Genomic DNA, 109052 nt, shown 5'->3' with positions numbered 1-109052 from the left:
GCCGTCCGCGATGCCGGCGGCGCAGCGCTGCGCCAGCGCGGCCTCGCCCCGGTCGCCGCAGGCGAACACCAGGGCCTTGCCCACCAGCAGCTTGCCGTCCGTCAGCGCGTGCTCCAGCAGCGCATGGCCGAACACCTCGGCATGGATCGAACCGTCCAGCCAGGCCTCGCGGCGGCGCCAGAACAGGCCGTGCCAGTCGTGCGCGTCCCACAGCGCCAGCAGCGAAGGATCGCGCACGGCCACCAGCACGCCGGCTTCGTCGAAATGAGTGAGCGCGTATTGCGGCCGCGAGCGCGTGCGCGGCCCCATCTGCGCGATCCCGGCCACCTGCTGCGCATTCAGCGCGCGCTTGATCCCCGGATAGCGCAGCCAGGCCAGCGCATTGAACAGGTCGTGCCAGTTGGCGGCGCGCGTGGCGATGGCGCCCTGCGTGTGGATGCGCTGCTCGTAGTGCAGGCCGTCGTCCAGCACGGCACGCGTCTGCGCCACGAAGCGCTCGCGCTGCTGCGGCGGCAGCAGCGCATCGAGCCGGGCGACGTCGGGCCAGTCAGGCCCGCACAGCAGGTCGGCGTACTCGCGCCAGGCCGCCAGCGGCGGCCGCTGGAACACGGCCGGATCGACCGAGCCGCGCGCGGGCGCCACGTAGCGCATGGGGAATCAGCCGGCGAGGCGCGCGTGCAGATCGTGCTCGTCGGCGGCTTCGACCACCACGTCGACGAACTGGCCCGGCTTCAGCGGCTGGCCGGGTTTGGCCGGGTCGAGCGCGATGCGCACCAGGCCGTCGATCTCCGGCGCGTCGGCGGCGGAACGCGCGACCGCGCCGTGCGCGTCGGCTTCGTCCACCAGCACCCGGATGGTGCGGCCGATCTTGCGCTGCAGCTTGGCCGCCGAGATTTCCGCCTGCACCGCCATGAACTGCTCCAGGCGGTCTTCCTTCAATTCCTCGGACACCGCGCCCGGCAGCTCGTTGGCCTTGGCGCCGTCCACCGGCGAATAGGCGAAGGCGCCGACGCGGTCCAGTTCCGCCTCGCGCAGGAAATCCAGCAGCTCTTCGAATTCGGCGTCCGTCTCGCCGGGGAAGCCGACGATAAACGTGCTGCGGATGGTCAGGTCCGGCACCGCCTTGCGCCAGTTGCGCACGCGCTCCAGCGTCTTGTCGATGTTGCCCGGGCGCTTCATCAGCTTGAGGATGCGCGGGCTGGCGTGCTGGAACGGGATGTCCAGGTACGGCAGCAGCTTGCCGTCCGCCATCAGCTGCATCACTTCGTCCACGTGCGGATACGGGTAGACGTAGTGCAGGCGCGTCCACACGCCCAGCTCCGACAGGCCTTCGCACAGCTCGGTCATGCGCGTGCGCCAGCTCCTGTCGCGCCACTGGCGCTCGGCGTACTTCAGGTCCACGCCGTAGGCGCTGGTGTCCTGCGAGATCACCAGCAGTTCCTTCACGCCGCCCTTCACCAGGCGCTCGGCTTCGAGCAGCACTTCGTCGACCGGACGCGAGACCAGGTCGCCGCGCATCGAGGGGATGATGCAGAAGCTGCAGCGATGGTTGCAGCCTTCCGAGATCTTCAGGTACGCGTAGTGCTTCGGCGTGAGCTTGATCCCGACCGAGTCATCGCCTTGGGCGCCAAGGCGCCCAAGCGGAATGATGTCCAGCAGCGGATTGCGCTTCGGCGGCAAGGTGGCGTGCACCGCGTTCATCACGCTGGCGTAGTCCTGCGGGCCGGTGATCGCCAGCACGTCCGGATAAGCCTCGCGGATCAGCTCCGAGCGCTTGCCCAGGCAGCCGGTGACGATGACCTTGCCGTTCTCGTGCAGCGCCTCGCCGATCGCATCCAGCGACTCCTGCACCGCCGCGTCGATAAAGCCGCAGGTGTTGACCACCACCGCATCGGCCGCGCCGTAGCTGGGCACGATCTCGTAGCCTTCGACCTTGAGCTGGGTAAGGATGCGCTCGGAATCGACCAGGGCCTTGGGGCAGCCGAGGCTGACGAAACCGATCTTCTGGGTGGCCTGGGACATGACCTGGGGACCGTTAAGAGGTTGGCAAACCGGGAATTATAGCCGAACCCGCCTGCCCCGTCCGGACCGGTTCCCCACCGCGGTCAGGACTTCCATTCCTCGGTATAGGCATAGCGCGTGGGCCGCAGCGACATGTACTGCACCACGCGCGGGCGCCGCGCCCGGTTCGGGCTGCTGCCGTGCGGCAGCAGGTGGTGCCAGATCACCATGTCGCCGCGGTGGGCGGCGATCGGCTGCAGGGCCAGGGTGCGGCGCGCATGGTCGTTCGGATTCACGCCGGCCGGAACGGTCTTCAGCCACTGCTTCAGCTCGCGATGGAAGCCCGGCACGCAGCTGAAGGCGCCCTGGTCGGGCGCCACGTCGGCGAGATACAGGATGCCCTGCAGCTCCAGATGGTGCGGTTCGGCCAGCGTGGAATCCCAGTGCAGATGCGGGCCGGGAAACATCCATTCGGGGCGCTCGGGCGGATTGAAGCCGACCTGGTCGACGGTGACCCACAGATCCTCGCGCCCCCACAGCTGCGCATGCGCCTTGTGGATGCGCGGCGAGCGGCGATTGGCCGCCACCGCCGGATGGTGCAGCAGCGGCACCCAGATCGAGTGGCCGAGCGACGGGCGGTACCAGGACTCGGGATCGTCGCGGTCCATGCCGAGAAAATCGTAGATGGCCGCTTCGGTGGTCCGCGCCGCTTCCGGCGCGATGGCGTTGCGCAGGATGACGTAGCCGTGCTCGTCCCAATGCGCGAGGTCGTCGGCGCTCAAGCCTTCGACGTGGTCGAGAGCGCCGACTTCCGCGCCGACCGCCTCGCCCGCCAGCGCGCGCCGCAGGCGCTCGACCGCCGCTTCGTCCAGCTCGCCGCCATGGCGCTCGCCGATCCACGCTTCGAACTGCGCGAAGCTCGGCTTGTGCTGATGCAGGTAACGCAGGGTTTCCAGCACGTTGAGGCGCAGGCCGGCGAGCAGGGTTTTCACGACGTCCTGCGGCAGCGGCGCCACCGAACCCGGCGCGCACTGGCAAGCCCAGTACGTGTGCAACTGCTCGATACCCAGGCCTGCCGCCGTTTCGATCATCGTGCCCCCCGACACTTCACAGATGTTTCCGCTGCGCCGCGGCGCTTCAATAATCGCGAATATCCAGCGTGATGAAGCAGCGCGCGCTGTAGCCCGGCCCGCCCGACGGCCAGGTCAGCTGGGCCAGCAGGCGGTCGCCGCCCGGCCAGGGCTGGTTGTCCAGCAGTGCTTCGGCCAGCACCGCGCCATCGTCGGCGCGGCGATAGAACAGGCGGATCCAGTGCAGCTCGCCGCTCAGCGACTCGTTGCGCAGCGCCTCCTGCAAACCCTGCAGCAAGCCATCCGGAGCGGCCACGTCGTCGCGGCTCATCGCCAGCGGGCCGACGAAGATGTCCCAGCTGCGCAGGCCCAGTTCCCAGTTCTGCAGTTGAAGGCGCCGGTCGTCGGTGACGTACCAGCACGAGGCCAGCAGGACATACAAGGCATTGCGCTCGAACGCCTTCAGCGCATCGCGCATGCCCGCGTCGCCGCGGCCCTGGCCGGCGAAGCTTTCCTCGATATGGCGCTCTTCGCTGATCACCACGTCGACGTCGAGCCGGCCCGGCGCGTCGCCCGCGCCTTCGTGCCAGGTGGCGCGGATGGCCGGGAAATCGCCGTCGGTGACCAGCCATTCCTCGTCCGGTTCGAGTTCCACCTCGTGGCGCTCGAACAGGCGCAGCAGGTCGGTTTGCACGGATTGGCCGTTCATCGAAACATCCTTGGAAATAAGCCGCGATAGCCTCTCATAAATGCAGGGCCGCTCCCATCCGCCTAAACTTGCCGCTTTGCGGCAGCGAGAAAGCGTCATGGGCCAGAACATCAACCTTCCCACCTCCGGCACCCAGTGCATCGGCGCCTATCTGGCCAAGCCCGAAGGCAAGCCCAAGGGCGGCATCGTGGTGATCCAGGAAATCTTCGGCGTCAACGCGCATATCCGCAGCGTCGCCGACCGCCTCGCCGCGGCGGGCTACGTTGCCGTGGCGCCGCATTTCTTCGATTACCTGGAGAGCGGCGTGGAGATGGACTACAACGCCGACACCATGGCGCGCGGCAAGGCGCTGGTGAACGAGCTGGGCATGGATCGCGCCGTCGAGGCCGTGGGCAGCGCGGCCGCATCGATCGCCTACGTCGGCAACATCGGCACCGTGGGCTTCTGCTGGGGCGGCACGGTGGCGCTGCTGGCGGCGATCCGGCTGGGGCTGCCCTCGGTGAGCTACTACGGTGCGCGCAACCTGCCCTATCTCGACCAGCCGCCGCAGGCGCCGGTGATGTTCCACTTCGGCGAACTCGACAGGAGCATCCCGCCGGAGATGGTGGCCAGGCACCGCGAGAAACTGCCGCAGATGGAGATCTACACCTACCCGGCCGACCACGCCTTCAACCGCGACATCGGCGCGCAATACCACGAGCCCAGCGCGACGCTGGCCTGGGACCGCAGCATGGGTTTCTTCGCGCGCGAACTGGCCGGCGCATGAGCGGGCACTTCGCGCTGGACGGCCGCCTCGCCGCCGACACCCGCCACGTCGCCAGCCTGCCGCTGTGCGAGCTGCTGCTGATGAACGATGCACGCTTCGCCTGGCTGGTGCTGGTGCCGCGCAAGGCCGGCATGGTGGAGATCGCGGACCTCGCGGACACCGAGCAGCGCACGCTGTGGAGCGAAGTGAATCAGGCGGCGGCCGCGCTGCGCGCTTGCGCGCCTTGCGACAAGCTCAACCTGGGTGCGCTGGGCAATATCGTGCGGCAGCTGCATGTGCACGTGGTGGCGCGGCGCGAAGGCGATGCGGCCTGGCCGGGGCCGGTGTGGGGCAGCGGTGCGGCGCAGGCGTATGCGCCGGAGGCGCTGGCCCAGCTCATCGCCAACCTGCGAAACGCACTGGCGTAGGTTGGGGTGAGCCGCAGGCGAACCCCAACGTTCGGGCGTGATCTCGTTGGGGTTCGCCTGTGGCTCACCCCAACCTGCGCCAGCGGAAAATAAAAAAGCCCGCGATCGCTCGCGGGCTTTTTGCTGCAACGAAGCGAACTCAGCGCTGCGACGGATCGTATCCGCCGCCGCTCGCTTCCTTGCCCTTCAGTTCGTCATTCATCTTGACCGGGGCGTGGTAGTCCTCCAGCGCGCGCGCCTTGGTCTCCACCGGGTTGATCTTCTTCAGCGTGCCGCCGTCGTCGTAGTACACGGCGAAGCCGTAATCCAGCTGCATGCGCGCCATGAACTCCAGATGCGCCTTGCGCACCTTGGACTCGTCGCTGGGAGTGAGCAGCACGGTCTTGGGCAGCTTGCCCTGGTCCTTCAGATAGGCGAAGTGGCTGCCGGTGTCGAGCGCCGAGAGCACCGCGCCGTCGACCACGAACTGGCCGCTCTTGTAGGCCTCCACCGTGGCGTCGAACTGGCCCTGCATCTGGGCCGTCTTGATGGCCTCGTCCTTGGTGGCGCCGCGATGGCAACCGGCCAGGACCAGCATGCTGCCCAGCAGGACGGCGGCAGCGCTGCGGCTGAGTAGCGTGGATAGACGAATCATGTGCATCTCCGGCAATTCAATTCAGGTGAAGACAACGAAGCGAGTGTAGCGCCGGCCCCCTGGCCTGCACCGGCGCGGGGCGACGGCCGTTCAGCTGCCGCCCCGCGCGAATTCCTGCGAATCAGGTGCGCGGCAGCGTGACGCCGAGCTGGCCCTGGTATTTGCCGCCGCGGTCGCGGTAGCTGGTCTCGCATTCCTCGTCGGATTCGAGGAACAGCATCTGCGCCACGCCTTCATTGGCATAGATCTTGGCCGGCAGCGGCGTGGTGTTGGAGAACTCCAGCGTGACGTGGCCTTCCCACTCCGGCTCCAGCGGCGTCACGTTGACGATGATGCCGCAGCGCGCGTAGGTGCTCTTGCCCAGGCAGATGGTCAGCACGCTGCGCGGAATGCGGAAGTACTCCACCGTGCGCGCCAGCGCGAACGAGTTCGGCGGGATGATGCACACGTCCGCCTCCACGTCGACGAAGCTGGTCGGGTCGAACGCCTTCGGGTCGACGATGGTGGAGTTGATGTTGGTGAAGATCTTGAATTCGCGCGCGCAGCGCACGTCGTAGCCGTAGCTGGACGTGCCGTAGGAGACCAGCTTGTTGCCGTCGCGGAGCTTGATCTGGCCCGGCTCGTACGGCTCGATCATGCCCTTCTGCTCGGCCATGCGCCGGATCCACTTGTCGGATTTGATGCTCACTCGGACTCCCGTTGCGATCTGCTGGTCCGGCCGCGCGCGAACGCCGGGCCGAAAGCGGAAAAACATAGCGGATCGCCCTGGGTCCCGCCAGTCGCGGCGGCGGGCCGGCGGATTTGCCGGCGACCGCTCCGGCGATGCGGGACGCTGCCGCACACGAGGCCGATCATCGTCAGCCAGCCGCAAGCCAGGAAAGACAAACCACTGATTCGAAGAGATTTTCCGAACAGACCAATCGAAACCCAGGCTGAGCGCCGGCTAAATCCGCCCTGCCCGCATCCGTCAACACGCCCTCCGGCCTCCCGTTCTCCGCAGCACCCGGGCACGCAGTTCCACCATTCCAAAGAGGAGAACGTCCATGCAGCATCGCATCAGCTTCCGCCGTCTCGCGCTCGCCGGCTTCATCGCCGCCGCCTTCGGCGCCGCTGCCCACGCGCAGGAGGCACCGGTCAATCAGGACGTGCAGCGCAACGTCGACCAGCAGCAGCGCATCGAGAACGGCGTCAAGGATGGCCAGCTGACCACCCGCGAAGCCTCGCAGCTGGAACAGGGCCAGGCCCACGTCGACCGCATGGAGCAGCGCGACCTGAAGAAGGGTCCGCTGACCAGCCAGGAACAGGCCCAGATCCAGCACGCCGAGAACGTGCAGAGCCGCGACATCTACCGCGACGCGCACAACGGCCGCACGCAGAACCCCGACTCCGTTTCCTCGCGCCGCATGGCCGCCGACGTGCAGCGCAACGTCAACCAGGAGAAGCGCATCGACCAGGGCGTGCGCAGCGGCTCGCTCAACGACAACCAGGTGGCGCACCTGCAGGGCCGCGAGGCGCACGTCGACCACGAGGAGCACAACGCCGGCGCCAACGGCCATGTGAGCCGCGGCGAGCAGCGGCATATCCAGCGCACGGAGAATCGCGACAGCCGGGCGATCCACCGGCAGAAGAAGGCTGGTGGCTGATCCGGATGACGGAGACACGACGGGCGCCGCGAGGCGCCCGTTTTTTTATGCGGCGAGTATGGCGAACGGGCGGGACAACGCGGCGCGGATGCGTTCCACGTGGCCGGCATCGCCGAGCAGGGCTTCCGCCGAACAGCCTGCGCCGCGACCCGAGGCGCTCCATTGCGCGACCGGCTTGTCCGGGAATTCCAGGCTGGACACCAGCCGGCCGGCGCAGGTTGGGGTGAGCGCAGCGAACCCCAACAGCCCCGTACCGCGGTCGCCATGTTGGGGTTCGCTGCGCTCACCCCAACCTACGCCGTGGCTGGTCATGCCGTCGGCGTGCCCTGCACGATGATCTTGCCCAGCCCCAGCGACTTGTTGCGCGGCTGGCGCGACAGGCGCCCCGCGGCATTGCGCGCGATCTCGCGATAGCGCGCGGCCAGGTCGGAATCGGGAATCGCCGCCACAGTAGGCGTGCCGCTGTCGGCCTGCTCGCGGATGCGGATATCCAGCGGCAGGGAGCCCAGATAGGCCACGTGGTACTGCTCGGCCATGCGCGCGCCGCCGCCCTCGCCGAAGATCGGTTCCTCGTGCCCGCAGTTCGTGCACACGTGGGTGGCCATGTTCTCCACCACGCCCAGCACCGGCACCTCGACCTTCTCGAACATCTTCAGCGCCTTGCGCGCATCCAGCAGGGCGATGTCCTGCGGCGTGGTGACGATCACCGCGCCGGCCACCGGCACCTTCTGCGACAGCGTGAGCTGGATGTCGCCGGTGCCGGGCGGCAGGTCGATCACCAGGTAGTCGAGCTGCTCCCAGCGCGAGTCGTTGAGCAGCTGCATCATGGCCTGGGTGACCATGGGGCCGCGCCAGATCATCGGCGTCTCTTCGTCGACCAGGAAACCGATCGACATCGCCTGCAGGCCATGCGCCTGCAGCGGGGTGATGGTCTTGCCGTCCGGCGATTCCGGCTTGCCGCTGATGCCGAGCATGCGCGGCTGGCTGGGGCCGTAGATGTCCGCATCGAGCACGCCGACCTTGGCGCCCTCGGCGGCCAGCGCCAGCGCGAGGTTGGCGGACACGGTGGACTTGCCCACGCCGCCTTTGCCCGAGGCGACCACGATGATGTTCTTCACGTTGGGCAGCGGCGCCAGCGTGCCCTGCACCTTGTGCGCGTAGATGCGGCTGCCTGCCGACACCGCGGCGGCCTCGATCGCCGGGTCCGCTTCCAGCGCCTGCTTCGCCAGCGCGGCGATCGCGTCCACGGCGCCCGCGGCGGGATAGCCCAGCTGCAGGTCGACCGAGACGCGCGCGCCGTCCACGCCCACGGCGCGCAGGCTGTCGGCGAGCGGCGCGCCGGTGTGGGGGTCGATCGTGTCGCCGAGGATGCGGCGTACCAGGGCTTCGCTTGCCTGCGTCATGGAAGGGATTTGCTGCGGGAGAGAGTGGCCATTATGCCAGCCCATGGCCCCATTACTGAGCTGCCGCGGCCTCCAGGCCGAGCTTGCGCATTGCAGCTTGACGGGCCGGCGGGGCCTCGTCAGGCTCCGTCCATACCGTTTCGTATGGGAGGGACTGCATGAAGCCTTTGATCCGCCTCGCCACCGCCGCCGGCCTGCTCTTCGCCGCAGGCGCCGCCCTGGCCGCCAGCAACTCGCCGGTGGGCACCTGGAAGACCATCGACGACAAGACCCACCAGCCCAAGTCCATCGTGGAGATCACCGAGGTCAACGGCGAGCTGCAGGGCAAGGTGCTGCACGTGCTGCAGTCCGACCATGGCCCGAACCCGAAGTGCGAGGAATGCGACGGCGCGCGCAAGGACCAGCCGATCGAAGGCATGGTGATCATGTGGGGCGTCAAGCAGGACGGCGACGAGTGGGACGGCGGCAAGATCCTCGATCCCAAGAACGGCAAGACCTACAAGGTCAAGCTGAAGGTGCTGGAGAACGGCGCCAAGCTCGACGTGCACGGCTACATCGGCTTCTCGCTGATCGGGCGCAGCCAGGTGTGGGAACGCCAGGAGTGAGGCGGCTTTCGTCGCCCCTGGGAATAGGGAATAGGGAATAGGGAATAGGGAATAGGGAATAGGGAATAGGGAATAGGGAATAGGGAATAGGGAATCGGAGCGCGCCCCGCAAGTATTGCGGGGCGCGCTTTTTCTATTCCCGATTCTCTATTCCCTATTCCCGATTCCCAGCCTCAGCACGATGCACCGTCACGCCGCGGGCGGTGTAGGCCGCCCGCGTCGCCTTGTCCACCTCGTGCTCCACCACCAGGTGCTGTACCTCGCCCAGCTCCGCCACGCGATGCGTGGCCACCGTGCCGAGCTTGTCGCTGGTGACCACCACCGCGGTCTCGCCGCTGCACTCGACCATGGTGCGCTTGAACAGCACTTCCTCGCTGTCGAAACCCCACAGGCCGCCGTCCAGATCCAGCGCGCAGGCGCCGGGAAAGCACAGGTCCGCGCGGATGCCCTGCAGCGACTTCACCGCCTGCGCACCCACCGCGCCGCCGATGCGCGCATCTACGCGGCCGCCGACCAGCAGGATTTCGAAACCCTCGCGGTCCATCAGCGCCAGCGCCACGTCCGGCGCATTGGTCACCACCGTCAGGCCGCTGCGTTCGGGCAGCGCCGCGGCGATGGCGGTATTGGTGGAACCGGCGTCGATCAGCAGGATCTGCCCCTGCCGCACCAGCGTCGCCGCCTTGCGCGCGAGCGCCTGCTTGCGGCCGGCGTGTTCGGCGCGGCGCTGCTTCAGCGGCTGCACGGTGACGGTGAGCGGCAGCGCGCCGCCGTAGACGCGTTTGCACAGGCCCTGCGCGGCCAGTTCGCGCAGGTCGCGGCGGATCGAGTCCTCCGACACCTGGAACTCCGCCGCCAGCTCCGCCGCCACCACGCGGCCGCGGCTGCGCAGGCGCTGCAGGATCCATTGCTGGCGTTCCTGCGGCAGCGCCTCCGCGGGGATGCTTTCGCTGGCGATGCTGCGGCTCATGCGGCGGCCCTGGCGTCGACCAGTCCCTGCGCCGCGAGCCAGTCGCGCAGGCCGTCCGCACCCTGGAACCACCACGCATGCATACCCAGCGCGGCGGCCGCGTCGACGTTGCGCCGTGCGTCGTCGATATAGATGCTGCGCGCCGGCTCGATGCCGTAGCGCTCGAACAGGCGCTGGTAGATACGCGGATCGGGCTTGATCAGGCGCTCCTCGCCCGACACCACGATGCCTTCGAACCAATGCAGGAAGTCGTACAGCTGCAGCGCGCGCGGGAAGGTTTCGTTCGACCAGTTGGTGAGCGCATACAGGCGCACGCCGCGCGCCTTCAGCTCCGCCAGCAGCTCCACGCTGCCGGCGATGGGGCCGGCCAGCATTTCTTCCCAGCGCTCGCGGAACGCATTGATCAGCGGCGCCTGTTGCGGATGCCTGGCGCAGAGTTCGGCGATCGCCTCGCTCCACGGCCGGCCCGCATCCTGCTGCTCGTTCCACGGTCCCGTGCAGACCTCGGCGAGGAAATGCTCCATCGCCGCCTCGTCGTCGAACAGCTGGCGGTACAGATGGCGCGGATTCCAGTCGACCAGCACGCCGCCGAGGTCGAACACCACGGTATCGATCATTGCATCACCTTTGTTCATCGCCGCACGATCCGCGCCGAAGCGGACACCACCACCAGCAGCCCCGCCACCACGGCCATCGCCACCGGCAGGCTGCTGATCTTCGAAAGAAAGCCGATCAGGGCCGGCCCGCTGAGCAGGCCGACATAGCCGAGCATGGTCACCGTCGCCAGCGCGACCGCCGGCGAGGTACCCGGCAGGCGGCCCGCGGCGCTGAACATCACCGGCACGATGTTGGACGCGCCGATGCCGACCAGCAAGAAGCCGAGCAGCGCGGCCGGCGCCCACGGCACCATGGAAACCAGCGCAAAACCGGCCGCGGCGATGGCCGCGCCCGCGCGCACCGTCCACACCGTGCCCACCCGCTGCACCAGCCGGTCGCCGGCGAGGCGGCCCAGCGCCATGGCGATGGAGAAGCAGGCGTAGCCGACGCCGGCGGAGCTGGCCGCGAAGCCGCGGAAGTCGCGCAGGAACACCGCGCTCCAGTCCAGCATCGAACCTTCCGCCATGAAGCTGACGAAGCACAGCAGGCCCAGCAGCAGCACCAGGCCGCGCGGCATGCCGAACGCCGCATGGCCTTCCGCCTCGCCGGCGCCGGGAAGCAATCCATCGCGCAGGAAGAACACCAGGGCGGCAAGCAGTGCCGCGACCGCCGTCGCGCACCAGGCCAGCGCAAGGCCCGTGGCGAGCAAGGCGCTCATCACCGCCGCGCCGGTCAGGCCCCCGACGCTGAAGAGTCCGTGGAAACCGGACATCAGCACGCGGCCGTCGAGCCTCTCCACCTCCACCGCGTGCGCATTCATGGCGACGTCGACCACGCCCAGCATCACGCCGAAATAGGCCAGCGCCGCGGTAAGCGCGATTGCGCTCGGCGCCAGCGCCAGCGCCGGCAAGGCCAGGCACAGCAGCAGGCCGGAGGCGACGATCACCCGGCGGTTGCCGTAGCGATGGCTGAGCCAGCCCACGAACGGCATCGACGCCATCGAACCGCCGCCGAACACCAGCAGGATCAGCCCCAGCTGGGCGTCGTCCAGGCCCAGCCGCGACTTGGCGTACGGCACCATCGGCGCCCACGCCGACATGCCGATGCCGGAGACCAGGAAGATCAGGCGGGTGGACAGCGTGGCGCGGCCCAGGGATACACGGCCGCCCAGGGCGCCGTCGGTGCTTGCTTTCATGCGGTGTTGCTCGGGGTCAACAATGGGGATAAATGTATACAATCGTGCATAAACAAGCAAACGGCGAAAGTGCGCGACGCTTAAGCTCCTCTCCCCTTGGGAGAGGGGTTGGGGTGAGGGTACGGGCGGAGCGCAAGAGTGATGCGCACCGCTCCGGCCGTACCCTCATCCGGCTGCCGCCACCTTCTCCCGGAGGGAGAAGGGCTCTACCTTGGAGGACTAGGGAAATAGCGCAGCTCACAAGGAACGTCATGCCCACCATCCTCACCCACGCCGCCGTCCCCCTCCTGCTCGGCGCCGCCGCCGGCAGGCGCGCGGTATCGCCCCGCCTGCTCGCCGCCGGCGCCATCGCCGCCATGGTCCCCGACGCCGACGTGCTGGCCTTCAAATTCGGCATCGCCTACGCCGACAGCTTCGGCCACCGCGGCGCCACGCATTCCATCGGCATGGCGCTCGCGCTCGGCGCGATCGCCGCACTCGCCCATCGCCCCTTGCGGACCACCGCGTGGCGAGCATTCCTGTTCGTCGGCCTCGCCGCCCTCTCGCATCCGCTGCTGGATGCGCTGACCGACGGCGGCCTCGGCGTAGCGCTGGCCTGGCCGTTCTCCAGCGAGCGCTTCTTCTTCCCCTGGCGGCCGATCGCGGTGTCGCCGATCGGCGCGCGCTTCTTCAGCGCGCGCGGCCTGTCGGTGCTGGCTTCCGAACTGCGCTGGGTATGGCTGCCCTGCGGCCTGGCGGCGCTCGCCGTGTGGCTGGCCCGGCGGCGTGCCGGCAGCGCGCGCGTGCCATAATCCTCGATCCCTCCGCCAGCCGAGCAGCCATGTCCCGCCGACTCCTCGTCACCAACGCCCTGCCCTACGCCAACGGTCCGCTGCATCTGGGCCACATGGTGGGCTACATCCAGGCCGACATCTGGGTGCGGGCGCAGCGCATGCAGGGCGACGAGGTGTTCTACGTGTGCGCGGACGACGCGCACGGCACGCCGATCATGCTGGCGGCGGAGAAGGCCGGCGTGGCGCCGGAGACCTTCATCGAAGGCGTGCAGCTGAGCCACGAGGCGGATTTCGCCGCCTTCGGCGTGGCCTTCGACCATTACCACTCCACCCATTCGGACGAGAACCGCGAGCTGGCCTCGCTGATCTACACGCGCCTGCGCGACGGCGGCTATATCGCGCGCCGCACGATCCAGCAGCTGTTCGATCCGGAAAAGACCATGTTCCTGCCGGACCGCTACATCAAGGGCACCTGCCCCGTGTGCGGCACGCCGGACCAGTACGGCGACAACTGCGAGAACTGCGGCGCCACCTATGCGCCCACCGACCTGATCAACCCCTACTCGGTGATGTCCGGCGCCACGCCGGTGCTGCGCGATTCGGAGCATTACTTCTTCGAGCTGGCCAAGTTCGAGCCGCTGCTGCGCGACTGGTTCGGCGGCAAGCTCACCGATGGCGCGCCGGTGGCCAACAGCGGCGTGATCGCCAAGCTGCGCGAATGGCTGGATGGCGGCCTGAAGGACTGGGACATCTCGCGCGACGCGCCCTACTTCGGCTTCCCGATTCCCGACGCGCCGGGCAAGTTCTTCTATGTCTGGCTGGACGCGCCGGTCGGCTACCTGGCCAGCTTCCAGGCGCTGTGCGCGAAGACCGGCACCCGCTTCGAGGATTTCCTCGCGCCGGACAGCCGCGCCGAGATGCACCACTTCATCGGCAAGGACATCATCAACTTCCACGGCCTGTTCTGGCCGGCCATGCTCAAGGGCGCGGGCTTCCGCACGCCCACCGCGCTGCACGTCAACGGCTACCTCACCGTCAACAACGCGAAGATGTCCAAGTCGCGCGGCACCTTCATCAAGGCGCGCACCTACCTGGACGTCGGCCTGCATCCGGAATTCCTGCGCTACTACTTCGCCTCCATGCTGGGCGACACGCCGGTGGACGTGGACCTGGACCTGAAGTCGTTCGAGGAGCGCGTCAATTCGCACCTCGTCGGCAAGTGGGTGAACATCGCCAGCCGCACCGCCGGCTTCGTGCAGAAGTTCTTCGACGGCCGCCTGGCGCCCGCCTTCGGCAAGGAAGAAGCGGAGCTGTGGCGCGAACTGATGACGCACTACGACGAAGTGCCGGCGTTGTACCGCCAGGGCGAGTTCGCCGAAGTCACGCGCAAGTTCGTGCAGATCGCCGACCTGGTGAACGGCCATATCGCCGCCAAGGCGCCGTGGAACATCGCCAAGGACAGCACGCGCAAGCAGGAGCTGCACCAGGTCTGCTCGTTCGCCATCGCCGCGTTCCGCCTGCTCGCCGGCCTGCTCAAGCCGATCCTGCCGGCCACGGTGGAAAAGGCCGAGCGCTTCCTCGACGCGCCGGTCACCGGCTTCGACGACGCCCGCGCCGAACTGCACAACCACACCATCCATGCCTTCGAGCCCCTGCTCGGCCGCATCGACCCGAAGCTGATCGAAACGATGGTGGAGGCGTCGCGCGACTCGCTGGCTCCGCCCGAGCCGACCGCCAAGCCGGCCAAGGCCATCAAGAACGAGACCAAGAAGGACAACGGCAAGACCATGAGCGACACCACCAGCACCGGCACCGCAGCCACCATCGGCATCGACGACTTCGCCAAGCTCGACCTGCGCATCGGCAAGGTCACCGCCTGCGAGTTCGTCGAAGGCTCCGACAAGCTGCTGCGCTTCGAACTGGACGCCGGCCCGCTGGGCGCGCGCCAGATCTTCTCCGGCATCCGCGCCGCCTACGGCGAACCGGAGAAACTGCTCGGCCGCAACGTGGTCTTCATCGCCAACCTGGCGCCGCGCAAGATGCGCTTCGGCCTGTCGGAAGGGATGATCCTTTCCGCCGGCGACGGCGGGGACGACCTGTTCCTGCTCGATGCGGATCAGGGCGCGAAGCCGGGAGCCACGGTTCGCTGAGTTCCGCCGGAAGAACGGGATGCCTCATGCCCGTTCTTCCGCTTCGTTCAAGCCCGACGCCATGAACACCCTCGCTGACCGCATCGACACCCTGCTGCCGCAGACGCAATGCGAGAAATGCGGCTACCACGGCTGCCGTCCGTATGCGGAAGCGATCGCGCGCGGCGAAGCGCAGATCAATCAATGCCCGCCCGGCGGCGCGGCCGGCATCCGCAAGCTGGCGGATCTGCTCGGGCGCGAGCCGCTGCCGCTGAATCCCGACAACGGCGTGGAAAAGCCGCGCACGCTGGCGCGCATCGTCGAGGCGGATTGCATCGGCTGCACCAAATGCATCCAGGCCTGTCCGGTGGATGCCATCGTCGGCGCGGCGAAAGCGATGCACAGCGTGATCGCGGACGACTGCACCGGCTGCGAGCTGTGCGTGCCGGCCTGCCCGGTCGACTGCATCGTGCTGGAGCCGATGCCGCTGGCGCAGGTGGAAGACCTTGAGCATGCCGAGCGGGCGCGCGCGCATTTCCAGCGCCGCGAGGCGCGCCTTGCGCGCGAACGCGACAAACAGGCGGCCGAGCTGGCCGCGCGCAAGGCGCAGCTCGGCGCGGCGGTGAGCGACAACCCGGTGCTGGCCGCGCTGGCCCGCGCCAAGGCCAGGCAACAGGAACCCAAACCGTGAAGCGAGCCGACGTCGTCGAGCTGTTCTCCCGCCTGCGCGAACTGGATCCGCACCCCACCACCGAGCTGGACTACACCACGCCGTTCGAGCTGCTGGTGGCGGTGGTGCTGTCGGCGCAGGCCACCGACGTGGGCGTGAACAAGGCCACGCGCAAGCTGTATCCGGTGGCAAACACGCCGCAGGCCATCCTTGACCTGGGCGAGGAACAGCTCAAGCGCTACATCAGCACCATCGGCCTGTTCAACGCCAAGGCCAAGAACGTGATCGCGCTGTGCCGCATCCTGGTCGAACAGTACGCCGGCGAAGTGCCGCAGACGCGCGAAGCGCTGGAAGCGCTGCCGGGGGTGGGCCGCAAGACCGCCAACGTGGTGCTCAATACCGCGTTCGGGCACGCCACCATCGCGGTGGACACGCATATCTTCCGCGTTTCCAACCGCACGGGCCTTGCGCCGGGCAAGGACGTGCGGGCGGTGGAGGACAAGCTGGAGAAAGTGGTGCCGCCGGAGTTCAAGCAGGACGCGCACCACTGGCTGATCCTGCACGGGCGCTATGTGTGCAAGGCGCGCAAGCCGGATTGCCCGCAGTGCGTGATCCGCGATCTGTGCCGGTACAAGGACAAGACGCCGGCGGAGTCCGGGAAGAAAAAAGCGCCGGCCAAGAAGGCAGCGGCGAAGAAGACCGCATCGCGGCGTAGGTTGGGGTGAGCCTGAGGCGAACCCCAACCATGCGACCGCGCTGCGGTCGTGCGGACGTTGGGGTTCGCCACAGGCTCCCCCCAACCTGCGCCAGATATTTCGCGCACATTTAAAGCGTCCACACGCAGACGCCGCCGCGCCGCGTCGCCACCGCGGCCATGCCCTTCGAGCGCAGCCTGGTCTTGCAGGTCGGGCACACCAGGTGCGAACCGTTCGGCTGCAGGATCGACTTCAGTCCGCCCTCGTAGCAATGCACGCACAAGTCGTGCGGCACCGCGCCGGACTCGCGGCTGGTCTTGAAGCGATACACCAGGCCGCCCTGCGGCAGCTGGTGCAGCACGTAGCGTTCGCGCTCCATGCGCGCCTGGCGCACTTCTTCTACCTCGCGCGCCAGCGCATCGCGCTCTTCCAGCAGTGCGCCATAAGCCAGCTGCATCGCGGCGAGTCGGTGCTGGATCTCGGCCATGGCGCCGTACAGTTCCGGCGCCTTGGCCCGCGTCTCGTCCGGCGACAGCGCGCCGGCCATGTCGCGGGCGATATCCGAACCGGTCTTGATGGCGCCCAGCGCCGCCGTGATGTCCGCGAGCATCGATGTACTCCCCTTGCGCTGGTCAAAGAAGCCCCGCGGACGCGCCTGGGCATCCGCGGGGTGTGGCAAAACCGCATGAAGCGATCAGGCCGCCTTGGCCGGACCTTCCACGCGACGCTCAAGCTCCATCCAATCCACCACCAGCTCGCAACCCCTGGACTTGGCGTTGCGGGCCCAGTCGCGCAGCAGCTCGAAGCTGGCCTGGTCGACATGGTGCAGGTCGTCCATCACCACGTGCAGGCGCGTGTTCGGCGGCACCTGTTCCAGCGTGCGCGCCATCGACGGCACCTTCAGGAAGGTGGCGATGCCGGTCAGGTGCAGCTTGGCCGCGCCGGGCTCATCGTCGTGCTCGGCCAGGTTCACCTTCAGGCGCGAAGACAGCAGGGCCAGGCGGAACAGCGACAGCGCGAAGCCCACCAGCACGCCGGCCAGCAGGTCGGTGGCGACGATGGCGAAGGTGGTCGCCAGGTAGATCGCGGCGGTGCCCTTGCCGTAGGCGGCGAAGCTCTTCACCTGCTTGAAGTTGATCATCTTCACGCCGGTAAAGACCAGGATGCCGGCCAGGCAGGACACCGGCGTCATGCGCATCAGCCACGGCAGCAGCAAGGCGAACACCAGCAGCCAGGCACCATGCATCATGGTGGCCATGCGCGTGGCCGAGCCGGCCTGCACATTGGCCGCGCTGCGCACGATCACGCCGGTCATCGGCAGCGCGCCGAACAGGCCGCACAGCGTATTGCCCACGCCCTGCGCGGTCAGTTCGCGGTCGTAGTTGGTGCGCACGCCATCGTGCATGCGGTCCACCGCCGCCGCCGACAGCAGCGTCTCCGCGCTGGCGATGAAGGCGAAGGTCAGCGCGGCCACCAGCAGCGAGGGTTCGAGCAGGCCGCCGAGATCGGCGAAGCTGGGCAGCGAGATCGCCGACAGCAGGTTGGCCGGCACGTCCACCTTGTTGACGTTCACGCCGTTGAACTGCACGAACGCGGTCACCGCCACCACGGCCAGCAAGGCGCCGGGCACGAAACGCAGCTTCTGCGGACGCAGTTTTTCCCAGCCCAGCATGATCGCGATGGTGGTCAGGCCCACGCCCAGCGCAGCCAGGCCGGTGCCTTCGCCGGAGAACGCATCGGCCAGTGCACCCGGCAACGCGGCGAAATTCTCCAGGCCGCGCGCCGCCGGCTTGGCGTCGATCAGCACGTGCGCCTGCGAGGCCACGATCAGGATGCCGATGCCCGACAGCATGCCGGCGACCACCGCCGGCGAGGTCATGCGGAACCAGATACCCACGCGGCACAGGCCCGCGGCGATCTGGATCAGGCCGGCCAGCAGCACCACCGGACCGAGCGCCGCCACGCCGTGTTCGCGCACCAGCTCGAATACCAGCACGGCCAGGCCAGCGGCGGGGCCGCTGACCTGCAAGGGCGAGCCGGCGATGGCGCCGACCACGATGCCGCCGATGATGCCGGTGATCAGGCCGGCTGCCGGCGGCATGCCGGAGGCGATGGCGATGCCCATGCACAAGGGCAGCGCCACCAGGAACACCACGATCGAGCCGAGCATGTCACGGCTGAACAGGCCACCCGAAAAGTACTTCGAGAACACATGGGAACTCATGGCAGGCTGCTCCTTAAGCCGTCGACGCGGAAGCGGCGAAACGCGCGTGCGGCGTCGCGTCCGGCACTTCGCGGGTGCTCGGATCGATCAGCACGAAGTGGCCGCTATGCGCGTCGAACGCACGCAGTTCCGCCTGCGCGATGTCGTACAGCCAGCCGTGGATGCTCACGCTGCCGTTGGCCATCGCGGCGGCGACCGCGGGCAAGGTGCGCAGGTGTTCGAGCTGGCCGACCACGTTCTCTTCGGTGACGCGGCGCAGCGCTTCCTCGCCTTGCAGGTCCGGGCTGTTTTCGGCCACGACATAGCGCGCCACGTCGGCATGCTTCAGCCACGCAGCGACCGACGGCATGTGCGCGACCTTGGCCGGCGCCAGCAGGCCCTTCATGGCGCCGCAGTCGGAATGGCCGCAGATCACGATGTGCTTCACCTGCAGCACCTTCACCGCGTACTCGATCGCGGCGACCACGCCGCTCACGTGCTGCGCGTACGGCGGCACGATGTTGCCGATATTGCGGTAGACGAAGATCTCGCCCGGCAGCGCCGAGAAGATCATTTCGGGCATCACGCGCGAATCGGCGCAGGTGATGAACAGCGTATGCGGGCTCTGGCCGGTAGCGAGCTTCTTGAACAGCTCGCGCTGTTCCGGAAAGACCGTGCGGCGGAAGTGTTCGAAGCCTTCGAGCAGACGTTCCATGGGTAAATCTCCCTAGCTGTGGGGAAACGGGCGGCAAACGGGCCGCCAAAAATTCTTCGATGGGGATGGGCCTCGCGCGGACACGGCAAGGCATCGGCAGGCAAGCTGCCGCAGGCGCGCAGGGACCCCAGCCGCGGACGCTCAGGCGCCGCGACGGAAAGCGCGCAGGGAGATCAGGCGTTGGGAGGGGGGCAGATCAGCCCGACCACGTGCTCGTGCACGTCGGGCACCGGGCCGATGGCCACGGAGGGAGCGCGGTCGTGCCACACGGACCACTCCATCGTCTCGACCATGATGTCGTCCAGACACTGGTCGTCGATGGCGCAGGCGCCGGCAAGCGCGTCGGAGCCGTCCTCGCCGTCGTCGGCGAGATCCTGGGCGAGGTCTGCGTCGACCACGGCCGCCACGGCGGCGCGTCCGTCCTTGCCCATGCTCTGCGCCGTCGACGCGAATGTCACCAGCACGCCGAACAGGCATGCCAGGAACAGGACGAGGACGCGGGAGTAGCGGGTACGCATGGCGTAGGAAGATACGGGCTCGCGCGGCGATGCTCAAGCCCTTGCAGCGCACAAATTTCGATCAAGCTGAATATGGACGTCCATTTCATTCAGCGCCGTGAAGCCAAAAACAAGGCTTTTTCTTCAAGTTCGACCCCTGGCAAATCGGCTGCGCATGGCCAGGCCGTCACAAAACCGACATCCATGGCCCCTAGGCTCGCCGCCCCGCATGCCGCAAGAAATTGCGCGCAGGCATCCGCCGAGGCGGCGCCGGGCATCCAGGGACGGGAATCCATACGGCGCCGCGCGCATTCGCCACGCGGCCTACGCCGCCCGATTCCTGGACGACCATGAAGAGAAAAAAACTCGCCTCGATGCTCTGGACCGTGGGCGCCGCCGCGCTCTCGGAAACGGCAGCCGCCGCCACGCTGGACCTGTACGTCGACCGCAAGACCCAGCAGATCTTCGCCGAACCCGGCCCGGGCCGCGTCAAGCTGGGTACCTTCATGCAGGTGGATGAAAGCAGCACCGCGGCGCCGGCAGCACCGGCAAGCACGCAGGCGGCCACGCCCTCCTCCGCCATCGCCGCCGCGCCGGCGGCGGAAGCGAAGCCCGCCAAGCCCGCCGAGAAGAAGTGGTACGACCGCATCGCGCTGCGCGGCTACACGCAGCTGCGCTACAACCAGGGCCTGGGCGGCGATGCGGCGGACCTGCGTTCGCCCGGCGACCGCTTTATCGGCGACAACCAGGGCTTCGGCATCCGCCGCGCGCGCGTGGTGATCAGCGGCGATCTCAACGATCGCGTGTCGATCTACCTGCAGCCGGATTTCGCCAGCACGCCCACCGGCTCCACCACCAGCAACTTCGCCCAGCTGCGCGATGCGTATGCGGACATCTACTTCGACAAGGACCGCGAATTCCGCGCGCGCGCCGGCCAGTCGAAAGTGCCTTACGGCTGGGAAAACCTGCAGTCCAGCCAGAACCGCATCACGCCGGACCGCGCCGATGCGCTGAACTCCGGCGTGCGCGACGAGCGCGATCTGGGCGTGTTCTTCTACTACACGCCGAAGCACGTGCAGGAACGCTACCAGTACCTGGTGAAGTCCGGCCTCAAGGGCTCGGGCGACTACGGCGTGCTGGGCCTGGGTTTCTACAACGGCCAGGGCGCCAACCGCGCCGAGCAGAACAACAGCCTGCACACCGTGCTGCACGTCAGCTATCCGTTCAAGTTCGCCAGCGGACAGTTCTTCGAAGTGGGGGCCGACGCGTACAGCGGCCGCTTCAAGATCGCCACGCCGGCAGCCATCACCGTCAACGGCCGCAGCTTCACGCCGAAGGACACCGCGCCGGTGAACGGCTCGATCGACCAGCGCGTGGCCGTGCATGCCATCTACTACCCGCAGCCGTTCGGCCTGCAGGCGGAATGGACGGTGGGCCGCGGCCCGGAACTGGATCTCGCGCGGCGCCAGATCCGCACCAGGTCGCTGCGCGGCGGCTATGTGCAGGCGATGTACAAGGTCGACGGCGGCAGCATCGGCACACTGTTCCCCTACCTGAAGTGGCAGACCTATCGCGGCGCCTCGAAATTCGACACCAACACGCCGCGCATGCTGGTCGATGAGACCGAGATCGGCGTGGAGTGGCAGCCGAACAACGCGGTGGAGCTGGCGGTGGCCTACGCCAATATGCGCCGCACCAACGTCAGCGCCGCGCCGTACCGCCGGATCGACGGCGATCTGCTCAGGGTGCAGCTGCAAGTGAACTACTGAATCCGGGCCGCTTCGCCACAAACCGGAAACTTTCTGGCTGCCGCAAAAAGCAAACGGCGGGCTTGAGGCCCGCCGTTTTCCGTCCTTGGGTCGAACTCCCTTCCGATAACCGGTGAATCAATAGGACAGCACGCCCCAGAAGCCGATTTCGTCCGTCTTGTACTCGAACGCGCGGATCGGTCCTTCCAGCTTGTCGTGCTTCCACGCGAACGCCAGGCGCAGGTTCTTCAGCGCGTCGTACGAGACGCCGGCGTTGTAGTAGGTGTCCTTCAGCTTGCTCTGCGGGCCGGACACGCCCCACCACTTGTAGTCCACGCGGTCGTAGCGGGCGAACAGGGCCCACTGCGGCGCGAAGGAGTAGTCGCCGAACAGCGAGTAACCCTCGGACTTGTCGCGCACCACGGCCGGAGCCGGCACCACGCCGTTGTACTTCAGGACGTCGTCCCAGTTCTTGGCGGTGAAGTATTCGGCGCCGACGCCGAAGGTCTTGTCGCGGTAAGCAACGAGCGCGTCGCCGCGGGTCGCGTTCTGCGTGGCCGCGCCGTTCTGCACCTTGTTGCCGCGCTTGCCGTCGTAGCCGCCGATGGCGATGACCATTTCCTGGATCGGCTGGTAGCCGAAGCGGCCTTCCACGTCCACGCTGTCGGAGCGCGACGGGTTGCGGAAACCGCGGCCGTTGACCACCGACAGCTGGTAGTTGACGGCGTTGTCGCCGGTGGTCGCGCCCAGGGCATGGATACCCCAGTCGGACGAGTTGCCGAACGAGCCCACGCCGGTCGGGGCCACGCCCACGGTGCCGCGGCCGCCGTCGATGCTGCGGTCGATCAGGGTGTTCTCGATGAAGCGGTAGCCGTACCACTTCTCGGCGAACGGAATCCACGGCATGTCGGCCGCACCGAAGCGCACCGTGAAGAGCGGGTCGAACGTGCCCTGCACGTAGGCCTTCTTCACGAACAGGCTGGTCTGGCTCAGCGTGGACTGGTAGTTGAAGTCGGTGGTCAGGTTGGCCGACCAGGTGTCGTCGAACTTGTGGTCGACGGTCAGGTAGAAGCGCTTGACGTCGAAGCCGGTGCCGTTGACCGAGCCATGGCCGTCCTTGCTGACGAAGCCGCCGGTCTTGCCCTTTTCCTTGTGGTCGGCATTGGTCAGGTCGAAGAACATGGTGCCGCCGATCTTCGTGTTGTTCACGAACTTGTCGATCGTGGACATCTTCTTGTCGGACGCGGCCTGCGCCTTCTGCACGGCCTCGAGGTTCTGGCCGGTGGACACGTTGATGTCCGACTGGGCGTCAGTACGCTCTTCCAGCGCGATGACCTTGGCCTGCAGCTCGGCGAGCTGGGCCTTCAGCGCTTCGATCTCGGCGTTCTGGGACGCCTGCGAACCCTGGCTGGAGGTCTGGGCGGCCTTGCCCTTCGTCGCCGGCTCCGCGGCCACGTGGAAACTGACTACGCCCAAACCGGCAGCAATCGCCACCGCGAGCAACTTAGAACGCATGGATGTTCTCCGGATGTTGGTAGACATTGCCTGGACCGCCCCCTCTCGATCGGCACGGCCAACCAGGTAATGGCCGGCAGCATGCGGTCGGCGTTTTACGATTCCGTGCTACTTGCGTGACAAAACGAAGACACCGGTACGGCCGACTGCAACAAACCGCCCCCCGCCCGCCCCGGGCCGGCTGATATGCTTGTTCGATGGATAAACCGGAAAACCTCAGCAACAGCATGTCCAGCCGGCTGGCCGACCGCTTCCGCGGCTTCCTGCCGGTGATCGTCGACGTGGAGACCGGCGGCTTCGACGCCGAGCGCGACGCCCTGCTGGAAATCGCCGCCGTCACCCTGGACATGGACGCCGAGGGCTACCTGCGCCCCCGCCCGGCGGTGTCGGCCCACGTGGAGCCGTTTCCCGGCGCCAACATCGACCCGCGCGCGCTGGAGATCACCGGCATCGACCCGGACAACCCGCTGCGCGGCGCGCTCAACGAGCGGGCGGCGCTGGACCACATCTTCAAGGAAGTGCGCGAACGCATGCGCGACGCGGACTGCCAGCGCGCCATCCTGGTCGGCCACAACGCCGCCTTCGACCTGGGCTTCCTCAATGCGGCCGTGCGCCGCACGGGCCACAAGCGCAATCCGTTCCACCCTTTCAGCTGCTTCGACACCGCCACGCTCGGCGGCCTGGCCTATGGGCAAACGGTGCTGAGCAAGGCCGTGCAGGCCTCCGGCCACTTCTTCGATACGCGCGAAGCGCACTCGGCCATCTACGACGCCGACCGCACCGCCGACCTGTTCTGCGCCATCGTCAACCGCTGGCGCAGGCTGGAAACCTTCGAACGCGAACACATCGGCCTGGATGTGCTCTGAGGCGCCTTCGGCGCCGGGAACGGGGAACGGGGGAACGGGGAACGGAATAGCGCCCGGACACCTTAACTATAGGCGCGGCCTGCAATTCCCCGATCCCCGCTCCCCGTTCCCCGCTCCAATATGACAAGTTGTCATATCGCTGAAACATTCAGCTCATTTCATTGCAACACGGCGCGCATGAAATAGCGGTCGGGCGGGAATCCCCCGTGACCCTTATCACTAAGGAGCAACCGTGTTGACCTCTAGCAAATCTTTCTCCCGTATCGGCACGTCCGCTGTGTTCGCCGCGGCGTCGCTGTTCGGCATGTCGGCCCACGCCACGGACATCACCGGCGCGGGTTCGAGCTTCGTCTACCCGGTGCTCTCGAAGTGGTCCGCTGGCTACTCCGAAAAGACCGGCAACAAGCTCAACTACCAGTCGGTCGGTTCGGGCGCCGGCGTGGCGCAGATCAAGGAAGGCACCATCGATTTCGGCGCCACCGACGCCCCGCTGAAGGCCGAGGACCTCGCCAGCTTCAAGCTCGGCCAGTTCCCGGTGGTGGTGGGCGGCATCGTGCCGGTGGTGAACATCCCGGGCATCAAGGCCGACCAGGTCAAGCTCGACGGCGAGACCCTGGCCGACATCTTCCTGGGCAAGATCACCAACTGGAACGACCCCAAGATCGCCGCGCTGAACGCGGGCCTGAACCTGCCGGCCAAGAAGATCACCGTGGTGCACCGCTCCGACGGTTCGGGCACCTCGTTCAACTTCACCAACTACCTGTCCAAGGTCAGCAAGGAGTGGGCGGACAAGGTGAAGTTCGGCACGGCCGTCGAGTGGCCGACCGGCGTGGGCGGCAAGGGCAATGAAGGCGTGTCGCAGTACGTCAAGCAGATCCCGGGTTCGATCGGCTACGTCGAATACGCCTACGCGAAGAAGAACACCATCGCCTGGGTCGACCTGAAGAACTCCTCCGGCCAGTTCATCGTGCCCAGCGCCGACAGCTTCGCCGCTGCCGCCGCCACCGCCGACTGGGCCAGCGCCAAGGACTTCAACGTGATCATGACCAACGCACCGGGTGCGCAGGCGTGGCCGATCACTGCCACCACCTGGGTAGTGATGTACAAGAGCCCGAAGAACGCCGAGCACACCAAGGTGGCCTTCGAGTTCTTCAAGTGGGCGCTGAACAACGGCCAGTCCGACGCCGCCTCGCTCGACTACGTGGCCCTGCCGGCCACCCTGGTGCAGAAGATCGAAGCCTACTGGGCCTCCGAGTTCAAGCACTGATGAAAACCGCGGCGGGTTGTAAAGCAACCCGCCGCCACCGGCACGGAAGCCGAGCGCAGGACCGGGCCGCCCCATCGCAGGATGGGGCGGCCTGCTGCTGAACAGCGCCGACGCGGCGCCCAATCCATCGACCGGGCGGCCCAGCCGGCCGGCGTTGCCAGGAAAGCGAAACCATGCAAGCGAACGAGGCCGCGTCAGCGCCCTTTTCCACCCAGGAAGTCCGCGCTCGCCGCGATGCACGGGACGACCGCCTGTTCGGCTGGCTGCTCAAGGGCTGCGCCCTGCTCGTCCTGGCAAGCCTGCTCGGCGCCGCCGGCGCCACCTTGTGGGGCGGACGCGATGCCTTCGCGCACTTCGGCCTGGGCTTCCTCACCAGCAGCGAGTGGAATCCCAGCGACGACGTCTACGGCGCCCTGGTGCCGGTGTTCGGCACGCTGATCACCTCGTTCATCGCCCTGCTCGTGGCCGTGCCGATCAGCTTCGGCATCGCGCTGTACCTGTCGGAAGTGGCGCCTCCGTGGCTGCGTACCCCGGTGTCCTCGGCCATCGAACTGCTGGCCGGCATTCCTTCGATCATCTACGGCATGTGGGGCCTGTTCGTGTTCGCGCCCTTCTTCGCCGACCACGTCAAGCCCTGGCTCACCAATTACCTGGGCAACCAGCCGGACGACGGCAAGGTGTCCTGGGTGGCCGCGCATGTTCCCTTCATCGGCCGCATGTTCGGCAACGACAACCCGTTCGGCGGCAGCGTGCTCACCGCGGGCATCGTGCTGGCGATCATGATCATCCCGTTCATCTCCTCGGTGATGCGCGAAGTGTTCCAGACCGTGCCCACGCGCCTGAAGGAGTCGGCCTATGCGCTGGGCTCCAGCACCTGGGAAGTGGTATGGGACATCGTGCTGCCGTACACCCGCTCGGCGGTGATCGGCGGCATCTTCCTAGGTCTAGGCCGCGCGCTGGGCGAGACCATGGCGGTGACCTTCATCATCGGCAACAAGATGAAGCTCTCGCCCTCCCTGCTCGATCCGGGCGCGTCGATCGCCTCCACCATCGCCAACCAGTTCGGCGAGGCCGCCGGCCTGCAGAAGTCCGCGCTGATGGCGCTGGCCTTCCTGCTGTTCGTGGTGACCTTCATCGTGCTGATGATCGCCCGCCTGATGCTGCGCCGACTCGCCCACAAGGAGGGCCGCTGATGTTGTCCTCCTCGCTCTATCTGCGCCGCCGCGTGAAGAACGTCATCGCGCTGGGCCTCAGTTCCGTCGCCACCCTGATCGGCCTGGTGTTCCTGGCCTGGATCCTGTGGGAGACGCTGCGCCAGGGCATCGGTGCGATCAACTGGAACCTCTTCAGCAAGATCTCGGTGTACCGCGAGAACGGCGGCCTGGCCAACGCCATGGTCGGCAGCCTGATCCTGGATCTGCTGGGCATCGCCATCGCCACGCCGATCGGCGTGCTGGCCGGCACCTGGCTGGCCGAATACGCCAACCGCACGCGGCTGGGCGAATCGATCCGCTTCCTCAACGACATCCTGCTGTCGGCGCCGTCGATCGTGCTGGGCCTGTTCGTCTACACCATCGTGGTGCTGCCGACCACCGCCCTCACCCACGGCGATACCACGTTCTCCGGCCTGGCCGGCGGCATCGCGCTGGCGCTGATCGCCCTGCCGGTGATCGTGCGCACCACCGACGAAATGCTCCGCCTGGTGCCGTCCACCCTGCGCGAGGCGGCGCTGTCGCTGGGCATCCCGCAGTGGAAGCTGACCATGCAGATCCTGATGCGCGGCGCGCGCTCGGGCATCATCACCGGCGTGCTGCTGGCGCTGGCGCGCATCAGCGGCGAGACCGCGCCGCTGCTGTTCACCGCGTTCGGCAACAACTTCCTGACCTTCAACCCGATGGACAAGATGCCGAGCCTTCCCCAGGCGATCTACGAGTACACCAAGGACCCGGATCCGGCGATCAACGCGATCGCCTGGGCCGGCGCCTTCGTCATCACCATGTTCGTGCTCGCGCTGAGCCTGCTTTCCCGCCTGATCCTCTCCCGCAACAAGGTGTCCCATGACTGAGTCCGCCGCCGCCGGCATTCATCCGCAGCCCGCCGCCGCGCTGGCGCCGACCAAGCTGCGCGTGCGTGACCTGAATTTCTACTACAACGGGTTCCATGCGCTGAAAGGCATCAACATGGACATCCCGGAGAAGAAGGTCACCGCCATCATCGGCCCCTCAGGCTGCGGCAAGTCCACCCTGCTGCGCATCTTCAACCGCATCTATGCGATCTACCCGAAGCTCGAAGCCAAGGGCGAGATCATGCTCGACGAGGAGAACATCCTCGACACGCGCTATTCGATGAACAAGCTGCGCAGCAAGGTCGGCATGGTGTTCCAGAAGCCGGTGCCGTTCCCAATGACCATCTTCGAGAACGTGGCCTACGGCATCCGCCACCACGAGCGCCTGTCGCGCGCCGACATGGAAATCCGCGTGGAGCAGGCACTGCGCAGCGCCGCTCTGTGGGACGAGGTGAAGGACAAGCTCAAGCAGAACGCGCTCGGCCTCTCCGGCGGCCAGCAGCAGCGCCTGTGCATCGCCCGCGGCATCGCCCTGAAGCCCGAAGTGCTGCTGCTGGACGAGCCCACCTCGGCGCTGGACCCGATCGCCACCGGCCGCATCGAGCAGCTGGTGGAAGAGCTCAAGAGCGAGTACACCATCGTCATCGTCACCCATAACATGCAGCAGGCGGCCCGCTGTTCGGACCTCACCGCGTTCATGTACCTGGGCGAGCTGATCGAGTTCGACCGCACGGAACAGATCTTTACCAAGCCCGGCAAGAAACAGACTGAGGATTACATCACCGGACGTTTCGGTTGATGTAAGCCGGGAACAGGAAACGGGAACCAGGGAACATGCAAGTGAGCCGCAAGCTTCACTCCCGCATCAACCCACAGGTTCCCCATTCCCTGTTCCCCGTTCCCCTATAACAGGACCCGCCCCATGACCGGCACCTCGAAAGAACACATCATCAAGAGCTACGACGACGAACTCGCCCGCCTCACCGGCGAGATCGTGCGCATGGGCGAACTGGCCGTGACGCAGCTGGAATCGGCCATCGACGTGGTCGAGCGCCGCGACGAGCGCGCCGCCCAGCGCGTGGTCGCCAACGACGACGCCATCGACCAGCTCGAACAGGAAATCAGCCACGACGTGGTGCGCCTGCTGGCGCTGCGCGCGCCGATCGCCGGCGACCTGCGCAACGTGTTCGCCGCGCTGCGCATCGCCGCCGACATCGAGCGCATCGGCGACTACGCCGCCAACGTGGCCAAGCGCTCCATCCCGCTGTCGATGGTGGCGCCGATCGCCCCCACCAACGGCCTGGGCTACCTGGCCGAGCTGGCCGCCGGCGAAGTGCGCGAAGTGCTGGTGGCCTACCGCGACCGCGACGCCGAACGCGCCTACCAGGTGTGGAAGGACGACGCCCTGCTGGACGAGGCCTACACCGGCTACTTCCGCCAGCTGCTCACCTACATGATGGAAGACCCGCGCAACATCACGCCGTGCACGCACCTGCTGTTCATGGCCAAGAACATCGAGCGCATCGGCGACCACGCCACCAATATCGCCGAGAACATCTGGTTCCAGGTGCACGGCGAGCCGCTGACCACGCAGCGGAGCAAGCGCGACTTCACCTCCAGCCCCGAGATCACCAAGCTGGGCGATCGCGAGTAAGGCGGATCGCTTTTTCGTTGCGTAGGTTGGGGTGAGCCACAGGCGAACCCCAACAATGCGATGCACCCGGCCACGTTGGGGTTCGCCTGCGGCTCACCCCAACCTACGCCGGATGACGCCGATCAATGCGCGCCGCCGGTGAGCTTCAGGCCGATGATCCCGACAAAGATCAACGCCACGCACAACAACCGCGCCGGCGTCGCCGGATCGCCGAACAGCACGATGCCGAGGATCACCGCGCCGACCGCGCCGATGCCGGTCCACACCGCGTAGGCCGTACCGATCGGCAAGGTCTTCACCGCCAGCGCGAGCAGGACGATGCTGACAGTCATCGCCGCCAACGTGCCCACGGTGGGCCACGGGCGGGTGAAGCCTTCGGTGTATTTCAGGCCGATTGCCCAGCCGATCTCGAACAGGCCGGCGAGCACAAGATAGATCCAGGGCATGATGGACTCCTTGGGAGCCGATCGACGCATGCCTTGCGCATGCGGACCGCATCCGACGCTGCGGGGCCGTCCCCGCGGGTGAGGATACGAGCGGGGCCGTCCCCGCAAGCCGGCGGAAGGCCGGAGCCCGCGCATTCTACCAAGCCGCGCGCTCCGCCTCCTGACCCGCCATTCAGCTGATGCGCCGCTCCACGTCCTTCAGCTCGCGCCGCACGCGCGCACTGTTGGCGATGCCGTAGATGCCGATCACCATCCAGGCCAGCTGCATCACGAAGGCCGATGCATTGAAGCTGCCGAACAGCAGGGACAGCATCACGCCCAGCGCGCCCAGCACATTCATCAGCTGGTACACCAGCCCGTTGCCGTGCAGCTTGCGCGCCTGCAGCAGCAGGAAGGCCAGCAGCACCAGCACCACGCCGAGATAGCCGGCCCAGTCGTGCCACAGGATATTCATCGTTTCGCACTCCTTTGGCGCAGCGCCTCGAACAGCACGACGCCGGTGGCGACGGAGACGTTGAGGCTTTCCATCGAGCCTGGCATAGGGATGCGCGCCAGGAAGTCGCAGGTCTCGCGCGTGAGGCGGCGCATGCCCTCGCCCTCGCTGCCGAGCACCAGGGCCACCGGGCCCTTCAGGTCGATGTCGTAGATCGAGGTTTCGGTGTCGCCGGCCAGGCCGGTGATCCACACGCCGGCGTCCTTCAGCGTGCGCAGCGCGCGCGCCAGGTTGGTGGCGGCCACCAGCGGCACGCGGTCGGCGCCGCCGGCCGAGGCGCGGCGCACCACCGGCGTGAGGCCGACCGCGCGGTCCTTCGGCACCACCACCGCGGTGACCTTGGCCGCCGCCGCGCTGCGCAGGCAGGCGCCGAGGTTGTGCGGGTCGGTGACGCCGTCCAGCACCAGCACCAGCGCATCCGGCCCGGCCTGCTCCAGCAGCTCGGGCAGGTCGCCCTCGTTCGCCATCGGCGGCGCCTCGTAGCGCGCGACGACGCCCTGGTGGCGCGCCTCGCCCGCCACTTTGTCCAGCTGCTCGCGCGGACGGTGGTGCACCGGAATGCGCAGCGCCTTGGCGCGCTCGGCCAGTTCATGCACGCGCGCATTGCGCTGGCCGTTCTCGACCAGCACTTCGCGCACGCGTTCGGCGTCGTTGCTCAACGCGCCTTCGACCGGGTTGATCCCGACGATCCAACTCTCGCTCATCGCTTGCCTTTAGGTTTCGCGGACGGACGCCCGCTCTTGCGCGGTGCGCCGGCCTTGCTCTTGCCGGCCTTGGCGCCACCCGCGGTTTTCGCCTTGGCGCCGCCCTTGGAGAAACGCGAAGGCGGCGCCGCATCGCGCGCATTATCGCGCGGCGGCGCCGTCTTGCGCTCGCCGCCCGCGGGAGGCTTCGGCAGCTTGGGCAGCGAATAGCGCTCGCCGGCCTGCGCGTAGTCGTAGGCGCGCGCGGCGCGCGGCGGCACGAAGGGCTCACTCTTGCCGACCAGGCGGAAGTCGATCTTGCGGTCCTCCAGGCTGGCGCGCAGCACCTGCACGCGCACGTGGTCGCCCAGGCGGAACTGCGCGCCGCTGCGTTCGCCCTTCAGCAGGTGGCGGATCGGGTCGAAGTGGTAGTAGTCGTTGGACAGCTGGCTGATATGCACCAGGCCGGACACCTTCGACTCCTTCAGCTCCACGAACAGGCCGAACGAGGTGACGCCGGTAACGGTGCCGTCGAACTCGCTGCCCACGTGCTTGGACATCCACGCGCACTTGTAGCGCTCGTCCACGTCGCGCTCGGCTTCCTCGGCGCGGCGCTCGCGCTGCGAGCAATGCAAGGCCATCGCCGCCATCTGCGCGGGGCTGTACACGTAGTCGGCCGGCTTGCCGCCTTCCACCGCATAGCGGATCGCGCGGTGCACCAGCAGGTCCGGATAGCGGCGGATCGGCGAGGTGAAATGCGCGTAGGCCTCCAGCGCCAGGCCGAAATGGCCGCGGTTGTCCGGCTGGTAGGCGGCCAGGCTCTGCGCGCGCAGCAGCACCGACTGCACCAGTTCGCGTTCGGGGCGGTCCTTGACCATGCGCAGCACGTCGGCGAAATCGCCGGGCGTCACTTCGTCCAGCGGCGGCAGGCGCAGCTTGAACTCGCGCAGGAACTGCTGCACGTCCTCGTACTTCTCTTCCGGCGGCTGCTCGTGGGCGCGGAACAGCGCGGGGATTTTCTTCTTCTCCAGGAACATGGCCGCCTGCACGTTGGCGGCGATCATGCATTCCTCGATCAGCTTGTGCGCGTCGTTGCGCTCGGTGGCGCCCATCGCCACCACGTCGCCGGTGTTGTCCAGGCGGAACTTCACCTCCGGCGTCTCGAAGTCGATCGCGCCGCGGCGCTTGCGCTGCGCGGCCAGCAGCTTGTACAGGCCGTGCAGGTTCTCCAGCTGCGGCAGCACGTCGGCCAGCTCGTGGCGCGCGTCCGCATCGTTCAGGCCGATCGCCTGCCACACGCGGTCGTAGGTGCAGCGCGCATGCGAGTACATCACGGCGCTGTAGAACTTCGAGCGGATCACTTCGCCCTCGTCGTCCACCGTCATGTCGCACACCATGCACAGGCGCTCGACCTTCGGGTTGAGCGAGCAGATGCCGTTGGACAGCGTCTCCGGCAGCATCGGCACCACGAAGCCGGGGAAATAGGTGGACGTGCTGCGCTCGTAGGCCTCGCGGTCCAGCGCGCTGCCCACCGGCACGTAATGCGAGACGTCGGCGATCGCCACCACCAGGCGGTAGCCGCCGCCGCGCTTGGGTTCGGCGTAGACGGCGTCGTCGAAGTCGCGCGCGTCGGCGCCGTCGATGGTCACCAGCGGCAGCGAGCGCAGATCCACCCTGCCCTCGCGCTCGGCGGCGGTCACCTGCGGCTCGACCTGGGCGGCCTCGCGCGTCACTTCCGGCGGCCATTCGCGCGGCAGGTCGTAGCTGGCGATCGCCATCTCCACCAGCAGCGAAGGTTCCAGCCGCTCGCCCAGCACGGCCAGGATGTTGCCCATCGGGCCGCGGTGCGGCGTCGGCGGGTCGGTGATTTCCACCACCACGATCTGGCCGTTGCGCGCGCCCTGGTTCTGGCCGGGCTTGATCATGATGTCCTGGTGCACGCGGCGGTCGTCCGGCGCCACCATGGTCACGCCGTTCTCCATCACCACGCGGCCGACCAGCCGCGGCGAGCGGCGCTGCAGCACTTCGACGATGGCGCCCTGCTTGCGGCCGCGCCGGTCCAGGCCGACCACGCTGGCCAGCACGCGGTCGCCGTGCAGCACCTGGCGCATCTGCTGCGGCGACAGATAGAGGTCTTCGGTGCCGTCGTCCGGGCGCAGGAAACCGTAGCCCTCGGCATTGGCCAGCACCTGGCCGGCGATCAGGTCGAGCTTGTTGCTGGGCGCATAGCCGCCGCGGCGGCCGAGCAGCAGCTGGCCGTCGCGCACCATCGCGCCCAGGCGCTTGCGCAGCGCGTGCAGGTCGTATTCGTCGTGCAGCTGCAGTGCTTCGGCGATGCGCGCCTCGCTCAGCAGCTCGCCGCGCTCGGTGAGCAGGGCGAGGATCGCCTCGCGGCTGGGTATCGGGCGCTCGTAGCGCTGGGCCTCGCGCTCGGCGTGCGGGTCGGAAGCGCCGCGCGCTGCGTCGGCGCGCTTGCGCGGCGCGGGCGCCGCCTTGCCGGGCTGCGCCGGGCGGTTGGCGGTCTTCGGTTTGCCGGGGCTAGCCGGCTGGTCCTGTTTTTTTCGGGTCACTTATCAGCCTTGATGAAAGGCGCTGCGTCGGTCCGACGAAGCGCGATGAAGAATCGGTAAAAGAATAGTTGACAACCCACAGCTCCATCCCTAATCTACGCGGCTCACGCAGCTCGCTTAGCGCGGCGCGGGACACCTGCCCAGGTGGCGGAATTGGTAGACGCACTAGTTTCAGGTACTAGCGGGTAAAACCGTGGAGGTTCGAGTCCTCTCCTGGGCACCAACACATCGCATAGCTGCTTGGTTTATTCGGCATCTGGCGTAATTTTGACGGGATGGGCGCCCAACAGGGCGCCCTTTCTGTTTGGGCGTCAGACGCGATTGTAGCCTCAAGCCTTAGGGATCGTCTCCCAATGCGCCCTAGCCCACCGCATCGCATGGGCCTCCGCCTTCTCCCGCGTCCGGTAATAGTGATACGTCTCCGGCTTGTAGATGCTGATGCCTTGTGGGCAGAAGTGCAGCACCCAGCCGTGATCGATGCGCTTGCTGATCTTGAGGAAGGGGACCGTCCGCACAGGGCTGACCAGCCTGCCCGTCCATAGATCGAGCAGCTCGATACCGCAGCTCACGCGGTCCCATTCGATGAGGATGTCGGGCATCCGGGCAGGTTACGCCCGGGATGTCTCACGCCCTTAGATCAATGCCCCGCCTTGATCCCGTTGACCTTCTCGAAGGTCCGCATGCCGCCCAGACCGAGCATGCCCAGCAGCAGCGTCATGAGCGTGCCGAGGTCAAGCTCCGGGAACTTGATGGGATGCCCGAACAGAGCGGCTAGCCAGGTGAACAGCGGCGAGATCAGGAAGGCGAAGGCCAGACCGCAGCCGCAGATCCATCCGATGAAGGGTCTCCACCCCGCGACGAAAAGGCTCTGGCTCGATGCCTCCACCTTGTTGGTGTCGGTCTGCGCCTGCATCTGCGCAAGCTGGAAGGACAGTGCATCCTTCTGAGCCTGGCTCGCATCAGGCCAAATCTTGTCAGCGATCTTGCCGGCGAGGTCAGCGACCTCACCCAATCCGGTCATGCTCATGAGGCTGCCCTCTGTAGATTGTTGGCGATACGGTTAGCCCAGCCCTTGCCGAAGCTAGGCCATGTCGGGAGCTTGGCGAGGAATAGGAGGCGAGCGGCGTTGTACTTAGCCACCAGGGACAGCGCAGGAGCCGCGGCAACGGCCGCCAGGGTCGCAGGCCCGATAACACCATCCGCCGTGACGCCCGCAGCCTGCTGGAGCCACTTGGAGGCCTGCGCGACCCCGCTGTTGTAGGCGCCGTCGAAGACCTGGAAGCCCAGGGGTTCCGGCAGCTGGTCGCCCTTCACCGGATCCCAATACTCGGCCTTGGCGATCGCTCGGGCGACGCTCAGCGGGAGTTCCTTCATGGAGCCGGTGTAGCCGTGGGAGCGAGCCACGCGAGCGGTAACGCCCCACATGGTCTCGCCCCCCGGATCGGCCGGGTTGTTGCTGTAACCGCCCTCGTTCTCCACAAGGGCAGAGAACGCACGGTCGAAGTCAGCCATCGCCGCTGTCCAGCTCGTCCGCGGCTTCGCGCAGGATGTCGGCGATGGCCTTGGGCGTGAGTTCGTCGTCCAGTGCGGTTACCGAACTGCCACTCGGCGGAGGCGGCGGCGGCGGCGGGGTGATGATGATGATCTTCGTCATTTCTTTTCTTCCTTCGGTCGTAATTGAGGCGCCTGCATGTAGATGGCGCTGAGGTAGTCGTTGAGGTCAGAAATGCGCTTGTCCTGCTGGTGGTTGGCCGACTCCATGGCGCCGAACTCGCGTCCTAGCCAAACAGCCCCCACCATCGTGGCTGCAAGCATCGCCACACAGCAGGTCACGGCAATCCAGACAGCGACACCGCCTGCATTGATGTTGACGTTCGCGGTGCCGATGTTCTTGCTATCACCCATGCGGTCTAGAACCCTGTCGATTCGCTTGACCACTTCGTTGAACTTTTCGATGTCCCCCACATCGAGGCTCATAGCTAGCTCCTTACTGGAATGCCCAATTTCCCCGCGATTTCGATGGTCAAGTCACGAAGCCCCCTAAGCTCCTTTTTGACATCATCGAGATCGTCCTTTTTGATGTACTGCTCAGCCACATGGAGACGATAGGCGTCATGGTCTGCGCGCAGATGAGCAATTGACTTAACGGTCCATGCAACGAAACCGATGATGCCGGCACCTGCCACCGAGAGAAGTACGTTGGTGAAGTTGTCGTTCATTGGATCAGTTCCAATTGACGTTGAAAGTCACATTCGTATTCGTCGTGCCATCCGAGACGTTGACCTGCCATGTCCCATGCAGTGGATCGGTATTGATGTTGACGTTGGTCGCGCTAAACGCGTACTGGTTTCCCGTCTGAACGAAGCTGATGTTTGAATCGGGTCCGGACGATGTTCCAGAAATGAGCGTGGCCGTTCCATAGGTGTAGGAGCCGGTCCCGCCCGTTCCGGTGACAGTGACGGTTCCAATGGCGAACGTTCCCTTGGCGGATGCTGCGCCATTGATCGTCGTAGGAGATGCAGAACCTCCCACAGGGACATAGGCCGAATAGACGAGACGATTCGTGCCGCCATCGCCGTAGTAGACCTTGGATATCTGACGATTCGTCCCACTGTCTCCGTAGAAAACCTTGGAGATCGAACGATTCGTTCCGCTATCGCCGTATGTGATGCCAGCCATGCGAATCCCTTAGTACTGGAGATAAAGCTCGCCATCCTGCAACGTGCCAGGCGCGGCATTCGAAAGAGTGACCTTAGATACCTTCCTGCCGCCGCCTATGGTTAGAGCACCCGTCATGGAGATATCGCCAGCCGCGGCAATCGTCATGCGAAGCGTGTTGTTCGTCATGAATGTGAGCGGATGGTTGGTAACAACACGAAGGTTGCCCTCGACATTGGCATTAGCATCAAGCTGTAGCTGAACGCCGCTCGTGTTATTGATGGTGATGGCGTTGTAGGTTCCGCTACCGCCCTGCGATGTCATGCCGCTATTGAGCGTGAAGCTACCTGTGATCGTTCCACCAGAGAGCGGCAAATAGTTCCCTGAAACCCACGATTCCAGGGCAATGTTGCCTACATCAGTGGAGTTGACGGTCATCTTCGGCTTACTGCCGGCAGACCAACCGATATAGATCTTGTCAGTGGTTTGTCCTACGCCTCCGCCTTGCTGGACTGGCGTAAATCCGAGAGTGGTCTGATATAGGCCATTGGCCTGACCAAGCGTCACATACTCATTCGTCAGTGCGGCGTTGGCGCAGTTCGTGAGCTTGTAGCCACCCATAGGGATGTTGGCGCCCGCACCACCCTGACCATCGCGGGTGATGCAATTCGTCAGCCCCGAAGCGATGTCATTGGTATCAGCGTCCATTCGGGTAGCTGAGATGGGGATGCTATTAGTCGCATCCTGCGTCCAGCTGTAGTTGCGCACGAAGACGCCCGAGCCATTGAACGGCATCTTAGTTCTCCTTCGATAGACGGCGAGCTAGCGCATCGCGCTGGGCTTGCGAGGGGATTTTTCCGGCAGACTGCGACGAACCTTCCTGCGTGAGAAGGCGCTGCAAAGCCTGCGCGGCCTGGGGATTGGTTTTCTGGAGTAGATCAAGCTGATCGGCCATGACCTTGGGATCGAGCATGATGTCAGCAGCAGCCTGACCGATACGCTCGGCGCCCTTCTGCCCGATCTTTGCGGCGCCCATGAAGCCACCTAGCGCGCCAACAAGAGGATTCAAAGAGCCAAGGGCGCCTCCGGCAAGCTTGGGAAGCATGCCGGTACCGCCGAAGTCAGATCCGTACAGGGACTTGGTCAGCCAGTTGTTGGCGCCAATATTTGCAACCGTGTCCGAACCAGGGGAACGGACAGAGCTGGAAATCGTGTCACGCTGCAAATCTCTCTGAACGCCTTTTAGAGACGCTTGAGCTTGGGCAGAAAGGGGGTAATCGCCTTCCAGAGCCTGCTTGAGAGGCCCGTTGAAATTGCTAAGAGTTAGCTGCGGCTGCCCAGCAGAATTAAGACCACGAGAATCCAGAACGTCCAGAATCCCGGATGCTGCGCGTGCATCCGTAATCGGCTGAGACATGACACGGTAGTCGGCCAGGTAATTAGAATACCCTGGTGCGACTCGGTCGATAGCCTGCGTAATTTGATCCTTGGCCGGACCATAGGCGATTGCACTCTGAGGCGTGGCATTTCCAAGAGCCTTGGATGCCTCCTGACGCACCGCATCAAGAACATCCGTTCCGATCATACCATTGATATTACGACCGTTCTCGACTTGCGAAATCAGGCTATCGAGGGTGGCCGCGCGCTGCGGATTAACGCCCATAGAGCCATAACGGATAGTCTTTAGCGTATTGAGAACGCTAGTGGGGTCAACCATGTTTCTGTTGATCTCAGAGAAGACATTGGCAAATGCTGCCTGTGCCTTCTTTCCGCTAACCGAGTCACCTAGCTCTTTCAGCGACTCAAGGGCGTCATCCTCTTGAATCTTACCGGACTTAACGGCGCCAATGACTTTCTGCGCATCTTGCAGCGCATTGAAGTCATTGCCTCGATTCATAGGCTTGCTCAAAACATCGTCAAGCACATTTCCGGCGTTTCCCCAGCGAACGATAGGCCTGGAATCCGATAGGTTGGCATCAATCCAGGGGCCGACAGCGGCCTTGCGATCGGCCGCCATCAGATCCATTGCATCCTGAGTTCCAGCCAACGAGCGCAACTGAGCAGTGCGTGCCGCATTATTGGCGTTCGCACGATCCATGAGCGCGATCTTGAAATCGGGGAACTGGTTCGAAAGAGCTTTTTCAGCCATGGCTAGCTGCGGATTGGCCGCCGCCTGGGCAGATGTGGGCACAGATCCGGGAACATATTCCGGAGCCTGCCTAAGTGCATCAATGATGGCCTGCTTATCTCCGCCGACGATCTTTGGAAGCCAGTTCTCCCTAACATAGCCCACAGGATCCATCAAAGGCTTAGCTGCCTGCGCTAGCGTTCCAATAGCGCTTGTGGCTGCGTGTAGAGCGCCGCCCGTAAGTGCACCCAATTCGACCTGATGGAGCTTGTCTGCGCCGAATGATCCGCTCCCATCCGTTACTGGCTGGATTGCACCTAGAGCCGCACCCTGTCCAGCAGCAGACACATAAGGGCGTAGCGCCTGAGGGAGCTTAGGGATGAGGCTGGCCGCATAGTCTCCAGCCTCCGCAAGCTTCTGCCCCGCCCCGCCAGCCATGAGCGGAATCACCTGACCACCGCCAGCGCCCACCACGCTTGCCGCATTCGTGGGCGTCTGAGCCTGATAGGCGTTTTCCCAATTCTGGAGACTGGTGTCGTAGTTGCCCATGGCCTGATTGGCCGCACCAGCGACCGAGGAGCCAGGAGCCACCAGATTCACGCCGCCCGCAACGCCATGGCCCAGAAGCTGGGCTGCACCATGCAGCGGTTTAGCCAGGTTGTGGACCGCTGCGTTGTAGAAGTCCTCGGGCGGCCCGCCAAGGTGATGTTCGGCCACCCACTGGCGTACCTGCTGAATCGCAGCAGGCATGGAAGATCCGGTATTGACCGAAGCCGCGGACGCGACATTACTGGCGCTCGGCGCTACGGGCTGCGTGGGCGTCTGATCGAACTCCGAGAGAAGCCCGCTGCTGGCTGCTGCCGGCGCTGTGGATTGCAATGACGATTGGACATTAGCGAAGGCCGGGGCGCCTTTAGTGGATGCCGGTGTGCTGTCGAATTCGGACAGAAGGCCGCTCGATGGCGCGCCACCTTGGAAGGCCGCACTCACCTTGTTGACATAGGCTTCCGTCTTCGGACCCCAATTCGCACGATCCGTGCCGCCGTGATAAGCACGCACGCCATCCTCTACCCCGAATCGCTGGATGTTCTCGGCGAGAAGCTTGGCCGTGCCAGGAATCGCCTCATTCGGGTCCTTCGGGTTCTTCACGCCAAGCGATGCGGCGGTTGAAGGAAGCATCTGACCCAAGCCAGCCGCGCCAGTCTCCGCATTGACTGCTTGCGGATTGAAACTGCTTTCCGTGCGGATAACGGCCGTCAGCAGCCTGGGGTCAATCCCGTTCTGCTTTGCCGCTGCCTGGATCAGATCGTCGTAGGCCATCAGATGGCCCCCAAGCTTTGGAGAGCCTGAATCTTCTGGCGGAAAGCGTCCTGCTGCTCCTTGGACATGCCGGCCTTGAAAGCAGCCCGCTGCTCCGGTGACATCGCCTGAAAGCGATAGACATTAGGGTCATAGGCGCTATTCCACTTCTGCTCGAAGTTGCCGAGCGTCTGAGGATTGTTGCCGTGCTGGTTGAGCCATTGCGTAGAAGCTTGCGCGCGGCCGAGGTCGGCCATGCGAAGGCCAATCAGGCTAGGCGTCAGGTCATGGATCGCCTCGGGCGACATCTGGCTATTGGTGATCGAGTGCAGCGCCGCATCCAGGGCAGCATCCGAACGCCCACCATTTCGGGTAGCGATCTGCGTGCTGTACTTCTGGATGATGTCGGCGTTGACCTTGTCCGGCGCATTCGGATCAATGCCTGGAATGACCGATGCCATGGACTGCCAGGCGGCCTTACGATCAAATCCCACGCCGGTCTTCGCCTGGTTGGCCGCCTGATCGATCGCCTGGAATGCCTGTATGTCAGCCGGCGCGTTGCGGGCTGCATCAAGCACGCTCTGATGACGCTCGATGAAGCCCTTGGTCAGCGCCTCCGTACCCGCGGGAAGTTGCATGGGAAGGGCGCCACGCTGACCAGCACCCTGACCGCCATAGCCAGGGAATAGCGAACTACCACCATTCGCCCCTTCAGCCTGCTGGCGAACGGTCGTGGTAATGGGATTACCGTTCTGGTCATAGCCGGTCGCCAGCTCGTAGCCTGCCTTGCCCGCAGCTTTCGCGCCTTCGGATGCTGCAATGGCCTCTGTTCCGTGCTGCACCGGGATCTGCATCCACTGACCATCCGGACCGCGGACAGTCTGGAAACCCTCCGGCGTCTGCGGCAGGTTCTCCATGCTCCCGGTCTTGGGGTCGTACATGTAGCCACCGCCGCGAAAGGCAGTCGGAGCCACATAGTTCTGCTTGGCGATCTGGTCTTGAGCGAGTTGGCGGCCAAGCGGCGACGCCGGATCAATGCCGGCCTGCATCAGGCTCTTGGTGAACTCCGTAGGCGACTGCCGCGAGGCCATGGGTCCATAGACCGCATCCTTCATATAGCCCGCAGGGTCGGTGTAGTAGCCCATGGCCGCAACGCCAGGATCGAGTCCGAGCGGGTTCATGGGCGAACGGCCACCAGCCGGGTAAGACTGGCCCTGCGGTGGAGCTGAAGCGGTAGGCGCACCAGATGCGCCCATGCTCGGAAGCGAGCCTTGGACGTTCTGCTGAGGCTGTGGAGAGGCGCCGTAAGTCGACGGCTGGCCCTGACTAGCCTGAGGAGCGCCGCCCATCATGGCCTGCATGCCCTGCCACTGCTCGTTACCGAGCTGCTGCATGTTGCCCAAGGCGCTGTCATAGGCCTTATTCGCCAACAGGGCTTTGGCAATCGGGGCAATCGCCATACTCAGGCCGGCGCGTGGGACGACGGCCATATGGTTCCAGTCCTGCGGGATATCCGAGGACAAGGATTGCTGCTGCAATGCCTGAGCCATGGCAAGGCGGCGCTGCGCCTCTAGGGTGCGCGCTTGATACTGAGGAAGGACAACCGGGCCGGCCATCGTGTCAGCCTCAATAGGTGCTCGGGAGGATGCCGTTGAGATCGGGCGGCATGGCGATCTGGCCGGCGCCCTGATTCCGGTTCATCTGGCCCATAAGGGCCTGCGCAATCGCCATACGCTGCTGCGTGGTCATGGCCGCATTGGGCTGAGACGAAGGCTGTGGCGTCTGGCCGAGTGCACCGGGCTGAGCCTGCTGACCAGGCTGCTGCTGTTGCTGACCCGGCATCATCGGGACGTTATAGGGATTGGTCATATCGATCATCGCAGTGCCCCGTAGTTGACGGCCTTGAATCCGAACGGCGTGTTGACGACCGCCTCGGGCTGTTTCTTCTCGACGTCCTGCGCCATGACGCCCTCACGCTTGGGCGTACCATCACCGTCCCACTTGTATCGGAACGAATACAGCGGATAGGAGCCGAGCTTGTCGCCCGTGGCGCGAATGTCCTTCTTCGCTTCTCGGTCCGAGAAGGCCAGAAGTGCCGCGGCGCCGAGAGACCCAAGGGTCGACATAGTCGCGTTGTTGGACGCGTTCTGAGCGTTGGCGTTGGCGACCTGACCCTGATACTGGTTGTTGATAGCCCCCATGACATTGGTGGGGGCAGCCTCCGCACCACCAGCGCCGGCAGCACTAGGAATCGAGACTTGGCTACCTCCCTGGAGAGCCAAAAGCTCATTCAGCGGCATCTCGCGCAACTGGAATAGCTGCTGCAAGCCCTGCGCATTGGCGCTGTTCTGGAGCTGCGCGCCGCTCAATCCCTGCTGGAACTGCTGGTTCGCGTAGTCGTTGCCACCCGTGACCGCCGAATCGCGGGCCTGCCCGTAGGCGAAATCGCGCTGCCGGGCAAAGTTGTTTTGCGCGTTGTTCCAGGCGTCCGAACCCTGGGTGATGCCCTGGTTGATGAGCTGAGAGTTCAGCTGTTCCTGCTGCTGCTGGTACTGCGGATCCAGCATGGAGGTCTGACGCTGATAGATGGCGTCCTGGGCCTGCTTGCGCATGGCGTCCAGATTGCCCGATCCCACCTGTGACTGAATGCCAGGAAGTCCGCTCGTATTGATCGGACTGGTGAGGTTCGGCGCAAGGTTCTGGAGCATGGCATTGCCCACGCCCTGCTTATTGATCTCACCCTGCGTCTGGTAGTTGTAAAGCGCCTGCTGCTCGGGACTCAGGGTCGTCGTCTGCGTCCACTGAGGATTGTTGTAGGTGCCCGAGTTCTGCCAGGTCACATTGCCCGTGGGGCCGACCTGGTTATAGCGATTCAGTGCGGCGTTGTAGTTCGCCGTCGCAATGTTCGACTGCGTCTGCGCATTCGAAGTTGCGTAGGGATCAGGCGGCGCTACGGTTTTGGTCGATTTTCCCATTCTTCGTCTCCAGCCATCGGCACTCTTTGCGAGTCATGCCGAGGATGAACATGTCCCCGTGAGGTGTTGCGTCCCTCAACCGTCCTTCGATTCGGAACCCGAGCTTCTGATCGAAGCTCAAGGTGTGAAGGTTGGTTGAGTCCACAAAACCCGTTACGCGGCGACAATTCAGCTGGTTGAACGGGAAAGCGAACAGCCCATGCAAAATCTCGGGCTTGGCCCACAACCTACCATGCTCTGCGGCGACATGCATGGAAATATCGCTGCCGGTGTAATGGTTGTAGATCACGCCCGCGATGAGGTTTTCCGAGTCGTCCACGATGCCGATGGCTTGGTAGGTTCCTGCCTCGATCACCATGTCCGGAATGCGCTCCGTCACCCAGGCAGCGACCCTTTCAGGTTCGCCGTAAAGCAGCCTCACAGCACACCGCCTCGCTGGTATCCATAGTCGATTGCCAGCAATGCATCACTGGTCTTGGAAATGGTCTTCATACGCAGCGAAGCGCAATAGCCCACCCCGAAAACCGTCTGCCAATTCAGCTGAATTTGCCCGTCATAGCTCCAAAACGACGTATTCCAGGGCGAAACATTCCAAAAAGAGGCATTTGCCGAGGGAGGCAATGTCAGCGTGGAGGTGGGTTGGCTGTTACGGAAGTCCGTATTCAGGATGACCGACGTACCTACGGAACCCTGCTTCTGAAACACGGGGCGAGCCATGGTGAACTGCTTGTTCTCGCCCGGGGAACCGAAGTAGGAATAGGCCGGCCCGAGATCCGTGATGATGGCCGCGCTATTGTCGACGCTTCCGACATCGCATTTAACGACCTTGCCATTGGTGCCGTAGAACAGCGCATCGCCCATCTGCTCAAAGCAGGCTGCATTCCAGCCATTAAAGACGGTCCAGGCCTGAGTGATCGTGTTCATCACGTACTGGTACTGCGATACGTTTTCGACCATCGGAACATTCACGATGATCTTGTTCCCTACAGGGAAAAGCACGACCTGCCACCCGAAATTGTTCCCGTAGGTCTGCGCATCGGCGTTGATGAGGTTCTCGATCTTGTACGAGATCGCCTTCTGCTCCTGGGAGCGGTCCGTCAGCATGGCGTCGGATAGCGGATAAAGCCCGTCCACCGAAATGATCATCAAATCGGCGCCGATCTTTTGCAGGCAGCGCCGCCCCACCGGACGGCCTACCCGGAAAGTACCCACCAGAGACCATGTGCTCGACTGTGTAGGGTCGAAGCCTTGATAGACGGCCACTTCACCTTCGGAGGACACCAGCGCCAGATAGTCCTGTGGGCCAGCGACGGTATCGACATTCCACGAGGAGGCAGCCACCAAGTAACCGCCAAGGCGGAAGATGCTCGAAAGATCGAAGGCCGATAGCGCACCAGAAATGGCGCCTGCCGCCAGGTACCAGATCTTAAGCGTGTCGCGCTGGATGAAGTACAGCCGACCCTTGAAGACGAAGGGGTAAATGAGAAGGGTGTCCGCAACGCCGGTTAGGGACGCTGCGGACCAAGTGCTGCCGTTGTACACCTGTCCATGGTCATTGCCGTTCACTGCCATCAAGAACTGACCGCCAGCCGTACCGAAGTTGACGTACTGCCAGCGATTCGAGGTATTCCCCGTAACCACCGCAGCGCCTACCGCACCTTGTGACGTGGCGTCATAGATATTCCCCCCACAGGCGGCGAACATCTTTCGCGAGGTGTATCCGTTATAGACCATGACGGTTTCAACCCAACCCGTCATGCCGGTTGCCCAATCCAGTGAGCCGCCGCGGACCTGTAGCCCCGTAGGCGTCGGGAACCAGTTCACCATCAGATAGGCGTCGGTAGGAGGCATCGATGCCAGCGAGTCGCGGGCGTTCAGGCCACCCACCGGGGCCGGAACCGAAACCGTCGACATCACCTGGGCGTGAGCGGGCCTCTTAGGCATGTCACGATCCGAAGCCGGTGTCCGGCACGTTCATGTTGTTCAGCAGGCGAATACCCGTCGACTCTGCATTGATCGGCAGGCTGCGAGCGGTGGCTTGCCGTGCCTTATAGCGATCGACCGAATTACGCCAAGCCTGGTATTCCTCGTCGTAGTCCAGTCCCTTAGCGCGACGGAAACGCCAGATGATTCCGAGAATCATGGTGTCGTCGTCCAAGAGATAGATATCGGTATCGGCCTGGAACGAGGTCTTGAGCGAAAGCGTGATGCCGTCCTGCACCCATGCGTTGCTGTAGTACTCGTAGACGATCTGATTGTTGTCGTAGGGGACAGGATCCACCACGAAACTACCGTCAATGACGCGGAAGCGCCGACGAGGGCCGGTAGGGCTAATGCCCGACTTCAAGACCTGCCATTCCTGGGGATTCAGCGGACCGAGCAACTGCCAGCGGAACGAGCGATCCCACATCGTCTGAGGGATCAGGTGATCCACATCGGGAGGAAAGGGATAGGTATCCTGACCGAACGCAATAGAGGTATTGCTGCTGGTCACTGAGCTGACATTGCTTACCACGACTTGCGTAGGGCTGTTTACTGCGGTGATCTTGGTCGGATAGGGAAAGGCTCCGGCATAGCTTGAGCCGGAATTGCTCACGACCCAACCCACCTGCGGAGCCGTCGTCGGCGTCACATTGAAGTTGATGACGTTGGAGTTCTGAACAAGATTGGCCGAGATCAGTCCCGTGCTCTGGATATTGAACACGTACTCCTTGCGGAGCATCTGCCAACCGGCAATATCGGTGCCTTCCTGGAAGGTCTGCTGACCCTCGCGGTTAGCGAGAGCCAGGAGCTGGATGGCCTGCTGATCGGTATTGCCGATGATCGAATTGGGCGCAGCCAGGCCGAGTTCACTGCATGCCGCGGTGACCAGGGCCAGAAGTGACTTTTTGGCGGGATTGACGGCCCCGCCCGGGGTCTGCGCCATGACCGCCATGGCGCGTTACTTCATCAGCCAGGTAAGGCCATCAGCCGAGGTGCAAACGGCGAAGCCAAGACCATTCGTCGCAATCGTCGCCGAAGCGCCACCATTGATCGTGCCACCAGTCGGCGGATAGATGGCGATGGTATTGGCGCCGCGATTGGCGATGCTGTACTCATCCCACGGGGAGGCGCCGGCCGGCAGGATCAAGCCGGTACCGGAAGCCGCGGTGGTCACAGTCGTATTGGCCGAGCCGATAGCGTAAGCCGTCGCAGCATTCGTTCCCACTGCCGTGACGGCTGGATCCACGTCGCCGATGATGTTGGTTGTCTGGAGAGGGGAAAGCCCACTGCCAGTGAGTCGTTTGCCGATAGCCATAGGTTTCTCCAGGTCAGGCCGCAGCAGCCTTGGGCGGTCGGCCCGGGCCACGCTTTTCGGGATTGGCGTCACCCAGCAACTTGACCTGGTTTTCCAGGGCTTCGAGCCGGGCCTTGAGCTGTTCGTTTTCGGCGATCAGGGCCGATTCCTGCGCATGACCCTTCGAGGCATCGATCCATGCCTGAGCCTTGGTCCGAAGTTCGCGGGCGCCAAGGAAGGTAAGGCCGCTATCCGGCATGGCCGCCAAAGCTTCAACGGTCGGAATGCCCATGGCATTGAGTTCCAGCACTTGCGACTTGCTGAGCGGCGGCCATTCCTTGAGCGGAAGGCCAACGGGGACCTGGGACTGATTGCGCTGGAAGGCATCCCACTGCCGCGGAAAGCGCTCGGGGTCAGTCGGGCCATTACCCGCCTCTTCGCGCGTCAGGAAGGCATGCCGAGCGATCTTCTTGGTTCGGTCACCCGGGAACATCATGGTGATGAACGGACGATCCTCATAGATGGGGCGCCCCTCCTCGCGACTCCTCGCATCCAGATAGAAAGGCTCCATCGAGAACTCGACGTACACAGCCGCGTCACTGCTATGCGTGGCCGTGGCGACAGTCTGTGAACCGTGGAAATCGACCTTGGGTGCATCGAACATGAGTAGGGGTTTCCTTGAGGGAAAGGGGGCGGGGCGGCCGAAACCGCCCCGCGTTCATCAGGTGATAGCGCCCTGCGCGCCGGGATACTGCAAGAACGCCACCGCCCTGCTGGAGGGCAAAATGACGGCCGACGTACCGGAGCCAATCGTTACGGCGCCTGCCGTCGCGAACTGCGCATTCTCCATCTGTTTGCCGGCGACACCCGTAGCGGACACGGTGCCATTGGCCTGCCAGTAGACAGGCGTATTGGCGCTGACGGCACCGGAAATGGCGATGATCGCGTTGCCCTGGACCTGAAACCATCCATATTGCCCCGATACACCGTTGGCAACAGCGACCGCCAAAGCACGGCCGGTATTGGCCGTGCCATCCCATAGCTGAGCCGTGCTGATGACCTGTCCACTAACCAGCGATTGATCGAGCTTCACCACCTGGCCGGCGGAGATGGAAGCACCAAAGGCGGCATAGACGAAAACACCACCACCGAGATTCACGTCATAGCCGCGCAGTTCGCCGTTGTAGACGGACATGCGGCCAGCCGCGCCACCGATGGTGAACGGACCCGGGCCTGCGGTGTCGACGATCGACAGATCCACTTCGCCCAGGATGGTATCGTAGGAAACGAAAGCCATGGCGATCTCTCCTTAGGCCTTGAGGACGCCCTGGAGGCGTCGATTGGAAACAGTCATGTTGCCGGCGAAGCCGATCAGCTTGACCATCGCGTCCTGATTGACGGCGAAACGGTCGTCGCCCAGCGGTGTGAAGAACCGATCCACATGGGGACGGAAGTAGATGTAATCCGTGTTGAGGAAGTACATCGTGTTGGCCGGTGCGCCGCCGCCAAAACCACCGTCCAGCACCACATCAGCGCCCATGTACTTGAGCGAGTCGAAGCCGGCTTCCGCCATTTCCGTGCTCTGGATGCGCTGAATGGCCTGGAGGCTTTCCAGATACAGGCGGAAGTAGTTGTTGTCGGCCGGGATCAGGTCGATCTTGTCCGTGCCACGCACCAGCTGCACGTACAGCTGATTCATGTAGGACTGGATGTTCGCCGCCGTCGCCGGGGCACCGCCATTGGTGGCTGAGGAGAAAGCAATGTTGCGCCAGAAAGCACCGACCGTGGTGGAGGCATCGATACCGCCCACGATACCGCTGCTTGGCGTGCCGGAAACAAGGAGTGCCAGACCGCCGATCTGACGACCACCATCAGCCGAGCCGTCGGAGTAGCAGTCCAGAGCGATGTTGTTGACCAGCGTCTTCTCGCCGTTCTGAATGCGCGATTCCAGCAGGTCGATGATCGCTTCCTCGCCAGAGTTCTGGAGCTGCTCCAGACCCGAGATCGAGATCGCTACCGCTGCCTGCGCATAGTTGTACTCGGCGCCAGTGAACACATCGCTAGGCGAAATGTTCAGGGCTTCATAGCCGGAATAACGCTTGAACGTGCCGTTCTCGGCGTATTCCAGCTCCTGCACGATGGTGCGACCGCCAGAAACGGTCTTGACCTTGCCGCGCTTCTTGAGGCGGTTCAGCAGGGCGTTGTTCTTGGTGACGTTGTCGGCCAGCTTTCCGCTGCGGTTGCGCAGCGTGGTGGTGACGATTTCGGTAAGCGTAGTACTCGGGTTGACGAGTGCCATGGGTGAGTTCCTCGAAACGGGTTATTGGCCCCGAGCCTCGGCAAATTGCGCCTTTAGCTCGTCTCGAAGGCTCAGGTTTGCATCGCCGGTTGCCGTCGACCCAATGGCCGGTGAACCGCGCACACTGCCACCTGCTGCCCTTGCGGCCTTTGCTCGCGCATCGGCCTCGGCCCGTTTCGCCTGCTCTGCGGCTTTCTGCCGCTCTTCGAGCATCGTGGAACGTAGCTCAGCATCCGCCCATACGGCTTGCTGATATGCCTCATCCATCGTGGACGCCATGCCTGACTGAATCAGCATCGCCATCCGGGGGCGGACCCGCTCAAAATGAGGGTGTTCCGCGGAAGAGGCAAAATCCGCTACCTGGCGGTTTGCATCATCCTGCACTTGGTTACTTTGCTGCGCAACCAAATTTTCGCGCCACTGTTTCAGCTCCAGAAGCTGAGATTCCAGGGATTGGACATGAGGATCCGGCGCCTGCTGCGCTCCTTGGTAGGTGGCAAACAGTTCTCGCGGGTCGATGCCGTAGGCATCCATGACACCGCGCATCGCCTGCACCTTCTGATGCGGCTGACCGGAGCGAAGGATATAGGCCGTATTGAGGAGCGACCTCACTGCCTCTTCTGGCTTGGCTCCCTCGGATTGGATAAGCGCCATATAAGGCTGGATCGTCTCGCGCATCGATTTGCCGAATGCGCGCTCGTCATCGAGCTTCGTAAAACCCTTGTGGACTTCCGCCTCACGCTCCGAGACGTACTTGCGGACCTCTGGCGGAAGATTGCCCCATTTGTCCTTCATGTCCTGGCGCCAGGATGCCGGGAAAGGCACCTCCTCGGGCGCCGTTACATCTACCTTGGCGGCGGGATCTTTGGCGACCTTATCGACAACTGGCTTCTGATCCTTCGAAAACCGGCCCTGATCGTCCCGGGCGCGCTCTTTGATCTCGGCGAGCGAGCTGGAAAGCTCCTCGCGTAGCGATTTCGGCTCGTCGGCAGGAGGGGTAGCGTCCTGATGCTCAACCTGCTGCGTATTGAGCTGATCGGTGTCGATATTCATTTGCCAAGCACCTGTTTGGTGGCTGAAATGAGGTCTTTCTTGAGGTCGAAATCGCCCCGAATGGACCTCGGCTTAGAGCTGGTCTCCGCAACGCAGTAGTCGTTGCGCTTGAGGAATTCGTTATGGGCGCGCCGCGAGCCGATGACCGGAAGCTCCCCGGTCCTGGCATCAATGGCGACGGCCTTATAGGGCTGGATGTCCGGCGTAATCATGGGCGCCGTGAAGACGCGCACCATCTGTTCGCCACAGGCGCAAGTCGGCATGTCCATGCAGTCAGCCATGCGGCGGAACACCTCGACCACGGAGCCGCAGGAGGGACAACGGGCGTCATACATGGGCATCAGCCGCCACCATCCTGGCCTTCCTGATAGGCCAACTGCTGCGCTCCGTCATCTGTGCTGGCGGTTACGCGCGCCGATTCGATCTTGCCTTCTTGGTTGATGCGGGCGATGGCTAGATCGTTAGCTAACTTCATCTGCTGCAACTGCATATCCGCATCAATCTTGTACTTCTCCAGGGCAAACGTATCGGCACGTTCGGCCTGCTTGCGCTGAGCCTCAAGCTCGTTCTCCTGCTGAGCCTGAATACCCTGATACTGTTGCTTGGCGGCTTCGGCCTGTGCGTCATAGCGCGCTTTGATTTCGGCGATCTGCTGGTCGGACTGCACCTTGTTCTGAGCGATCTGCTTGTCCGCGTCGATGCGCATTTGCTGAATCTGCTGCTCATGCGCCAACTGAGCGGCCTGCGGATCGGGCTTGGGCTGCGCCATGGCCTGCTTGAGACGATCAAGGGAATCCTGGATCTGCCCTTCCAGCGTGCGCCCTGTCTTGAAAGACCGGACCCCGAACATGACCATGTGAATGGCTAGCTCGGCCAGCTCAGGCGTTTGGGTAGACGCTGTGATGGCCTGTCCCATCAATCCGGTGGCGGCCTGGATGAACTCCATCCGTTTGGCCTTTTCGGCCTCATCGTCGTCACCGATGGTAGAATCGGTCTCGATATCAATCCGGAAGCCTCGGACATTGTTGTCCTTGAGAAGGGCTTCAACCTCTTCCCAGGAAGGTTCCGTCATCAGCTCCAGCATGTCTTGATCGAGCTGCGGCGGCTGGCCTGTCTGTTGGGCCATGGTCTGAGCTTGCGTAGCCTGCTGTGCAAAGGCAGCCTTCTCATCCTGCGTCAGCAGTTGAACGCCAGAAATGCGACGAAGCGTCTCCCAACTAAACTGCTTGGCGATGATGCCGCCCATGCGGACCAGGACATCCCGGCAGAACCGCTGCACCTCGTCCTGCATCTTGCGCAGGCGCATGGAGCCGAACTGGCCCTTGATGTGCTGGGCCTTGGCCGTCTCGTTCGGGTCGCTGACGCCGCGGATGATGTCCGGCATGCCGGAGATTTCGTACAGGTCGTTCTTGACCTGGTCTCGGGCCTTGTAGAGGTTAAGCACCGTCTCGGCGATCTGGTCCATCGGGAACCAATCGACCGCACCTTTAAGGCCGCCCTTCTCCGCGAACATGGCCCAATTCGCCACTGGGAGCATCTGGTTCTCGACACCCTCGGAAAGCAGCCGCGCCAAGCCCTCAGCGCTGGTGTCATAGACGCCGACCGCCTTGATGGCCTTGGTTAGCGAGGCGATGCGCGCCGTGAGGTTGTCCAGCTCAAGCGCTTGGTCCTGGTATTCCGTGTAGTACGGCACCGGGAACAGGGAATCCGTACCCAGCGTGGCAAACAGCGGCTTGGGGCAAGGGAAGAACTCAGGAAGCTCCAGCGGATCGGGGCGGCTATCCAGCACATTCGGGTGGCTCTTAGACACCCAAATGGCTTTGGCGACGCGCTTGTCCCACATCTCATAGATGCAGGCCTTCTTGAGCGCCGTACTCTGCTCTTTGCCTACACCTTCCGGGGTGTAGTCCAGCGGAATCCGACCGCCAACATCCTTCCCGAAGCGCTTGACCAGCTCGCGGCGTGTCAGGAAAACCTTGCGCCAGACGAGATAGACCTCGTCCCAAGTGCGGCAGACGTTGTGGCCGAAGTCCTGCCAATGGACGTAGTCGGTCTTGGCCTCTTCGTCATAGACCTCTTCCTTGATGTCGGCCTCGTCCGCATCGTCGGTCACCTGTACGCCATCGCCACCATTTTCGCGTGCATCGCGGATATGTGGCTCATAGCGCACCCAAACGGTGCCACGTCCTGGCAAGAGGTAATCGAGGACGGCCTGCTCGATCATGCCGTTAAAGTCGGTGCAGCCCATGGCATAGCACAGGGCACGCTCCATGACCTCAGAAGCTACGCGGCCAACAGGATCACTGTCCTTGTACCGGCGCTCCACAATGGGCACGGGCGTCTTGGCATAGCAGGATGGAAGCAAGGTCTGCGTGTTCGACCAGAGGATATTGAACCGGGCTAGATTCTCCTCACGCTCCTTGCGCTCGTCCTTGTAGCGGCGATAGATCTTCTTACCACGGTTGACGAACTTGAGCGCCTGCTGCTCGTAGAGCTGGATTTCGTTTATATATGCTGCGGCACTGCCCGGGCCGTCATCGGCCGGATCCTGGACCGGAGAGACCGCGCCCGCAGCCAGCTCGGCCATTAGTGGCCCTCACCCGGAATGGCGTAGATCGTGGCCGTGCCTGAGGCGCAGATAGCGGCGATGTTGTCGGCCAAGCCCTTGGTGAGGATGACCGTCGCATTCGGCGCAATAGCCATATCCGCAGTCGTGGCGGTCTGTGCGCCAACGCCCAACCGGACAAAGGCAACGGCAGTGCCAGCATTCGTCACCGCGACGTTCTGGAGAGGACCGCCCGCCGTAAACGCCTGGTTGGCGCTGGTCGTCGTGGCTGCAATGGTGACGCCTGCGCCGAAGCAAGGACTGAAAGGCTGGGTGATCATCGCGAAGTTCCGGATGGAAGTCGCTCACGATCATAGAAACTGATTTGACCGAAATCGGCCAAATTCTGGCGCTAAACGTCAAATTCTTCGGTGATTTCCGCCCGATGTATGCTCAGGCCAGAACACTTCGTTGGCCGTCGTCTCATGCAGGAAGCGCGGCTTGCTCTGCGCCTCGGTCTTTTTGATCCACGGCCTGGACATGCAGGCGTAGCGCCATTCGTCGGCCGCATGGTCTTCCATATCCGTATCGATATCCTCGATGCGCAGCCGGTCGTGCTGGAGCAGCGGGATGGTGCGGATCGAATCGTGACAGGTGTTGAAGCAATAGAGCATCGGGATGCCGTCTTCCCCGATAAGGCGGGAGCGCATCTGATCCCATCCGCCCATGGCTCCCACCGTCTTGACGCGCCGGTTGTCAGCCTTGCGAAAGCCGATCTTGTTGCCTGAGCCGCGATAGATGCGCTCGGCAATGCTCGGTCCACCATCCTCGGAGAACGCCGCAGGATCGAGCACGGCGTTCGAAATGGCCGCGTCTTCGCGCTCCAACCTGGCTAGTTCCTTGCCCACCTCTTCCGCAGTCATCTTCAAGCCCACGTTAGGCTCACGGGCAGAATCCTTGGCGCCATACCATTCGCGGTATCGGACCAAGGCGCCACGGGGAATAACGAACCCATCAGGATGGCTGAAGTCATCGCCAGCGATAGCCCACCAACCGAAGCTGAAAGGCTTGGCGCTGCCCCAGTCACCCGATCGAATACGCCCCCAATCGCTGGGTATCTGGAAGGGTCGGATGACATGCTTGGCCGTGTTCCAGCAGTCGAAGAACGCACCGGCCACGATGTTCCAGTCACCCTCAAGCCATGCTTTCTTGAGCGCCTCATTGCCGCCCGTGGCCGCGATGATCCGGCGCTGGTACTCGGGATCGTTCATGACCAGAAGGCGGTTATCCGAGAACCGCGATGGAACGAACATCCGCAGAATGCCGCTATCCGGGTCCACATAGGGCTTCATGGCCGGCCCGATGTCGATATAGCGGCCTTTGACCCAAATGTGTCCTACGCCGCCAGGGTTGCCCGTCAACCGCACCGAGCACGGAACGCCATGGGCGCTACGCAGAGTGGATAGCATCTTAAGCAAGCCAGCAGGCGTCTCGTACTCCGTCACCTCATCGAAGCTGATCCGGGTGTAGGAATGGCCGTGGTAGCGACCATAGTCCTTTTCAGCCTCGATATAGCGCATCTTGACCGAGGCGCCGCTGGGCCAGTACCAGCAGTTCGAGAAAGGATAGTCAGCGCTTGGCTGGCTCTTGTAGACCGCGCCCTCCGCAGGAAACACCTCAGCCGCGCGGGCCTGAAGTTCCTCGATCTCGGGATAGGTCTTGCGGAACATGATGCCGCGGTGGGCTTTGCCATACCGCAGCGCGCCGTCTTCCTGGTAGCCGATCTGGAAGTCAGACTTCCCGCCGCCCCGCTCGCCCCCGTAGAACAGCTCAGGGCACCAATCGGCCTCAAAGGCGGCTAGCTGGTTACCGGCCTGAGGGAACCACACTCACTTCTCACCGCTATGCAGAGCGAGCCACTCCTCGCGAGTGAGCTGCGGACGGATGCCTACCTCGCCCGTGTGGTTCTGCGTCACCTCGCCGGAATGCTCCGTGCGGGCAAGCTTGGGGATGTGGTACTCGGCGGCCTTAAGGATGAGGTCTACAGCCTTCCCGGGATCGGCCTTAACGCCTAGCTTCTCATCACCATTGGCGACCTTATCGAGCCATCCAGCCATCTTCGGAGCGGACATCGTGAGCAGCTCCGCTACGGCTCGGCGGACCTGTTCAGTGGATTTGTTAAGTGATCCCGGTGTGCGCGCCATAGTTAATGGTCAAAAACTAGACAGTTCAGTTATTAAGGCGTTGCGCAAGAATGGCTGAAATGCGCTCTTTAGCGCGCCGATCCCTATGACGCCCAAGATACTGCCGGATGTTCCACTTGATGAGATGAGTCGCCGGCATGGGTATTGCGCAACGCACACCATCGTTGTTTGTCGCCACGTACAACGGCCAGCGTAGGAAGCCCATCCACCTGTTGTTGGGATGAGCATCCACCTCACCGGCGCTCACAATCTTGCGGTCTTTCCCGTCAAGAGAGCGCCACATCACCAATTGGCCGCCATATGCCTGCCTGAAGGAATGGATGAAGCGCCATTCACGCTTTTTCCCATTCACATTCGACCGGATCAGGATATCCATGAGCGCCTCATGCCAAATTAATGCTCAGAATCCATCCACGACGTCTTTCATGCCGGCACCGTCACGGGCCCCATCCAAACCTCAGTACCCGTCAGGATGTAACCCTGGGTCGCCAAGCCTGCCCGAACACTGGTCGTCGGCGGAGTGCACTGTTGCTCCACCACCTGCACGATCTGCGCAGGCTGATCCGAAGCGGGCTTGACCCAATACCACCCGCATTCGGTCGGCATATCGGAAGTGAAGGCATTGGCGCTCATGCAGCCATGCTCCTACAGCGTTGCACCCGTTGTCGACCAAATCTTTTGCGTGGCTCGATGGTGCTGGATACCTCTACGCCGCCCGGAAGAACGAAGATGAGATGTCCTTCCCCATCACGGCATGGCGCCGGGTAGTTCTTAGGGCTTCGCTCCTCCATGCTTAGCTTCACGGGGGCCAGGATCCGCAAGCCACCCACTAGGACGACCAGATGGTCAATCATCCCCTCGCTGGTCACGGTGAACCCGATGTCGGTCTTGCGATGTTCGTTGCTCATAAGTCCCTCCTAGTGACACCTCGGCCCACCGAGCCGATAGAAGATCATGCCCTTCTCCAGTTCTGCACCACCGCCACGACCTCATCCTCAGATGAGACGGTGTAGATGCGTTCGCCTCGCCAGTCCCGGGCAAAGGCTGTCTGGTTGTCGTTGAGGCCGCGGCGGCCGTAGGCGCTCTCTGGATTCTTAAGCTCTACGAGGTGATTCCGACCAACTGTGCCGACGACCAGGTCCGGGAATCCAGGTATCCCCGTATTAACCGTCTCCATCACCGTGCAGCCCAAGTCTCGAAACCTGCGAACGAGTGGGTTGTGGTTGGCGTCTTTCTTGGAGCGCATGTCAGTCAAACGCTACCTGGCGAAGTTTGAGAACGAATGCACTTGTCGATCTGCTCATCCAGTGCACGCTTGAAGTCAATAGCTGAATCAGCAACTACTGCCCGGCAAAGCTTCTCGATGAATGTCCAATCTGGGTTAGCGCATAGGAACCGATACCTAGCGCCATCCCTCCAGTCCGCATACTCCGACAATAGAGAAACGCTCACGCCACCTCTCCTTGAATCAACGCCTGAGTACGAAGACAGCCCTCTGCGTGGGCGAGTCGGACGGTTTCATGGGTGTAGCCTTCGGGGATGGGGGCGCGCCCGTCGCAGATGGCGTGGCACGAAAAGCAGCCAAACGCACCCATCGAGTCCGGTGGCTTAAGGCCAGTGCCGGAGTAGCCGGATAGGCGGTAGTGGCACAGGCACGTCGTCTCGCCACCGCCATCGCAGCCTGGAAGCCTAATCAAGCACGGCCTACCCCTAGCCGCCTTCCGCATGTCTATGGAGGGGATGGGGGATTTCATGGCTGTAGCTGGCTCATAGCTGCGTCAAGCTCTGCCTCGGCAAAGGCGACCGCGCCAGCAACCGTTCCACCACCGCCAATGCATGAATCGGTCAACGTTTTCCTGACAGACTCTTCATCGCCAAAAGGAAATGAGCTACAAGCCCAAAGCACGGCGCTTAGGTCTTCTTCCGATTCGAGGCCAGTGATTTCTTTTGCCAGATCCATCCAGGTCTCGCCGCTCATACCCCAACCCTCAAATGCTCCGGCTTCCACGCACAGTCCTTCCATGACACGACGTCGTAGGAGTCTGTGAGTGGATCTAAGCGCTCCGTGTGGTCCGCACACATTCCTCTTGCGTCGTAATCAACAACGCAATCGCAATTGATGCTGCAAGCCCCATCACGCATCATTGTTCCTTTTGGGAATTCGGAAAAACGAACAATGGTGCCAGTCAATCCTTTGTTATTTGGATTGCGTGGACGAGCTAGCACTACTCTCTGCCCCACATAGAACCGACTCATTTGATCCTCCTAGGCGTCTTCCCATCGGCGATATCGCGCATCATTTGCAGGCGCAGCGTGCGGATGGCGTTTGACTTGAAAGGCTGGCCGCTCCACGGACTTGCGGCAGCTCCCTTGCGTGCAATCCACCGCGTCCATGGATCGTCTTTCTTGAAGGAGCGCGTGTTGAGGAAGTGGTCGTTCATACCGGATCCATCGGCTTGATCCCGCACTCACAACCATCCCATTCCAACATTCCAGGGCCGACGAGAAGGCCGTCCCAGCCGCCATAGCAGAAGTGCCAGCCGGCATCCTTCTCGTCCTGCGTCAGCGGCAAGTCGTCGTTGTCCATAAGGGCGGCATAGCGGGCGTTGGACATGGTGGTCATACGGACCTCGAAATACGGTTTCCACGGACCGACTTCCAGGCCTCTAGCCACCGGTATGCAGTTGCACGAGAGACCAGAAACTCACCCATCACTGCCTGATAGGTCGGGATTTCCCGCTGGAAATCGCACCAGTCGGCGAACAGAATCGCCTGGGCGAAATGCCAAGGCACGCCAGCTGGAAGATCCCTCGGCTTACGGGGAGATGGCTTCATGGGAATCGCCCTTATGGAATTTGGTAACCGGCCCATGCTCAGCTAAAGCAGTCGCGCGGCAGTCGTCGCACACAGGCTGCTCCTTTGTCCCCTTCTCGCAGCAGCGCGGGAAATCATCAGGCTGGCGAACCTGCGGCGGCTTGTACTGCTTCGGCTCCTTAATCCGTAACATCTCGCCCAGCTCATCCATCGCCTTTTTGGCGCGTGCTTTGGATTCCTCAGACTCCAGTCGCGGCGCCTCCCGAGGCTCCTGAAAGGCAGGCATCGACTCCAGGAAATCCTGTGGCGTCGGCCAGTGCTTCATGCGGCCAGCAAGGTCGATGAAGGAAGCACGGAACCGCGGTCGATCACGTTCCTCGTGGAACACGCGGCGATGTGTGATCGTCTCGAACCAGGTAGCCACTGTGCCGGGAATCACCTCAGCCGCCGGCTGTCGTTCCAAGCCGAGCGTGAGAAGCTTCTGGAAGCCCGTCAGTAATTCGTGTTTGATCCAGTCCATTTTTCATGCCCTCAAGTGCCATGATCGCGGTCATCGTCTTGCCAGGAGCCGATGAAGGCCCGGCTCTTGCGGTGGGAGCGGCGATCTTTGTGGCGACCTTCGCGTGATTGGTGCGAGCGACCTTCGTGGCATACACGAACAGGCCGGCGCCGGAGATTCCCATACCAATCGAAGCCGTCACGGCGTCGGCTAGCTCCTTAGGCGTGACGCCTTCCCGAAGCGCTTCCAGGAAATCGGGGTCGCTTTGGTTCAGCGTGAAACAGCCCGCTTTGCGCATTGCAGCACCAGCTAATCCGGCGTCCGAGGGTTGCGCGCGTGCGTCTATATCTTCCTGGGAAGGGGAATCAGGAATCAGGAAAGAGGAATCAGCCGGAGTGCTTCCGTCGTCTGACGGAACTTGCACAGTACTTGTACAGTGCGGCTCAGGTGCAGGTATCGAACTTGCCGCTTCGTTCTTGTGAGGGTTCTGGTGCTTGGCGAACATCAAAATCTGGATGTACCGCTTTCCACCAACCTCATACCTCAAGATGAACGACTTCGATGCCAATTGATTCAACAAGCTATCGATGTCGCACTCGTCATAAGGAAGGCATTCCGCCTTAATCTTCTTCGGCCTGTCCTCAAGGCGACCTGCCCGATCAGCTTCACACCAAAGGCCAGAGAACAGGATTCGTGCCAGGGGTTCGCATTCGGCAAGAATCTCGTTCTTGAAAAAACCTGGCTTTATGTTGCGGGCGCGACTCATGTTGAGCTGCCCTCGCGAACGATATTCCAGCAGATTCCGCAGAAATACATGAAGCACGGACCTTTGCTATAGGCCTTGCGCGCTACAGCAATCTCCATGGCTCGAATGCACTCATCAACACCGATTTTCTCTACGAACTGCTTGATACTTTGCAGCCAATCCTTGCGAATACCATCCAGCCTAAAGTGATCGATGAATATGTCGGCGACATCCCAGGCTTGGTCATGAATGCGCTCACGCTTAGCTGCCATGACCTCGGCATAGCCGCGGATCTGCTCTTCTCGTTCGGCCACATCCGCAGCCCTAGATTCAAGCGACGCCGGGACGCTCTGTAGCGATATGGCACCCTTGCCCAGGTTGCAGGTGTCGCATGAGGTGACCAAGTTGTCCATGTCGTTCTGGCCGCCGTCAGCAACCGGAACGATGTGATCAACATGCAGGACCGTCTCTGGAGGATGGGCGCCGCAGTATTGGCATGCAAACGAATCGCGCTTGAACACCTCAAAGCGGATGCGCTTAGATAGCTGCTTGCGTTTTGCGGAAGAACTCACGCCGCACTCCCGCCGAACACGAGCGACCGATACCGCGGACACACTGACGCATGGCGGTTCGGGTTCTTCCCTACCCCATCCATGGTCATAACGCCTTCGCGGATGGCACGGCGGAAGATGCCTCCCCATGCACGCGAGTCAGATGGTGAGCCGTAGCCCATGCGGTCGGCGGCCTGGGTGACATGCCATCCTTCGAAGGTGGAGTGCATACGGGCGTAGTTGTAGAGAAAGCCGTAGGCCGTATCTGCCCATTCGTCGTCGCGGCGGACAGCGGCATCCAAGGCCTGCTCAATGCCGGCATCGCGCTTGGCGACGGCTTCGGCGAAGCTATGAATCACCATGGCTCGCCCTCCGCATCACCGCCATAGCCATGGGCATGACGAAACCAGGCCGCATCAAGCCACGCATCAGCCGATGCCTTGCGGGGACTGGGAGAAACTCGATAGGAAACGCCGGAGCGAGAGTCGGGCGTCAGCTTGCGAGCGACGACAACATGAACCGTCTTCCGGCCGTCGTAATCAGTTTCGACGTGGTCGCCAGCGCGGAGATTGTATGGAGTCTTTCTCATGCAGCCCCCATCGACAGGATTGCGTAGCCCTTGTAGTTCACCTGGGCAAGCGTTCGCTGGCCGTCCGATTGCTTCCGAATGGAAGCGTCCAGATCGTTGTAGTCCTCGCGCTTGAGGCGAACATGCGGCGGCTTCTTGTTCGCCAAGGCCTGGTATCGCTCCAGCTCATCGAAGTAGCCGAACAGCTTGAGCTGCGGCTTCGTCAGCTGGTATTCGGTGATGTTCGGACTGTTGATGAAGCCGATGGGCGGTTTCTTTGCGTGTGCGCTCATTAGCGAGTCCTCACGATCTTGAACAGTTCGCCGCCATTGGCTTTGCGGTAATCCCGCGCAGAACGCCGGCTCCGGAAGATCCGCCAGCGAAGGCCGGCGGCGGCTTTAGGGTTCAAAACCCCCCATGCGTAAACGGATCGCGTCATCAATAGGCTCCGAGCAGCTTTGCGAGGCGTTTGATTTCCGAGCGCTGGTCGAACTCATTCAGCGCAGCCTGTAGCTCGATGAATTGCAGCAGGAGGTTGCTGCCCGTGGCGGCGCACAGAGGGCCGACCAACTTCTCAGGGATCGGACGCTCGCCGTTCTGCATGCGCGAGACGTAGCCCTTGGACTTGCCGATGACGGCAGCGATGTAGTCCAGCTTGTGCGTGCTGGCCTGGATTGAGATGGCGAGCGCTTGAGCCTCGGTCTCCACCTGACGCAGAACTTTCTGCGGTGCGTCCTTTGGACGGTTGCCAGCGGTTGCCAGGAATTGCCTATCGTTGCCAATGCCGTTCAGGCAAATTTTTTTGCCATGAACATTCGCGATTTCCATTTAGGCCGCCCTTCCCTGCTCGGACTCTGCCTTTTCTTCGGGGAAAATCACCGTCAGGACTTCGAGTCCGAGCAGGGATGCAAGTTGCTTTGCTACATCACGATCAACTGGCGTAGCTCCGGTTTCATACCGGGATACAGTGCCCTGGTCTTTGCCAATGGCCTCGGCAACCTGTTGCTGGGTCAGGCCAGCTGCGCGGCGCGCTTCGATGAGATCGGTTCGCATGACTAGCACTATGCGCCCCACACATAGTATGTGTCAAGCGCATGTGCCGGGCGCTATGGTGCAATGCGATATGCGTATGCACCATATGCATATGGATAGAAATAAAGCTCTTGGCCTTGCGATTAAGCGCCGCCGACAAGACGCCAAGCTGACGCAGCCTCAGCTCGCTGAAAAGCTAGATGCATTGGATCAATCGGCAATCTCGCGGATCGAGAGCGGCAAGCAAGGGCTTACCCTAGACTCCTTGGAGGAGCTAGCAAAAGCCTTGGGAACGCGCCCCGGAGTGTTGCAGCTTGAGGCTGATGCCATTGTTGATGATGTGGATAGCGGAAGCGAGGAGGCAACGGCCTATCAGCTGACCCAGGCTTTTGGGGTGCGGCATGTGCCACTCATTAGCTGGGTTGAGGCCGGCAACTTCGCCGAGGCCGTGGATTCCTATGCCCGAGGCACCGGCAAGCGGATGATCCAGACGTCAGCCAAGGTTGGGCGCCTGGCGTATGCCCTAGAAGTGCACGGTCATTCGATGACGAATCCTAGGGATGACCGCCGATCCTTCCCCGAAGGCTCCATCATCATCGTGGATCCGCACCGCCGATGGGAAAGCGGATCGCTTATCGTGGCGCGCCTAGAAAACGAGGCGGAAACGACGTTCAAGCAGTATGTTGAGGATGCCGGGATGAAGCTTCTCGTCCCCCTGAATCCGCAATACGCAACCCTTACGGTCAACAAGCCCATTACCTTCTGCGGCGTGGTAGTGGCGAAGGCAGAGGAACACATCGCCGCCTAAGAATGGGGGATTTATGGACAAGATTCGTGCAATGGCCCTCGGAATGGGCCTAGTTGGCATTGGCGCCCTTTCCGGCTGCGTTACCTCTAAGCCAATGATGATGCCAAGCGGGCAGCAAGGTTTCGCCATCAAGTGCCCGGGCGCAGCAAGGGATATCACTGACTGCTATGAGAAGGCTGCGGCTGTATGCCCTAAGGGCTATGACGTCGTAAATCAGGCCAGCGAATCCAAGGCGTTTGTGACGGCCAGCAATGGCAATCTGTTTGGAGCCACCGGCGCCAACCGATCGATCATGGTCATCTGCAAGGTCTAATCAGCCTTTAAAGCCAAAGAATTCTTAGATCGCGCCAGTGGTCTAGGAATTTTTCCTATACGCCTGAATATGCGCTTGACACATATGCGCTGAACACATAGGATGCATCCCATCACCACCGCAGGGGTGCACACCGTGAACATCACCACCGCTTCCAAGCTGATCGACGCCGCCTTCGAGGCCGGCAAGATTTCCCAGGAAACCGCACGTCAGGCGCAGCTCGCCATCCGCGGCTCCTACTACGGCATGCGCATGACGGCTGATGACCGTCGCCGGATGCTGGCCCTTCGCTTTGGTATGGAGGGCTGAGCCATGGGTGACCGCGCTCTGATTCAGCTCAAGACGAAGGATGGCTCCTTCTCTCCCGTTCTGTACACCCACTGGTCTGGCAGTGATGTCGCCAACATCCTCGGGCGCGCGCAGATGGTCATGAGGGGTCGCCCTGGTGATCTTTACTATGCCTTCGCTCGCCTTGTTGTCGCTGCTATTGATGGCAATGGCGGCAATACCGGGTTCGGCGTATCGAATGCAGAAAACATTCTCACCTCGCGCGACTCGCATGGGGATGCCGGATGCTTCGTAGTCGATGTCACCACTGAGCAGTGGACAGTTCAGCAGGGTGGCGGATATGGCCTTGAAGGCGAGCATCAGTTTGCCGTCACCGAGCTGGGGGCTTGAGCCATGACCCGTCGCTCTGCCATCACCCACGCCGACTTCCTCGCCCGCCGTGCCCGCTTCCGTGCCGACATGTGCGCCCATCGTTCGGCCCGGTCCGAGTTTCGAGCAAATGTGAAATCGAACGATTTCCGTTTGCCTCCATCCATGCGCCGAGAGTTTGCGCGATACGAGCGCCGAGGCGTCAAGGTAGATGTTGATCTGGACGCAGCTATCGGCAGCGACAAACAGCCCGCTTCATGGGCCGATTCCTATCCGTTCCTGATCGTCATCGCGGTGTTCGCTGGCTTCGTTCTGGTGATGCGGATGAAGGGGTGGGTGTGATGAGCGCGCAGACGCAGAAGGTGGATGTGCTGGTCAGCGAGTGCTGCGATTACCTGCTTCGGGAATTAGTCCGCGGTAACGCCGTATGGTGCAACAGCAGCCCGATACATGGGCGGCGCAAGCGGGATGCGGCCGATCGACTCGTAAAGCTTGGAATGGCGCGAATCATTCCGCTCGGCCGCGACAGCGTCGATCAACTTTACGTTGTCATTCCGCCGAACGCCGAGTGGGACTACAAGCGCGACGAGATCATGCCCGCCGCCCTCACCGGAGGTGCCGCATGAGCACCGACAAGACCCGCGCGCACTACGAGGCGATGGCGGCTGAGGCGGCTTCTGGTGAGCCGGCTAAGGTCGATGTGCTGGCGTTGATGCAGCTTGCCTGCGACATGCTGGACACCGGCGAATTTGAGGTCGATCGACAAACCGGGCGCGATCTTGCTGCCGCCATTCCGGAGGTCCGTCGGATTCTCACTGAGAACGCGCAGCTCAGGGAAGCCATACGCCATATCCGAGGTGCCAGCCATGGCTAAGCCAATCGACGTTCGCCACCTCATTGCCAGCTTGATTGCCGTTATGAGCGCTAATGGTGACGAAGTTATGGTGAATAACCTTCGGGATGCAGATGCGGCAATCGCCGACATATTCGAAGTGGTAAGGCTTGGCGAAAAGATGCCAAAGAATTCAGGACTCTATTTCACGGAACGAGAAGGATGGCTTCTGCGCCATGCCGTGATCCGAGCTGGAGGCGCGCTATGAATTTCTTGGCGCTGTGGATCGTTCTTTTTGTGGTCTTGGCTCTATTTGCCTTGGCGGTTGTTGGAACCTTTTACCTCTGGGGATCCGGACATCACCTATTGGCATCTATTGCGCCACTTTTCCTGCTTTCGGGAATTCTCGCCGTTATCGTCTACGGAGAGACCCATTCATGAGCGCCCTCCCCCGCCTTGACGACTATGTGCCGGATAGCAAGCCTTCGCTCGCTCAAATCGACGAAGAGGCCGAGCGCATCGACCGCGACACCTCACAGGTCATCGAGCTGTTCGCCGACAACGCCGCATGGCTGACCCGTCAGCACAAGGGCAATGGGCACATCGAGCTGATCGAACTCTCCGTCCTGCTGATGAACGCATGGCCCGTGATCGAGAAGCGGATTGCTGGACTGCCGGTCACGCCGGATGAGTCCATGACGATACCGGCCCTGTTCCGTGCGATGCGTCCACTGATCGACGAGCGCGCCGTCCTTGTGCGCGAAGCTGCGGAGGATGCCTGTCGTGCGCATCTGTGACCTGACCGACTACACGCCCGACCAGCGCGAATCCATCGTCAAGGTCGAATCGCTCCGAATGCTTCGCCAAGTGCGCATGTCCTATCGGGCGTCCCTTTCTATGCCGGCCAATGCGGGGGATGCGAACCCCTGCGCTGAACTCGCTGAGGCCGGCGCCTTTTTGGAGGATGTGGCGTGAGCACTACCGTCGAAGTTATCCGCCGTATCTGGAATGACCGCGAGGGTGTATGCCTGGAAATTGGTCGGGACGAACACGGTGCAATGGAGGTCCGTACGCCCGATGAGGCATCAAAGCGCTGGTTTGGAGACGTCCAGTTCTCCCTCCCATCTTCCGAGTTCACCATGAAGTTTGCGGATGCACTTGGGCTTGCCGGCATTGAAATGGAAAAGGATGAGAAGGCGCTAAAGCCATGACCATCCACCCCATCACCCGCACAAGGCCGAACAGCTTGGTGGGCTGTGACTCGCCATCCAACGACCAGCGCCGCGCCGAATGGGCATCGAAGTTCTACGGCGGCGGACATCACCGGAACCGCAAGCCTCGCATGCGAGTGAAGCCTCGGATTCGGATTGTTAACGACTAACCACGCGCATCACGCGCAAACCAACCAAGGAACGAACATGACTGCCAAGAAGACCGCTTCCCGTCCCGTCATCGTCTGCACCGAGCATCGCGGCGTGTTCTTCGGCTATGCCGATGACACCAGTGGCAACACGATCAAGCTGGAACGCGCTCGCATGGCGATTCGCTTTGGTACCACTCGCGGTCTGGTCGAGCTGGCGGAGACTGGCCCGACCAGCAGCAGCAAAGTCTCGGCCCGCGCTGACGTCGACATCCGCAAGGTAACGGCCGTTTTCGAAGTGACGCCGGCCGCTGTGGAGAAGTGGGAGAACGCCTGATGGACGCGCCGGTCTTTCGGCCAGAGGTGACCGTCATCGACGTGCTGGAGGCCGGCGCGTGTATTGATGGCGTCAAGGATTTCGTCGAGACGCATGGCGGGATGATCGCCTGTAAGGCTTCTGATTTCCCGCGCGAGAAGTGGATCCAGCAGGCAGCGAACGGCTACGGCGACGGCTACGGCTACGGCGACGGCTACGGCTACGGCGACGGCTACGGCTACGGCTACGGCGACGGCTACGGCGACGGCTACGGCTACGGCGACGGCTACGGCTACGGCGACGGCTACGGCGACGGCGACGGCTACGGCGACGGCGACGGCTACGGCTACGGCTACGGCGACGGCTACGGCGACGGCGACGGCTACGGCGAGTAACCAATTCCAACACCGTGCACGCCGGATTGTAGCGTGCGGAGATTTCCATGAACGAGCTTGCCCCCTATCAGGCAGCTATCCAGAAGTCCAAGGATAGATTCACGAAGATTGCCGCTACCCATGTCGTCAACTACGACAAGGAAAGCATCTTCGCCATGCAGATGCTGATGAAGACGGATTACGCCATGCAGACGGCGAACAAGAATCCGTACAGCGTGCAGCTGGCGATGATTAACGTGGCTTCGACGGGTCTGACGCTGAATCCGGCGAACGGCTATGCCTACCTGGTTCCCCGGGACAACCAGATCGTCCTGGATATCAGCTACAAGGGCCTGATCAAGATCGCTACGGACTCCGGGTCGATCCTGTGGGCGCGGGCGGACATCGTCTATCAGGATGACTCGTTCACCTACAACGGTCCCGCGGCGATGCCTGAGCATCGGGCTGACGCCTTCAAGGCTGATCGCGGCCTTATCGTGGGAGCCTATTGCGTCGCCAAGACCAAGGATGGCGACATCCTATGCGAGACCATGCCCATCGCGGAGCTGGAGAAGATCCGCGAGAAATCCTCGGCCTATGCCAAGAAAAAGGCCGGTCCGTGGGTCGAATGGTTTGAGCAAATGGCTAAGAAGGCCGTCATCAAGCGTGCCTCCAAGACGTGGCCGTATACCGACGACAGGCTGGCTCAGGCCATTGAGGTAGCCAACACCTCCGAGGGCGGCTACGAGCTGATGAGCGATGAGGAGAAGGAGGCACAGGCGCTTCTCCACCATCAGGCTGCGGTCGGCCGTAACTGGCGCTCGGTGTACGCCATCAAAGAGTACCTACTGGCCGAGGAACCGGATGCCTATGCCATCGCTGAAATCTGGTACGAGCTTCCGCAGGAAGAGCAGCGGCTTCTCTGGCGCGCTCCAAGTAAGGGCGGCTGCTTCACCACTGAGGAGCGCTCGTTCCTCAAGGAGCAGCTTCCGAAGCAGGCCGAGGTAATCGCTCAGGAGAATGCGGCATGAGCGAGTCCAAGTTTTGGTTAGGCTGGCAGCCCGAGAGCGGCGCTCCTCGCCATCGCCATGCAAGCCTCGATGCAGCACAGAGGGAGGCGGAGCGATTGGCCGAATGCGCACCAAGGCGTCAGTTCTATGTCCTCGAAGCCGTGTGCGTGTCCAAGAAGGTCAGCGTCATGACCTTGCCACTGATCAACCTTGATGAGGAGTTGCCATTCTGATGAAAACCATCAACCTCCACGACTGGCAACTCTCCGGCGAAGAACCCATGAGCCGGGCGCAGCAGAACTTGCTCAATGCTGCGTGCGCGGATTTGGCATCGATGCCTTGGAAGGGAGGGCACTACCTCAGTCAGGACGACTACCGCCACATCCTCACGGCCATGGTGCTGAGCTGGCGAATCATTCCTGGCCTGGATATGGGCGACGGCAAACCCTCGATGATCATGCTGCCGCGGTCATCCAAGGAGCTGTCCAAGTCGAAGGCTACGGAAGCGATTCAACTCGCCTTCTGCCTCGGCGATGAACCGTCGCAGTTCGGGCTTACCTGTAATTCCGTTCGCTGGTCCAGCGTCGTGAAATTGGCGCGCGGGATCAGTGATTCGGACGAAGAACTTTCGCGGCGGTTTGCCGCTTAACCAACAAGGATTGATCATGCCTCGCGGAATTACCTTCGGATCATTCACTGCCTCATACGGCGAGACTGTCACTTTGGATAGTTCGTCATCTAGCGGGCCTCATTGCTGGCTTCGTATCAATTCCGCGCTCAGCAAGAACGATGGTACTGGCGGCGAACGGATTGAAACGGAAGCTCATTTGAGTATGGGTCAGGCGCGAATGCTTCGTGCAGCGCTCGATACGTTCATTGAAGAATCTGACGAATGACTTGCCGCCGCGTCGAGTAGCACGCGGCATTAGGAAGGTGGCTGGAGAGACTTTGGGTGTCTTGTCCCGGCTAGCGGGGATGTTGGATGCATGCGAGAGCCCCAACGGCAATCCCATCGGCCAGCCACCTTCCTAATCGATTTATGGCGGGAATGCGCAGGCTGATGCGCAGGTTTGAAAGCAAACCGTTTCCGCGTTGGAACGATACCGGCTAAGTAGTGGCATATGCCCTTTATGGGTACCGGGTCGTGATAACGGATATTCGTGGTTAAGGCCACGGGCATGCAACGCAAGCCGGAGATCAGCACCGGCCCCGCCACCCTACTAGGAGATGTGAGATGAGTGACATCCATATCAAAGGACCGTGGTATGTCCGGTACTGCGACGACGAAAGTCACATGTGCATGACCGCCATCTGGTCATCGCCAGTACCGGAGGTCAACTGCGATCAGTACGAAGACCGCGATTACGCCGACGCTGTCGCCATCGTTTATCACCAGTGCTATCCGTTCGTGAACCCAGATGGCGTTGAAGCAGCGGAAGCGCGCGCAAACCTAATATCCGCAGCGCCCGATCTTCTTCAAGCCTTAGCTCGCATGGAATTGGCATTCCGCGCAGTGCTTCGTGGCAAGCCCGTTCGAGATGCCGATGAAGTCATTGCGGAAGCCACTTCCGCCATCGCCAAAGCCCAAGGCCACGACCATGAGTGAGGTTGTGCGCCAGGAGAAAACGCCGCTTAACCCCAGCAAGAGTGCAATGGCGCGTGTTCGCGATCCGATCCCTGTGCCGACCGAATGCCCGTACTGCTCGGGCCAGGTATCGATCATGCACCACCGCGACATCTATGACGGCCGCGTTTTCTCTGACTGGCCGTGGATGTACGTGTGCGACCACTGCGGCGCGCGCGTCGGCATGCACCCGTTCACCAATATCCCGCTGGGCACGCTGGCTGATGAAGCGACGCGTGTGGCCCGCAAGAACTGCAAGCCGGCCTTCGAGCGCCTGTGGCAGCGCGGCGGCATGTCCCGCTCGGACGCCTATGCGTGGCTGGCCGGCAAGCTCGGACTCACCGCGGCGCAGTGCCACTGGGGACTCTTCGATATCGAAACCTGCCACCGCGCGCGCGATCTTTGCGCTGGCCTGATGGGAGCACGCCCATGACTAACCCGATCTACACGGATGAGCAGGTGCTTGAGCATGCTGCATGGCAGAGCGTCCCAACGAAGGCGATGATTCTCTCCCTTCTCGCCGACCGCCAGCGCCTGCAAGCAGAGGTGATTGATGTGATTTCGCTGATGAAAGAATGCGCCCTTTATCTGGAATGCAACGATCCCAAGGCGCCACCACTCAAGCGAGTGCATCACTTTCTCGCCGCCCGCGCCACTCCCAACGAAACAAAGGAGGCGAAGTCATGAGCACGAAGCCATTACCCATGCTTGAACTGCGCGATCAGATCGCCAAGGCCATCGCCTATTCTGTCGGTCACGGCATGCGCGAGAAATGTGAGAAGCAGGCGGATGCCGTGCTTTCCGTCGTCATGCCGCAGCTCACGGCCACGGCTGATCATGCTGTGAGCGCCCACCTCTCCGCGCAGGCGAAGGTGCGGGTGACGGATGATTTGCCACCTCTGCCCAAGCCTCACCTTCCTGCCGTATATGCCACGGATAGAAATACGGTATCGGTTAGGAAAGGATTCGAGATGGGAGGTTATGAAAAGGAACCAGCTTACTTCACCGAGTCGCAGATGAGAGCCTATGCACTAGCCGCCCGTCTGTCGCATGGCGCGCAGGCATGCACGGCGTGCGAACCTGATGGTGTGTTCGACACGGATGGAAATGGGCCGTACGACTGCTACGCATGCGGCAAGAAAGCGCAGGGCGCGCAGGGTGAGGATCGCAGTTCATGGTCGTTGCACGACCGCGTAGAGTTTGCCCTTCGCGATGCCGGACTTTCTCTTGACGAAGCATCGCGCATTGCAATGAATGCCGAGCGCGCGGCCGCGCCGGATATCGTATTCCAGAATCTTGCACAGATTGCCGATGGTGGGGAGCTGTCTCGCAGCGACATGCAGGATATGGCTTCTGAGGCTTACAACCTGTTGCGACGTTCGCTCACCGCCGCCCCTCAGCCTCCCGAAGGTGCGCGGGTGGTGGCGTCAATGAATGATGAGACGCTGTGCAACATCGCCGAGAACTACGGCGCCGAAATCTGCTGGGCAAACGAACCGGATCAGTTCCACCACATCATCACGCTGACACCACCGCAGTTGCGCTCCATGCTGCTCGCCGCCCCGACGCTCGCCGGGAAGGAGGGTTGAGACGTGGCCTATACACGATGTGCCAATGAGTTCAACTCAACTCCCTTCTCAAGTTGCTGTGGGGTTGCTTCGTTTGGATCGAAATGTGATCGATGTGGAGAGGAAATAACGCACCACGTTGACAGTCTGGCTGTGCAAAGAGCGAAGCAACTTAACAGGCAAGGTCGGTGCGGAATGTGTGGACAACCGAAAGGAAATCCCGCCATTGCTGGCAATTGCCATTGCTAGGAGAAAATCCATGACCGACCAGCAGAAGGTGCGGGAGGCGTTCCCGCGATATGCGGCATATCAGCATCTACGCTCAACCGGCACATGGCCGTCTGGCGTACCCGAGTGGGCAAAGAACCACGAAGGCCACATGGACGAAATCACCTTGCGGAATGCCGTCATCGAAGAGCTTGCGCAAGCCGCCATCGCCCATGCGAGCAGTGCAAGTGCCGAGGAATGCTCGGTGGATGCGCGGAAGGCCTTCGCATTCGATGCTCTTGTAGCAGTCGGCCACGTTAGCGAGGAACAGGCACAGAGGGCGTTTGACATCGCCGAAGCTACTAATCCGCAGGAAAGTAGTAGCAAATTGGTAGATGCGAGGGATGCGCTTAGGTGGCGTGCACTGTGCGAGCTGATCGACTCCGACGATACGGTCTATACGCACCTCATTGAGGTAATCAACGACGCCTTCAACCTTGGCTCGGGCGCGTTGGAGCGACACATCGACCAAGCCATCGCAGGCAGGCGGGGAGAGGCGACATGAAGTGGATGCCGCTTCCCGAGCCGCCGGAGGTGGGGTGATGTCTAAACGACCAGGCTATGACTCGATCATCAAGATGTGTGATGACCTTGCTAATGACGGACGTCAGGACGTTGCAGATATTGTCATAGACGTTCTTACCGAAAATCGCGTACTAAGTCAGAAGCATCGCTTCAATTGGAAGCCAATCGAAACGGCACCATACGACGAAGTCGTATTGTTCTACGGAATGGGTGGAGTGTGGCAGGGATTTATCTATGACGAAGGGAACTTCGATTTCAAGAATCGAACTGGCGCAACTCATTGGTGTGAGATTGAGTACCCGGAGGAAAAATTTTGAACAGCGAAGAAGCTACGTCCAATGTTGTTTCACTAAGTAAGTTCAGGAGAAATCGGATGCAACTTGAAGTGGATAGTGAGCCACTTACAACTGATCCAGAAATGTCTAAGAACGAGCGCTACATGAGTAACATGGCATCCTTCAAAAAGTATACGTCAAGACTAGGCGAGGCCATGGAACTATCAAGGATTGAGTTGGGTGATTCAGTGGAAGCACTTTGTCAAAAGACAGGTCTTACGCGAGAGGAAGCCGATGACCTTAGAAATGGAATAGCAAGACGGCAATATATACTTAATGTTCGCATCCATTCCGCAATGGAAATCTACTGCACCTATGGTCTTGGCGCAGCCAGAGGACCGGAAAAACGCAAACAAATTTTGGAGCTATGCACTTATGAACCATGAGCACTTCAAGAAGATAAACGAAGCTGTGTTTTGCGCAAAGGAACTTCACAACATAGGGCAACATGATCGAGCTGAAGCCATACTTAGGATCGTTGACATCCTCACTCAACTCGATCGACTTGAGCAGTTAGGCGTAGCAAAGCTTGTCCCTGGATTTATATCCAATGATGATGGACAAGAAAAAGCGAAAAAGGCAAAAGACGCTTCCGAAATGGTTAATAGTCAGGCGACAAGGAAGGGTACTCGATGAGATATAGCGATGAAAGCTATAAAGGGATGAGCCTTGATGAACTTAGCAGGGATGATCTCGTAAGGCTTATTTATAGATTTGCAAGACTGGTAAAGGAACGAGATTTTATCGAGGTTGTAGAGATAAAACAGGTGACCTACTGGACACGCCTAAGCGATGGGACCGGAGAGGAATATGGGCGCCGCTGAAAAGATCGACATCCCATTCGAGCTTCGTTCGCTGAGCGCTGCTCAGGCCGGCGAATTGCTCGGCTATAGCGCAACCTACGTCCGCGACCATCTGGCCTGCAAGTCTGGATTCCCCAAGCGCGTTGACAGCGACGGTCATCCGCGGTGGATCGCCAAAGAGTTGATGGAGTGGCGCGAGGCTACCCAAGCTGATCGGCTAGCTCGTCAGCGGAGGTCGCGTAGTAGATCATGAGACTGCGCAGATCGCGGTGGCCGATCATACGTGCAAGCTCCATGACGTCCAGTTTCTTGGATAGCCGCCAGATAGCCTCAGCACGCGAGTCATGGAAGTGAAGGTCTGCAATCTGGCATCGGTCGCGGACCTTCCGGAATAGCGCGTCACGGACCTGGGTTTCGACGTTGAACACGGGACCGATATCGCCCGGCAGCGCATCAAGGATCGCCCTGGCGCGCCTGGATAGCGGCACCTCCCGCGAGTCCCCGTTCTTGGTCTTTGGCAGGATGACGAACTTGGGGCGCACGTCGCGCCATTGCAGGCCAAGGATCTCCCCTGCCCTCATTGCGGTCTCCAAGGCGAACAGAAAGGCCAGCCCAGTCCTCTGCGTGGCCGTCTCGGCCGCATCACCTTCACTCAGGCCAAACCCGGCGGTTAGGCGCTGAATCTCGTCCGCAGTGATGCGACGCTTACGGCTTGGCGGAGAAGCTGGCCGCTTCACGTCGACCAAGGGATTGGTTTTGAGCCATCCCCATTCCTTCCGGGCTACCTCGAACAGGGACTTGAGCAAGTTCATCTCCCGGGCCACGGAAGCTCCAGAGACGGCCTTGAGGCGCCTATCGCGCCATGCCGCCAGGTCGGATGCCTTGAGCCGGTCCATGCGCAGCAGCGCAATCGGATCGCGCTCCATGAGGCCAAGACGGGCTATCTCCCACTGCTCGCCCTTATGGGTCGGGGAGACCTCGCGGGCATAGCGACGGAGCGCCTGCCGAACCGTGTTTTCAGGAAGTTGGCCGCCGATCAGTTCTTGCTCGCGCTGGGTTGCCCAGGCGACGGCCTCTGCTTTCGTGGGAAAGCTCGCGGACTCTCTTTGCCCATCCCGGTAGAGTTCCGCGCGCCAGATTTTGCCGCGTTTCCGATAGCTCGCCATGGGTCAAATTTTGGCGAAATATCTGGCGTAATCCTAGTTGGGACTATCGTGGTATTTCGTGGAATTCTTGCCGCGCCATACTGAACTAGATGGCTGTTAAGCGTGGAGTTTTGGGGTAAAACCTAGCAGTGCCAATGGTTACGAAAACTGGCCTAGACTCCTCTCCTGGGCACCAATTGTAAACGAAGCCCGCCGAAAGGCGGGCTTCGTCGTTTCGGGGCTCCCGGATGGCATCGTTATCTATCAACGAGCCCGCCAGGATCGCATCCTCAAGGGATGGCCCAACGCAGTCTTGTCACAGCCAAAGTGCTCACGGCAACAGACGGGTGATAGCCACCATTACTCCCTTTGCCCCAATGACTGTCCCGGACTATCAGTCGTCGTCAACACCCCTGCGACCTCCCTCAGTTGCCGCCTACCAACCATGGAGTCGACAACCTGCTCAAGAACACCTCGAACCTGGCTACTCGTATTACGAATACCAAAACCACGCGACACCGCCTGAATAACCTGATCTCGTGTCGCACCAAAACTCCTTTCAATCAGCTGGAGGGTTGCTACTTCGATCTCCGCAGGCGGAAGCATGTCAGCACGACGAAGGGCGATGGCATTGACCCCGGAGCGATCACGCGGCACCGGCATACGATTCGGAGCAGACAAGAACTGCCCTGAGCGAGCGATTCGCCCCATCGCTATTGCGATATCTATGGACCGCACGACCGCATCTTCTATTCGACCGCCAGCCCGCTTCAGACCCCAGGCTTCCCGCATCCGAGTAATGACATGATCGCGGTGCACCGGCCCTTCCACATCGACCACTTGGATCACCAACTCCGTCAATGCTCCCGGCGGTGCCTCATGCAACTCTCCAATCAGATGACGCGGCCGTACCAAAGCCACTTCTTCATAGGGTGCAAAGCCGGCGGCATCCTCCTCATCGGTGACCGCTTCGCGCTCCACATAGGGCGCCTCTGCGTCCAATTGCTCAGTGAGTGCCACGTCCTCTCGCAACTCATCGAATTCAGCCTTAAGGGTTTCGATGCGACGAATCAACATGTCCAGCTGTTCAGTCGGCCGCTGGAACCAATCCGTACTCCAAATCCGATGAATGGCCCAACCGTGCTCTTCCAGAATGGCCTGCCGTAGCCGATCGCGATCCCGGGCCGAACGGGCACTGTGGTATGCCGCACCATCACATTCAATACCCAGCAGGAATCGCCCCGGCCGATCGGCATCAAGAACGGCCAGATCAATGAAGAAGCCGGCTAAACCTACCTGCGCCTGGACCTCGTAGCCCCTCGTTCGCAACGCGTTGGCCACCTGAGCCTCGAATACGCTGTCATGGTCGCGCCCCGTAACCTCGGCCATCGACAAGCGCCCCGTGCGGGCATATTGGAGAAATATGCGGAACGCGTTGACGCCTGCGCGCTCTGCGGCATAGGCCGGGTCGATGTCCTCGTCCGTCATGGAAGCAAACACGTCGCATCGCTGTTTGGCGCGGCTAATCAGGACATTCAGGCGCCGCTCGCCACCAGCCGTACCCAATGGGCCAAAACGCATAGGCACTCGCCCGTTAGGCACCGATCGGCCATATCCGACGGAGATAAAAATGACGTCACGCTCATCACCCTGGACATTTTCCAGATTCTTGACGAAGAACGGCTCCGAACGATGCGCCTTGAAGAATTCCTCAACCTCGGGCGGCAACCCACGGCGCAGAAGTTCGAGTTCATCGATGATGGCGCGACGTTGAGCGGCGGAGAAGGCTGCTACACCCAGGGACAGCTTCGGGTAGGTGCGTGCATGAGCGATGATCGCCTGCGCCACCGCCTTCGCTTCGATCAGGTTATTGCGCTTGTTGCCCGCATCGAACAGACCTTCATGGATATGGTGAAACCTGAGGCCCCTTCCACCCTGCGCCGTATAAGGACTCGGCACGATAAAAAGCTTGTTCTCATAGAACTGCCGATTGCTCACTGCAATCAACGACTGGTGACGGCTGCGGTAATGCCACCGCAGCATCCGGGTCGGCAGACCACGCGCGGTGAAAAGACCGAGGATGCTCTCGATATCGGCGACTGCGGTCGCCCCATCGTCATCCTCGTCCTCGTTGCTCGAGGTCATCTTGGCGAAGAATGCGGTGGGCGGTAGCTGCTTGGGATCTCCGACCACAACCACCTGCCTAGACCGCGCGATCGCCCCTAAGGCATCAACGGGCTGAATCTGACTGGCTTCATCCATCACCAGTAGGTCGAACTCCATCGCACCCGGCACGAGGAACTGCGCAACGGACAGAGGACTCATCATGAACACCGGCTTCAGCGCTCGTAGCGCAGGCCCAGCCCTCTCTACCAGTTTGCGCAGCGATATATGGCCTTTCTTTTTCTGAATCTCGCCTCGCAATACGCCGAGCGGTCCCAGCGCCCCGCCATCCCGAGGCGGAACGTTCTGATAATGTGCGCGCACCACTTCTGCGCTCGCGGCAACGATCCGCTGCCGATCCAACGCTGCAAACTCCTGCACAAGGCGCCCATGGGTCGCCCCATCGAAGCGAGCCAGATCGGGCTCCAGGCGCACCATACGTGCATAGGTCGCCTCGAAGTAGGCCATCTCGAATGCAGAAGCCAGCGCATCCGGCGCAAGTCGGCCATCATCCAGGCGCGCCACTAAATCGCCGCAGCCCTGAGCTCGAGCTCGGGCCGAACGATCTCGGTAGTTCACCCAGCGGAAGAGCTGCTCGTGTTCTTCGCCCCAGCGTCGCAGCCGCCAGACAAGCACTTCAATCCGTGCATCCAGAATCGTGCCACCAATGGAGGCTTCCAGGTCCAACTGGAGCTCGTCAGCTAATCCTTTGAGAGTGGTTTGAATAAGCGCCTGCGATGCCGCCAGCACCTTGGCGCGAGGCACTAATAGCTCTCGCTCACCCACTCGACCAGCTAAGGCTCGAATGTCAGGGTTCTGACCAATCCAGTCTGCAACAGATTGGAGCGCCACCCAATTTGAGTGCTCCGCTTGCCACTCACCGTCAAAGGCAGACCGTCCTAGCGCAAAACCTTCACGCACAGCCTGGCGATCGCGCTGACCGGCAGCCAACGCCGCCAAAACAGTACGGACATCACCCGCATTGGCGATTCCAGTGGGAATCAGTGCGTCTGCAGCCGAATGTGCACGCGTATATCGCACCGCGAGCCGGAGCAGCGAACTCACATCGGCACGCTCCACCGCGGCCACGTCGCCAAACACGGAGTTCCGCGCCACCCCAAGGTCGTCCCAAACTTCTTTCAGACCACGCTCGACCTGCAAACAGACGGCCGACAATTGCTTGGCACGCGCTGCCACTTCGGCTTTCTCCGGGCTGCGCGAAGCAATCAACCGTGGTTCGGCACCCAGCCCTTTCAGCGAGCGCATCCATTCGACCAGCGCCAAGAGCGGCGCTGACTGTGACCGCATACCGCGCCAGTCATCACCAAACGCGCTGCGCCCAAAACCGTCTTCTGCTTCGATCTGCTTCTTCGCCTCCTGCCCTTTGGCCAGGGCATCCAGCAATCCCAATACGACAGGTAGCGGCTGGTTCGGCGTTGCTAGAACAGAACCTACCAATCGATTGGCTGCACGCCATTCACCACTCAGGAAACGAAAAACGCTCGTGCCACGCGACGCCAAAGTGGCTCGCGCCGGGGCCAGGCTGAGGGACCACGCCATCTCTGTCAACTGAGCTCCGATGGTGGTCTTGGCAACCTCAAAGTCGGCTACTGCTTGAGCGACCTCTCCGGCGCGTTCTACTCCACCGTTCCACAGATCGGACGCGAATGTTTCCGGGCTGGCAGGTGGCGCCGACGCTACGCGTTCACCGATACGGACCAACGTCTGGAAATCCCCAAACGAAGATCCTGGCTCTCGTCCCAGTAGGCGAGCGAGCGCCGCGGCTTCGGCCAACAAGCGGGGCAGTTCTTCGGATATACGGGCTAGACGCTGGAACTGCTCTGTGCTGAAAGTTTCTGGAAGCTCCGTGAGGGCCTGAAGGATATCGCCGACGTCGGCATCCCACGCACTCTCGACAATTCGGCCAGCCAGGGCCTCTCGCTGTGCCGCATATCGTTGACCCAGTTCGAGCAGATGCCGAATGGATTCGGGGCTTTGCCAAGCGTCATGCCCCATGGCCTGCGCGGATAGCTTCGGCGCCACCGCGATGCGCTGGAGCAGCTCCACCAGGGGAGGAACGTCGGACAAACGCAGCGGCTGCTCGAGCTCTAGTAACTCAGCAGCCGTGGCGAACTGCTGCTGCGCCGCCAAGACCCGGTCCAGGAGTTGCTGGACACGCGCGACCAGACGCTCGGCATCCATTGGCGAGATGGCAGCCAACCCCACGCCGACCCAGGTATGATCCGCTGGCCGACCGATTTCGATCACGCGGCTCGCTAAATCAGCCAACAAATCCTGGCGCGCGACGAAGCCATCCTTACCCCATTGCTCCGGATTCTCCAGTTGAATGTCGTTCGGGCGTTCACCCTGCTCACGCAGGCGGACCAAGTGCCCAATGACTTGGAACGGAGATAGTCCTGATGTTGAATCGACGGCATGCAGATTCCGTGCGTGCGCATTGAGGCTGTCGCGCGCCTCGGTCAGGCGCGCAAACAAGCTTCCCGGATCCGCAACCTTGGGCGCACCCAATTCCCAGGTGCGCCGAAGCTCATCCAATACAGCGCGCTTGTTGGCTTTATTGCTGTGCAGCTCCAGGCAGGCGTCACCGACACCTTTGTCATCAAGACGGCGCTTCACAACGTCCAGTGCGGCCATTTTCTCGGCCACAAAGAGCACGCTTTTCCCATCTTTGACCGCTGCAGCGATGATGTTTGCGATCGTCTGGCTTTTACCTGTACCCGGCGGCCCCTGGATAACCAGGTTCTTACCCCGTCGTACTTCGTGAATCGCGAGCGCCTGTGAGCTGTCGCAATCCAGGATATGGAGCATTTCGGATGGCGGGATCAGCGCATCGATATTGGCGTCTTCATGTGCGAGGTCCTCTCCGCCAGCAAAACCATCCGCGAGCAGCGAGCGGACCAGCGGATGGTCGCCTATCGTGGCCCCCTTGGGCCAGACCGCTTGATCGAGGTCTCGATACATCAAGAATTTCGCGAAGGAGAAAAACCCCACCGACATATGGTCGGGCAATACCTCCCATGTCTCCTTCGTCTCGATGCTCTTTCGTACCTGCTCCATGTAATCGAGCGGGTCAAACGTATCGCTTGCCTCAAAGGCCGGCATGCGCAGGGCGTGCACCCGGTCGAGATAAGCCTCGAGCGACAAGTTGGACGCAAAATCCTCCTGCCTGACCTTCAGATTGAAGCGCTCACCAGCGTTGCCGCGATCGAGCTGCACTGGAATCAATAGCAGCGGCGCATAACGAACGTTCTCTGCGTTATTGGGATCGACCCACTTCAAGGCACCGATTGCCAGGAACAGCACATTGACACCCTGCTCTTCCTCTAACGTGCGCGCATCCAGGTAGAGTTCCAGGAGGCGCTTTTGGAGTCCCTTGCTGGTCAAGCGCGTTTGCAGACGCGTATCGGCGTGCCGACGCAAAACACCCCGCTCGTCCGTACTATCATCGTCAGGTTGCGCGAGTTCCTCGATCTCGTCGGGCTCGATCGGCATTTTGTCCGAAGCGGCTTCTGCGGAGATTCCGTCCGCACTTTCAGGCGCCTTGTCCTTGATTTCTGCGGCACGCCCCGCCACGAAGGTAAACGTCTTTCCTTCTCGGACCAGCAAGCGGAATATCTCGCCGGCTTTCTCATCGATGACTTCGATGGAGCGGCCACCTCGAGCACCCCGGGGCATACTAAGCAAACGGTTGCGCGCTGATAAATCAAGCAACTCGACGCGAGCTCGCTCTAGCTTCTCTGCAAGCGGCAAATTGCTCTGAAAAATGGACTGCTCTTCACCGACCGCGGACGCGGCCTGCCCATGCACTGGTTCCATGAATCCCCCGTCCTTTTGCCTTCCCATTACTCGAAGGCCTCCTTTCGACGAAGAAGACTATAACGCTCTGCGGACAAAACGGCAGCGGCTAGTGAAATCGTGATAGGGGTCGCTTGAACCATTCGAATGAAGCGGGTAGCACTGCAAAGTACGCAACAAAATTCACATAAATTTCACTTTCTATCGAATGGCGATCGGAGTACTCGATTGATTTGGCCGGAGCCATATCTGCGCCTAGGATGAGCCGATCGGCAAGCTCGCCGCGCTGCCTCTTTCCACCAGGCAGAGCCGCGGCAATCGCTTATGCCCCCATATGGAAAGTGGTGTTTCCACCAAGCGGAACAGCACCCCAGCGCAGATCATCGCAATTACCTGACGCATAGCGAACAACACAATTTCAAATGCCAGATGATCCAATGGCATCGCGGCAGCCACACGCTGCAGCAGCTCGAACACATACACATACACCAGCTAGAGCGAGTACGAGATACCACCCATCCATACGCTCCAGCGCGGAACCCGAATCGGGTCGGTCCCGGCCAGCAGCGCGATGCCGGCGAACTCGATCGCCAGCGGCGCGCCCCAGCCTTGCGGACCGAAGAAATTCACAATGTGCAGCGGCTGCCAGGCGATCCACAGCATCGCCAAGCCGACTGCCGTCATCGCGGATGATCTTCGCTACGGAACGGATATCGATGCGCGAACCATAAAGCAACGCCACCACCGGCTGCTCTCCCATATGCAGTGTGTAGCCGCTGCGGTACAGCGAGATCGCCAGCAAGGTCAAGGCGAACCATGCGGCCATGGTCAGGTAGCGCCACCGCCCGAACAACATCGCCGCCCCGAACACCAGATAGAAATACCACTCGAAGCACAGCGTCCAGGCCACGCCCACGGCCATGCTGAAATAGATGCCGGATGCGGCGGGATCGTGCGGCACAAAGGCGAGTCCTTCCAGATACGAAAGCACCAGCGTGCGATCGAGCAGTCTGCCGTAGCGTGTTCCACCACCAGAGCCACGGGCGTCATCACAGCCAGCAAGGGCCAGATCATGGCAAAGCACTTGACCAGGAATTGCCAGGCGTAAGCCTTACTTCCATCGAAATCGCGCGTGGCCCATACCATCAGGAAGCGGCTGATGATGAAGAACAGATCCACGCCCATCGCCATCGGCAGAAGCACCTGATGGGCGACCGCCCTGCCTATCGCCGTGCCCGTCCACATGCTGCAGCTGTGAACCATCACCACCATGAACGCGGCGACACCGCGCAACGCCTGGATCCAAGCTGGCTTCTGGGTGCCCGTCCGCGCGATGCCATCCACACGCTATGCCTCCGGCAAGGCTTGGTGCCGCCGGCGCCGGTAGGCCTGGTGAAAACCCGCGGTGTGATGCAGCTGGGCGGCTTCCTCGCGGTCCTCGCTGCTGATGGTGCGCGCAAGGAAGAAGGTGTGCGAACCGATGATCTGGCTGTGCACGATCGCCAGCTCCTGGATGCGCAGCGCCCCGGCCACCACCGGAATGCCGAATTCCCTGGACGGCCGCAGGGGCAGCGGCAAGCCGTTCCAATCCTGCGGCGGCTGCCGGTGATGCGCGGCGAGCTTGTAGACCATGCCCTTCATGGCGGCCGGAACATGCGACAGCGCCACCTTGCGCACGTCGCGCAGCACCGGTTCCGACACATTGGTGCTGCGCAGCGCCAGCGAGTACAAGCCGCTGCGCTCCAGCGGCCCGATCAGGTCCATGGGAAAGATATTGCGGTGCTCCTCCGCCGCCACCGAAACCAGCACCACCGGCCTCGGACACAGATACGCGATCATCAACTGCTGCGCGGCGGCCGGCGGCATGTTCAGGTGATTCGACGCCGCATGCTTCGCCATGCCGCGGTTCTGCAGCCACGCATTCCACGGACGCAGCGGCCAGGCGAGGCAACGATGCTCACCGGCCTCGACGCGATAGAACGCCAACGGCGCCACCCCGGCGGCCAGCGAACTGTCGCGAACCAGCTGCAGCCTGCCGAGCAGGCGCCCGCTCGCGCCGTCGCGGTATTCGAGAACGGGACGCGCACCGCCGTCGACGCTGCTGGCGATGGTCAGCGGATGCAGCGACGCCACGGTGTGATCCGCCGTCACGTCCACCGCCTGTCCATCCCAGCGCAGCGCCGCCGTCACCAGCGGCGCTGCCGGCACCACGGCCACCGCCGACCACTGCGGCAAGGGGCGTACGAATGGCCTGACCCAGTCCTTCCACATGTCAGGCGCGCCGGAACAGCAAAAACATATACAGCGTCACCAGCATCCCCGGACCGCGCGGCGCGAGCCGTTCCAGCCGGAAATACGGCGCCGCCGCGCGCGCCACCACGCCCGGCGCAAACCGGTGCACGCCGCTGGCGGTATCGAAGGTATAGCGGCCATGGCGCAACAGCTTCGGCAGATTCCGGCGCCACCAGCCGTAGCGCGCGTCGCCCAGGTAATAAGGATTGAGCATGCTCGCCAGCACGAAGCCGCCTTCGCCCAGCACGCCCGACAACTGCGCGAACAGCGCCGTGTGATCGGCGAAATGATTGAACACGGCAAAGTTGGCGGTGACCGCCCGTACCTTGCAGCCCAGCGATGAGCCGAGTTCGATCACGCTTCCGCCGGCGAGCTCGTCGCGGCAATGGATCTGCAGATACTCACGCATCGGCTCCGCGGGTTCGTAGACGAAGGTCCGGTGCCCGTGCGCGGCGTAGGCTTTCGCGTCGATACCGGTACCGGCGCCGAAATCCAGGATGTCGTCACCCGTCGCCAGCAGGCCCAGCGCCATCCGCTGAAACCTCTCGCGCACCGCCAGGTCGCGCGGGGAAGACATGAACCGCTGGTGGTACTGCGCTCCGGTATGCACGTGATCGATGGCCTCGCGGCGGCGACCCATGGACGTCGGCTGGCTGTGGGTACCGTGGCGGCCGGGAAAGGTTGCCTGGGCGGCATCAGCCTTCGGCGAAGGCGTCCACCCCGTCGACCAGCCGCTTTGCCAGCCGCGGCTGCGCGAACTGCTCCAGCCACCAGGCCAGGGCGCGGCCTTCGTGGTCGCCGCGCCAGGCGACGTAGAGCGTGTTCGGCTCGCGCGGATCGGCGGTGCGCCGGGCCACCAGCTCGCCGCGCCGGAGCAACGAAGCCACGCGCTGCTTCGGCAGCCAGCCCACGCCCAGCCCGTCGCGCTGGGCCAGGATCTTGGCCTGCATGCTGGGCACGGCCAGCACCGGCTGGCCGCCCTGCAGGCCATAGGCGCGCCCGGCCGACTGGCGCGAGGTGTCGGCCACCACCACGGCGCGGTGGGCCTGGATCGCTTCGCGTGCCAAGGGTTCCTTCGCCTTCGCCAACGGGTGCCGCGGCGACACGGCGAACACCCATTCCAGCGCACCGAGTTCGCGCCATTGCAGGTTCGGCATCGACGGCGGCTCGTTGGTGGCGCCGACCACCACGTCGGCGCGGCCGTCGCGCAGGGCTTCCCAGGTGCCGCCCAGCACTTCGTGGGTGACACGCAGGCTCACGCCCGAGGCCAGCGCATCGAAGGCGCGGATCACCGGCAGCAGGGTGGCGAATTCCAGCAGCTCGTCGGTGACGATCCACAGCCGGTCTTCCCAGCCGCTGGCCACCTGCTTCACGCGCCGGCCCAGGCGCGCGCTTTCCAGCGCCAGCCGCGCCGCTTCCTGCGCCAGCAACTGGCCGGCAACCGTCAGCTGCAGGCGATAGCGGCAGCGGTCGAACAGCAGCGCGTCGAAGCGCGCTTCCAGCTGGCGTGCCGCATGCGACACGGTGGAAGGCGCCTTGCCCAGCCGCGCCGCCGCACGCGACAGGCTGCCGCTTTCGCGGATGGCTTCCAGCAGGGCCAGTTCGTCGTCCGACAGCATGGCGTCTCCCCCTTGCGGTGCGCAGCGATGCTACGGCAACACGTTCGATGCCGTCGAACGTTTCCGTCGAAGCGCCGGCACGGCACCGGCGGGCCGCAGGCGCAGCATCTGTTCCAGTTGAACACCCACTCACTGGAGACACGCCATGAATCGTTTCGCCCACCAGACCGTCCTCGTCACCGGCGGCAGCAGCGGCATCGGCCTCGCCGCCGCGAAAGCCTTCGCCGCCGAAGGCGCGCGCGTGGTCATCACCGGCCGCGACGCGGCCGCGCTGGAACGGGCCGCCGCCGAGATCGGCGATGGCACCTTGGCCGTGCGCAACGACGCGGGCAACGTCGCCGCCGCGCGCCAGCTCGCCGCTACGCTGGCCGGGCAAGCCGTCCGCCTGGATGCGGTCTTCATCAACGCCGGCATCGCGCGTTTCGCTGCGTTTGCCGAGGTGCAGGAAAGCTTCTGGGACGAGATGTTCGACATCAACGTCAAGGGCGCCTATTTCCAGGTCCAGGCGCTGCTGCCGCTGCTGAACCGCGGCGCGTCCATCGTGCTGAACGGCTCGATCAATGCGCATATCGGCATGCCGACATCGTCCGTCTATGCCGCCAGCAAGGCTGCGCTGATCTCGCTGGCGAAGACGCTGTCCGGCGAACTGCTGGCGCAGGGCATCCGCGTCAATGTGATCAGCCCCGGCCCGATCGGCACGCCGCTGTACGGCAAGCTGGGCCTGGATGCCGCCACGCTGGAGAGCACCGCCGCGCAGATCCAGAACCAGGTGCCGCTGGGCCGCTTCGGCACCTCGGAGGAACTGGCTTCGACCGTGCTGCACCTGGCCGCGCCGGAATCGGCCTTTATCGTCGGCACCGAGATCGTGGTCGACGGCGGCATGAGCCAGCTGTAAAGCGCAGCGTTACGGCGATTCGCCCAGCGTCTTGACGATCAGGTTGATCGCCTCGTCGTTGCGGTATACGCGATGCCCCGAGGTCACCGTGGTGGTGGACACCGCACCGGGCAGGAAGCTGCTTTCCAGCGGCACCACGCCGTCGCCCGGCACCGCCTCGCCGGGCAGGCTGCCGGCGATGGTGTAGTAGCGCACGCCCGCCACCGGCAGCAGCGACCAGGCGGCGCGGCTCACGGGTTGATCCGGCCGCAGCGAGCTGATGCTGCTGAGGCCGCGTTCGCGGTAGGCGCGCAGCAGGTCGGGCTGGATCCCCTCGGGGTTGGCCTTGACCAGCCGCGCGATCGCATCCAGCTCCGGCCCGCCCGGCTTCACCAGATGCTGGGCGAGACGGCCGAAGAAATCCTCGGTGGCCGGACTGCCGTGATGCGGCGTGGCGAGAAAGAACGCCGTATCGACGCCCGGATACGGCGTGAAGCGCAGCACGCGCCGCATGGTGTCGATGTCGTCCGCATTGCCGTGCAGCTGCTGCTCCGGCACCAGGAAGGCGGCGCGCCACAGCACGTCGCCGCTGTCGGCGCTGAGCAGGCGCGCGATGATGCCGCCCATGCTGTGGCCGACCAGCACCATGTGCGCGCGCGCCGCGTCGTGCGCGGCCGGGTCCACCGCGGCCCAGGCGCGGTCGAGAAAACCCTGCACGCGCAGGCGCGACAGCAGCACCGGCGCATTGGTCTGGTACACCACGTGCCACACCTGGTAGCGCGAGCGCAGCGCCGGCGTGCCCTGGATGCGGTTGGTCAGGCGCGCCCACACCAGCGGGCTGCCGCCCAGGCCGTGCAGCATCACCACCGGGATCTTGCCGGGGTCGTAGTCCTCCAGCAGGTACACGCCCTGGCGCACGCCGATGTCGCGGCCATTGACCAGCAGGTTGCGGATCGCCAGCTGCTTGAGCTGGGAGGCATCGGCCAGCATCGCGTAGGGCGCGGTGGTGTCCATCGACAGCACGTACTCGCGCGGGCCGATCGCCAGGCTGCCCCGCTTCAGCGGATCGGCAAAGACCAGGCGCGGCGTGCCGCCCTGCGCATCCGCCTCGACCCAGGCCACCGCCGTGCGGGTCACGCCTTCCGGCGGGAACAGGCGGCAGCGCGGCGTGCCCTCGCAGCGCCGGGTGGCGGCGACCAGGGCCACGCCGAAGCCGTTGGTGGCGAAGCGCTGGCCGAACATCAGGCCGGAGACCTGGATGCGCTCGGCGCGCACGAACATGGGGGCGCCGGCCAGATCCGGCGACAGCCCGTCCAGCTGCACCGCCAGCGGATCGCCGCCGACGTCCAGCGTGCGCGCCTTCCAGCGTTCGTCTTCGGTGGCCAGCAGGAAGTCGAGGAGATGGCCGGTGCATTGCGTATCGAGCGCCGCGGCTTCGTCCGCCACCGCGCCGCCGGCCAGCGCCGCGCGATACGCACCCGCGGCGCAGCGCAGCCAGCCGCGCGCCGCGCGTTCCGGCGAGGCCTGGCGCATGGCGTCCATGGCCGCGGCCTTGGCCACGCTCAGGGCGGCGTCGGGCGCGGGCGGCGCCAGCCGGCGTACCGATGGCGCGCAGGCGGCCAGGATGCCGGCCAGCGCCAGCAGTCCGCACACCCGTCCGCACCACCGATGCACCACGCCACGCATGAAGCCCCCTTCGATGCGCCGCCTCTCGCCCCGCTCAAGCCTGCGCCGGCGGCCCTTTCAGCTCGATCATGTTGCCCTGCGGATCGTACAGATACAGCGAGGGGCCCTCGCCCTCCGCGCCGTAGCGCGAGCCGCTCTCGCCGACGCGCACGCCGTGCGCTTCGAGATGGGCGCGGATGGCCGCCTCGTCGTAGCCCTCCACCGCCAGGCAGATATGGTCCATGTTGTGGCCTTCCGCGCCGGGCGCCGCGCCGCCGAGGCGGCCCAGCTTGCCATCGATGCCGACCAGGTCGATCAGCGAGGCACCGGCGCGCAGCTGCACCAGGCCGATCGCCTCCTGCCGCCGCTCCACCGTGCAGCCGAGCACGCGGCAGTAGAAGTCTTCGAGCGCCGCGGGGTCGATGGCGCGCAGCACGATGTGGTCGAGCTGGCGCAGGCGGAACGGGGGATGGGGCATGGATGCACCTGAATGAGGGGATCCGGCAAACGCTACTCCGTCGCGCCGGGGGAACGCGCAAGTTTTCGTTAAAACCACCACGGCGCCAAGCTTCTGCCCCCTCTCCCCTGCGGGGAGAGGGCTGGGGTGAGGGGGGCCTACGGAGCGGTGAAGCGAGAGCACAAAAGCAAGCGACGCTTCGTCGATCTTCTTCCGCGAGCACCCGCCCCTCATCCGGCTGCAGCCACCTTCCTCGCTCCTCAGAGCCGCGCACATCCATGTGCGCTCCCCGCGTGCTCCCCGGAGGGGAGAAGGGACCACAGGTTGGGTATAATCGCCCCCTTAAGGCGCGGTGGGAGAAGCGGACATATCCGCTGCCGAAGGCGCAACGCCCGTAATCGCTCAGGCTCCCATACCACCGCCGCCGCGGAACAACTCTGGAGAGACCGGTTAGATCCGGCGCCGAAGGGGCACGAAGCGCGAGCTTCCAAACTCTCAGGCAAAAGGACAGAGGGGCGCCTGACGTGCGGCACGCACGTCCTGCCTGTATTCAGGCACTCCGGACGCCCCTGTCATGACCAAGCCCGCTTCCCCCTCCCTGCGCGACCTCGAGCACCACGAGGCTTTCATCGAGCGCCATATCGGCCCCAACGACGCCGAGATCGCGCACATGCTGCGCGCGATCGGCCACGACTCGCTGGAGTCGATGACCGACGCCATCGTGCCGGGCCAGATCAAGTCCGCCGCGCCGCTGGCCCTGCCGCCGGCCATGACCGAAGTGGAAGCGCTGGCGAAGATCCGCGCCATCGCCGGCAAGAACAAGGTGTTCCGCAGCTTCATCGGCCAGGGCTACTACGGCACGCACACGCCGAACGTCATCCTGCGCAACATCCTGGAGAACCCGGCGTGGTACACGGCGTATACGCCGTACCAGGCGGAGATCTCGCAGGGCCGCATGGAAGCGCTCATCAACTTCCAGACCATGGTGGCCGACCTCACCGGGATGGACATCTCCAACGCCTCGCTGCTGGACGAAGCCACTGCGGCGGGCGAGGCGATGACGCTGGCCAAGCGCTCGGCCAAATCCAAGAGCAACGTGTTCTTCGTCGCCGACGACGTGCACCCGCAGACGCTGGAAGTGCTGCGCACCCGCGCCGACGGCGTGGACATCGCGCTGCACGTCGGCCCGGCCGCGGACGCGGCCACCGTCGACAGCTTCGGCGTGCTGCTGCAGTACCCCAATACCTACGGCACCATCAACGACTACCGCGCCGCCGCCGAGGCCGTGCACGCGCGCGGCGCGCTGGTGGCGGTAGCCACCGACCTGCTCGCGCTCACCCTCATTGCCTCGCCCGGCAGCTGGGGCGCGGACATCGTCATCGGCAACAGCCAGCGCTTCGGCGTGCCGTTCGGCTTCGGCGGCCCGCACGCCGCGTACCTGGCCTGCCGCGACGCCTACAAGCGCTCCATGCCGGGCCGCCTGATCGGCGTGTCGGTGGACGCCGAAGGCAAGCCGGCCTACCGCCTGACCCTGCAGACCCGCGAGCAGCACATCCGCCGCGAGAAGGCCACTTCCAACATCTGTACCGCGCAGGTGCTGCTGGCGGTGATGGCCAGCATGTACGCCGTGTACCACGGCCCTGACGGCCTGCGGCGCATCGCGCGCCGCACGCATCGCCTGGCGGCCATCCTGGCGGCGACGCTGCGCAAGGCCGGCCTCGACGTGGGCGGCGATTTCTTCGACACGCTGCGCATCACCGGCGTCGACGCCGACGCCATCCACGCCAAGGCCGCCAGCAAGGGCCTCAACCTGCGCCAGATCCACGGCCAGTGCGTGGGCATCAGCCTGGACGAGACCACCACCCGCGCCGACGTGCAGGCGCTGGCCGCGCTGTTCGGTGCGGAGCTTGGCGACATCGACGAAGCCGACACCGCCACCGGCGACGCGCTGCCCGCCGCCCTGCTGCGCCAGAACGCCTTCCTGCAGCACCCGGTGTTCAACACCCACCACAGCGAGCACGAACTGCTGCGCTACATGCGCTCGCTGGCCGACAAGGACCTGGCGATGGATCGCACCATGATCCCGCTCGGCTCCTGCACCATGAAGCTCAACGCCACCGCCGAGATGATCCCGGTGACCTGGCCGGAATTCGGCAATATCCACCCGCTGGCGCCGGCCGAGCAGACCCAGGGCTACAAGCAGCTGATCGACGAGCTGGAAGCCATGCTGGTGGAGTGCACCGGCTACGACGCGGTAAGCCTGCAGCCGAACTCCGGCGCGCAGGGCGAATACGCCGGCCTGCTGGCGATCCGCGCCTATCACCGCTCGCGCGGCGACGACCACCGCGACGTGTGCCTGATCCCCGAATCCGCGCATGGCACCAACCCGGCTTCCGCGCAGATGTGCGGCATGACCGTGGTGGTCACCAAGTGCGACGCCAACGGCAACGTGGACCTGGAAGACATCCGCGCCAAGGCCGAGAAGTACAGCGAGCGCCTGGCCGCGCTGATGATCACCTACCCGTCCACGCACGGCGTGTTCGAGGAAGACGTGGTCGCCATCTGCGAGATCGTGCACAAGCACGGCGGCCAGGTGTACACCGACGGCGCCAACATGAATGCGCTGGTCGGCCTGGCCAAGCCGGGCAAGTGGGGTTCGGACGTCTCGCACCTCAACCTGCACAAGACCTTCTGCATCCCGCACGGCGGCGGCGGCCCGGGCGTGGGGCCCTGCGCGGTGAAGTCGCACCTGGCGCCGTTCCTGCCGCGCACGCTCGGCGGCGAAGGCACGGTGGGCATGGTCTCGGCGGCCAGCTTCGGCTCGGCCTCGATCCTGCCGATCAGCTGGATGTACATCGCCATGATGGGCCAGCAGGGCCTGCGCAAGGCGACCCAGGTGGCCCTGCTCAATGCCAACTACATCGCCAAGCGCCTGGCCGCGCACTACGAGACGCTGTACACCGGCCGCAACGGGCTGGTGGCGCACGAGTGCATCCTGGACCTGCGCCCGCTCAAGGACGCCACCGGCATCAGCGCCGAGGACGTGGCCAAGCGCCTGATCGACTTCGGCTTCCACGCGCCGACGCTGAGCTTCCCGGTGGCCGGCACGCTGATGGTGGAGCCGACCGAGAGCGAATCGCAGCACGAGCTGGACCGCTTCATCGACGCCATGATCCAGATCCGCGAAGAGATCCGCGCGATCGAGGACGGCCGCCTGGACCGCGAGGACAACCCGCTCAAGCACGCCCCGCACACCGCCGACGCGGTGGCCGGCAGCGAGTGGGCCCACGCCTACCCGCGCGAGCTGGCGGTGTTCCCGCTGCCCAGCCTGCGCCTGCAGAAGTACTGGCCGCCGGTGGCGCGCGTGGACAACGTCTACGGCGACAAGAACGTGATGTGCGCGTGCATCCCGGTGGACGCGTACAAGGAAGAAGCCGAGGCGTAAGCCGCCGGTTTCACCCCCGCATGCCGCGACAGGCCCCGCCATGGCGGGGCCTGTTTCGTTCCGGGGGAATGACTTTCGGGCTCTTGCCATCGGCGGGGGCGGCTGCTCTGATCGCCCACGTCCTTCGCAGGTCGGGATGAGCGCCAGCGAGCCCCGACATCGCGAACCGGATACGCCAGCGTCGGGGTTCGCTCACGCTCACCCCGACCTACGCCGATCGTATCGACCGCGCCGTAGCCAAGGGAGCCGACATGCCGCATCCATTCGCTCGTTCGCTCGCCCTCGCCGCCCTTTTCTCTCTCTTGTCAGCGCACGCCGCGGCGCAGACCCCGCCCACCGCCGAGCAGGGCAGCTTCGTGCTGCACAAGTTCGCGCAGGCGATCGGCAAGGAGAGCTACACGATCTCCAACGATCAGGGCCGCCTGCTGCTGCGTTCGGATTTCAGCTTCAAGGACCGCGGCACCGAGGTGCCGCTGAAGACCGAGTTCACCGCGGCCGACGCCACGCATCCGTTGACGCTGAAGAGCGACGGACAGTCTTCGCGCGAATCGCCGATGCACGACAGCTTCACCCTGGACGCCAAGAGCGGCAAGGTGACCCTGCTGCGCGCCGGCAAGACCACGCAGCATCCGGTCACCGACAACACCTTCCTGGTGGACGGCTATTCACCGGTGGCGATGCAGCAGATGCTGCTGCGCTACTGGCTGGCGAAGGGCAAGCCCGCGCGTATCGCCGTACCGCCGGACGGACAGGTCAGCATCCAGCCGGCCGGCTCGCTGGAGATCCAGGCCGGCGGCAAGCCGGTGAGGCTGCAGGGCTATGTGATCAGCGGCCTCGTCTGGGGCAACGAGACCGCCTGGCTGGACGAGCAGCAGAAGCTCGCCGCGGTGGTCACCACCGACAGCGAGTTCGATCACTTCGAGGCCGTGCGCGAAGGCTACGAGGACTCCCTGCCCGCCTTCATTCAGCACGCCGCCGGCAACAACCTGCAGGCGCTGGCCGGACTCACCGAGAAGGCAAAGCGCCCCGCCTCGAAGAAACTGGTCGTCACCCACGTCACCCTGATCGACGGCACCGGCGCGGCGGCGCGGCGCAACGCCTCCGTCTATGTGGAAGACGGGCGCATCGTGCGCATCGACACCAGCGGCGCCGCGCCACCGGCGGAGCCTGGCCTGGACGTGCTCGATGGCAGCGGCAAGTTCCTGATCCCCGGCCTGTGGGACATGCACGCGCACTACGAACAGGTGGAATGGGGTCCGATCTACCTGGCCGCCGGCGTCACCACCGTGCGCGACTGCGGCAACGAATTCGACTTCATCACTACCGTGCGCGACGCGATCCAGTCCGGCCGCGGCATCGGCCCGCGCCTGCTGATCGCCGGCATCGTCGACGGCAGCGGCCCGATCGCATTGGGGGCGATCACCGCCGACACGCCCGAGCAGGCGCGCGCGGTGGTGCGGCGCTACAAGGAGGCCGGCGCGATCCAAATCAAGATCTACAGCAGCATGAAACCCGAACTGGTGCCGGTGATCGCCGCCGAAGCGCACAAGCTCGGCCTTACCGTGACCGGCCACGTGCCCCAGGGCATGACCAGCGCGCAGGCCGTGGAAGCCGGCTACGACAGCATCAACCACATTCATTTCGTGATGCGCGATCTGCTCGGCGTCCAGCGCGGGCAGCCGCTGCCGCCGCTGGATTTCAAGACGCCCGGCGCACGCCGGCAGCTGGCGCTGTTCAAGCAGCACCACACCGTGTTCGACGACACCATCGCCCTGTTCGAACTGTTCGACCGCCCCAGCACCACGCCGCTGCGCTCGATCGAGCCCGGCATCGACCACGTCGCCGCGCCGCTGGCCGCCGCCTTGAATGCGACGGGTGCGGCGCCGGACCACACCGAGGATTCGATCAAGCGGTATCAGTACATGCTCGCCACCTTGCGCGAACTGCACCGCCAGGGCCTGACCATCGTGGCCGGCACCGACCAGGGCATCCCCGGCTATTCGCTGCACCGCGAGCTGGAGATCTACGTGCAGGCCGGCTTCACTCCGATGGAAGCGCTGCAGGCGGCGACCAGCGTGCCGGCGAAGGTGCTTGGCCTGGATAAGGAGGTCGGCACCCTGCAGGTCGGCAAACGCGCCGACATGCTGCTGCTCGACGCCGACCCGCTGGCGGACATCCACAATACGCGGCGCATTGCCAAGACTATCGCCAATGGCAGCGTGTATGACCCCGCGCCGCTGTGGGAGTCGGTGGGCTTCAAGCCCTGAACTTGGGTTCCGGCGTAGGCCGGGGTTCTTTTTGCGGTGTCGCTCGGTTTTTGCGTTATCGCGATTTGGCCGCTTATGCAGCGGGCATTTCGGACGCCTGCCGGCGCCCGAGTCACTTTCTCTTTGCTGGCTCAAAGAGAAAGTAACCAAAGAGAAATAGCCTTAGAGCAACGGCTCGCGACGCGACTAGAAGGAGCAGTGGGCGTCTGCGGTAACCTGATTAACCTGGGTCTACACGAAACATCAGTGCGTTTACGTAACGCGTGCTTCAACGTGCCGTGGCCGAGAGGATGTTCAGTGACTGAGGCCAGCTTTTAGGCTTAGCCCTGTTCGTCGCGTAAGCGCACGGCGTAGGTTGGGGTGAGCCGCAGGCGAACCCCAACACCCGCACCTTCCCCCGCCTCGCCACGTTGGGGTTCGCCTGCGGCTCACCCCAACCTACGCCGGCAAGATTTGACGTTGCGCTCCGCCCGCCCCCTCACCCTGCCCTCTCCCCGGAGGGGAGAGGGGGAAAGCGTGAGGTAGGCAGGGACGAAGAGCCAAAGCTGGCCCCGGTTCTTGAATGTCCTCTCGGCCACGGCACGTTGAAGGACGCGTTACGAAACCGCACTGCCGTTTCGTGTAGACCCAGGTTAATCAGGCTACCGCAGCCGCCCACCGCTCCTTCTAGTCGCGTCGCGAGCCTTTGACTTGAGGCCATTCTCTCTTTGGTTACTTTCTCTTTGGGCCAGCAAAGAGAAAGTAACTCGGGCGCCGGCAGGCGTCCGAAATGCCCGCTGCATAAGCGGCCAAGTCGCGACAACCGCACCTAGTCGCTACTGGATCCCGGCCTACGCCGGGATGACGAGTAGGAGTGGCCACGCCAGGATCACGAGCGCCCCACATCTCGCCAACACAAAAAAGAGGCCCGCTTACGCGGGCCCCAAAACCAAAACCATCCAAATAACCGTTACGCCCCGTGCGCCTTCAGCCACGCATCGATCGCGGGCAACCGCTCACCCTTCACCTTGACGCGATACTCAATATTCGCCACCGCCGTATCCGCATCCCGACGCGACCCCGCCGCCACATACTTCTCCGCGTAAGCCTTCACCTTGGCGATCATCGAAGGATCCAGCGACCGCGAAGCCAGCTGCGGGTAATAGCGGCTGCTTGCGCTGGAATCCACCTTCTTGTCCACCTCGGCCTTGTGCGCCACGGCGAAATCGAACGCCAGCTCCGGATGCTGCCCGGACACCACGCTGATCATGCTGGCGCTGTTGGTGGCGCCGGGCTCGTCGGTCAGCGCCAGGTCCAGCGCCTTCTGCGCCAGCGCCTTGTCGCGGCTGATCGACAGCAGCGTGTACAGCTGGTCCTTCACCAGCGGGGTCTTCTCGGCCTTGGCCATGGCGTGCAGGCGGTCCCAGGTGGCGGCGTCCGCGTTGCGGGCGACCACGCCCAGGATGGTGCGGCGCAGGGCGGCCGGCATCGCCTTGGGATCCTTGTCCTGCGCATCGAAGCGGCGCTGCGCTTCCTTGAGCACGGCCGGATCGCCGAGGTTGCCGAGCGTGCCGATCAGTTCCATGCGCTGGATCTTGACCGGATCGGCCTCGCCTTCCTTCGGCTCCCAGCCGACCTTGGCGAACACCGGCGCCAGCTTGGCCACGGCGAACTTGCGGAACGCGGCCTGGCGCGCGGCATCGCCCTGGTAATAGCCGTCCAGACCGCTGAGGTCACCGGCGATATCGCCCCAGATCTGCGGATCGGCATCGGCCGGCGTCGCCTGCACCAGGTCGAGGAAGTCCGAGGACGGACGCTTGCCGGCCATGCCCAGCGCCCAGGTGTCGCCCAGCGTACCGAGCTGGTCGATCGGCTGCAGTTTGGCGAAGTTGTCCTTCAGCGCGGCGAACTGCTCGGCGCCGTACAGCGTGCGGTAGTAGCCGCTCTGGCCGGCGTTGACCACCACCGGGCCGCAGCCGGGCACTTCCAGCGTGGCCTTGCCGCCGGTCACCAGCGTGCGTGCGGGGGCCCCGCCGACGGTCTGCGCGATCACCGGCACGCGCCAGGACAGCGGCTTCTTGTCGGGGCGGTCGCGGGTGAATTCGCCCTGGCTCAGCTTCAGCGTGGTCTGGCCGCCGGCGCAGCTGGCGGAGTCGACGGTAATGAGCGGAATGCCCGGCTGCAGGGTGAAGTCGTGCGCGACGTCGGAGATCGGCTTCTTCGAAGCCTGCTCCACCGCGCGCCACAGATCGTCGGACACCGTGTTGCCGTAGGCGTGCTGCTTCATGTACAGGCGCACGCCGTCGCGCCATGCGTCGGAACCGACGTAGCCCTCGAGCATGCCGATCACCGCCTGGCCCTTGGAATAGGTGATGGCATCGAAGGCCTGGCTGGCCTGCTCCACCGTCTCCACGTGCTGCACGATCGGATGCGTGGTGGCGATGGCGTCGCGATTCATCGCGCCTTCGCGCACATTGACCTGTTCCAGCTTGGTGTTCCATTCCGGATGCAGCTTCTCGGTGGTGCGCGCTTCCATCCACGAGGCGAAGCCTTCGTTGAGCCACAGGTCGTCCCACCAGCGCATGGTGACCAGGTCGCCGAACCACTGGTGCGCCATCTCGTGCGCCTGCACCGAGAACACGTTCTGCTTGTCGGCCTGGGTGGAGATGGTGGGGTCCAGCAGCAGCACGTATTCGAAGGTGTAGATCGCGCCCCAGTTTTCCATCGCGCCGAAGAACTGGCTGCGGCCCGGCGAGGCGATGTTGTCCAGCTTGGGCAGCGGATACGGCGTGCCGAAGTAGTCGTTGTACTCGGCCAGGATGGTCTTGGCCGAATCCAGCGCGAAGTTGGCCTGCGACAGCATGCCCTTCTGCGTGACCACGCCGACCTCGGTCTTGCCGGCCATCGCGGTGGCGCGCTCGAATTCGCCCACGCCGAAGAACAGCAGGTAGGTGGACATCTTCGGCGAGGGCTGGAACTGGATCGTCACCAGGCCGTTGCCGGCGTCGCTCTTCTTCGCCACCGGCATGTTGCTCACCGCCATGTCATCCGCCGGAACCGTGGCGGTGAGGCTGAAGGTGGCCTTGTAGTTCGGCTCGTCCCAGGACGGGATGAAGCGGCGGGCGTCGGAGTTCTCGAACTGCGTGTACAGCGCGCGCTTCTTGCCGGCCTTGGTGTCGTAGTCGATGGCGAACAGGCCGTTGGCCTGGGTGCCGATCTTGCCGGTATAGGTCATCGCCAGCGTGTAGCTGCCCTTGGGCAGCGGCTTGTCGAAGCTGAAGGTGGCGGTCTGCTTGTCTTCGTCCACGGCCACCTTGGCCGCCTGCGCCTTGCCGCCGGCCGCGGCCAGGGTGACTTCGGAGAAGCTCATGCCCATCGCGTTGAGGGTGATGCTGCTGGTCGGCTCCAGCACGTCCACCTTGATGGCGACCTTGCCGTCGAAGCTCAGCTTGTCCGCGTGCGGCGTCACCGCCACGTCGTAATGCGTGGGGCGCACGTTGCGCGGCAGCTGGGTGGTGGTCTGCTCGACGGCGTGCTTGGCCGCGGGGACGGCGGCGACAGCGCTCATGGAAGCGCTTGCGAGCGCCAGGACGATCGCGGAAACCAGGGTGGAACGGCGCATGTCAGCTCCTTGGGAAAGGCGTGGGGTCCGGCGGGTGCCGGCGAGGCATTCGGGAGGCGGCCGGCGAAGCTCCCCTTCTACGGCACGTCCCCATGATGGTCGCCGGCCATGCCGGGCGGGAGCACGGCCCGGAAGTCATGGCGGGGTGCGGCGATGCTCGCGGGAGGGGCCGTCGGCAAAAAACGCGCGGCCACTGAAAAATCAACTTAGCGCGGGCTTAGCAAATACTTAGGCGGAGTTTGCGCGAAGCATTCGAATAAATAAGCGCCGTGCGCCATATCGCTATTCTTGAAACGCAATTAATTGCCCATCTAAAACGATTACGCAAAAAATCCATGCACACCGCTTTCACCGGCCACGAAAGCTTCGCGCAACCCTGAAAACAGGCCGGCGTGCGCAACCGCGCCACGACTGGCGCGCCACCGCAATGAAAATAGCTTTGCGAAGCATTATCTGCGCAAGAAACCCGCGCACGAACTTGCGCAATTTCACGGAAATTAATCGCAACAAAAAGCCGGCAAAAATGCCCTGAAAATCCAATTGACCGGTGCTCCGCCGGTATTTATATCGTCGTCAATTCGCCGGCCCGGGGAGGGGTTGACGAATATCCCGGTGGAGGCGCCGCTGTGGCACGCGTCGGCTCGCCGCGCCAGGGGAAGCGGACCGGGATCCGCGGGGAGCAAGGCCGAAACCAGGTCCGGCCCAAGCCGGGCATCCACTTGTGCATGGGGTCCGCGCGGCCGCATCGGGCGCGCTTGTCCCCAGAAATCTCAACCGGGGAGTCATTCATGAAGACGTGTTCCATCGCAGTGACCGCCATGACCGCGCTGCTCGCCCTGAGCGGCGGCGCCATCGCGGCCGGCGGCAGTCCCGCCGCGGCTGGCCAGGCCGCCAGCAGCCAGGTCGCCAATCCTTACGCGCCCAACTACGACCACCCATACCGCCACGGCGCCGTGCCGACACGCGAAGCGCACGCGCAGATGAAGCAATGGGCGGCCTTCCATCTGGCCACGCCCGCGGCCACCGGCACGCAGACGCTGAGCTACGGCGGCGGCATCGACGGCATCGGTGTCACCAGCGGTACGCCCAAGGTCTACCTGGTGGTGTACGGCAGCCAGTGGGGCACCGCCGGCACCGACGCCAACGGCAACATGACCTTGTCCGGCGACTCCGCCGGCGCCGTGCCCTACCTGCAGCAGATGTTCAAGGGACTGGGCACCAACGGCGAGCTGTGGTCCGGCGTGATGACGCAGTACTGCGACGGCGCCGGCGTGTCCTCCGGCGCCACCGCCTGTCCCACCGGCGCCTCGTATGTCGGCTATCCCACCGGCGGCGCCACCCTCGCCGGCGTGTGGTACGACAACTCGGCAGCTTCGCCGAGCAATGCCACCGCCGCGCAGCTCGGCCAGGAAGCGGTGAAGGCCGCGGGCCACTTCGGCAATACCACCGCCGCATCCAACCGCTATGTGCAATACGTGATCCTGTCGCCCACCGGCACGCATCCGGACGGCTTCAACACGTCCAGCGGCCAATTCTGCGCGTGGCACGACTACAACGGCGACGTGGGCGTGAGCTCCTCATACGGCGACATCGCGTTCACCAACATGCCCTATGTGCTCGACATGGGTTCCAGCTGCGGACAGAACTTCGTCAACAGCGGCAGCGCCGGCAATCTCGACGGCTTCTCGCTGGTGAACGGCCACGAATACGCCGAGACCATCAGCGACCAGAACCCGGCCGGCGGCTGGACCAACCACACCGGCTCCAGCTACAACGGCCAGGAAAACGCGGACGAATGCGCGTGGCTCAGCTCCGGCCAGGGCGCCAGCGCGAACGTGGCGATGAGCACCGGCAACTTCGCCATGCAGAGCACCTGGTCCAACGACACCAATCGCTGCGACCTGGCGCATCCGGTAGTCGGCGGCGGCGGTGGCGGCGGCACACCCACGGCCAACTTCAGCTACACCACCAACGGCCTGACCGCGAACTTCACCGACAGCTCCACCGACAGCGGCGGCAGCATCACCGCGCACGCGTGGACCTTCGGCGACGGCGGCACCTCCAGCGCCACCAACCCGAGCCACACCTACGCGGCCAACGGCACCTACAGCGTGACCGAGACGGTGACCGACGGCGGCAGCGGCAAGACCAGCAGCAAGACGGCATCGGTGGCGGTGTCCAGCGGCGGTGGCGGCGGCAGCCAGCTGATCGTCAACCCCGGCTTCGAGACCGGCACGGCTTCGCCGTGGTCGATGAGCTCCGGCGTGCTGTGCAGCAACTCCAGCTGCAGCGGCGAAACCGCGCATGGCGGCACCTGGTTCGCGTGGCTGGACGGCTATGGCAGCAGCCACACCGACACCGTCTCGCAGAGCGTGGCCATTCCCAGCGGCAAGACCAGCGCGACACTGACGTTCTACCTGCACATCGACACCGCCGAGACCACCACCACCACGGCGTACGACAAGCTGACGGTGCAGGTGCTCAACAGCAGCGGCACCGTGCTGAAGACGCTGGCGACGTACTCCAACCTCAACAAAGCGTCGGGCTATACGCAGCGTTCGTTCGACCTGAGCGCGTACATCGGCCAGACCGTGACCATCAAGTTCACGGGCACCGAGGACAGCTCGCTGCAGACCTCGTTCGTGCTGGACGACGTCAACCTCAACGTGCAGTAAGACGCAGCATCGAGGCGTAAACGCAACGGGCCCGGTCGCCGACCGGGCCCGTTCTGCGTTCGCGGCCACGCACATCGAAGCGGGCTAGGTCTTGTCTGACTTTACGGTCAAACCGGCATACGGCCGCTCGCACCGGCCGTAATCTGGCCTTCGGTCCCGGTCACGCCAGCCCCTTCGCCACACGATCGCCAGCGGGAGCCGGGTACAAGCCCAGACAATTTCGTTTATTTCGTATGTTGCGTTTATTTCGATTTTGGAGGAGCATCTGCCATGAACGTAGTCAGGATCGACCGCTGGAGAGCTCCCATGACCGTGCCGCGCCAGGATATCCCCTCGCTGCCACCCACCCCCGAAGAAGCCGAAGCCGCCCGCGCCAGCGGCCGCCTGCTGGCCGCCTACCTCGGCGACGGCGGCAACGGACGCATCAAGGTCATCGACGGCGACGCCACCATCGACGTGCCGGTCAGCGCCCTGCGCATGCTGGTGGAAATCCTCGCCAACATGGCCGAGGGCAAGGCGGTCAGCATCATTCCGGTGAAGGCTGAGCTGACCACCCAGCAGGCGGCCGACTTCCTCAACGTGTCCCGGCCGCATCTGGTCTCGCTGCTCGAAGCCGGCGACATCGCCTTCCACAAGACCGGCACGCATCGGCGCATCTACGCCAGCGACCTGCTGGCCTATCGGCACAAGCGCGATGCGGTGAGCAGGAACGCCCTCGACGAGCTGGCCGCGCAGGCGCAAGAGCTGGGCCTTGGATACTGACTGTGCCCTTTCCGGTGATTTACGACGCCTGCGTGCTGTACCCGGCACCCTTGCGCGACCTGCTCATGCGCCTGGCGCTTACCGGCCTGTTCCGCGCCCACTGGACCGAGCGCATCCATCACGAATGGATGCGCTCGGTGCTGGCCAGGCGTCCGGAGCTGAAGCCGGAAGCGCTGCAGCGCACGCGCGAGCTGATGGACTCAGCCGTGCCCGACTGCCTGGTCGCGGGCTACGAACAGCTCGAGGCAGGCCTGGCGCTTAAAGACCCGGACGACCGCCACGTGCTGGCCGCGGCCATCCGATGCCATGCCGGCGTGATCGTCACGTTCAACCTCAGGGACTTTCCGCAGCACGCGCTCGAACCCTTCCACATCGAAGCGCAGCATCCCGACGAATTCATCCATCACCTGTTCGACCTGCAGCGCGGCAGCGTCTGCGCGGCGGTCAAAGCTCAACGCGAAGCACTGAAGAACCCGCCGAGAACCGTCGAGGAATGCCTGGCGACGCTGCTGGCGCAGGGGCTGCCCACCACCGTGGCGGCGCTGCGCCCGATGACGGGCTTGCTGTAAGCACGCGCAGCGGCTTACTCCCTCCCTGCCCGCAGCACCGCCAGGCCAAGCGCCGCGAACGGCGCCAGCACGGCCTCTGCCGTATCGCCCTCCACCACCAGGGTCTGCGCGGCCTGCACCGGCGCGATCACATACGGCGAGGCCGCGTGCAGTTTCTCCGCCGAAGCGAGCACCACCACTTCGGCCGCGCGTTCGATCAGCGCACGCTTCACGCTGGCTTCCTCGAAATCGCCGGTGCTCAGGCCAGCGGTGGGATGCACGCCGGTGACGCCCATGAAGTACAGGTCGACGCGCACGCGCGCGATCGCCTCCATCGCCGCGGCGCCCACCGCCACCACCGAATGCTTGAACAGGCGTCCGCCGATCAGCACCACCTCGATGCCGGCGTGATCCACCAGTTCCACCGCGATGCTGGGACTGTGCGTGACCACCGTGGCGCGCAGCGCCTGCGGCAGGCTGCGGGCGAGCTGCACGCAGGTGGTGCCGCCGTCGATGAAGACCACCTGCCCGGGCAGCACCATCTGCGCCGCGCGGTGCGCGATGGCGGATTTCGCCTCCGGGCCGATGTGCTGGCGATGGGCGAAGTCCGCCATCGCCGGCGAGGCTGGCAGCGCGCCGCCGTGCACGCGTTGCAGCAGGCCTTCGGCGGCCAGCTCGCGCAGGTCGCGGCGCACGGTGTCTTCGGACACCCCGAAGGTTTCGCTCATCGCTTTGGCGACGACCTGCCCGTCCCGTTGCAGGGCCGCGAGGATGGCTTGCTTGCGCTGGCTGGTCAGCATAGCATTTGCACGAATTTAATTGACTTTGCACGAAACTGCACGATACGGTAGCCAGCGTCCCCTGTCCAGCTGGATTCCCCCATGTCCACCACCCCCGACCGGGTCCGCGTGATCGACAGCCAGGTGCTGTCGAACGACTGGTACCTGCTCAAGAAGACCATTTACGACTTCCGCCGCGCCGACGGCAGCTGGCAGCGCCAGCAGCGCGAGACCTACGACCGCGGCAACGGCGCCGCCCTGCTGCTGTACCAGCGCGAGACGCGGAGCGTGGTGCTGGTGCGGCAATTCCGCTTCCCCTGCTTCGTCAACGGCCACGACGGCATGCTGATCGAAGCACCCGCCGGCCTGCTCGACCAGGCCACACCCGAGCAGCGCATCCGCGCCGAAGCGGAGGAAGAGACCGGCTACCGCGTCGGCGAAGTGCGCAAGGTGTTCGAGGCTTTCATGAGTCCCGGCTCGGTCACCGAGAAGCTGCATTTCTTCGTCGCCGAATACGACGCCTCGCAGAAGGTGGGCGACGGCGGCGGGCTGCCCGGCGAAGGCGAGGACATCGAAGTGCTGGAGCTGCCGTTCGACGACGCCATGGCCATGCTCCGCCGCGGTGAGATCGTCGACGGCAAGACCATCATGCTGCTGCAGTACGCGGCGATGCATGTATTCGGGACTTGAGCGAACGCGGCGCGAAAAAAAAGCAGGGTCGCCGTAGCGGCCCTGCTTCTGCCGGAATAGGTCCGTCGCGCGTGGGTGGCATCGCTCGGGTAACGATGCCCGCGTGACGGAGGGGAGAAACCATGCGCGAGCCAAGAGCACAGACGCACTCCGGCCCGCTGACCATCTCCGGCCGCCTGGAGCCGACCATGGCTGCGCGCAACCTTAGGTTGCGATCGATGCCTCGACTTATATCCAGCTCACAAAGCGGCCAAGAACCGGCGCGGTGGGGCTTGCAATGGTTGTGATTGTGCAGGGGCGCACATCCGGTTCACGCGCTGGATCGCATCGGTCTTCACGGCGCCTTACCGCGCGCTGCGCAGAACACGCAGGCTATACGGATAGGCGCAGCGTCCGTTCGTCATCTGTCGCGCCACGCCTTGACCCGTACGCCGGACTGATAGCTGTCGCCCACGCCCGGCTCCGGCAGCTCGCCATCCGGATCGACCGCACGCCCAAGCATCTGACTGCCCGCATCGTCGTCGAACGAGCGATGCGCCCTCGCCTGCCCCGTGCCGCTGCGCCGGCCGACACCGCCCTCCGGGGCGATCGCACGCTCCGGTGGCGTCGCCGCGCTCGCCGTGGACGACTCACCGTCACCGCCGGTCGAGCCCGACTCGTCTTCGTCCTCGTCTTCGCGCGGCAGCTGCTTGGTGGGCAATTCGCCTCCCTGCTTCGGCTCGTCCTCGGGGGCGGTATCGCGGCGGGGATGCTTGTTGTCTGCGTTGGCCATGGCATGCGCTCCTGCTGCGGAGGGCTCATGGTCCAACCTGGATGATCAGCACGGCGTGGAAGCGGCGTGGTGATTGCGGAACGGCACAGTGAACGCGCTGCTTGAGTCCATAAAAAAAGCCCCGCATTGGCGGGGCTTTCTTCGTGTCGGGCAAGCACGCCCGATCAGGCAAACGGATCATCCAGCACAATCGTGTCGTCACGATCCGCACCCGTCGCCACGATCGCCAGGCGGCAACCGGAAAGCTCTTCCACCGCGCGCAGGTAAGCACGCGCCGCGGCCGGCAGCTTGTTCCAGTCGCGGATGCCGGCGGTGGATTCTTCCCAACCCGGGAATTCCAGATACACCGGCTTGCATTCCGCCCAGCCGTCCGCGTCCAGCGGGGCCAGCTCGCGGCGCTTGCCGCGGTATTCGTAGGCGATGCAGACCTTGATGCTGGGCAGGCCGTCGAGCACGTCGAGCTTGGTGATGGCCAGGCCGTTGATGCCGTTGATCTGCACCGCGCGCTTGAGCGCCACCAGGTCGATCCAGCCGCAGCGGCGCGGACGGCCGGTGCTGGCGCCGAACTCGTTGCCGACCTTGCGCAGGCGCTCGCCCATCTCGTCGTGCAGCTCGGTGGGGAACGGACCGCCGCCGACGCGCGTCGCATAGGCCTTGCAGATGCCCAGCACGTAGTCGATGTCGCCCGCGCCCACGCCGGTGCCGGCCAGCGCGCCGCCGACCGTGGTGTTGGACGAGGTGACGTAGGGATAGGTGCCGTGGTCAATATCCAGCAGCGCGCCCTGGGCGCCTTCATACAGGATGTGGCCGCCTTCCTTGCGCACGTCGTGCAGGATGGTGGCGACGTCGTCGACCATCGGGCGGATGAACTCGCCATAGGCCAGCGCGTCATCCAGCACCTGCTGGTAGTCGACCGCCTCGGCCTTCAGCCACTGGGTGAGGATGAAGTTGTGGTACTCGACCGCGGTCTTCACCTTCTCCGGCAGCTCGTGCGGATACATCAGGTCGGCCACGCGGATGGAGCGGCGGGCGACCTTGTCCTCGTAGGCCGGGCCGATGCCGCGGCCGGTGGTGCCGATCGCGCTCTTGCCGGCGGCGGCTTCGCGCGCCTTATCCACGGCGATGTGGTACGGCATGATCAGCGGGGTGGCCGGGCTGATCTTCAGGCGCGAGCGCACTTCCACGCCCTGCGCTTCCAGTTCCTCGATCTCGGTCTTCAGCGCCTGCGGCGACAGCACCACGCCGTTGCCGATCAGGCAGAGCGCGTCGTCGCGCAGGATGCCGGACGGAATCAGGTGCAGCACGGTCTTCTTGCCGCCGATGACCAGCGTGTGGCCGGCATTGTGGCCGCCCTGGAAGCGTGCGACCGCCCGCACCTGCTCGGTCAGCAGGTCGACGATCTTGCCCTTGCCTTCGTCGCCCCATTGCGCGCCGAGGATTACGACTGACTTGCCCATGATCTTTCTCGCTCGTAGGTCGTGGCCCCATCGGGGGGCCGGAGGATGTTGAATCGAAAACGTTGCAGGCAACCGCGCGTCAATGCACCAGCTGCAGGAACAGCAGCCCGGCCGCCATGACCACCGCGCCGCAGATGCGCAGGCTCCGCGGCTCCATCTTCAGCGCCTCGCGCACCATGCTCTGCCAGCCGCGCGGCGAGGCGAACAGCACCAGTCCCTCGATCACCAGGACCAGGCACAGCGCGGCGGCGAGGTCGTGCGACATGCCCGGCTGCCTCAGCGCTTGCTCGCGCCGTCGTTGAAATACTTCAGGAACTCCGAATCCGGCTTCAGCACCAGCACGCCCTTGCCGTCGTCGAACGACTTACGGTACGCGCCGAGGCTGCGGTAGAAGGCGAAGAATTCCGGATCCTGCCCGTAGGCCTGCGCGTAGATCGCCGCGGCCTGCGCGTCGCCTTCGCCGCGGATCTTGGCCGCGTCGCGCTCGGCTTCGGCGCGGATCACCTGGCCCTGGCGGTCGGCGTCGGCCTGGATGGTTTCGGCGGCCTGGCGGCCGGTGGAGCGCAATTCGTTGGCCAGCTGCAGGCGCTCGGCGCGCATGCGCTTGTACACCGACTCGCTCACTTCGTCCGGCAGGTCGATGCGCTTGATGCGCACGTCGACCACGGCGATGCCGAGGCTCTTGCGCGCGGTGGCGTCGGTCTGCTTGCGCACGCGCTCGGTGATGTCCTTGCGGCCGCCAGCGATCAGTTCCTGCAGGGTGCGGCCGTTGAACTCGAAGCGCAGGGCGTCTTTCACGATCGGCGACAGGCGGTTGGCGGCCTGCAGCTCGGCGCCGGCGGTGGCGCGGTAATAGGCGGCGTTGTCGGCGATGCGCCACTTCACGTAGAAGTCGACGTTGACGCTCTTCTTCTCGGAGGTGAAGTAGCGCTCCGGCTGCGCCTCCAGGGTGAGGATGCGGTTGTCGAACAGGAGGGCCTGCTGGATCAGCGGCAGCTTGAAGTGCAGGCCGGGCGTGTCGCCCGTGCGCACGATGCGGCCGAACTGCAGCACCAGCGCGCTCTGCCCTTCGTGCACCACGTAGGCGCTGTTGAAACCGAGCAGGACGGCGATGACGACGATGATGCCGGCGAGGAATTTCATCACTGCTTCTCCTTGCCCGAGTCGGCGGCCGGCGCCACCGTGCCCACGCCCGGCAGGTCGCGCACGGCGGCGCGGTCCAGCGGCAGGTAGATCATGTTGCGGCCGCCGGTGCCGTCCAGCACCTTGGGATTGTTGGACATCACGTCCTCGACGGTTTCCAGCCACAGGCGGCGGCGGGTCACTTCGGGCGCGCCGCGGTATTCCTTGAGGATGAGGTTGAAGCGGTCGGCGTCGCCGGTGGCGCGCGCCACGCGCTCGGCCGAGTAGCCCTGCGCCTGGGCCGCGATGCGCGAGGCTTCGCCGCGTGCTTCGGGCACCACCTTGCTGGCGTAGGCGCGGGCGTTGTTCTCGGTGCCCTGCTTGTCTTCGCGCGCGGCGTTGACGTCGTCGAAGGCGTCCTTCACTTCCTGCGGCGGCGACACGTTCTGGAAGCTCACGTCGGTGACGGCGAGGCCGGCGTCGTAGCTGTCCAGGGTGGCCTGGAGGATCTCGCGGGTCTGCTGCTGCAGCGTGTCGCGCGTCTGCGCGGCGGCGGCGGCCTGGGTCACCGCGGCCTGCGCGGCGGCGACCGGCGCGGCCGCGGTGGACGGCGCGGCGGGCACGGCGGCCTGCTCCGGCGCGGAGCTGGTGAGGATGTTGTCCATCACATTGGCGCCGACCACGGAGCGCACCGCGGCCTCGGCGGCCTGGCGCAGCGTATCTTCCGGCTGGCCGCTCAGCGAGAACAGGAATTTGCGTGCGTCCGACACCTGGTACTGCACGTTGAAGTCGACCGAGATGATGTTCTCGTCGCTGGTCAGCATGCGCACCTTGTCGGACACCGAGCGCACCTCGGTCGTGCTGACCTTGGTGACGGTCTCCAGCGGACGCGGCAGCTTGAAGTGGAAGCCCGGCTGCAGGGTGCGGGCGTACTGGCCGAAGCGCAGCACCACGCCGGCCTGGCGGGCGTCGACGATGGTGTAGCTGCTCAGCAGCAGGGAGGCCAGCAGCAGGGCGAGCACGATGGTGAGCACGCCGCCGGGGCCGCCGCCTAAGCGGGACAACCGGTTCTTCAACTGCTTGAAAGCATCGTCCAGACCGGATTTACCGGGGTTCTGGCGAGGCTTGCCCCAGGGGTCACGTTGCCCGTTACCGGGTTCGTTCCAGGCCATTGTCAGTCTCCTTGAGGCCGCTGGGAGGCCGGCAGCAATAGCCGGAAGCACCTTGGTCGGAAAGCATCATGGTGGCGAGTCGCGTCCGGGCAAGGGTCCTGCCCGGCAGGGAAGCGGCACAAACGGCGGGCATTCTAGCAGAGGCGGACGGGCGAAGGCCCGTCCCGCCTCGCTCACGGCTCGTCGCGGGGCTCGCCCAGCAAGCCGCGCAGCAGCTCGGCCTCGGCCGGGCTGCCGCCGCTCAGCGGGGCGATGACGCTGCGCGGCGCGTCGATGCGCAGGCGCCAGCCGTCCACGTCCACGTCCTCGCCGGCGATGGCGCCGGCGGCCTTCAGCCGCGCATGCAGGCGGCCGGCGGTGAGCGGCAGGCGCAGCTCGGACTGCACGCGCTCGCCGCCGAGCAGTTCGCCCAGGGCCTGGCGCAGCAGGTCCAGGCCCTGCCCCGTGGCGGCCGACAGCCACACGGTGGCCGGGCGGCCTTCGTCGTCGCGGTCGATGCGCGGCTCGGTGCCGGCCAGGTCGATCTTGTTCATCACGCGCAGCTGCGGCACGTCGCCGGCGTCGATTTCCTCCAGCACGCCGTCGACCACCTTGTGCAGGTATTCGCGCTCCTCGTCGGCGGCGTCGCTCACGTGCAGCAGCAGGTCGGCGTCGCGCGCCTCGGCCAGGGTGGCGCGGAACGCGGCCACCAGGTCGTGCGGAAGATCGCGGATGAAGCCTACGGTGTCGGCCAGCACAGCCGGGCCGCAGCTGAGGTCGTCCAGCTTGCGCACGGTGGGGTCGAGCGTGGCGAACAGCAGGTCGGCGGCGAACACCTCGCCCGAAGTCAGCTTATTGAACAGCGTGGACTTGCCGGCATTGGTGTAGCCCACCAGGGCCACCCGCGGCACCGTGTTGCGCAGGCGCGCGCGGCGCTGCTGGGTGCGCTGCACCTGCACCTTCTCCAGGCGCTTGCTCAGCATCTTCACGCGCTCGGCGAGCAGGCGGCGGTCGGTTTCCAGCTGGGTTTCGCCCGGGCCGCGGTTGCCGATGGCACCGCCGCGCTGGGCGTCCAGATGGGTCCAGCCGCGCACCAGGCGGGTGGCGACGTGCTTGAGCTGGGCCAGCTCCACTTCCAGCTTGCCTTCGTGCGAGCGGGCGCGCTGGGCGAAGATGTCCAGGATCAGGCCGGCGCGGTCGACCACGCGGGTCTTCAGGTGCTTCTCGAGGTTGCGCTCCTGCACCGGGCTGAGGGTGTGGTCCACCAGCACCAGGTCGGCTTCGAGCGCGCGCACCATCTCGGCGACCTCGTCGGCCTTGCCGGAACCGATGTAGTAGCGCGGGTTGGGGTCCTCGACGCGGGCGGCGACGCTGCCCAGCACTTCGGCGCCGGCGGATTTCACCAGCTCGGTGAATTCTTCGGCGCGGCGCACGGTGTCGCCCTCGCCACGGGAATGCGGCAGCACCAGTACGGCGCGCTCGCCTTTCTTTTGTCTATCGAACACGGATGCGGAATGACCTGTGCGGAATGGGCCCGGCACCGGGCCGGACGGCCGCGACGGGGCGAATGCGAAGTGTAGCGGCGCCAGCGGCCGCGGGGGTCGGAAACGACCAAGCGGCGGGACCTTAAGGCCCGCCGCCTCTTACACATGGGTCATTCCAGGCCCGTTTCAACCTTCCGTTTCGGGCGCCGTCGTAGCCTCGACGTGGCCCTCGTGGCCGGTCCCCATCCGCACGTTGCGGCTGGGCACCACGGTGGAAATGGCGTGCTTGTAGACCATCTGGCTGACCTGGTTGCGCAGCAGCACCACGAACTGGTCGAACGACTCGATCGTGCCCTGCAGCTTGATGCCGTTGACCAGGTAGATGGCAACCGGGACGCGCTCGCGGCGCAGTGCGTTCAAAAACGGATCTTGCAATGACTGCCCTTTGGACATTGTTGTTCTCCCCTCGCATCGGACGGGCCGGATAAAAGACGCTCGCGCGCCCCGGCCCAAGGCTTCGGAATATTAACCACTTTTAAATCGTTGATGAAAGGCTCCGCGCCCGCGTTGGAAAGCCTTTCCGGCAGGCTGCCCGGGAAGCGCGAACCCGTTCGCCAAAACCGCGCGCCAACCTTAGCCGGAAGCGCCCAGGAACAGCTCCAGCGCGTCGACGGCCCGGGCCTCCAGGCCGGGGCGGTCGGGGTCGAAAGTCCGCGCGTCCAGCTCGCCGCGCAGCCAGGTGATCTGGCGCTTGGCCAACTGGCGGGTGGCGAACACGCCGCGGTCGCGGAATTGTGCGGCGTCGGTGGCGCCATCCAGATGCTCCCAGGCCTGCCGGTAGCCGACCGCGCGCATCGAGGGCAGGTCCGGATGCAGGTCGCCGCGCGCGCGCAGGCCGCGTATCTCGTCGAGGAAGCCGTCGCGCAGCATGGCGTCGAAGCGTTCGGCGATGCGCGCGTGCAGCGGCGCCCGGTCCGCCGGCAGCAGGGCCAGCTTGAGCACCCGCCACGGAAAGCGCTCGCCGCTGCCGCCGCGCTGCTGTTCGGACAGCGGGCGGCCGGTGAGTTCGATCACTTCCAGCGCGCGCTGGATGCGCTGCGCGTCGTTCGGCCCGATCCGCGCGGCGGCGGCGGCATCGGCCTGGCGCAGGCGCTCGTGCATGGCGGGCCAGCCGATGAGCACCGCCTCTTCGGTGAGACGCTCGCGGATCGCCGCGTCCGCCTCCGGCAAATGTGACAGCCCATGTTGCAGCGCGCGGAAGTACAGGCCGGTGCCGCCGACCAGCAGCGGAACCTTGCCGCGCGCCGTGATGTCTTTCATCGCCTGCAGGGCGTCGGCGCGGAAATCCGCCGCCGAATACGGCTCGGCCGGATCGCGGATATCGATCAGCGCGTGCGGATGGCGCGCCAGCGTCGCCGCATCCGGCTTGGCCGCGCCGATGTCCAGGCCGCGGTACACCAGCGCGGAATCCACGCTCACCAGCTCAACCGGAAAATTCTCGCTCAGCGCACACGCCAACGCGGTCTTGCCCGACGCCGTAGGGCCCATCAAGAAAATGCTGGGGTGACGCGAGTCGGCAGGCATGTACGCTTCCGGAGGGCTCAAGGTGACGTGCTGGGTCAGGCTGGCATGCAGCGTTTTCCCGCCCAACGGCAACGCAACGCCATTTGGACGGTATGGGCACGTGCCTTGCTTCACATTTTGGACGAGAATCACGGTGTCTTGCACGATCGCAACCGTGGTCAGCCACAGCGAACCGCCGAGACAACGTTGAACGGGGGGAAGTACGGAATGAACAAACGCAAGTACATGGTGGCCGAACCCGGCAACCGCGCCTCGGCACCCGCTGCCGCCGCCAAGCCCGCGCGTGCGGGCGACGATGGCGCGCCACCGGTGTGGCACAAGGACAACCGCGGTTTCTGGTTCGTGGTCTGCGTCGCGGCCAGCCTGGTTTTCGCGCTGATCTATTCGGCGCTGCGCTGAGCCGCCGTGCAGGTTGGGGTGAGCGCAGCGAACCCCAACGCGGCCGCGGCGCCCGGCCTTCCCTTTGATAGGACGACCTGAAACGTCTGTTGGGGTTCGCTGCGCTCACCCCAACCTACGTTCGCCGCCGGCGCGGCATCACCGCGCCGGCACGCCCAGCTCCTTCAGCAGCCACGGCGCCGGATACACCTTGTCCATCAGCCAGCGCATGTAGCGCATGTCCACGTGGATCGCGCGCTTGTAGCGCGGATCGAACATCCAGCTCGCGCTCACCGCTTCCCAGTTGCTGTCGAAATTCAGCCCCACCAGCTGGCCGTGCGCATTGAGCACGGGCGAGCCGGAGTTGCCGCCGGTGGTGTCGAGGTTGCTGAGGAAATCCACTGGCATCACACCGGAACGCTTGTCCAGATAGCCCTCGTAGTCGCCCTTGGCGATGGCGTCCAGCAGCGGCTTGGGCGCGTCGAACGGTTCCACCCCGGTGTTCTTCTCGACGATACCGGCGGTGCTGGTCAGCGGCGAATAGCTCACCGCGTCGCGTGCCTTCAGCGGCGTGACCTTGCCGTAGCTGACGCGCAAGGTGGAGTTGGCATCCGGATAGACCGCCCGCCCCTGCTGCTCGCGATAGGCGATCAGCGCCTGCATATAGGCCGGGCGCAGGCGCAGCAGCTCGCCGTCGCGCTCCTTGCGCTGGTCTTCGATGCGCAGCAGCGCCGGCTGCAGCGCCGCCGCCAGCTTGAGCAGCGCGTCGTCCGACTTCGCCACTTCGTCGGGCTGCGCCTTCAGCCAATGCAGGCGCTGCGCCTCGTCGCCGAGCTGGGTGGCGCCATACACGCGGTCCAGCGTCCCGGCCAGTTCGGCCGGCGTGCGGCCGAAGGCGGCGTCGAATTCCGGCACGCGCTGCGGATCGGGCAACTGCTGATAGCGGATGAGCAGAGCCGTGAGGATGCGTTTTTCCACCCCCGCGTCGTAGCGGCGCTGCACCTGCTTGAGCATGCCGGCGGTGAGGTCCTCGTCGCGCTGCTGGTAGCCGGTTTCGCGGTCGGCGTCGGGCTTGGCGCGTTCGTGGGCGTAGCGCTGCAAGGTGAGCGCCGAGCGCAGCAGCTGCGTCTGCGCTTGCAGGATGGCGAAGAGCAGATCGCGCTCGCGGTTGGCATTGCCGCCGGCGATCAGCTTGGCCACCGTGTCGATGTCCGGGCGCAGCGTTCTTGCCTGCGGCTGCTTGTCCAGCCACGCCAGCATGGCGTCCTCGTCCTTGCGGCGGATGTCGACCGCGTCGCTGCGCTTGAGGCCGTCGAGTTCGCCGCTGAAACGCTTGATGCCGTTCTTCAGCGACTGCAGTTGCGAGGCGTAGCGGATCGCCGCCTGCTTGTCGGCGCGGCCGGCGTCCTCGATCACGCCCTGCACCTGCTTCATCACCTCCACCGACTTGGGCAGACGCCATTGCACCTGGTCGGCGAACTCCGCCGCCGTGCGGTGGCGATAGGTGGTGCCGGGATAGCCGGCGAGCATGACGAAGTCGCCCTCGTTCACGCCTTCGCTGGCGACCTGCAGATGCGCCGGCGGGTGGTACGGCTGGTTTTCCTTGGCATAGGCCGCCGGCCTGCCGTCGGGGCCGACATAGGCGCGCAGCACGGTGAAGTCGCCGCTGTGGCGCGGCCAGACGAAGTTGTCCACTTCGTCGCCGTAGTTGCCGATGGCGCGCGGCGGCGCGTAGACCAGGCGCACGTCGCGGATCTCCAGCTGCTTCACCAGGTAGAAATCGCGCCCGTAGAACATGTTGACCACGCTGCAGCGATAGCCCGCCTCGCGCTCGCACTCGGCCACCAGCGCCTTGCCGGCGGCGTCCACCGCGTCGTAGTA

Annotated in this window: 129 protein-coding genes, 1 tRNA gene and 1 riboswitch (2 of these 131 only partly in view); of the genes, 49 read left to right on the top strand and 81 right to left on the bottom strand. The window is 64.0% G+C overall.

The window, feature by feature from the left end; all coding sequences use genetic code 11:
• From ISN75_RS07105 to ISN75_RS07090, 4 genes are all read right to left on the bottom strand, one after another.
• Positions 1–651, bottom strand: the 5' portion of a protein-coding gene (locus tag ISN75_RS07105; protein ID WP_343819841.1) for a DUF3025 domain-containing protein. It extends 174 nt beyond the left edge of the window; 651 of the gene's 825 nt are visible here — the first part of the coding sequence; its start codon is at positions 649–651; the stop codon falls past the left edge of the window.
• 6 nt (positions 652–657) lie between these two features.
• Positions 658–2022 (bottom strand): 30S ribosomal protein S12 methylthiotransferase RimO, encoded by a 1365-nt coding sequence (gene rimO, locus ISN75_RS07100; RefSeq protein ID WP_167255816.1) that lies wholly within the window; start codon positions 2020–2022, stop codon positions 658–660.
• An 83-nt stretch (positions 2023–2105) separates the two neighbouring features.
• On the bottom strand, positions 2106–3092 hold the full coding sequence (locus ISN75_RS07095) for a phytanoyl-CoA dioxygenase family protein (RefSeq protein ID WP_343819838.1): 987 nt from the start codon (positions 3090–3092) through the stop codon (positions 2106–2108).
• Between the two features lie 46 nt (positions 3093–3138).
• On the bottom strand, positions 3139–3780 hold the full coding sequence (locus ISN75_RS07090; RefSeq protein WP_343819836.1) for a DUF6348 family protein: 642 nt from the start codon (positions 3778–3780) through the stop codon (positions 3139–3141).
• A gap of 97 nt (positions 3781–3877) precedes the next feature.
• On the opposite strand from ISN75_RS07090, the gene ISN75_RS07085 reads away from it, so the two are divergent.
• Together ISN75_RS07085 and ISN75_RS07080 are read left to right on the top strand one after the other, a co-directional pair.
• A complete protein-coding gene (locus tag ISN75_RS07085; protein ID WP_343819834.1) occupies positions 3878–4546 on the top strand; it encodes a dienelactone hydrolase family protein in 669 nt (222 codons plus the stop codon).
• The gene (locus ISN75_RS07080) at positions 4543–4953 is read left to right on the top strand and encodes an HIT family protein (RefSeq protein ID WP_343819833.1); all 411 of its coding nucleotides are present in this window, start codon (positions 4543–4545) and stop codon (positions 4951–4953) included. The genes ISN75_RS07085 and ISN75_RS07080 overlap by 4 nt, the downstream gene beginning before the upstream one ends.
• 139 nt (positions 4954–5092) lie before the next feature.
• On the opposite strand, the gene ISN75_RS07075 is transcribed toward ISN75_RS07080, so the two are convergent.
• Together ISN75_RS07075 and dcd are read right to left on the bottom strand one after the other, a co-directional pair.
• Complete coding sequence (locus ISN75_RS07075; protein WP_167255827.1) at positions 5093–5587, bottom strand: hypothetical protein; 495 nt, start codon at positions 5585–5587, stop codon at positions 5093–5095.
• A gap of 121 nt (positions 5588–5708) precedes the next feature.
• On the bottom strand, positions 5709–6275 hold the full coding sequence (gene dcd, locus ISN75_RS07070; RefSeq protein ID WP_167255829.1) for a dCTP deaminase: 567 nt from the start codon (positions 6273–6275) through the stop codon (positions 5709–5711).
• A 355-nt stretch (positions 6276–6630) separates the two neighbouring features.
• Between dcd and ISN75_RS07065 the strand changes: the two genes are divergently transcribed.
• Complete coding sequence (locus ISN75_RS07065) at positions 6631–7230, top strand: hypothetical protein (protein WP_343819832.1); 600 nt, start codon at positions 6631–6633, stop codon at positions 7228–7230.
• A 45-nt stretch (positions 7231–7275) separates the two neighbouring features.
• Here ISN75_RS07065 and ISN75_RS07060 read toward each other — a convergent pair whose 3' ends face one another.
• Together ISN75_RS07060 and apbC are read right to left on the bottom strand one after the other, a co-directional pair.
• A complete protein-coding gene (locus tag ISN75_RS07060) occupies positions 7276–7542 on the bottom strand; it encodes a hypothetical protein (protein ID WP_343819830.1) in 267 nt (88 codons plus the stop codon).
• Positions 7539–8633, bottom strand: coding sequence for an iron-sulfur cluster carrier protein ApbC (gene apbC, locus ISN75_RS07055; RefSeq protein ID WP_343819829.1), 1095 nt, complete (start codon positions 8631–8633; stop codon positions 7539–7541). The genes ISN75_RS07060 and apbC overlap by 4 nt, the downstream gene beginning before the upstream one ends.
• 158 nt (positions 8634–8791) lie before the next feature.
• Here apbC and ISN75_RS07050 point away from each other — a divergent pair, with 158 nt between their 5' ends.
• Entirely contained in the window at positions 8792–9238 is a 447-nt protein-coding gene (locus tag ISN75_RS07050) for a DUF2147 domain-containing protein (protein WP_167255837.1), read from the top strand.
• Between the two features lie 154 nt (positions 9239–9392).
• Here the strand turns inward: ISN75_RS07050 and ISN75_RS07045 are convergent, their stop codons facing one another.
• From ISN75_RS07045 to ISN75_RS07035, 3 genes are read right to left on the bottom strand one after another with little or no spacing between them, the layout of a single operon-like run.
• Positions 9393–10205, bottom strand: a complete 813-nt coding sequence (locus tag ISN75_RS07045) for a DeoR/GlpR family DNA-binding transcription regulator (RefSeq protein ID WP_167255839.1) — start codon at positions 10203–10205, stop codon at positions 9393–9395.
• Positions 10202–10822, bottom strand: a complete 621-nt coding sequence (locus tag ISN75_RS07040) for an HAD family hydrolase (protein ID WP_243868080.1) — start codon at positions 10820–10822, stop codon at positions 10202–10204. Before ISN75_RS07040 ends, ISN75_RS07045 begins: the two co-directional genes overlap by 4 nt.
• A gap of 14 nt (positions 10823–10836) precedes the next feature.
• Positions 10837–11997, bottom strand: a complete 1161-nt coding sequence (locus tag ISN75_RS07035; RefSeq protein ID WP_343819827.1) for an MFS transporter — start codon at positions 11995–11997, stop codon at positions 10837–10839.
• A 251-nt stretch (positions 11998–12248) separates the two neighbouring features.
• Between ISN75_RS07035 and ISN75_RS07030 the strand changes: the two genes are divergently transcribed.
• The 4 genes from ISN75_RS07030 (at position 12249) to nth (ending at position 16294) form a co-directional block, all read left to right on the top strand.
• A complete protein-coding gene (locus ISN75_RS07030; RefSeq protein WP_168648546.1) occupies positions 12249–12788 on the top strand; it encodes a metal-dependent hydrolase in 540 nt (179 codons plus the stop codon).
• 29 nt (positions 12789–12817) lie between these two features.
• Positions 12818–14920 carry a methionine--tRNA ligase gene (gene metG, locus ISN75_RS07025; RefSeq protein WP_168648545.1) on the top strand — a complete coding sequence of 701 codons (2103 nt, stop codon included), beginning with the start codon at positions 12818–12820 and terminating at the stop codon, positions 14918–14920.
• A 61-nt stretch (positions 14921–14981) separates the two neighbouring features.
• Positions 14982–15590, top strand: coding sequence for an RnfABCDGE type electron transport complex subunit B (locus tag ISN75_RS07020; protein ID WP_343819825.1), 609 nt, complete (start codon positions 14982–14984; stop codon positions 15588–15590).
• Positions 15587–16294 (top strand): endonuclease III, encoded by a 708-nt coding sequence (gene nth, locus ISN75_RS07015; RefSeq protein ID WP_168648543.1) that lies wholly within the window; start codon positions 15587–15589, stop codon positions 16292–16294. Before ISN75_RS07020 ends, nth begins: the two co-directional genes overlap by 4 nt.
• A gap of 100 nt (positions 16295–16394) precedes the next feature.
• Here nth and ISN75_RS07010 read toward each other — a convergent pair whose 3' ends face one another.
• The 4 genes from ISN75_RS07010 to ISN75_RS06995 form a co-directional block, all read right to left on the bottom strand.
• Positions 16395–16874 (bottom strand): hypothetical protein, encoded by a 480-nt coding sequence (locus ISN75_RS07010; RefSeq protein WP_167255851.1) that lies wholly within the window; start codon positions 16872–16874, stop codon positions 16395–16397.
• An 84-nt stretch (positions 16875–16958) separates the two neighbouring features.
• Complete coding sequence (locus tag ISN75_RS07005; protein ID WP_168648542.1) at positions 16959–18488, bottom strand: SulP family inorganic anion transporter; 1530 nt, start codon at positions 18486–18488, stop codon at positions 16959–16961.
• Positions 18489–18501: 13 nt separating this feature from the next.
• Positions 18502–19182 carry a carbonic anhydrase gene (locus ISN75_RS07000; protein ID WP_167255855.1) on the bottom strand — a complete coding sequence of 227 codons (681 nt, stop codon included), beginning with the start codon at positions 19180–19182 and terminating at the stop codon, positions 18502–18504.
• Between the two features lie 173 nt (positions 19183–19355).
• Positions 19356–19700: a hypothetical protein gene (locus ISN75_RS06995; RefSeq protein ID WP_167255857.1), complete on the bottom strand. Its 345-nt coding sequence runs from the start codon at positions 19698–19700 to the stop codon at positions 19356–19358.
• Positions 19701–20029: 329 nt separating this feature from the next.
• Here ISN75_RS06995 and ISN75_RS06990 point away from each other — a divergent pair, with 329 nt between their 5' ends.
• Entirely contained in the window at positions 20030–21448 is a 1419-nt protein-coding gene (locus ISN75_RS06990) for a porin (RefSeq protein ID WP_167255859.1), read from the top strand.
• 117 nt (positions 21449–21565) lie between these two features.
• On the opposite strand, the gene ISN75_RS06985 is transcribed toward ISN75_RS06990, so the two are convergent.
• Positions 21566–22942: a porin gene (locus ISN75_RS06985; protein ID WP_167255861.1), complete on the bottom strand. Its 1377-nt coding sequence runs from the start codon at positions 22940–22942 to the stop codon at positions 21566–21568.
• A gap of 197 nt (positions 22943–23139) precedes the next feature.
• Between ISN75_RS06985 and rnt the strand changes: the two genes are divergently transcribed.
• From rnt to phoU, 6 genes are all read left to right on the top strand, one after another.
• Complete coding sequence (gene rnt / locus ISN75_RS06980; RefSeq protein WP_167255863.1) at positions 23140–23808, top strand: ribonuclease T; 669 nt, start codon at positions 23140–23142, stop codon at positions 23806–23808.
• Positions 23809–24040: 232 nt separating this feature from the next.
• Entirely contained in the window at positions 24041–25075 is a 1035-nt protein-coding gene (gene pstS, locus ISN75_RS06975) for a phosphate ABC transporter substrate-binding protein PstS (RefSeq protein WP_343819823.1), read from the top strand.
• 173 nt (positions 25076–25248) lie between these two features.
• The gene (gene pstC / locus ISN75_RS06970; RefSeq protein ID WP_167255865.1) at positions 25249–26268 is read left to right on the top strand and encodes a phosphate ABC transporter permease subunit PstC; all 1020 of its coding nucleotides are present in this window, start codon (positions 25249–25251) and stop codon (positions 26266–26268) included.
• Positions 26268–27140, top strand: coding sequence for a phosphate ABC transporter permease PstA (gene pstA, locus ISN75_RS06965; protein WP_167255867.1), 873 nt, complete (start codon positions 26268–26270; stop codon positions 27138–27140). Before pstC ends, pstA begins: the two co-directional genes overlap by 1 nt.
• Complete coding sequence (pstB, locus tag ISN75_RS06960) at positions 27133–27939, top strand: phosphate ABC transporter ATP-binding protein PstB (RefSeq protein ID WP_035322032.1); 807 nt, start codon at positions 27133–27135, stop codon at positions 27937–27939. The genes pstA and pstB overlap by 8 nt, the downstream gene beginning before the upstream one ends.
• A gap of 123 nt (positions 27940–28062) precedes the next feature.
• Entirely contained in the window at positions 28063–28794 is a 732-nt protein-coding gene (gene phoU, locus ISN75_RS06955; RefSeq protein WP_167255869.1) for a phosphate signaling complex protein PhoU, read from the top strand.
• Between the two features lie 122 nt (positions 28795–28916).
• On the opposite strand, the gene sugE is transcribed toward phoU, so the two are convergent.
• The 4 genes from sugE to rnr all read right to left on the bottom strand — a co-directional run bounded on the left by sugE (position 28917) and on the right by rnr (position 32986).
• Positions 28917–29240, bottom strand: coding sequence for a quaternary ammonium compound efflux SMR transporter SugE (gene sugE, locus ISN75_RS06950; RefSeq protein WP_167255871.1), 324 nt, complete (start codon positions 29238–29240; stop codon positions 28917–28919).
• Between the two features lie 172 nt (positions 29241–29412).
• Positions 29413–29694 (bottom strand): CBU_0592 family membrane protein, encoded by a 282-nt coding sequence (locus ISN75_RS06945; protein WP_167255873.1) that lies wholly within the window; start codon positions 29692–29694, stop codon positions 29413–29415.
• Entirely contained in the window at positions 29691–30437 is a 747-nt protein-coding gene (gene rlmB / locus ISN75_RS06940; RefSeq protein ID WP_168648540.1) for a 23S rRNA (guanosine(2251)-2'-O)-methyltransferase RlmB, read from the bottom strand. The genes ISN75_RS06945 and rlmB overlap by 4 nt, the downstream gene beginning before the upstream one ends.
• Positions 30434–32986: a ribonuclease R gene (gene rnr / locus ISN75_RS06935; protein ID WP_343819821.1), complete on the bottom strand. Its 2553-nt coding sequence runs from the start codon at positions 32984–32986 to the stop codon at positions 30434–30436. Before rnr ends, rlmB begins: the two co-directional genes overlap by 4 nt.
• A gap of 138 nt (positions 32987–33124) precedes the next feature.
• Here rnr and ISN75_RS06930 point away from each other — a divergent pair.
• A tRNA-Leu gene (locus ISN75_RS06930) sits at positions 33125–33209 on the top strand.
• Between the two features lie 106 nt (positions 33210–33315).
• Here ISN75_RS06930 and ISN75_RS06925 read toward each other — a convergent pair.
• The 40 genes from ISN75_RS06925 to ISN75_RS06730 form a co-directional block, all read right to left on the bottom strand.
• Complete coding sequence (locus ISN75_RS06925) at positions 33316–33585, bottom strand: hypothetical protein (protein ID WP_343819820.1); 270 nt, start codon at positions 33583–33585, stop codon at positions 33316–33318.
• Positions 33586–33623: 38 nt separating this feature from the next.
• A complete protein-coding gene (locus ISN75_RS06920) occupies positions 33624–34013 on the bottom strand; it encodes a 3TM-type holin (RefSeq protein ID WP_343819819.1) in 390 nt (129 codons plus the stop codon).
• Entirely contained in the window at positions 34010–34498 is a 489-nt protein-coding gene (locus ISN75_RS06915; RefSeq protein ID WP_343819818.1) for a glycoside hydrolase family 108 protein, read from the bottom strand. Before ISN75_RS06915 ends, ISN75_RS06920 begins: the two co-directional genes overlap by 4 nt.
• Complete coding sequence (locus ISN75_RS06910; protein WP_343819817.1) at positions 34491–34640, bottom strand: hypothetical protein; 150 nt, start codon at positions 34638–34640, stop codon at positions 34491–34493. The genes ISN75_RS06915 and ISN75_RS06910 overlap by 8 nt, the downstream gene beginning before the upstream one ends.
• Positions 34637–34963, bottom strand: a complete 327-nt coding sequence (locus ISN75_RS06905) for a hypothetical protein (protein WP_343819815.1) — start codon at positions 34961–34963, stop codon at positions 34637–34639. The genes ISN75_RS06910 and ISN75_RS06905 overlap by 4 nt, the downstream gene beginning before the upstream one ends.
• A gap of 2 nt (positions 34964–34965) precedes the next feature.
• The gene (locus ISN75_RS06900; protein ID WP_343819813.1) at positions 34966–35205 is read right to left on the bottom strand and encodes a hypothetical protein; all 240 of its coding nucleotides are present in this window, start codon (positions 35203–35205) and stop codon (positions 34966–34968) included.
• A gap of 4 nt (positions 35206–35209) precedes the next feature.
• Positions 35210–35665 (bottom strand): hypothetical protein, encoded by a 456-nt coding sequence (locus tag ISN75_RS06895; RefSeq protein ID WP_343819812.1) that lies wholly within the window; start codon positions 35663–35665, stop codon positions 35210–35212.
• Between the two features lie 9 nt (positions 35666–35674).
• Positions 35675–36439: a hypothetical protein gene (locus tag ISN75_RS06890; RefSeq protein ID WP_343819811.1), complete on the bottom strand. Its 765-nt coding sequence runs from the start codon at positions 36437–36439 to the stop codon at positions 35675–35677.
• Between the two features lies 1 nt (position 36440).
• Positions 36441–39092 (bottom strand): lytic transglycosylase domain-containing protein, encoded by a 2652-nt coding sequence (locus tag ISN75_RS06885; protein ID WP_343819809.1) that lies wholly within the window; start codon positions 39090–39092, stop codon positions 36441–36443.
• On the bottom strand, positions 39092–40687 hold the full coding sequence (locus tag ISN75_RS06880) for a hypothetical protein (RefSeq protein WP_343819807.1): 1596 nt from the start codon (positions 40685–40687) through the stop codon (positions 39092–39094). Before ISN75_RS06880 ends, ISN75_RS06885 begins: the two co-directional genes overlap by 1 nt.
• A gap of 10 nt (positions 40688–40697) precedes the next feature.
• Positions 40698–40949, bottom strand: a complete 252-nt coding sequence (locus tag ISN75_RS06875) for a hypothetical protein (RefSeq protein ID WP_343819806.1) — start codon at positions 40947–40949, stop codon at positions 40698–40700.
• Positions 40946–42046 (bottom strand): tail fiber domain-containing protein, encoded by a 1101-nt coding sequence (locus tag ISN75_RS06870; protein WP_343819804.1) that lies wholly within the window; start codon positions 42044–42046, stop codon positions 40946–40948. The genes ISN75_RS06875 and ISN75_RS06870 overlap by 4 nt, the downstream gene beginning before the upstream one ends.
• Positions 42012–42467 carry a GNAT family protein gene (locus tag ISN75_RS06865; protein ID WP_343819802.1) on the bottom strand — a complete coding sequence of 152 codons (456 nt, stop codon included), beginning with the start codon at positions 42465–42467 and terminating at the stop codon, positions 42012–42014. Before ISN75_RS06865 ends, ISN75_RS06870 begins: the two co-directional genes overlap by 35 nt.
• Entirely contained in the window at positions 42464–43990 is a 1527-nt protein-coding gene (locus ISN75_RS06860) for a hypothetical protein (RefSeq protein ID WP_343819800.1), read from the bottom strand. The genes ISN75_RS06865 and ISN75_RS06860 overlap by 4 nt, the downstream gene beginning before the upstream one ends.
• Position 43991: 1 nt before the next feature.
• A complete protein-coding gene (locus ISN75_RS06855; RefSeq protein ID WP_343819798.1) occupies positions 43992–44981 on the bottom strand; it encodes a hypothetical protein in 990 nt (329 codons plus the stop codon).
• A gap of 6 nt (positions 44982–44987) precedes the next feature.
• Positions 44988–45344, bottom strand: coding sequence for a hypothetical protein (locus ISN75_RS06850; RefSeq protein ID WP_343819797.1), 357 nt, complete (start codon positions 45342–45344; stop codon positions 44988–44990).
• A 13-nt stretch (positions 45345–45357) separates the two neighbouring features.
• On the bottom strand, positions 45358–45987 hold the full coding sequence (locus tag ISN75_RS06845) for a hypothetical protein (RefSeq protein ID WP_343819796.1): 630 nt from the start codon (positions 45985–45987) through the stop codon (positions 45358–45360).
• A 57-nt stretch (positions 45988–46044) separates the two neighbouring features.
• A complete protein-coding gene (locus ISN75_RS06840; RefSeq protein WP_343819794.1) occupies positions 46045–46620 on the bottom strand; it encodes a hypothetical protein in 576 nt (191 codons plus the stop codon).
• Positions 46621–46632: 12 nt separating this feature from the next.
• The gene (locus tag ISN75_RS06835; protein ID WP_343819792.1) at positions 46633–47622 is read right to left on the bottom strand and encodes a phage major capsid protein; all 990 of its coding nucleotides are present in this window, start codon (positions 47620–47622) and stop codon (positions 46633–46635) included.
• 21 nt (positions 47623–47643) lie between these two features.
• A complete protein-coding gene (locus tag ISN75_RS06830; protein WP_343819790.1) occupies positions 47644–48675 on the bottom strand; it encodes a hypothetical protein in 1032 nt (343 codons plus the stop codon).
• Positions 48672–49016 (bottom strand): zinc ribbon domain-containing protein, encoded by a 345-nt coding sequence (locus ISN75_RS06825; protein WP_343819788.1) that lies wholly within the window; start codon positions 49014–49016, stop codon positions 48672–48674. The genes ISN75_RS06830 and ISN75_RS06825 overlap by 4 nt, the downstream gene beginning before the upstream one ends.
• Complete coding sequence (locus tag ISN75_RS06820; RefSeq protein ID WP_343819786.1) at positions 49016–51262, bottom strand: hypothetical protein; 2247 nt, start codon at positions 51260–51262, stop codon at positions 49016–49018. The genes ISN75_RS06825 and ISN75_RS06820 overlap by 1 nt, the downstream gene beginning before the upstream one ends.
• Positions 51262–51561: a hypothetical protein gene (locus ISN75_RS06815; RefSeq protein WP_343819784.1), complete on the bottom strand. Its 300-nt coding sequence runs from the start codon at positions 51559–51561 to the stop codon at positions 51262–51264. The genes ISN75_RS06820 and ISN75_RS06815 overlap by 1 nt, the downstream gene beginning before the upstream one ends.
• Before the next feature lie 78 nt (positions 51562–51639).
• Positions 51640–53109 carry a hypothetical protein gene (locus tag ISN75_RS06810; RefSeq protein WP_343819782.1) on the bottom strand — a complete coding sequence of 490 codons (1470 nt, stop codon included), beginning with the start codon at positions 53107–53109 and terminating at the stop codon, positions 51640–51642.
• Positions 53110–53352, bottom strand: a complete 243-nt coding sequence (locus ISN75_RS06805) for a hypothetical protein (RefSeq protein ID WP_343819781.1) — start codon at positions 53350–53352, stop codon at positions 53110–53112.
• Positions 53353–53449: 97 nt separating this feature from the next.
• Positions 53450–53800 carry a hypothetical protein gene (locus tag ISN75_RS06800; protein ID WP_343819780.1) on the bottom strand — a complete coding sequence of 117 codons (351 nt, stop codon included), beginning with the start codon at positions 53798–53800 and terminating at the stop codon, positions 53450–53452.
• 47 nt (positions 53801–53847) lie between these two features.
• The gene (locus tag ISN75_RS06795) at positions 53848–54057 is read right to left on the bottom strand and encodes a hypothetical protein (RefSeq protein ID WP_343819778.1); all 210 of its coding nucleotides are present in this window, start codon (positions 54055–54057) and stop codon (positions 53848–53850) included.
• The gene (locus ISN75_RS06790) at positions 54054–54332 is read right to left on the bottom strand and encodes a hypothetical protein (protein WP_343819776.1); all 279 of its coding nucleotides are present in this window, start codon (positions 54330–54332) and stop codon (positions 54054–54056) included. The genes ISN75_RS06795 and ISN75_RS06790 overlap by 4 nt, the downstream gene beginning before the upstream one ends.
• 44 nt (positions 54333–54376) lie before the next feature.
• Positions 54377–54670 (bottom strand): hypothetical protein, encoded by a 294-nt coding sequence (locus ISN75_RS06785; RefSeq protein WP_343819774.1) that lies wholly within the window; start codon positions 54668–54670, stop codon positions 54377–54379.
• A gap of 202 nt (positions 54671–54872) precedes the next feature.
• Positions 54873–55151, bottom strand: coding sequence for a nuclease domain-containing protein (locus tag ISN75_RS06780; protein WP_343819855.1), 279 nt, complete (start codon positions 55149–55151; stop codon positions 54873–54875).
• 23 nt (positions 55152–55174) lie between these two features.
• Positions 55175–55402 (bottom strand): hypothetical protein, encoded by a 228-nt coding sequence (locus ISN75_RS06775; RefSeq protein WP_343819773.1) that lies wholly within the window; start codon positions 55400–55402, stop codon positions 55175–55177.
• Positions 55403–55676: 274 nt separating this feature from the next.
• Positions 55677–55865: a hypothetical protein gene (locus ISN75_RS06770; RefSeq protein WP_343819771.1), complete on the bottom strand. Its 189-nt coding sequence runs from the start codon at positions 55863–55865 to the stop codon at positions 55677–55679.
• A complete protein-coding gene (locus ISN75_RS06765; protein ID WP_343819770.1) occupies positions 55862–56047 on the bottom strand; it encodes a hypothetical protein in 186 nt (61 codons plus the stop codon). Before ISN75_RS06765 ends, ISN75_RS06770 begins: the two co-directional genes overlap by 4 nt.
• 192 nt (positions 56048–56239) lie before the next feature.
• Positions 56240–56758, bottom strand: a complete 519-nt coding sequence (locus ISN75_RS06760; RefSeq protein ID WP_343819769.1) for a hypothetical protein — start codon at positions 56756–56758, stop codon at positions 56240–56242.
• Complete coding sequence (locus ISN75_RS06755; RefSeq protein ID WP_343819767.1) at positions 56679–57503, bottom strand: hypothetical protein; 825 nt, start codon at positions 57501–57503, stop codon at positions 56679–56681. The genes ISN75_RS06760 and ISN75_RS06755 overlap by 80 nt, the downstream gene beginning before the upstream one ends.
• On the bottom strand, positions 57500–58054 hold the full coding sequence (locus tag ISN75_RS06750) for an HNH endonuclease signature motif containing protein (protein WP_343819765.1): 555 nt from the start codon (positions 58052–58054) through the stop codon (positions 57500–57502). Before ISN75_RS06750 ends, ISN75_RS06755 begins: the two co-directional genes overlap by 4 nt.
• Positions 58051–58395 carry a hypothetical protein gene (locus tag ISN75_RS06745; protein WP_343819764.1) on the bottom strand — a complete coding sequence of 115 codons (345 nt, stop codon included), beginning with the start codon at positions 58393–58395 and terminating at the stop codon, positions 58051–58053. The genes ISN75_RS06750 and ISN75_RS06745 overlap by 4 nt, the downstream gene beginning before the upstream one ends.
• Before the next feature lie 223 nt (positions 58396–58618).
• Complete coding sequence (locus ISN75_RS06740; protein WP_343819763.1) at positions 58619–58894, bottom strand: hypothetical protein; 276 nt, start codon at positions 58892–58894, stop codon at positions 58619–58621.
• A 145-nt stretch (positions 58895–59039) separates the two neighbouring features.
• Complete coding sequence (locus ISN75_RS06735; protein WP_343819760.1) at positions 59040–59429, bottom strand: hypothetical protein; 390 nt, start codon at positions 59427–59429, stop codon at positions 59040–59042.
• Positions 59430–59654, bottom strand: a complete 225-nt coding sequence (locus ISN75_RS06730; protein ID WP_343819757.1) for a helix-turn-helix transcriptional regulator — start codon at positions 59652–59654, stop codon at positions 59430–59432.
• Positions 59655–59724: 70 nt separating this feature from the next.
• Here ISN75_RS06730 and ISN75_RS06725 point away from each other — a divergent pair, with 70 nt between their 5' ends.
• The 25 genes from ISN75_RS06725 to ISN75_RS06605 all read left to right on the top strand — a co-directional run bounded on the left by ISN75_RS06725 (position 59725) and on the right by ISN75_RS06605 (position 70446).
• Positions 59725–60441, top strand: a complete 717-nt coding sequence (locus ISN75_RS06725; RefSeq protein ID WP_343819755.1) for an XRE family transcriptional regulator — start codon at positions 59725–59727, stop codon at positions 60439–60441.
• 13 nt (positions 60442–60454) lie between these two features.
• A complete protein-coding gene (locus tag ISN75_RS06720; RefSeq protein ID WP_343819753.1) occupies positions 60455–60754 on the top strand; it encodes a hypothetical protein in 300 nt (99 codons plus the stop codon).
• 135 nt (positions 60755–60889) lie between these two features.
• Positions 60890–61063, top strand: coding sequence for a hypothetical protein (locus ISN75_RS06715; RefSeq protein WP_343819751.1), 174 nt, complete (start codon positions 60890–60892; stop codon positions 61061–61063).
• 3 nt (positions 61064–61066) lie between these two features.
• Positions 61067–61432, top strand: a complete 366-nt coding sequence (locus ISN75_RS06710) for a hypothetical protein (protein WP_343819749.1) — start codon at positions 61067–61069, stop codon at positions 61430–61432.
• 3 nt (positions 61433–61435) lie between these two features.
• Positions 61436–61753: a hypothetical protein gene (locus tag ISN75_RS06705; RefSeq protein ID WP_343819747.1), complete on the top strand. Its 318-nt coding sequence runs from the start codon at positions 61436–61438 to the stop codon at positions 61751–61753.
• Positions 61753–62037: a hypothetical protein gene (locus tag ISN75_RS06700; RefSeq protein WP_343819746.1), complete on the top strand. Its 285-nt coding sequence runs from the start codon at positions 61753–61755 to the stop codon at positions 62035–62037. Before ISN75_RS06705 ends, ISN75_RS06700 begins: the two co-directional genes overlap by 1 nt.
• The gene (locus ISN75_RS06695) at positions 62034–62285 is read left to right on the top strand and encodes a hypothetical protein (protein WP_343819745.1); all 252 of its coding nucleotides are present in this window, start codon (positions 62034–62036) and stop codon (positions 62283–62285) included. The genes ISN75_RS06700 and ISN75_RS06695 overlap by 4 nt, the downstream gene beginning before the upstream one ends.
• Positions 62278–62511, top strand: a complete 234-nt coding sequence (locus ISN75_RS06690) for a hypothetical protein (RefSeq protein ID WP_343819743.1) — start codon at positions 62278–62280, stop codon at positions 62509–62511. Before ISN75_RS06695 ends, ISN75_RS06690 begins: the two co-directional genes overlap by 8 nt.
• A 169-nt stretch (positions 62512–62680) precedes the next feature.
• Positions 62681–63040: a hypothetical protein gene (locus ISN75_RS06685; RefSeq protein ID WP_343819741.1), complete on the top strand. Its 360-nt coding sequence runs from the start codon at positions 62681–62683 to the stop codon at positions 63038–63040.
• Positions 63027–63218: a hypothetical protein gene (locus ISN75_RS06680; protein ID WP_343819740.1), complete on the top strand. Its 192-nt coding sequence runs from the start codon at positions 63027–63029 to the stop codon at positions 63216–63218. Before ISN75_RS06685 ends, ISN75_RS06680 begins: the two co-directional genes overlap by 14 nt.
• Entirely contained in the window at positions 63215–63454 is a 240-nt protein-coding gene (locus ISN75_RS06675; RefSeq protein WP_343819738.1) for a hypothetical protein, read from the top strand. The genes ISN75_RS06680 and ISN75_RS06675 overlap by 4 nt, the downstream gene beginning before the upstream one ends.
• A gap of 207 nt (positions 63455–63661) precedes the next feature.
• Positions 63662–63940, top strand: coding sequence for a DUF6948 domain-containing protein (locus ISN75_RS06670; RefSeq protein WP_343819737.1), 279 nt, complete (start codon positions 63662–63664; stop codon positions 63938–63940).
• The gene (locus ISN75_RS06665; RefSeq protein ID WP_343819735.1) at positions 63940–64314 is read left to right on the top strand and encodes a hypothetical protein; all 375 of its coding nucleotides are present in this window, start codon (positions 63940–63942) and stop codon (positions 64312–64314) included. The genes ISN75_RS06670 and ISN75_RS06665 overlap by 1 nt, the downstream gene beginning before the upstream one ends.
• Before the next feature lie 47 nt (positions 64315–64361).
• The gene (locus tag ISN75_RS06660) at positions 64362–65324 is read left to right on the top strand and encodes a RecT family recombinase (RefSeq protein WP_343819734.1); all 963 of its coding nucleotides are present in this window, start codon (positions 64362–64364) and stop codon (positions 65322–65324) included.
• The gene (locus ISN75_RS06655) at positions 65321–65536 is read left to right on the top strand and encodes a hypothetical protein (protein WP_343819732.1); all 216 of its coding nucleotides are present in this window, start codon (positions 65321–65323) and stop codon (positions 65534–65536) included. Before ISN75_RS06660 ends, ISN75_RS06655 begins: the two co-directional genes overlap by 4 nt.
• Positions 65536–65952: a hypothetical protein gene (locus ISN75_RS06650; RefSeq protein ID WP_343819730.1), complete on the top strand. Its 417-nt coding sequence runs from the start codon at positions 65536–65538 to the stop codon at positions 65950–65952. The genes ISN75_RS06655 and ISN75_RS06650 overlap by 1 nt, the downstream gene beginning before the upstream one ends.
• Positions 65953–66537: 585 nt before the next feature.
• A complete protein-coding gene (locus ISN75_RS06645; protein ID WP_343819728.1) occupies positions 66538–66909 on the top strand; it encodes a hypothetical protein in 372 nt (123 codons plus the stop codon).
• 46 nt (positions 66910–66955) lie between these two features.
• Positions 66956–67360, top strand: a complete 405-nt coding sequence (locus ISN75_RS06640) for a zinc-finger-containing protein (protein WP_423385141.1) — start codon at positions 66956–66958, stop codon at positions 67358–67360.
• Complete coding sequence (locus ISN75_RS06635; RefSeq protein WP_343819725.1) at positions 67357–67614, top strand: hypothetical protein; 258 nt, start codon at positions 67357–67359, stop codon at positions 67612–67614. The genes ISN75_RS06640 and ISN75_RS06635 overlap by 4 nt, the downstream gene beginning before the upstream one ends.
• Positions 67611–68516 carry a hypothetical protein gene (locus ISN75_RS06630; protein ID WP_343819723.1) on the top strand — a complete coding sequence of 302 codons (906 nt, stop codon included), beginning with the start codon at positions 67611–67613 and terminating at the stop codon, positions 68514–68516. Before ISN75_RS06635 ends, ISN75_RS06630 begins: the two co-directional genes overlap by 4 nt.
• Before the next feature lie 238 nt (positions 68517–68754).
• On the top strand, positions 68755–69267 hold the full coding sequence (locus ISN75_RS06625; protein ID WP_343819722.1) for a hypothetical protein: 513 nt from the start codon (positions 68755–68757) through the stop codon (positions 69265–69267).
• Between the two features lies 1 nt (position 69268).
• The gene (locus ISN75_RS06620) at positions 69269–69604 is read left to right on the top strand and encodes a hypothetical protein (protein WP_343819721.1); all 336 of its coding nucleotides are present in this window, start codon (positions 69269–69271) and stop codon (positions 69602–69604) included.
• A 56-nt stretch (positions 69605–69660) separates the two neighbouring features.
• Positions 69661–70008 (top strand): hypothetical protein, encoded by a 348-nt coding sequence (locus ISN75_RS06615; RefSeq protein ID WP_343819720.1) that lies wholly within the window; start codon positions 69661–69663, stop codon positions 70006–70008.
• Entirely contained in the window at positions 69998–70258 is a 261-nt protein-coding gene (locus ISN75_RS06610) for a hypothetical protein (RefSeq protein WP_343819718.1), read from the top strand. Before ISN75_RS06615 ends, ISN75_RS06610 begins: the two co-directional genes overlap by 11 nt.
• Positions 70255–70446, top strand: a complete 192-nt coding sequence (locus ISN75_RS06605) for a hypothetical protein (RefSeq protein ID WP_343819716.1) — start codon at positions 70255–70257, stop codon at positions 70444–70446. The genes ISN75_RS06610 and ISN75_RS06605 overlap by 4 nt, the downstream gene beginning before the upstream one ends.
• Before the next feature lie 179 nt (positions 70447–70625).
• Here ISN75_RS06605 and ISN75_RS06600 read toward each other — a convergent pair whose 3' ends face one another.
• The 8 genes from ISN75_RS06600 to ISN75_RS06565 all read right to left on the bottom strand — a co-directional run bounded on the left by ISN75_RS06600 (position 70626) and on the right by ISN75_RS06565 (position 81460).
• A complete protein-coding gene (locus ISN75_RS06600) occupies positions 70626–71591 on the bottom strand; it encodes a site-specific integrase (protein WP_343819715.1) in 966 nt (321 codons plus the stop codon).
• A 339-nt stretch (positions 71592–71930) separates the two neighbouring features.
• Positions 71931–77570, bottom strand: coding sequence for a DUF3320 domain-containing protein (locus ISN75_RS06595; RefSeq protein ID WP_168648538.1), 5640 nt, complete (start codon positions 77568–77570; stop codon positions 71931–71933).
• Between the two features lie 234 nt (positions 77571–77804).
• Positions 77805–78026, bottom strand: coding sequence for a hypothetical protein (locus ISN75_RS06590; RefSeq protein WP_168648537.1), 222 nt, complete (start codon positions 78024–78026; stop codon positions 77805–77807).
• A 15-nt stretch (positions 78027–78041) separates the two neighbouring features.
• Complete coding sequence (locus tag ISN75_RS06585) at positions 78042–78233, bottom strand: hypothetical protein (protein ID WP_168648536.1); 192 nt, start codon at positions 78231–78233, stop codon at positions 78042–78044.
• A 144-nt stretch (positions 78234–78377) separates the two neighbouring features.
• Positions 78378–78893, bottom strand: a complete 516-nt coding sequence (locus ISN75_RS06580) for an acyltransferase family protein (protein WP_168648535.1) — start codon at positions 78891–78893, stop codon at positions 78378–78380.
• A gap of 3 nt (positions 78894–78896) precedes the next feature.
• Complete coding sequence (locus ISN75_RS06575) at positions 78897–79820, bottom strand: flavin reductase (protein ID WP_343819712.1); 924 nt, start codon at positions 79818–79820, stop codon at positions 78897–78899.
• Position 79821: 1 nt separating this feature from the next.
• A complete protein-coding gene (locus tag ISN75_RS06570) occupies positions 79822–80481 on the bottom strand; it encodes a class I SAM-dependent methyltransferase (RefSeq protein ID WP_343819710.1) in 660 nt (219 codons plus the stop codon).
• Positions 80482–80536: 55 nt separating this feature from the next.
• Complete coding sequence (locus tag ISN75_RS06565) at positions 80537–81460, bottom strand: LysR family transcriptional regulator (RefSeq protein ID WP_343819708.1); 924 nt, start codon at positions 81458–81460, stop codon at positions 80537–80539.
• A gap of 145 nt (positions 81461–81605) precedes the next feature.
• Here ISN75_RS06565 and ISN75_RS06560 point away from each other — a divergent pair, with 145 nt between their 5' ends.
• Entirely contained in the window at positions 81606–82355 is a 750-nt protein-coding gene (locus ISN75_RS06560; protein WP_343819706.1) for an SDR family oxidoreductase, read from the top strand.
• 9 nt (positions 82356–82364) lie between these two features.
• Here the strand turns inward: ISN75_RS06560 and ISN75_RS06555 are convergent, their stop codons facing one another.
• Together ISN75_RS06555 and ISN75_RS06550 are read right to left on the bottom strand one after the other, a co-directional pair.
• On the bottom strand, positions 82365–84020 hold the full coding sequence (locus ISN75_RS06555; protein WP_343819705.1) for an esterase/lipase family protein: 1656 nt from the start codon (positions 84018–84020) through the stop codon (positions 82365–82367).
• 34 nt (positions 84021–84054) lie between these two features.
• Positions 84055–84477, bottom strand: coding sequence for a VOC family protein (locus tag ISN75_RS06550; protein ID WP_343819703.1), 423 nt, complete (start codon positions 84475–84477; stop codon positions 84055–84057).
• Between the two features lie 406 nt (positions 84478–84883).
• Positions 84884–84977: riboswitch (glycine riboswitch) on the top strand.
• A 53-nt stretch (positions 84978–85030) separates the two neighbouring features.
• Here ISN75_RS06550 and gcvP point away from each other — a divergent pair.
• Positions 85031–87901: an aminomethyl-transferring glycine dehydrogenase gene (gene gcvP / locus ISN75_RS06545; RefSeq protein ID WP_168648529.1), complete on the top strand. Its 2871-nt coding sequence runs from the start codon at positions 85031–85033 to the stop codon at positions 87899–87901.
• 251 nt (positions 87902–88152) lie between these two features.
• On the top strand, positions 88153–90168 hold the full coding sequence (locus ISN75_RS06540) for an amidohydrolase family protein (RefSeq protein WP_168648528.1): 2016 nt from the start codon (positions 88153–88155) through the stop codon (positions 90166–90168).
• A gap of 949 nt (positions 90169–91117) precedes the next feature.
• On the opposite strand, the gene ISN75_RS06535 is transcribed toward ISN75_RS06540, so the two are convergent.
• Complete coding sequence (locus ISN75_RS06535) at positions 91118–93769, bottom strand: M1 family metallopeptidase (RefSeq protein WP_168648527.1); 2652 nt, start codon at positions 93767–93769, stop codon at positions 91118–91120.
• A gap of 788 nt (positions 93770–94557) precedes the next feature.
• On the opposite strand from ISN75_RS06535, the gene ISN75_RS06530 reads away from it, so the two are divergent.
• The 3 genes from ISN75_RS06530 to ISN75_RS06520 all read left to right on the top strand — a co-directional run bounded on the left by ISN75_RS06530 (position 94558) and on the right by ISN75_RS06520 (position 97775).
• A complete protein-coding gene (locus ISN75_RS06530) occupies positions 94558–96444 on the top strand; it encodes a PKD domain-containing protein (protein ID WP_246866752.1) in 1887 nt (628 codons plus the stop codon).
• A 306-nt stretch (positions 96445–96750) separates the two neighbouring features.
• Positions 96751–97206: an excisionase family DNA-binding protein gene (locus tag ISN75_RS06525; RefSeq protein ID WP_168648620.1), complete on the top strand. Its 456-nt coding sequence runs from the start codon at positions 96751–96753 to the stop codon at positions 97204–97206.
• 2 nt (positions 97207–97208) lie between these two features.
• On the top strand, positions 97209–97775 hold the full coding sequence (locus ISN75_RS06520) for a PIN domain-containing protein (protein ID WP_343203701.1): 567 nt from the start codon (positions 97209–97211) through the stop codon (positions 97773–97775).
• 14 nt (positions 97776–97789) lie between these two features.
• On the opposite strand, the gene ISN75_RS06515 is transcribed toward ISN75_RS06520, so the two are convergent.
• Positions 97790–98554: a DeoR/GlpR family DNA-binding transcription regulator gene (locus ISN75_RS06515; RefSeq protein WP_168648526.1), complete on the bottom strand. Its 765-nt coding sequence runs from the start codon at positions 98552–98554 to the stop codon at positions 97790–97792.
• 81 nt (positions 98555–98635) lie between these two features.
• Between ISN75_RS06515 and ISN75_RS06510 the strand changes: the two genes are divergently transcribed.
• Positions 98636–99223 (top strand): NUDIX domain-containing protein, encoded by a 588-nt coding sequence (locus tag ISN75_RS06510; protein WP_168648525.1) that lies wholly within the window; start codon positions 98636–98638, stop codon positions 99221–99223.
• A gap of 400 nt (positions 99224–99623) precedes the next feature.
• Here ISN75_RS06510 and ISN75_RS06505 read toward each other — a convergent pair whose 3' ends face one another.
• The 8 genes from ISN75_RS06505 to miaA form a co-directional block, all read right to left on the bottom strand.
• Positions 99624–99995, bottom strand: coding sequence for a hypothetical protein (locus ISN75_RS06505; RefSeq protein ID WP_167258408.1), 372 nt, complete (start codon positions 99993–99995; stop codon positions 99624–99626).
• Between the two features lie 164 nt (positions 99996–100159).
• On the bottom strand, positions 100160–101452 hold the full coding sequence (locus tag ISN75_RS06500) for an adenylosuccinate synthase (RefSeq protein ID WP_167258410.1): 1293 nt from the start codon (positions 101450–101452) through the stop codon (positions 100160–100162).
• 79 nt (positions 101453–101531) lie between these two features.
• Entirely contained in the window at positions 101532–101717 is a 186-nt protein-coding gene (locus ISN75_RS06495) for a DUF2065 domain-containing protein (protein WP_167258412.1), read from the bottom strand.
• A gap of 11 nt (positions 101718–101728) precedes the next feature.
• A complete protein-coding gene (gene hflC, locus ISN75_RS06490; RefSeq protein ID WP_168648524.1) occupies positions 101729–102595 on the bottom strand; it encodes a protease modulator HflC in 867 nt (288 codons plus the stop codon).
• Positions 102595–103746 (bottom strand): FtsH protease activity modulator HflK, encoded by a 1152-nt coding sequence (hflK, locus tag ISN75_RS06485; protein WP_167258416.1) that lies wholly within the window; start codon positions 103744–103746, stop codon positions 102595–102597. Before hflK ends, hflC begins: the two co-directional genes overlap by 1 nt.
• 173 nt (positions 103747–103919) lie before the next feature.
• Complete coding sequence (gene hflX / locus ISN75_RS06480; protein ID WP_168648523.1) at positions 103920–105230, bottom strand: ribosome rescue GTPase HflX; 1311 nt, start codon at positions 105228–105230, stop codon at positions 103920–103922.
• Positions 105231–105395: 165 nt separating this feature from the next.
• Entirely contained in the window at positions 105396–105662 is a 267-nt protein-coding gene (gene hfq / locus ISN75_RS06475; protein ID WP_167258420.1) for an RNA chaperone Hfq, read from the bottom strand.
• 180 nt (positions 105663–105842) lie between these two features.
• The gene (miaA, locus tag ISN75_RS06470) at positions 105843–106793 is read right to left on the bottom strand and encodes a tRNA (adenosine(37)-N6)-dimethylallyltransferase MiaA (RefSeq protein ID WP_168648522.1); all 951 of its coding nucleotides are present in this window, start codon (positions 106791–106793) and stop codon (positions 105843–105845) included.
• Positions 106794–107000: 207 nt separating this feature from the next.
• Between miaA and ISN75_RS06465 the strand changes: the two genes are divergently transcribed.
• Entirely contained in the window at positions 107001–107192 is a 192-nt protein-coding gene (locus ISN75_RS06465) for a hypothetical protein (protein ID WP_167258424.1), read from the top strand.
• Positions 107193–107330: 138 nt separating this feature from the next.
• Here the strand turns inward: ISN75_RS06465 and ISN75_RS06460 are convergent, their stop codons facing one another.
• A protein-coding gene (locus ISN75_RS06460) for a S46 family peptidase (RefSeq protein ID WP_168648521.1) crosses the window boundary here: on the bottom strand, positions 107331–109052 show its 3' portion. 438 nt of this gene lie beyond the right edge of the window; only the last 1722 of its 2160 coding nucleotides appear in the window; its start codon lies beyond the right edge, outside the window; the stop codon is at positions 107331–107333.

The organism is Dyella marensis, assembly GCF_049532885.1.
GTDB lineage: Bacteria > Pseudomonadota > Gammaproteobacteria > Xanthomonadales > Rhodanobacteraceae > Dyella_D > Dyella_D marensis.
This window is presented reverse-complemented; position numbering and strand designations above follow the sequence as displayed.

Bases quoted from the DNA above. Each gene is read 5' to 3' on its own strand.
- ISN75_RS07095 (WP_343819838.1), bottom strand. From the start codon at position 3,092: ATGATCGAAACGGCGGCAGGCCTGGGTATCGAGCAGTTGCACACGTAC.
- ISN75_RS06850 (WP_343819797.1), bottom strand. From the start codon at position 45,344: ATGGCTATCGGCAAACGACTCACTGGCAGTGGGCTTTCCCCTCTCCAG.
- ISN75_RS06685 (WP_343819741.1), top strand. From the start codon at position 62,681: ATGAGCGCCCTCCCCCGCCTTGACGACTATGTGCCGGATAGCAAGCCT.
- ISN75_RS06575 (WP_343819712.1), bottom strand. From the start codon at position 79,820: ATGTGGAAGGACTGGGTCAGGCCATTCGTACGCCCCTTGCCGCAGTGG.
- apbC (WP_343819829.1), bottom strand. From the start codon at position 8,633: ATGACGCAGGCAAGCGAAGCCCTGGTACGCCGCATCCTCGGCGACACG.
- pstC (WP_167255865.1), top strand. From the start codon at position 25,249: ATGCAAGCGAACGAGGCCGCGTCAGCGCCCTTTTCCACCCAGGAAGTC.
- ISN75_RS06665 (WP_343819735.1), top strand. From the start codon at position 63,940: ATGGACGCGCCGGTCTTTCGGCCAGAGGTGACCGTCATCGACGTGCTG.
- metG (WP_168648545.1), top strand. From the start codon at position 12,818: ATGTCCCGCCGACTCCTCGTCACCAACGCCCTGCCCTACGCCAACGGT.
- ISN75_RS06790 (WP_343819776.1), bottom strand. From the start codon at position 54,332: ATGAGCAACGAACATCGCAAGACCGACATCGGGTTCACCGTGACCAGC.
- ISN75_RS06875 (WP_343819806.1), bottom strand. From the start codon at position 40,949: ATGATCGATATGACCAATCCCTATAACGTCCCGATGATGCCGGGTCAG.
- phoU (WP_167255869.1), top strand. From the start codon at position 28,063: ATGACCGGCACCTCGAAAGAACACATCATCAAGAGCTACGACGACGAA.
- ISN75_RS06515 (WP_168648526.1), bottom strand. From the start codon at position 98,554: ATGCTGACCAGCCAGCGCAAGCAAGCCATCCTCGCGGCCCTGCAACGG.
- ISN75_RS06705 (WP_343819747.1), top strand. From the start codon at position 61,436: ATGACCCGTCGCTCTGCCATCACCCACGCCGACTTCCTCGCCCGCCGT.
- ISN75_RS06855 (WP_343819798.1), bottom strand. From the start codon at position 44,981: ATGGCGGTCATGGCGCAGACCCCGGGCGGGGCCGTCAATCCCGCCAAA.
- ISN75_RS07080 (WP_343819833.1), top strand. From the start codon at position 4,543: ATGAGCGGGCACTTCGCGCTGGACGGCCGCCTCGCCGCCGACACCCGC.
- ISN75_RS07000 (WP_167255855.1), bottom strand. From the start codon at position 19,182: ATGGAACGTCTGCTCGAAGGCTTCGAACACTTCCGCCGCACGGTCTTT.
- ISN75_RS06770 (WP_343819771.1), bottom strand. From the start codon at position 55,865: ATGAACGACCACTTCCTCAACACGCGCTCCTTCAAGAAAGACGATCCA.
- ISN75_RS06765 (WP_343819770.1), bottom strand. From the start codon at position 56,047: ATGACCACCATGTCCAACGCCCGCTATGCCGCCCTTATGGACAACGAC.
- ISN75_RS07005 (WP_168648542.1), bottom strand. From the start codon at position 18,488: ATGAGTTCCCATGTGTTCTCGAAGTACTTTTCGGGTGGCCTGTTCAGC.
- ISN75_RS06845 (WP_343819796.1), bottom strand. From the start codon at position 45,987: ATGTTCGATGCACCCAAGGTCGATTTCCACGGTTCACAGACTGTCGCC.
- ISN75_RS06585 (WP_168648536.1), bottom strand. From the start codon at position 78,233: ATGACGGCAGTCGGCTTGGCGATGCTGTGGATCGCCTGGCAGCCGCTG.
- ISN75_RS07045 (WP_167255839.1), bottom strand. From the start codon at position 10,205: ATGAGCCGCAGCATCGCCAGCGAAAGCATCCCCGCGGAGGCGCTGCCG.
- ISN75_RS06660 (WP_343819734.1), top strand. From the start codon at position 64,362: ATGAACGAGCTTGCCCCCTATCAGGCAGCTATCCAGAAGTCCAAGGAT.
- ISN75_RS06745 (WP_343819764.1), bottom strand. From the start codon at position 58,395: ATGGTGATTCATAGCTTCGCCGAAGCCGTCGCCAAGCGCGATGCCGGC.
- ISN75_RS06725 (WP_343819755.1), top strand. From the start codon at position 59,725: ATGCGTATGCACCATATGCATATGGATAGAAATAAAGCTCTTGGCCTT.
- ISN75_RS07040 (WP_243868080.1), bottom strand. From the start codon at position 10,822: ATGATCGATACCGTGGTGTTCGACCTCGGCGGCGTGCTGGTCGACTGG.
- ISN75_RS06870 (WP_343819804.1), bottom strand. From the start codon at position 42,046: ATGGGAAAATCGACCAAAACCGTAGCGCCGCCTGATCCCTACGCAACT.
- ISN75_RS06605 (WP_343819716.1), top strand. From the start codon at position 70,255: ATGAGATATAGCGATGAAAGCTATAAAGGGATGAGCCTTGATGAACTT.
- ISN75_RS06910 (WP_343819817.1), bottom strand. From the start codon at position 34,640: ATGACGAAGATCATCATCATCACCCCGCCGCCGCCGCCGCCTCCGCCG.
- ISN75_RS06840 (WP_343819794.1), bottom strand. From the start codon at position 46,620: ATGGCTTTCGTTTCCTACGATACCATCCTGGGCGAAGTGGATCTGTCG.
- ISN75_RS06570 (WP_343819710.1), bottom strand. From the start codon at position 80,481: ATGGGTCGCCGCCGCGAGGCCATCGATCACGTGCATACCGGAGCGCAG.
- ISN75_RS06740 (WP_343819763.1), bottom strand. From the start codon at position 58,894: ATGAGCGCACACGCAAAGAAACCGCCCATCGGCTTCATCAACAGTCCG.
- ISN75_RS06465 (WP_167258424.1), top strand. From the start codon at position 107,001: ATGAACAAACGCAAGTACATGGTGGCCGAACCCGGCAACCGCGCCTCG.
- ISN75_RS06525 (WP_168648620.1), top strand. From the start codon at position 96,751: ATGACCGTGCCGCGCCAGGATATCCCCTCGCTGCCACCCACCCCCGAA.
- ISN75_RS06640 (WP_423385141.1), top strand. From the start codon at position 66,956: ATGGCGCGTGTTCGCGATCCGATCCCTGTGCCGACCGAATGCCCGTAC.
- ISN75_RS06890 (WP_343819811.1), bottom strand. From the start codon at position 36,439: ATGCCGTTCAATGGCTCGGGCGTCTTCGTGCGCAACTACAGCTGGACG.
- ISN75_RS06625 (WP_343819722.1), top strand. From the start codon at position 68,755: ATGACCGACCAGCAGAAGGTGCGGGAGGCGTTCCCGCGATATGCGGCA.
- ISN75_RS06670 (WP_343819737.1), top strand. From the start codon at position 63,662: ATGACTGCCAAGAAGACCGCTTCCCGTCCCGTCATCGTCTGCACCGAG.
- ISN75_RS06815 (WP_343819784.1), bottom strand. From the start codon at position 51,561: ATGATCACCCAGCCTTTCAGTCCTTGCTTCGGCGCAGGCGTCACCATT.
- ISN75_RS06915 (WP_343819818.1), bottom strand. From the start codon at position 34,498: ATGGCTGACTTCGACCGTGCGTTCTCTGCCCTTGTGGAGAACGAGGGC.
- ISN75_RS06550 (WP_343819703.1), bottom strand. From the start codon at position 84,477: ATGCCCCATCCCCCGTTCCGCCTGCGCCAGCTCGACCACATCGTGCTG.
- ISN75_RS06820 (WP_343819786.1), bottom strand. From the start codon at position 51,262: ATGGCCGAGCTGGCTGCGGGCGCGGTCTCTCCGGTCCAGGATCCGGCC.
- ISN75_RS06695 (WP_343819745.1), top strand. From the start codon at position 62,034: ATGAGCACCGACAAGACCCGCGCGCACTACGAGGCGATGGCGGCTGAG.
- ISN75_RS06780 (WP_343819855.1), bottom strand. From the start codon at position 55,151: ATGCGGAAGGCGGCTAGGGGTAGGCCGTGCTTGATTAGGCTTCCAGGC.
- ISN75_RS06600 (WP_343819715.1), bottom strand. From the start codon at position 71,591: ATGGCGAGCTATCGGAAACGCGGCAAAATCTGGCGCGCGGAACTCTAC.
- ISN75_RS06735 (WP_343819760.1), bottom strand. From the start codon at position 59,429: ATGGAAATCGCGAATGTTCATGGCAAAAAAATTTGCCTGAACGGCATT.
- ISN75_RS06720 (WP_343819753.1), top strand. From the start codon at position 60,455: ATGGACAAGATTCGTGCAATGGCCCTCGGAATGGGCCTAGTTGGCATT.
- ISN75_RS06825 (WP_343819788.1), bottom strand. From the start codon at position 49,016: ATGCCCATGTATGACGCCCGTTGTCCCTCCTGCGGCTCCGTGGTCGAG.
- ISN75_RS07075 (WP_167255827.1), bottom strand. From the start codon at position 5,587: ATGATTCGTCTATCCACGCTACTCAGCCGCAGCGCTGCCGCCGTCCTG.
- rnt (WP_167255863.1), top strand. From the start codon at position 23,140: ATGGATAAACCGGAAAACCTCAGCAACAGCATGTCCAGCCGGCTGGCC.
- ISN75_RS06555 (WP_343819705.1), bottom strand. From the start codon at position 84,020: ATGCGTGGCGTGGTGCATCGGTGGTGCGGACGGGTGTGCGGACTGCTG.
- ISN75_RS07010 (WP_167255851.1), bottom strand. From the start codon at position 16,874: ATGCTCGCGGACATCACGGCGGCGCTGGGCGCCATCAAGACCGGTTCG.
- ISN75_RS06710 (WP_343819749.1), top strand. From the start codon at position 61,067: ATGGGTGACCGCGCTCTGATTCAGCTCAAGACGAAGGATGGCTCCTTC.
- ISN75_RS06925 (WP_343819820.1), bottom strand. From the start codon at position 33,585: ATGCCCGACATCCTCATCGAATGGGACCGCGTGAGCTGCGGTATCGAG.
- ISN75_RS06805 (WP_343819781.1), bottom strand. From the start codon at position 53,352: ATGTCCGCTCCGAAGATGGCTGGATGGCTCGATAAGGTCGCCAATGGT.
- ISN75_RS06885 (WP_343819809.1), bottom strand. From the start codon at position 39,092: ATGGCCTACGACGATCTGATCCAGGCAGCGGCAAAGCAGAACGGGATT.
- ISN75_RS07065 (WP_343819832.1), top strand. From the start codon at position 6,631: ATGCAGCATCGCATCAGCTTCCGCCGTCTCGCGCTCGCCGGCTTCATC.
- ISN75_RS06510 (WP_168648525.1), top strand. From the start codon at position 98,636: ATGTCCACCACCCCCGACCGGGTCCGCGTGATCGACAGCCAGGTGCTG.
- hfq (WP_167258420.1), bottom strand. From the start codon at position 105,662: ATGTCCAAAGGGCAGTCATTGCAAGATCCGTTTTTGAACGCACTGCGC.
- ISN75_RS06795 (WP_343819778.1), bottom strand. From the start codon at position 54,057: ATGAGCGCCAATGCCTTCACTTCCGATATGCCGACCGAATGCGGGTGG.
- rimO (WP_167255816.1), bottom strand. From the start codon at position 2,022: ATGTCCCAGGCCACCCAGAAGATCGGTTTCGTCAGCCTCGGCTGCCCC.
- ISN75_RS06645 (WP_343819728.1), top strand. From the start codon at position 66,538: ATGAGTGACATCCATATCAAAGGACCGTGGTATGTCCGGTACTGCGAC.
- ISN75_RS06760 (WP_343819769.1), bottom strand. From the start codon at position 56,758: ATGGACTGGATCAAACACGAATTACTGACGGGCTTCCAGAAGCTTCTC.
- ISN75_RS06990 (WP_167255859.1), top strand. From the start codon at position 20,030: ATGAAGAGAAAAAAACTCGCCTCGATGCTCTGGACCGTGGGCGCCGCC.
- ISN75_RS06880 (WP_343819807.1), bottom strand. From the start codon at position 40,687: ATGGCCGGCCCGGTTGTCCTTCCTCAGTATCAAGCGCGCACCCTAGAG.
- ISN75_RS06495 (WP_167258412.1), bottom strand. From the start codon at position 101,717: ATGTCGCACGACCTCGCCGCCGCGCTGTGCCTGGTCCTGGTGATCGAG.
- ISN75_RS06540 (WP_168648528.1), top strand. From the start codon at position 88,153: ATGCCGCATCCATTCGCTCGTTCGCTCGCCCTCGCCGCCCTTTTCTCT.
- ISN75_RS06900 (WP_343819813.1), bottom strand. From the start codon at position 35,205: ATGAACGACAACTTCACCAACGTACTTCTCTCGGTGGCAGGTGCCGGC.
- ISN75_RS06560 (WP_343819706.1), top strand. From the start codon at position 81,606: ATGAATCGTTTCGCCCACCAGACCGTCCTCGTCACCGGCGGCAGCAGC.
- ISN75_RS06635 (WP_343819725.1), top strand. From the start codon at position 67,357: ATGACTAACCCGATCTACACGGATGAGCAGGTGCTTGAGCATGCTGCA.
- ISN75_RS06830 (WP_343819790.1), bottom strand. From the start codon at position 48,675: ATGAATATCGACACCGATCAGCTCAATACGCAGCAGGTTGAGCATCAG.
- ISN75_RS06985 (WP_167255861.1), bottom strand. From the start codon at position 22,942: ATGCGTTCTAAGTTGCTCGCGGTGGCGATTGCTGCCGGTTTGGGCGTA.
- ISN75_RS06800 (WP_343819780.1), bottom strand. From the start codon at position 53,800: ATGGATATCCTGATCCGGTCGAATGTGAATGGGAAAAAGCGTGAATGG.
- rlmB (WP_168648540.1), bottom strand. From the start codon at position 30,437: ATGAGCGAGAGTTGGATCGTCGGGATCAACCCGGTCGAAGGCGCGTTG.
- ISN75_RS06755 (WP_343819767.1), bottom strand. From the start codon at position 57,503: ATGAGTCGCGCCCGCAACATAAAGCCAGGTTTTTTCAAGAACGAGATT.
- sugE (WP_167255871.1), bottom strand. From the start codon at position 29,240: ATGCCCTGGATCTATCTTGTGCTCGCCGGCCTGTTCGAGATCGGCTGG.
- ISN75_RS06775 (WP_343819773.1), bottom strand. From the start codon at position 55,402: ATGAGCGGCGAGACCTGGATGGATCTGGCAAAAGAAATCACTGGCCTC.
- ISN75_RS06690 (WP_343819743.1), top strand. From the start codon at position 62,278: ATGGCTAAGCCAATCGACGTTCGCCACCTCATTGCCAGCTTGATTGCC.
- hflK (WP_167258416.1), bottom strand. From the start codon at position 103,746: ATGGCCTGGAACGAACCCGGTAACGGGCAACGTGACCCCTGGGGCAAG.
- hflC (WP_168648524.1), bottom strand. From the start codon at position 102,595: ATGAAATTCCTCGCCGGCATCATCGTCGTCATCGCCGTCCTGCTCGGT.
- ISN75_RS06905 (WP_343819815.1), bottom strand. From the start codon at position 34,963: ATGAGCCTCGATGTGGGGGACATCGAAAAGTTCAACGAAGTGGTCAAG.
- ISN75_RS07035 (WP_343819827.1), bottom strand. From the start codon at position 11,997: ATGAAAGCAAGCACCGACGGCGCCCTGGGCGGCCGTGTATCCCTGGGC.
- ISN75_RS06595 (WP_168648538.1), bottom strand. From the start codon at position 77,570: ATGGAACCAGTGCATGGGCAGGCCGCGTCCGCGGTCGGTGAAGAGCAG.
- ISN75_RS06945 (WP_167255873.1), bottom strand. From the start codon at position 29,694: ATGAATATCCTGTGGCACGACTGGGCCGGCTATCTCGGCGTGGTGCTG.
- ISN75_RS06610 (WP_343819718.1), top strand. From the start codon at position 69,998: ATGAACCATGAGCACTTCAAGAAGATAAACGAAGCTGTGTTTTGCGCA.
- ISN75_RS06630 (WP_343819723.1), top strand. From the start codon at position 67,611: ATGAGCACGAAGCCATTACCCATGCTTGAACTGCGCGATCAGATCGCC.
- ISN75_RS06655 (WP_343819732.1), top strand. From the start codon at position 65,321: ATGAGCGAGTCCAAGTTTTGGTTAGGCTGGCAGCCCGAGAGCGGCGCT.
- ISN75_RS06650 (WP_343819730.1), top strand. From the start codon at position 65,536: ATGAAAACCATCAACCTCCACGACTGGCAACTCTCCGGCGAAGAACCC.
- ISN75_RS06565 (WP_343819708.1), bottom strand. From the start codon at position 81,460: ATGCTGTCGGACGACGAACTGGCCCTGCTGGAAGCCATCCGCGAAAGC.
- pstB (WP_035322032.1), top strand. From the start codon at position 27,133: ATGACTGAGTCCGCCGCCGCCGGCATTCATCCGCAGCCCGCCGCCGCG.
- gcvP (WP_168648529.1), top strand. From the start codon at position 85,031: ATGACCAAGCCCGCTTCCCCCTCCCTGCGCGACCTCGAGCACCACGAG.
- ISN75_RS07060 (WP_343819830.1), bottom strand. From the start codon at position 7,542: ATGACCAGCCACGGCGTAGGTTGGGGTGAGCGCAGCGAACCCCAACAT.
- ISN75_RS06785 (WP_343819774.1), bottom strand. From the start codon at position 54,670: ATGCGCTCCAAGAAAGACGCCAACCACAACCCACTCGTTCGCAGGTTT.
- ISN75_RS06505 (WP_167258408.1), bottom strand. From the start codon at position 99,995: ATGGCCAACGCAGACAACAAGCATCCCCGCCGCGATACCGCCCCCGAG.
- ISN75_RS06615 (WP_343819720.1), top strand. From the start codon at position 69,661: ATGCAACTTGAAGTGGATAGTGAGCCACTTACAACTGATCCAGAAATG.
- ISN75_RS07050 (WP_167255837.1), top strand. From the start codon at position 8,792: ATGAAGCCTTTGATCCGCCTCGCCACCGCCGCCGGCCTGCTCTTCGCC.
- ISN75_RS06500 (WP_167258410.1), bottom strand. From the start codon at position 101,452: ATGGGCAAGTCAGTCGTAATCCTCGGCGCGCAATGGGGCGACGAAGGC.
- ISN75_RS06860 (WP_343819800.1), bottom strand. From the start codon at position 43,990: ATGCCTAAGAGGCCCGCTCACGCCCAGGTGATGTCGACGGTTTCGGTT.
- ISN75_RS06730 (WP_343819757.1), bottom strand. From the start codon at position 59,654: ATGCGAACCGATCTCATCGAAGCGCGCCGCGCAGCTGGCCTGACCCAG.
- ISN75_RS06895 (WP_343819812.1), bottom strand. From the start codon at position 35,665: ATGGCTGGCATCACATACGGCGATAGCGGAACGAATCGTTCGATCTCC.
- ISN75_RS07090 (WP_343819836.1), bottom strand. From the start codon at position 3,780: ATGAACGGCCAATCCGTGCAAACCGACCTGCTGCGCCTGTTCGAGCGC.
- miaA (WP_168648522.1), bottom strand. From the start codon at position 106,793: ATGCCTGCCGACTCGCGTCACCCCAGCATTTTCTTGATGGGCCCTACG.
- ISN75_RS06530 (WP_246866752.1), top strand. From the start codon at position 94,558: ATGAAGACGTGTTCCATCGCAGTGACCGCCATGACCGCGCTGCTCGCC.
- ISN75_RS06835 (WP_343819792.1), bottom strand. From the start codon at position 47,622: ATGGCACTCGTCAACCCGAGTACTACGCTTACCGAAATCGTCACCACC.
- ISN75_RS07030 (WP_168648546.1), top strand. From the start codon at position 12,249: ATGCCCACCATCCTCACCCACGCCGCCGTCCCCCTCCTGCTCGGCGCC.
- ISN75_RS07085 (WP_343819834.1), top strand. From the start codon at position 3,878: ATGGGCCAGAACATCAACCTTCCCACCTCCGGCACCCAGTGCATCGGC.
- pstA (WP_167255867.1), top strand. From the start codon at position 26,268: ATGTTGTCCTCCTCGCTCTATCTGCGCCGCCGCGTGAAGAACGTCATC.
- ISN75_RS06535 (WP_168648527.1), bottom strand. From the start codon at position 93,769: ATGCGCCGTTCCACCCTGGTTTCCGCGATCGTCCTGGCGCTCGCAAGC.
- ISN75_RS06700 (WP_343819746.1), top strand. From the start codon at position 61,753: ATGAGCGCGCAGACGCAGAAGGTGGATGTGCTGGTCAGCGAGTGCTGC.
- ISN75_RS06920 (WP_343819819.1), bottom strand. From the start codon at position 34,013: ATGAGCATGACCGGATTGGGTGAGGTCGCTGACCTCGCCGGCAAGATC.
- ISN75_RS07020 (WP_343819825.1), top strand. From the start codon at position 14,982: ATGAACACCCTCGCTGACCGCATCGACACCCTGCTGCCGCAGACGCAA.
- ISN75_RS06995 (WP_167255857.1), bottom strand. From the start codon at position 19,700: ATGCGTACCCGCTACTCCCGCGTCCTCGTCCTGTTCCTGGCATGCCTG.